Raw genomic sequence first — 111,227 nt, forward strand, 5'->3', positions numbered from 1 at the left:
AAATCGTGATAATCCGAGCCGTTAAACAAAAATCAACCATAAAGCAAACGTGACAAAAATGGCTGTCGCGCCCTGAATCAGCGTCCCTGTGGTCTGTGCTTTATACGCCTGGGTGACCGACATGCCGCTGAACTCTTTGACGACCCAGAAGTAGCTGTCGTTCACGTGGGAAACGACCATCGCCCCTGCGCCGACAGCCATGACGACGAGCGCAAGCGGCAGGGCTCCCTCGATGCCCAATTCGCCCAAAAGCGGTGCTACCAGTGACGATGTGATGACGAGCGCCGCGGTAGACGAGCCCTGGGCTGTTTTCAGGGCGGCCGCAATCAAAAACGGGATAAAGACAAAGATGGCGCCGGCGAAGGCTTCATTGGCGGCGACGCCTTCGATGAACTGGGCCACGGGCGTTGCCGTAATGACCGAGCCGAAAGCGCCGCCTGCGCCGGTAATCAGCAGGATTGGCGCGGCTTCTTTAATACCGGTGCCCACCCATTCGGTCAAGGTTTCCTCATCGTATTTGGGCATTAATAAAAAGGCGGCCAAAAGGCCGATCAGAAGCGCTACTGCCGGCGCGCCAAGGAAAAGAAACAGGTCAAATACCGGGCCCTGCCAGCCGGCAAACGTAATCACCGAGCTGAATCCAATCAGAAGAATCGGCACCACAATAGGGGCAAAGGATTTGAGGGCCGACGGCATCGCCCCAAATTCGTTTACGATGGCATTATAGTCGAAGGAGTGGTCATCCTCGCCTTCGATATGTATGTTAGTCCCTGCTTTGATCGCCCACAGGTAGCCGGCAATGATAGTCGGGATGGCTACCACAATACCGATTAAAATGATTGTGCCCAGATAATCCTCCGCGCCAATATTTCCGGCAGCCGCAATCGGCCCGGGCGTGGGAGGCACGAGGGTATGAGTGGCAAACAGTCCTGTGGACAGGGCGATGGCCATAGAGGCGACGGTGACCTTCGCTCTTCGTGCCAATGCTTTTTTCAAAGACGACAAAATAACGTAGCCAGAGTCACAGAAGACCGGAATACTGACGATGCTTCCGATCACGCTCATGGCAAGCTGGGGACGGCGTTCCCCCACGAGGCGCAGAACGACTTCCGCCATGCGCAGCGCCGCCCCGGATTTCTCCAGAATCACCCCAATAATTGTACCGAATACAATAACCAGCCCGATGCCGCCCATCAGGTCTCCGAAGCCGCTGTTTACAGCCTCCACCACATCCGGCAGCGGCAGCCCTGCAGCAATACCGAGACCAAATGCAGCGATCAACAAGGACAAGAACGGATGCAGCTTCAATTTTGCCGTGGCAAAAATAACAAACAGCACTCCCAGCGTAATTACTACAATCAGACCGAAACCTTCCATTCAAACACTCCTCTGTATAGTTATATTGTTAAAGCCGAAAACACCTATACCAGTGTGCCTTCATTATATGGGAAAGACTACAGGCAAAGAAGGGTAAAAAAGGAAATCAGTGTAATTATGACTCTGTACCCATAAAAAAACAGACGCGCTCACCTTTTAAGGTTTAGCGCGTCTTATTTATTATCTTTAATTAACGCCCCGCATCAACCGTTGAATCAGCGGGGAAAGGGCTAAGAGAAGGACACCCAGCAGAATAGAAGCGCCTCCGATTATCCCAAAATAAACGATCTCCGAGTCGGGGGAATAAAACTTCACAATTTGCGCATTAATCGCCTGCGCAGAGGCATTTGTTAAAAACCATAAGCTCATTGTCTGGGCGGAGAAGGCGACCGGTGCAAGCTTTGTGGTGGATGAGAGGCCGACCGGGGATAAACAAAGCTCCCCGAGAACAACCAGGAAAAAGCTGAGCACGAGCCACCACGGGCTGACGAGTGAGGTGGTGCCATTGATCACTGCCGGCACAATCATAACTAAAAACGACAGTCCAGCAAAAAATAAGCCGAAGGCAAACTTCTTGGGCGTGGAAGGCTGGCGGTCGCCCCATTTAAGCCAAATCCAGGCAAACAGCGGTGCCAGGAAGATGATAAACAGCGGGTTGAGCGACTGAAACCAGGAAGACTGCAGCTCAATGCCGAAGAAGCTGAGCTCCGTACGCTGATCGGCATACCGTGCAAGAATCACCGATCCCTGCTCCTGGATGGCCCAAAACATCATGGCAGCCACAAACAAGGGAATGTAGGCGAGCAGACGGGACTGCTCCGTTTCCGTCGTTTTCGGGCTTTTATACATGACGATAAAGTAAATGGTGGGGATGACGACCCCGAGGATGCTGATAAGGAAAACAAAATTTGCGATGGTTAAAATTCCTAAGTAGCTGGAAGCGGCACCGAGCAGCCCGACGATAATGGCGCCAATGCCCACGCGGCCGGCGACAATTTTCCTTTCCGTTTTCGATAACGGATTCGGCACATTGGTTCCGGCGAGCCCGAGGTATTTCCTTTTGGTCGCCACAAAAACCAACAGGCCGGCGAGCATGCCGACAGCAGCGATGCCGAAGCCGAGATGAAAATTGTAGCTCTGGCCGACGGTGCCGACAATTAACGGAGCAATAAATGCGCCGAGGTTGATACCCATGTAGAAAATGCTGAACCCTGAATCTCTCCGGTTATCTGTCGGGCTGTACAGATCGCCGACGACACTCGACACGTTCGGCTTCAACAGCCCGGTGCCGATCACGATCAGAAACATGCTGACAAATAAAGCCTGGACGCCCCCAGGGAAGGAAAGGGCTACGTGGCCAAGCATAATGAGTATGCCGCCGTAAAATACGGTGCCCGTGCTGCCAAGCAGCCTATCGGCGATCCAGCCTCCAATAATCCCCGACATGTAAACCAGGGAGCCGTAAATCGCCATAATCGAAGCCGCGGTTCCTTCATCCAGGCCGAGGCCTCCGTTGGAGACTTCGTTATACATGTAAAATAACAGGATGGCCCGCATCCCGTAGTAGGAGAACCGTTCCCAGAACTCCGTGAAAAATAACGTAAACAGCCCTTTAGGATGGCCAAAAAAACCTTTTTGGGGCACACTCTCCAGAATTTCCTGCTTGCTTTTCCCATTCATGATGTAAAAGCCTCCTTAATGATGTCCGGGAAACATAGTGCTTCTGACTTATGTAATATGCTTCCGCACCAAACTTTTGATAACACCGCTCATTCCTAACAGAAGGGCAGGTGAAATCATACACTCTATCGTAGTAAAAAATGACAGAAACGAAAAGACTGTTTTTTGATTCACCTGGAAACTATAGGAAAAGGAAGCATAAGTCTTGGTTGATGCCCTGGGTCTTCAAAAAAAGACCCGGCGGCCTTAAAACGTTATAAGTAAAAATACTTTGAATCGATATTTGTTAAGTTAACTATTATTAAAATGTCCTCAAATTAAGTATTAAACCCCATCCTAAAAAAATTATGAATGAATTAAATTATTCCACCACCTCCTGATTCTCAGAGGATCGGGGTAATTTTATGCTGGACAAGGATTTCAAATAATTTTATTTTATCTGGTACCATTAATTTTTTGTAATTGGTTCTATTCACGATATCAAAATAATTATACAATTGCGAAAAGAAAAAATGATAGCGGTATCAATGCAGTTCAAGCATTTTAACGGAGGTGCAATATATTAAGGATGGGACGGCATTGGCAAAAACAGCGGCTATTTATCGGGTTAAAGGTAAGTGATCGTATGACAAATTACTAAGGTGGTCTTATGAGTGATTCTATACAGAAAAACGGGGAAAACGGAAACCTGATCTGGTCTCGTTCGAATCAAATCAAATCTTTTAGTGTATCTTTGTTGAGTTTATTTTTGTTTTTAGTCCCTGTTCCCTATAATCAGCAATGGACCATTGCGATTGGCATACTGGCTGAATGGCTTCAGGTTCAATTCGAAAATCAGTTACCGTTTTTTATGACGATTGTATTACTTGTTTCAATAATTATGACGATAGGGGCAAAAACGATTTCTCTCAGAAAACCAGAAGCTATGTCCTCATACCCCTTTTTTGAGGAATTGTTTAATGTCGGATGGTCCTGGGTGATACTACGCTTAATAGGGGCGGTTTTTGCTGCTTTAACACTGTGGGAAATTGGCCCTGAATTTATATGGTCCTCCACCACTGGCGGGACTGTTCTATACAGCTTAGTTCCGGTCCTGACCACGTGGTTCTTGATAGCTGGTTTTTTTATGCCTTTATTACTTCAATTCGGACTGATGGAGTTTATTGGTACAATGTTAAGAGCGCTGATGAGACCGCTGTTCACACTTCCCGGACGCTCATCAATTGATGCGACGGCTTCCTGGATGGCCAGTGGAACCGTGGGTGTACTAATAACTACTCAACAGTATGAACAGGGGTACTATACCAAAAGAGAAGCAGCTGTTATAGCTACTAATTTTTCTGTGGCTTCGATTGCTTTTAGCCTGGTTGTCTTAAACACTATTGGAATGGGGCACATGTTTATACAATTTTACACCACCATTGTGGCGGCGGGAGTAGTAGCAGCTATTATATGCCCCCGCATTCCTCCGTTAAAAAGAAAAAAAGAAGAATACTATGAACCTGTGGGAAAACAAATTTCTGAAGAAGTACCTGCAGAAACCTCCAGATTGAAATGGGCTGTAGAAAAGTCTCTAACAAAGGCTTATGAAGTGCGCTCCCTGAGATCAGTGTTAAAGCAGGGGAGCCAAAATGTTCTGGATATATGGCTGGGGTTAATTCCGCTTGTGATGGGGCTTGGAACCATTGCATTAATAGTAGCCGAGTATACTTCATTGTTTAATTATTTATCCTATCCATTGATTCCTTTTCTAGAATGGGCACGTATACCGGAAGCGACAGACGCAGCTCCAGCCATGATTGTGGGATTTGCAGATATGTTTTTACCGGCAGTTATCGGAAGTGGTATTGAAAGTGAGTTAACAAGATTTGTCATAGCAGCATTGTCATTAACACAATTAATTTATATGTCCGAAGTGGGAATTTTATTAATACGCTCACGTATTCCCATCGGAATTTTGGATTTAGTTATCGTATTTATTCAGCGGACCATTATCACCCTGCCCATCATTATTTTGATGGCCCATACCTTCTTTTTTTAATGAAGGTGTTCAATTAATCATTAAAGGAGTAGTTAACAATGTATCAGCCAAAAAATTCGTCAATGTCACCACGCTATGTTGGGATACGTACATTTATGCGCCTGGAAAATATCCGCACAGTGGAAGATGTGGATATTGCGGTTATAGGAAATCCGTTTGACACGGCAGTCTCAAATCGCACCGGCCAGCGTTTGGGCCCGCAGCATATCCGTGATTTTTCTATATTGCTTCGCCCCTATAATCCCAACCAGGAAATTAATATTTTTGAATACTGTTCAGCGGTGGATTATGGCGACTTCGAAATTATTCCTCAAAATATCCACGCTTCGTATGATACAGTCAAGGATGAATTAAGCCATGTACTTGAGCACGATATAACTCCAATAATCCTGGGCGGAGACCACTCGATCACATTAGGTCACTTGCGTGCTTTTGCAAAGCATTACGGACCAATAGCTCTCGTTTTATTCGATTCGCATAGTGATACATGGGACAACTATTTTGGCGAAAAGTACATGCACGGCACCCCATTCCGAAGAGCGGTGGAGGAAGGACTAATTGATGTAGATCATTCGATAATGGTAGGTTTACGCGGACCGCTTTATGGACCTGAGGATGTTAGTAACCCTGAGGAATTAGGATTTAAAACGATTCCAATGAAAAAAATGCATGAGCTTGGGCAAAAAGAGACGATTCGTCAAATACATGAAAGAGTAGGGGAAAGTGCAGCCTTTTTGTCTTTTGATGTCGATTTTGTAGACCCAGCTTATGCTCCAGGAACAGGCACCCCTGAAGTGGGAGGACCAACCAGTTTTGAGGCGTTAGAATATATAAGAGCTTTAAATGGGATAGATTTTAAAGGTTTTGATCTGGTTGAAGTTTTGCCTTCTTACGATAACGGAGAAATTACCGCTGCTCTGGCTTCAACTGTAGCGTATGAAATGATGACCCTTGCTGCATTACAAAAAAAGAACCAAAAATGACAGGTTAAGCGCCCCGGGCTTTATTGAAGCCGGGGCGCTTAATCTTGTATTTATAATAATTGATTGAGAAGGCGTCAGTATCATTCAAAGTTATTTAAAGTGTCTGTATAAATGAGGGCTTTGGCGTAAGCAGGAAAGGGTGTGCATGATACATTTTCAGTGAATATTATCCCATACCGCAAGCTTCCTTTTATCGTTGGAGTACCAGGCGTGGTTTTCACCTGGAAGGCTGGTTTTTGGCCAAAAACCTATTTATATTCATTATTTTTCGTTCAGCTAATTCAAATAAAAAATCTTTTTGCATAAGCATTGAAAAAACAAGTAAATTTTGGCTGCCGTCGTTGCAGTGCTGTTCATGTTTATTTTCAACGTTTTTAAAGGGAATGGCATCGTTGTTTTAGTGACCATAGGAGTTCACTTGTTGGAGTGAAGGAAAAATGCAATTGAATAATGATTGCAATTTGCCTTTAGAACACGTTCGGAGAATAGTGATGGGGAGAGGCGTTTCTTCATCCGGAGAAGCGCGGAGAACATAACTTCAAAAAGTTCTGAGGTTGGAATAAATCCCAATATATTAGGGCAAAAGTTTTTTAACCTTGTCCGTACTGCTTTTATTGGCCAAATAGGTTTTATTTTCATGCCCGGCATACATTAAAGCAAAATGCCCGTCCGAGGTTTCCGTTAAATGAATTAGGCGTTCTCCACCTGTTTCGCCTTCCCCGTAGTCGATAGTCATATCATAAATAGGTGGTTTTGCTTGAATGCTTTCTCTGCTCGCGCTGCTGATTAACTGTTCAAATGCCTCTATCTCTTCCTGTTTTTCTGAGGTCCAAATGAATTCCTGACTACCGCCCCTAAAACCCTCGGAATCAGATACGGCAACGCCCTGAATGGGTTGAGCGGAGGTAGCCATTTTTTCGGGACCGCAGCCTATCAGGGTCAGGCCCAGCATAAAGGTAATTGTTAATAATATCGTCTTTTTCATTTTTGCTCCTTATTTTGTAGCTGTGAGTTTTCTTTCCTGGTTAGTATTTTCTGCCCGGTGAAAGCAGCGACAGCAGCTATAATTTCATTGGCGATAATATCAATAAACCATAACGAGTTTAAGAATAATGGGTCTATTAAAAATGGAACATAAAGCCAGTTTCCAAATGAAACTCATGGAAAACCCTCTCTACATGCGAAAGTAATAAACGGCACACACTTGTTTTATCCTGCTTAGTTAAGATGAGACAAATAGATTTCGTTCTGAAAATGGAAAAAGATGTATGTTATACTCGTGCTGATTCTGATTGTCTGATAAGCAGTAAATCAAGGGAGGCTTACAATGAGTTTAGCTAAACGCTGGGGAGTAATAGCTTTAGCTGTGAGCTTTATCCCCCTCATTTTCTTTTTTCTGTATCTTTACGGATTGGTTCCTTTTCTTGGTGCCCTCGGTTATTGGGGGCGATTTTTTCTTCCGATGGGGGTGCTTCTGGGATGTGCGGGGTGCTCCATCGTGTTCAGCGTCCGCGCCTATCAACATCTTAGGCAGGAAGTATTTTTTCCATGGTTGATCTTTTTGTTGTTAATCGTTTATTTAATTAGTGGAATTATTATAGGAATGCTCATGCTTTTATCCGGCATGACGCACTGCGGGTACGGGCCATGCTGATGAAAAAGTTATGAGCGGGCCATAACACCGGCTGTTTTAGAGTTATTAACTGTGATGTTTAGCTGGTATCTTATTTCAAAAAATGAAGCGATAAAACTTCCGTATTTTCCAGACATCTCGCCTACAGGGTTCGGGGTGCTTGTTTTTTAAATAAGAGACTATCTTCTTTCAAGGGCTGCTTATTATAACGAGAGAAAATATTATACCCACCCGCGGAATTCAGAGGCTGCGGCTATTCTTCGTATACCTACAATGTAGGCAGCAGTACGCATATCAATTTCCTTTTCCTGAGCCATGTGATAAACGGAACGGAAAGCGTTTCTTAATTTATGATGCAGGCGGGTTTCAATTTCATCGAGCGTCCAGTAATATCCTTGATTGTTCTGCACCCACTCAAAGTAAGAGACGGTCACACCGCCGGCACTTGCGAGCACATCCGGGACAAGTAAAATATCTCTGCTGTGCAGGATTTTGGTTGCTTCAAAGGTCGTCGGGCCGTTGGCTGCTTCTGCGACAATTTTGGCCTGTATGCGATGGGCGTTGGCATAAGTAATCTGGTTGGAGACGGCAGCGGGAATTAGAATATCGCACTTCTGCTCCAGTAATTCTTCATTGGAAATAGTGTTTTCGAATCGATTGGTCACCATCCCGAAGCTGTCTCTTTGCTCCGCGATCTCATACACCGGCAGGCCCTGCCCGTCATAAATCCCGCCCAAAACATCACTGATGCCTACGATGGACGCCCCTTTATCGTAAAGAAGCTTGGCCAGGTAGCTACCCGCGTTCCCAAACCCCTGAATAATAACCTTGCTCTGGTCCCAGCTCATATTTTTTAACTGTAACGCCTCTTCCACAGCTACCACGACTCCCTGGGCTGTCGCTGATTCTCTTCCCAGCGAGCCGCCCAGCTCCAGAGGCTTTCCGGTAATGAACCCCGGGGAGTCAAACTCCCGGATGCGGCTGTACTCATCCATCATCCAGGCCATCACCTGGGCATTGGTATAAACATCCGGAGCGGGGATATCCTTCGTGGGACCTACAATTTGGCTGATGGCCTGCACGTAGCCTCTGCTGAGCCGTTCCAGCTCACCTAAAGACATCTGGCGCGGGTCACAGACGATGCCCCCTTTTCCGCCTCCATACGGAAGGTCCACGAGTCCGCATTTTAAAGTCATCCATAACGAAAGGGTGTTCACTTCTTCGATAGTAACGTCCGGATGAAACCGGATCCCTCCTTTGGTAGGGCCCACCGCATCATTATGCTGTGCCCGGTACCCGGTGAACATTTTGGTTTTTCCATCATCCATGCGGACAGGGATGCGGACAATCATCGTACGAAGCGGTTCTTTAAGCAGGTCGTACATATGCTCCGAATAGCCCAGGGCGTTTAAGGCCTCTTTGATTAATTCCTGGGTATGCGTATAAAGAGTAGTGGAAGAAGGAATAGTGCCTGAGTGCGTGGTAACCATTTTATCGGCCGCCTTTCTTGGTATTAACCTAACTATATTCAAGAATCATGCCAACTTGAAGAAGCTGGAAAAGAGAATTATAGTATAGAGAAGAAAAATTATTTGTCGTTGTTTGTAAATTGATATTTCCGAACGAAAAAAAATTTTTCTAAAGAAAAATTAATGAGGTGATTGCATGGTGGAACATGAAATGTACGAAAAGTTAATGGAGGAAGTGGATATAGGAGTGCATGCTGTAGATGTTAATGGCAATACAGTGATTTACAACACGAAAATGGCATCCATTGAGAGCATGGATAAGGAAGAAGTAATAAACCGATCGATAGACCAGGTATTTAAATTTAAATCCGGAGAACCAAGTACATTGGAGCGTGCCCTGCAGGAAGGCGCAGAGTTTAAAAATATTAAACAAACATATTTAAATAATAAAGGAAATGAGATTACCTCGGTCAATCATACATTCCCAGTGTGGAAAAGGGATACGATCATTGGGGCAGTGGAATTGGCCAAAGATGTGACTATGCTCGAAAAGCTTATTCAGGAAAATATGGACCGGGCCCAGAGAAGTTATTCCTTTGAGGACGTGATCGGCCAAAGCACTGAAATTAAGGAAATTATTGAGTATGCCAAGCGTGCGACAAGAACCAGTTCTTCAGTGCTGATTATCGGAGAAACCGGGACCGGCAAAGAAATTTTTGCCCAGAGTATTCATAATGGCAGCGATCGGTCTTCCAAGCCTTTTATCAGCCAGAACTGTGCTGCTTTGCCTGATAGTCTCATTGAAAGCATACTATTTGGCACAAAAAAAGGAGCTTTTACAGGTTCAGCTGACCGGCCCGGATTGTTTGAGCAAGCCGAAGGAGGCACACTTCTACTGGATGAAATCAACTCGTTAAGTATGCATCTGCAGTCCAAGCTGCTGAGAGTACTCCAGGAGCGCAGCGTCCGGCGGATTGGGGACACCAGGGACATTAGTGTTGACGTCCGTATTATCGCCACCAGTAACGAGGATCCTATTGAGGCTATTACAAACCAGCGCCTTCGGAAGGATCTTTATTACCGCCTTGGAGTTGTTTCTTTATTTATCCCTCCTTTAAAAGACCGTAAAGACGACATTAAGATGTTAAGTGATTATTTTATCCGGAAATATAATGCTTTGTTCCGTATGAACATTGAAAAAGTTGACGAAAATGTCATGCAATTTTTTATGAATTATGAATGGCCGGGAAATGTAAGGGAACTGGAGCATCTAATTGAAGGGGCTATGAATATAACTGATCACGAAACAGCTATACGGGCTTCGCATCTTCCTATGCATATACATAAAAGGATAAAAGCAGCTTCAAGTGGTTCAAAATCAACTGCGCCAGATTTTCACCAGGAGGGGCCCGCCGAAGAGGAAGAACCAGCAGCTTCTACTGGACAAATGGGGTTACATGACTTTCTGTACTATCAGGAAAAACAATTCATTTTAAAAGTGCTGGAAGAAAACAATTATCATGTGAAGGATTCAGCGGCCCAGCTGGGCTTAAGCCGTCAGAGCCTGCATTACCGGTTGAACAAGCTGAATATCCAGAAGTTACGGTTATAGATTCGTGCTCCGAAGATTTCTCTTTAGAGAATTTATATTACTTTGCCTTTATTGGCACAAAAATTGCATTAATTGAATATGTAAGCGAATACATAAATAGGAGGATGCAGCATGAAAACTAAAATAGCTATTCATGGAGTACCGATGGATTTAGGCCAGGGGCGCAGAGGAGTGAACATGGGCCCGAGCGCCATACGTTATGCGGGAATGTTCGAACGATTGAGCAGGTTAGGCTGTGAAGTTGAGGATTTTGGTGACATTTACGTAGATACGAGGCAGAAAGCGGACGAGGACCGTTCGAAGAATTTACAGGAAATCACCAGGGTAAACAAGGAGCTTGCAGAACGTGTTTCGACGAATATTGAAAAAGGTTATTTCCCGCTGACGATCGGGGGCGATCACAGCATTTCTATTGGCTCCATTGCGGGCGTGTCCGCGCATTATGAAAATCTGGGGCTCATATGGTATGACGCTCACGGGGACCTTAATACAGATGACACCTCCCCTTCAGGCAATATCCACGGTATGCCGTTAGCTGTAGCATTAGGGCTTGGGAACCAGCAGTTAACAAATATTCAGCATGCAGACCGGAAAGTACAGCCGGAAAATATCGTTATCATTGGCGCGCGCTCGTTGGATGAAGGAGAGAAAAAGCTCATTCATGAGCTGGGTATACGGGTTTATACGATGCATGAGATTGACCACTCGGGCATGTCCCACGTGATCAAAGATGCAATCGCTTACTTAAGCTCTAAGACGGATGGCATCCATCTCAGTCTTGATCTGGATGGCCTGGATCCGAAAGAAGCGCCAGGAGTCGGAACACCTGTTGTAGGCGGAATGAGCTACCGGGAAAGTCATTTGGCAATGGAAATGCTTGCCGAAGCAGATATTATCACGTCCGCGGATTTTGTGGAAGTAAATCCTATTCTTGATGAAAAGAACAGGACAGCGCAAATCGCAGTCGAATTGATGGGCTCCCTGTTCGGGGAGAAGCTGCTGTAAAAAGCTTATGATTTCATCATCTTATAAGGGAAGAGGGCGATACGCATGAAAGATGATCTGTCCCGTTTAAATCCAAGGGGAGAAATCGAAGAGACGGCCTCCTTATCGAAAAAAAATATAAGCAAATTTGTGTTTCCTTCCATATTAGGTGTGTTCTTGTTTATGACCCCCCTTTCTTATGATGGGAGCGTCACTATTCCGGTAGCACTGCTGGCAGGTGCTCTGGAGGGTGCTCTGAGCACCGCTTTACCTTTCATTATCACTGCAGCCATTGCGTTAACATTTGTTTGTACAGTTCTCATGAAATGGACCCGGGCTTCTTTCGTCGCTGAAGACAGTTTTTTTTACAGGCTATTTCATGTCAACACCCCCTGGACCATCATACGGGGAATAGCTGTGATTGCTGCCGTTATGACGGTGTGGGAAATCGGGCCGGAATTTATTTGGTCTGAAAACACCGGGGGGCTGTTGATGTACGATCTGCTTCCTATTTTGTTTACAGTTTTCTTGTTTGCAGGCCTGTTTTTACCCTTGCTGCTTAATTTTGGATTACTGGAATTATGCAGTGCTTTTTTCACAAAAATTATGCGCCCGCTGTTTACGCTTCCGGGACGTTCGTCGATTGACTGCCTGGCTTCGTGGCTGGGGGACGGGACTGTCGGTGTATTATTAACCAATAAACAATACGAAGAAGGATATTATTCCGAGCGAGAAGCCGCGGTAATTGGCACGACGTTTTCGTTAGTATCCATTACGTTCAGCATTGTAATCATTACTTATCTGGATCTTTTGCACATGTTTGGGCCTTACTATTTTTCCATCGTACTCGCTGGAGGGGCCTGCGCTTTGATTATTCCCCGGGTGCCGCCGCTTTCGAGAAAATCACATAAACTATCGAACGGAAGCTATCAAAAAGCAGACGAGGAGAAGCCGGCGCATCTCAATATATTTCAATGGGGCGTTATGAAGGCTGCGGGAAAGGCTTCTGAGACAAAAGTGTTTTCATCTATCTTTCGGGACGGGGCAAAAAACGTTTTAGATATGTGGCTCGGCGTTCTTCCGGTCGTGATGGCCTTTGGTGTCATTACACTAATAATTGCCGAGTATACTCCTTTCTTTAATTACCTGGGAGCGCCTTTTATTCCTTTATTATCACTAATGCAGGTGCCTGAAGCTGTACAGGCAGCGCCGACAATGGTGATAGGGTTTGCCGACATGTTCCTGCCGGCAGTTATTGGAAGCGGCATTGAGAGCGAATTAACCCGTTTCGTGATCGCGGTGGTTTCTGTCAGCCAGCTTATTTACATGTCTGAAGTCGGCGGGCTGCTTTTAGGCTCTAAAATTCCAGTGAAAATGAGTGATCTCATCATCATATTTTTGCAGCGCACGGTGATTGTGCTGCCAGTAGCTGTAGGAATGGCACATCTCTTATTTTAAAGACAAATATTTTTGCAAAGCGCTGAAAAATTATTTGTCATATGACAACATCCGATAAATTATAATCTGTTATTACAATGAGTTTTTTGGCATGGATATTGCATATAAATAGTAAAGAAAGAATAAGGAGGTTGTTCAAGATGAAAACAAAAATTTCATCCGAGAATATCATTGAACGAACAAGCGCTCACGGAGCCAAAAATTATAAGCCATTGCCGGTGGTTATTGCTGAAGCTTCGGGCGTATGGGTGAAAGACCCTGAAGGAAATGAATATATGGATATGTTAAGTGCCTACTCTGCAGTCAATCAGGGCCACCGTCATCCTAAAATTATTCAGGCTCTGAAAGACCAGGCCGACCGGGTGACACTTACCTCCAGGGCTTTCCATAATGACCAGCTGGCGTCCTTCTATGAAATGGTTTCAACATGGACAGGAAAAGAAATGGTTCTTCCGATGAATACAGGAACAGAAGCAGTGGAAACAGCCGTCAAAGCAATCCGCCGCTGGGGCTATGAAAGGAAAGGGATTCCGGAAGGACAGGCAGAAATTATCGCATGTGAAGGGAACTTTCATGGCCGGACCATGAGCGCGGTTTCCCTTTCTTCTGAGTCAGAATATCAACGAGGATTTGCCCCTCTTTTGCCGGGAATAAAAGTGATTCCTTACGGGGATGCGGAGGCTCTTCAGCAGGCCATCACATCGAATACGGCCGGTTTTATTTTTGAACCCATTCAAGGAGAAGCTGGAGTAATTATTCCGCCGGAAGGCTTTTTAAAAGAAGCACAGGCGATTTGCGAGAAGGAAAATGTTTTGTTTGTAGCCGATGAAATCCAGTCCGGACTGGGACGGGCAGGCAAAGTATTTGCCTGCGACTGGGAAGATGTTGTACCCGACATGTACATTATCGGCAAAGCCCTTGGCGGCGGTGTTTTTCCCGTTTCCTGCGTAGCGGCCCATGAAGATATTCTCGGCGTGTTTACCCCAGGGTCCCATGGTTCCACCTTTGGCGGCAACCCTATGGCCTGTGCGGTTTCGGTAGCCTCGCTCGAAGTCATTCAGGAGGAGCAGCTAGTGGAACGTTCCTTGGAGCTCGGCGGTTATTTTAAAGATAAATTAGCTGCTATCCATCATTCTCATATCAAAGAAGTACGGGGGCGCGGTTTATTTATTGGCATGGAGCTCACCGTTCCAGCCCGCTCTTATTGTGAACAACTAAAAGAACTTGGGCTGTTATGCAAGGAGACACATGAAAATGTCATCCGCTTTTCTCCGCCGCTTACGATCCAGCAGGAAGAATTGGATTGGGCGATTGAGCAAATCAATAAAATTTTTACGAAAGAACAATAAGAGGAGGAATTCCCATGTATACCACCTACCATCATGAACCCTTCACCGATTTCACCGATGAACAGAACCGCCAGGCATTTGCGGACGCGATCAAGGACGTCGACAAACAGCTCGGCCAGGACTACCCGCTGATTATTGGCGGGGAGCGGATCATCACGGGCGAAAAGCTGGTGTCCACCAACCCGGCCAATAAAAAAGAAGTGGTCGGCCGGGTCTCCAAAGCCAATCCCGCCCTGATTAATCAGGCCTTCGATGCGGCCAGCAAAGCGTTTCGGTCCTGGCGGACGACCAGCGCCGATGCCCGGGCGGAAGTGATGTTCCGGGCCGCCGCCACCATGCGCCGCCGGAAGCACGAACTCTCGGCGACGCTCGTCAAAGAGGGCGGCAAGCCCTGGAAGGAAGCCGATGCGGATGTGGCCGAAGCCATTGATTTCGTGGAATATTATGCCCGCCAGATGCTCGAGCTGAAAAACGGCAAGCCCATTAACAGCCGGGAAGGGGAATACAACCAGTACATCTACCAGCCGCTCGGGGTGGCCGTGACGATTCCCCCATGGAATTTCGCCTGCGCGATCATGGTGGGGACCACGGTCGCTCCGCTGGTGACGGGCAATACCGTGCTGTTAAAGCCGGCCGAGCCAACGCCGGTGATCGCGGCGAAGTTTGTCGACATTTTGATCGAATCCGGCGTGCCGGACGGCGTCATTAACTTCGTCCCCGGGGACCCCGAAGCCATTGGCGACCACCTCGTCGATCATCCCCAAACCGCGCTGATCAGCTTCACCGGCTCCCGGGCCACCGGCACACGCCTGTATCAGAAAGCCGCCGCCATTCAGGAGGGCCAGCAGCACCTGAAGCGGGTCATCGTGGAAATGGGCGGCAAGGATACGGTGGTCGTCGACAGCGACGCGGATCTTGATACGGCTGCGGAAGCCATTATCGCGTCCGCCTATGGCTTTTCCGGCCAGAAATGCTCGGCCGGCTCCCGGGTCGTCGCGCACCAGGACGTGTACGACGACGTCCTGCGCAAGGTGGAACAACAGGCGAAAGCATTGGCGGTCGGGGATCCAACGTCCTATGGGACCTACATGGGCCCGGTCATCAACCAGAAGGCCTTCGATAAAATCACCGGCTATATCGAGATCGGCAAACAGGAGGGCCGGCTGGTGGCCGGCGGAACGAGCGACGACTCCCACGGATACTTCATTGATCCGACCATCTTTGCCGACGTGGACCCGAACGCCCGTCTGATGCAGGAGGAAATCTTCGGCCCGGTCGTGGCGTTTACGAAAGCCTCTTCCTACGAAGAAGCCATCGACATTGCCAACAATACGGAGTACGGCTTAACCGGGGCCGTCATTTCCAATACCATCGACCATCTGGAGTACGCCAAGCTGCATTTTCACGTCGGCAACCTGTATTTCAACCGCAACTGCACCGGCGCCATCGTCGGCTATCATCCCTTTGGCGGCTTTAAAATGTCCGGTACGGATGCCAAGGCCGGCGGCCCGGATTACCTGATTCAGCATATGCATCCGAAGACCATCAGCCATGCGCTTTAATATGTAAGGAGGCTATTTCCATATACTGAAAAAAGTACGCGCAGAGGCGGATTAGCCAGCTGCGCGTACTTTTTCATTAATCACTTTTTGTAGGCATCTTTAACGCCAGGTCTGCTTTTTTCAAATCATGATCGATTTGTTCTTTCATATCATAAGCATGGTACATTTCATTTTCAATCATAAAGGAAGCAACTTTATGATGAAGGTCGATCGCTTCATTTAATTGTTTTTTTAGTACTTCAAGTACTTCCGGGCTGGCAGTTTCGGTGATGGCAACCGCATAGGTGCGTACCGCTGATTTAGAGGTGACTAACAGATCGGTGGCGATCACTTCATCGTTGATTAAGTCTTTGTTGGCGATTTTGTCTAAAATACTGCTCATGCTATTCCTCCTTTTATTTTGATTGTTCAAGAAGCTCCCGTAATTCTTGAACGGCTTGTTGGGAAGTTACGGCGCTTTCTTCAAGCAGCTGCTTCAATTGTTTGTCAGTAGCAAGCCCCTGCATCATAGAAGCTTTAGCTGTTGCTGCGGCTTTTACCTGCAGAAGCTCATGGATTTCAATGATTTCATGGGAAGCATAATTATCAGCCATCATGTTTCCTCCTTTCTGTTAAAAATGATAAACACCAAGCAGAGTATCCCCGCTTTTAAAGCAATAAAAAAAGCCAGGAGAAGAGTAGGATTCTTCTCTGGCTTACAGGACAGCTATTACTGTCTGTTGCTACCATACCGGTTTTTGCTATTGCATGTTACATCTATACCTTTCTTCTTATAAATCGAAACGTAAGATTTGTTTAAGTAATAGTAATAAAAAAACTCATCGCTTTTTCAATGTGATGGTAAAGATATTACGGGTTTATCCGGGGCCGGAATTGGTAAAAGATAAAGATAAACTCATATTATGCAGGCTGAACAGTTGGAGGAGAGAACTATGCCATATTTTACTTCAGATGATACATCAATTTACTATGAAAGCCGGGGAGAAGGGCCGGTGCTGATATTTGTATCCCCGCCCGGGCTCGGCTGCTCGGCTTTTGAACAGCAGCACCCCCTTGCAGATGATTTCCAGGTGGTAACGTTTGATCCGCGAGGCAACGGCAGAAGCGAGCGGGGAAACATAAGCGAAAACATCATCGAGCAGTGGACAGAGGATATATACGCGCTGGCCAGCCATCTTCAGGCGGGCCAAGTCACCCTGTGCGGCTATTCGTATGGCGGATTGCCGAGCCAGTTGTTTGCTTACCGCTACCCGGAAAAGACGGCAGCGCTAATAATGATCAGCAGTTTTCCAAGGGTGCGGACCTGGATGCTGGCGGGGAAATTCCGCCTTGGCATATGGAGTACGTACGAAAACCTTATCGGCACCATTGGCAAAGCGCTTGCTTTTTCTCACACAAGCGACCAGGAGCAACAGAAACGTATTGACTGGAATATTGAAAACAGCAGCCCGGATGTGTTGGAGCGTATGTACCAAAACGGAAGGTTTCAGGATAATAGGAGCCTGCTTCCAGCGATCACATGCCCGGTGATGACGATTTTTGGCACCAACGATGTGTTTGTGAAAAAAAACCAGCATGACTTTCGTACATACCTGCCGGGGATGCACAATGTGCATATTCAAGGCAAAGCCCACCAGCTGCCAACGAGGGCTGCCGAGGAAATGAATGCTATAATCCGGAAGTTTGTTGCGGAAAGCCAAAGCGCTTCCAGCAGCCAGCCGGCAGAATCAACGTAACGGGATATGGATACATTGCTTCATGGCTGCCGGCAGTAAAGCCGGCTTTTTTGTGCTTAATAAAAGCAACAGCTGTTTTAGAACGAAAAAAGCCAATTCTTTATTGGCTTTTTTCGAATCCTTATTGCTCATCTAGTAAAGCCTCCTTCAAGGCTGGTATGTCAAGGCTCTTTCTTTTCTGCATGCATGACAAATGCTTTTTTTATTATGACATTCATTTCTCGACGGCGCTAGAGAAACCGTGGAAGCATTTTGAAAGACAAGACTTAACATTTGCTAAGTCTGATAAGGGTCGGTAGAATGGTGCCCATTCAAGTGAATTGAATCAGAGGGAGTCTTCCCGAAACCAAACATGAAGGAGTGTCTACACATGGAACTATTTAACAACACCGGAAAAGTCGCATTGATCACCGGCGGAGGCAGCGGTATTGGCAAAACAGCGGCCGAAGCACTATCGGAAAGCGGAGCGACCGTGGCACTGGTAGGCCGCACGCTGCAAAAAGTCGAGGATGCGGCTGCGGACATCCAGCAAAAAACCGGCGGCACGGTTAAAGGCTACCAGGGCGACGTAACAAAAACGGAAGATCTGCAGCGCTTTGTGCGCGCTGTGTATGACGATCTTGGATCCATTGATATTCTGGTTAATAACGCCGGCACCCTCGCTCCGGGCACGATCGACAGCCTGAGCGAAGAGGAGTGGGACCAGGTGATGGACACGAACGCGAAGTCCATCTTCTTTACGACCCAGGCCGTCGTGCCTTACATGAAAGAACAGGATTATGGCCGCGTGATTAACACGGCGTCGGTAGCCGGCGACATCAGCCTGTCCTTTAGTTCGGTGTATGGCACCAGTAAAGCTGCTGCGATCCATCAGACCAAGCAGCTCTCGCTGGAGCTGGCGCCGTATAATATCACCGTGAACGCGATCAGCCCGTGGTTCTTCCAGACGGACATGAATGAAAGCGAACTGGCGGACGACAGCTTCCGCTCCGCGGTCGAGAACCGGACCCCGATGAAACGGCTCGGCCAGCTGGAAGAATTAAAAACATCGTATCTCTTTTTTGCTTCCGCAGGATCGAGTTATGTCAGCGGCCAGAACGTCTTTGTCGATGGCGCCCTGACCGTCTACGGTTTATAAAAGTAAGCCCAGTGGAGGAAAAACCTTCGGAATAGATTAAGACATGATTGGAAGAGGAGAGATAGTGATGGCATCATTACAAGAGGATATCAGCAAATACAAAGAACAATTTAAGCAGAACGCCCCGGAAGAAAAGCAGCGCCTGATGGCCCAGGCTACTAAGGAGCTTGAAGCTTCCGGCGTGGCCCAGGGATTACAGGTAGGGGATGAAGTGCCCGAGCTTGAGCTTCCGGACGCTACAGGAACGACCGTTTCCCTGTCGGATAAACTGTCGGAAGGCCCGGTTATTCTCACTTTCTATCGTGGAGGCTGGTGCCCGTATTGCAATCTGGAGCTGAACGCTTACCAGCGGGAGCTGAAGGCTGTCCAGGAGGCAGGAGCCACCTTAATAGCGGTTTCCCCGGAAACGCCGGATGCTTCATTATCGACAAAGGAAAAAAACGAGCTTGAATTTACCGTGCTGAGTGATGAGGGCAATCATGCAGCGAAACGATTCGACCTGGTTTTCCCGATGCCGGATTATTTGATCGAGGTCTATCAGCAGTCCGGCCTGGATGTAGCAGGGCATAACGGGAACGAAGACTGGGAGCTTCCTAAACCTGCTACGTTTGTCATTGATCCCTCCGGTAAGATTGTGTTTGCCGAGGTGGATTCTGATTATACGAAGCGCACCGAACCTTCGAAGGTAGTTGAAATAGCGTCTAATTATTAAAAGCAGGCGTGTTTTAGTGTTAGATGAAAGTTTGCGGGTCTCCCCGCAAACTTTTTTATATCGATATGAGGACAGAAAAATGAAAGGCGGGGACCATCATTGGAACAGAAAAAATTTGATGTCAAAAACATGAAAGCTGTCCAGGTTAGCGGATACGGGGGGCTGGAAAAACTGGAATTGGTAGAAACCCCGGTCCCAAAGCCCGAAAAAGGGGAAGTGCTTGTTAAAGTAAAAGCCTGCGCCATTAATAACACGGAAATTTGGATGAGAGAAGGGGCTTATGGTACTGGATCCAATTCTGGATGGCGTCCAGAGGGTATAAAATTTCCCCGTATACCGGGATCGGATATTACAGGAGAGATCGTTCAGTGTGGAAGTGAAGAAGATCGATTGCTGATTGGAAAAGACGTAGTGCTGTTCCCGTTCACTTCCAGCGGAGAGCGTGGAAACGAACATATTGCGGAAGACATGTCTTTTATAGGCTCCGAATATGATGGAGGTTATGCTGAATATGTCGTATGGCCTGCGGACCTTTGCTTTGATATGCCTTTAAAGACTTACTCTGACAGTGCTGCGTTTTCAGTAAGCGGGTTAACAGCCTGGCACATGGCCCGCCAGGTTGATATACAGCCAGGAGAAACAGTTATGGTGACGGGGGCCAATGGCGGCGTCGGGTCATTAAATATTCAAATTGCATCTAAAGTGTTCGGGGCGAAGGTTATAGCAATCACAGGAGATTTGAAAAATGAAGAACAGTTGAAAGCTTTAGGAGCCGCGGAAGTACTATCATACAAATCCACGCGTTTGCAGGAAGAAATACTTGAATGTAATGGAGGTCCCGTTGACACCGTGTTGGATGTGGTCGGGGACGCCCTGCTTGCTGTTTCTCTTAAAGTGTTAAAAAAAGGAGGAAAGTTTTGTACTTCCGGTTCTGCTGGAGGGCAGATCACCCAACTTGATCTGCGAATACTTTATCTAAAACATATTACGATGTATGGTTCTGTCCTGGGAACGAGAGCAGAGTTTAAAGAGCTGCTGCAGGAAGTATCCAACGGGAAAATACAGCCGGTTATTGATAAATTTTTTCCATTGGAAAAAGCTAGAGAAGCCCAGGACTACTTCAAACAACATGGAAAAACCGGTAAAGTTATACTGCTTCCAAAAACAGGTGATGATCTACAAATATGAATCATCCAATGATGTGAACACTCCTGCTTTTATAGAGAAGCATTGGGATGAATTTGAAAGAAAAAGTGTTAACAGGAGGCGTCATGCGTCAACATTTCTTTGTTAAAAACCAATGGCAGGCGTTAACTGTAATAGCTGTAGCGGTATTATTTTCTTTAAGTCTGTGGTTTAGTGCTTCTGCTGTGTTGCCTCAATTGAAGCAACAATGGAACATCAATATGGTACAGGGCTCCTTTATCACCACATTTTTGCAGCTGGGGTTTATTGCTGGGGCTCTTACTTCTGCTTTTATCGGTTTTGCAGACAAGTACAAGCCACGTACAATATTTATTGTTTCGAGTATTTTGGGAGCTTTTTTGAATGCCCTATTTATTTTTTCCCCTTCATTTGAAATAGGTTTAGCTCTTCGTTTTTTCACAGGTGTTTCTTTAGCGGGAGTGTATCCTATAGCGGTAAAGTTAGTATCTTTATGGTTTGACGATAATAAGGGAGTGAGCATGGGGATTTTGATAGCCGGCCTTACTTTAGGTTCAGCTTTACCACATTTGGTATCTGCTTTCCCTATTACGGTAAGCTGGGAAGTAATTATTTTAATTAGTTCTGTTTTTGCTCTGTCAGCTTCTTTTTTGATAGGAGTTTTTCTTCCAGAAAAAACCGACTATGCTAATGAAGTGGAGGAAACAAGACATTCCATAAAAGTATTGTTGAAAAACCGTAAAGTTATGCTGGCCAATTACGGTTACTGGTTTCACATGTGGGAGTTGTACGCGATGTGGACCTGGCTTCCATATTTTTAGCAGAAAGCCTAAACGCCACGCAATTTGAAAATTATAATTCTCTGATTTCCTTTCTAGCTATAGGTCTCAGTGGAGCTGGTGGTTGTGTTATAGGTGGAATTTGGGCCGAACGAATAGGAAAAATACAATTTGCAATAATTGCATTGTCTTTCAGTTCACTATCAGCTGTTCTTATAGGATTCACTTTTGAAAAAAGTGGGTGGGTTACTATTATTATTGCGCTTGCGTGGGGAGGGTCTATTATTGCAGATTCCGGCCAGTTTTCCGCACTGGCAGCAGGCTACAGTGAAAAAGCATATGTTGGCTCAGCGTTAACCTTTCAAATGGCAGGCGGTTTTTTAATAACGGTGGTTTCCATCTATTTAGTATCATATTTACAGCCTTATGTAGGGTGGGGATGGATATTTGCATTTTTATCAATAGGCCCTATATTGGGAGTTGCAGCTATGGGTATTTTATTGAGGTTGGAAAAAATGGCAACCAATGATGCAAAAATACTGTAAAATGGCAGAGATTTCCGTACAGCAGTGATGTTTCTTATGGAAAATGAAACAAAAAAGTGCCCCGCTTATTCCGAAAGCATTGGAATGAGCGGGGGAAATTAGAAATTGTTTAGGTGTATTTTTGAATTTGTTCCATCAGCTGTTCTTTTGGCTGAAAACCAACAATCTGCTCCACCACTTCACCATCTTTAAATAAAAGCATAGTCGGGATGCTCATGATGCCGAATTCGCCGGCCGTGGCTTGGTTGTCATCGACATTTAGTTTAGCGATGGTCACTTGATCGCCAATTTCTTCATTAATTTCTTCTAAAACAGGGGCGATCATTTTACAAGGGCCGCACCACGGAGCCCAAAAGTCAGTTAATACAACACCTTCAGATATTTCCTGATGAAAATCATTGTCTGTAACATGTACAATAGCCATTTACAATCTCTCCTTATTCAGTGATATGAGTGATAACGCCAATCGTAATACTAAGAATCCTCTTAATGCAAGCTATAGGCTTTATTAGTTTCGATAAGTAAAAGACTTTAGCTTTCCATAAGCCATTGTGTTGTTCGTAAGAAAATATTTATTTCAATTTTTCAGCGTTTCAAGCATGCACCATGCAGGCACAGCTGTTTAGCTGATGATGGATAAATTAAATTTACCCCTTGATTATTAAATGAGTTTTGTTATAATGAAAACGGTTTATTACAAAAACGTTTTTGGAAAACAACACAAACAGGAGAATGAAGATGACTTCCATTAAACAAATTGCAAAAGAAGTCGGGGCGTCAGTATCCACGGTATCGCGTGCTTTGAATGGCTATCACGATGTAAATCCGAAAACGCGGGAAAAAGTAATTGAAGCAGCTCGCAATCTCAACTACTTTCCCAGTTCTGCAGCCCGGAGTCTCGTAACGAAACGCACCTATATGATTGGTCTTTTTTTTGGGGACAATGTTAATTCAGGCTTTGAGGATCCATTTTTTCAAAAAGTACTATCGGCGATTAGAGAGCTGGTTGGTGATGCGGGATATGACCTGCTTGTTTTCACAAACAAAAACAAAGAGAGAGCAACATACACCACTCTCTGCAGGGAACGCGGAGTGGACGGCACCATATTGATATTAACCGGCAGGGAGAAGCAGGTGAACAGTCAATTGACGGATCTGCAAAACAGTGGAATTCCTTGCGTGGCCATTGATGTGCCCCTCGAGGGCGACCGGTGTACCTACGTAGAATCAGACAATTTTTTAGGAATGAAGAAAGCGGTATCATATTTAGCTGGACTTGGACACCGCCAGATTGCTTTTATCGGGGGCGATGAAGTATCCAAAATAAGTCTGGACCGGTTAAATGGTTATCGCTCCGGACTGAACGATGCAGGAATTGGTTATGACCCGGACTTGATAGAAATGGGATACTATGCCAAAGAATACGCAGAACTGGCTGTTAAAAATATATTGAGAAAGAATAAAAAAGTGACGGCCTTTGTTTGTGCGAGTGATGTGATGGCTTTTGCTGCCATAGAAACACTGCAAGAAGAGGGGTGTTCAGTGCCTGGAGAGGCGTCCGTTATAGGGTTTGACGATGTTAACGAGGCTGCGGGTTATCATATCCCATTAACAACGGTAAAGCAGAATAAAGAAGAAATCGGGCGTGCAGCAACCGAACAATTACTAAAAATTATTGAAGATCCGGCTCTTTCCCCGTCGCCTATTATGATCCCGTGTGAACTGATTGTTAGACAATCTGCTGCCGAAGCGCCAAAGAAAGCATAATAATTTTTTTAAATGTTTCCAAAAACGTTTTTGGAAACAAGAATTTATCCTGGGAGGAAATAAAATGGCTTTAAATGATCATCAAATTCACGAGGTAGAAGCAAAACTACAGTCAATATATGACAGCAAAAACGCGTCTTATTTAATGACGGAGTTGTTGAATTTAGTAGACAGGTACAAAGATCAGGTACCGGATTTTTATAAAAAGGAATCATTTGTTTCGGAAAAGGATACTGTTTTGATCACTTATGGTGATTCTGTGCAGGAGGCAGGTGAAGCTCCTTTACAGACGCTGCATGATTTTTTGAACGATCACATTAAGCCGGTGGTGAACGGCGTCCATATTCTGCCTTTTTATCCGTACAGCTCGGATGATGGCTTCTCGGTAATAGATTATTTTCAGGTGGACCCAGAGCTCGGTGAATGGAAAGATATTGAAGCGATGTCCGCAAATTATGACTTAATGTTTGACGCAGTGATCAATCACATTTCTGCTGGGAGCGACTGGTTTCAAGGATACTTGAAAGGCGATTTGGCATACAGGGACTATTTTATCGAAGCAGATCCTGAAGCGGATTACAGTAAAGTAACGAGGCCAAGAGCGCTGCCGCTTTTGACAAAATTTGAAACGGCCCATGGACCCAAACATATATGGACTACGTTTAGTGAGGATCAAATTGACTTAAACTATAAAAACCCGGACGTAACAGTAAAAATTTTAGAGCTGCTTCTTTTTTACATTAGTAAAGGGGCAAAAATGATCCGGCTGGATGCTATAGGGTTTTTGTGGAAAGAAATGGGGACCACTTCTATTCATCTGGATCAGACACATAAGATGATTCAGGCCTTTAAAATTATCATTGAATCCATCGCTCCTGAAGTTATTTTAATTACAGAAACGAACGTTCCGCACAAGGATAATATTAGTTATTTTGGCTCCGGTTATAACGAAGCGGCGATGGTGTATCAGTTTCCTCTTCCTCCGTTAACATTGCATGCATTTTTAACGGGGAACGCAAAGCAGCTTTCTGAATGGGCAGACAGTCTGGAAGAAACTACAGAAGAGACAACTTTTTTTAACTTTTTAGCTTCTCATGACGGTATAGGAGTTCGTCCGGTAGAAGGCATTCTTGAGAGTGAAGAAGTAGAAAAAATGATTGAAACTGTTTATGAACATGGGGGCAAGGTCTCCTATAAAGACAACGGGAATGGCAGGAAAAGTCCTTATGAGCTAAACATCAATTATCTGGATGCGCTTTCTCACCCTGAGGATGAACAAGAGTTGAAAGCAGCACGTTTCCTGGCAGCCCAGACGATACTTCTATCGATGGCCGGGGTTCCCGGTATCTATATACACAGCTTATTTGGCTCCCGTAATTATCATCAGGGAGTGGAAGAGACTGGGCGTTTCCGTACAATCAACAGAGAAAAGATGGATCGGCAGACGTTGGAGAAGGAGCTACATGATTCAGAGTCACTTCGTTACCAGGTCTTTTCTCAATTCAAACGACTCATAGACCTGAGAACCAACGAAACAGCCTTTCACCCGAATAGTCCACAAGAAGTACTGTTTTTAAACGATCAGGTCTTTGCCTTACGGAGAACTAACAAAGATCATCCAAACGAACAAATTCTCGCATTAGTGAACGTATCCGATAAAGAACAGGAGATTGTTACGGATGCTCCTGCTGCTCAAGCCGCCGTGAAAAATCTCATAACGGGACAGCACCTGGAAGTAAATAACAACAAAATCAAAATGAGATTGAAGCCATACGAAGCTGCCTGGATTAAATAAAAGCCCGGGCAGTTGAAGATGGAACATATTAAAGGAGGAGCATAAAGTGAACAATTTTACGACGATAGATTTTATAGTCCTGATTGTCTATGTTATCGGAATTGCGCTATTTGGAGCTTTTTTTGGCAAGGGCCAGAAATCAACAAAAGATTATTTCCTGGGCGGGCGGAACGTGCCGTGGTGGGCCATCGGACTTTCGGTGATGGCTACCCAGGCCAGCGCGATTACGTTTATAGGTGCTCCGGGGTGGGGGTACGAAGGCGGGCTTGACCGGATTAACACGTATATTAACCTTCCGCTTGTTATGGCTTTTTTAATGGTGACCCTTGTACCGTTTTTTTACCGGACAGAAGTGTATACAGCTTATGAATACCTGGAAAGAAGGTTCGACACGAAAACAAGGTCGCTGACGGCAGCTCTGTTTCTGGTATCCAGGGGCCTTGCGACTGGGGTAGTCCTGTACGCCCCGGCTCTTGTGCTCTCAGTGGTCACCGGGTGGAATGTCAATTTGACAATCGCTCTTATGGCCATAATTGCTATCGCTTACACGGTACTGGGCGGGATTTCTGCTGTAATTTGGACTGACGTGATTCAAATGTTTGTTTTATGGCTTGGGGCCATTTTAGCGATAATTACCATAGTCGGCACACTCCCGGACGGTTTTTCGGGAGCGGTTTCCTTAGGCGCACAGGAGGGGATGCTGGAATCACTGAATTTCCAGTTTGATCTTTCCGCAGAGTATAGCATCTGGGCCGGCGTGATTGGCGGTTTTTTCCTTCACGTTGCTTACTTTGGAGCCGATCAGAGCCAAATTCAGCGTGTCCTGACGAGTAAATCAATCAAAGAAAGTAAAATGTCTTTATTAATCAGCGGTTTGTTTATTTTTCCGCAAATGCTGCTGTTTTTATTTATCGGGATTTTGCTGTACGCTTACTATCAATACGTGGGCCAGCCTGATATAGAAAACCTGAATGAACTGTTCCCGCTGTTTGTAGTAAACAATTTACCAGTAGGAATTACGGGCCTGATTATTGCCGGAGTATTTGCCGCAGCGATGTCGAGTCTGGACTCTGCTTTAAACTCTTTATCTGCCGTAACCGTTCGTGACTTTTATGCGAAATTCCTGAAGAAAAACGGATCAGAGGCCCATTATTTAAAAGCGTCACGCTGGGCAACTATTTTTTGGGGTATCTACGCTACCATTTTTGCTTTTTTTGCCGGGAATCTGGGTCCGGTAATTGAAACGGTCAACCAGATTGGTTCTTACTTTTACGGGGCCTTGCTTGGGGTGTTTTTGTTGGCGATTTTTGTCCGGCGGGCGAACGGCACAGGAGCTTTTGCCGGCGTGATCGCAGGTATGGCAGCTGTATGGCTTGTTATTACATTTGCAGAAATTTCGTGGTTATATAACAACGCGGTTGGCGCTGTTGTTTCGGTCCTTGTCGGGTATGGTGTAAGTCTGCTCGCTCCAGCTCCTAAAAAAGAGAAAACCCAAGGCTTGATCTTTGGCGATAAGGAACCACTGCAGGAAGAACTGGAAAAGCGCCAATCGCAGGCAGAAAAGGTAAAAGAATTAGAAGGGGAACGCTCGATGAAAAAATGGCCGTACATTCTTATTGCTTATTTTTTCGTTACGCTGATAATTCTTTACTTATTCCAAGTAGCATAGGGCGGGGGAAAAATGAACAAATATGTCCTGAACGCAGCGTTAGATCAACAAGAGGCAGTCAGAAATATGAAAGAACATCGACAGAATTTTATCGAAAAGTGGCGGCGTTTATTTAAAAAAGAAAAGAGCAAGCTTATTTCGATTGAAAAACTGTATCTTCCATTCTGGTGCTTTAAATATGAATACAGCAGCAAGCAGCTTAAAAGCAAAATTGAAGGTCAAGTAGCGATAGAAACCTACAGGCACCATACCGCCATTTTGCCGGACAGCACCACTTTTCTTGATTTTGAAGAAGGTCTTCCAGTACTGCCGGTGAAAGGGAAGCCAGTGCCTGAAGCAGCCCGGAATGAAATTTACTGGGAAGCGTTTGGGAGAGAAAAGAAACGAAAAGACATTAAAATCGATATTATCGATACAGCTCTTTTATATGTTCCTTACTGGGTAGGATACGTAAGCGGGCAAGAGTGGGATATTATCATTGCGGATGCGACCACTGGGAAAATTGATCTTGGCCTGAAAGACGCCATGCTCGAAGCGATAATGGCCAGTGCTGCACATAAGGAGGGAAAGAAAAATCCCCAACGATAAAATATTCTATTGATTCCAAAAAATGATGGGATTTTTGTAATCGATTGCAACAACATAGTAAAACCCCGACGTTTTAATAGACCTCGGGGTTTTTCTTTAAAGAATATATCAGTGTGTCAGCTTAAGAGGCTTCTATTAATAGGAAGCTTCTTGTTTTGTCTGAATAAAAAAGCCGTCTTTGTTGCTCCACTCCACAAGATAAAGATCATTCAACTGATGGCCCCAGCGTTGTAATTCTTCATTTAAACGAGTCGGTTCTAAACCGGAAGCTGTTAAATTCGACTGATGAATAGCACCATTTTCAACTATTAAAAACGTAGGTTCGTTTCTTGACACTCGCTCAAAATAGTCACCTTTAGAGAGAGGTTCTTCTTCTGCTTTTTCTAATACACTAACAGTCCCGCTCGTTTCAAGTACAGCGTATTCAACTTCACGCAAGGAGAATATACCCTGCATGCGGAGCAGCGTACGCAGCTGCTCCAATTCCAGTTTATTTTTCTTTAAATTTTTATAATGAACCTTTCCATCCTGAACAAGAACAGCATTGCCTCCTTTAATAAACCAGCGGAAAGCATCGTATTTTTGAGCCAGTGTTTCTAAAATATAAATTAACAGTCCCCAAACCACAAAAGTGAAAACAATATGGTACCACTGAGTCTGGGTGGAATATAATCCTTCTTCAACAATGCCTCCAAGAATCAGGACGTAAACAAAATCTAAGGGGGTGACCTGCGCCAACTGCTTTTTTCCAAGCATTCTGGTAATAATGATGACGCCAACGATTCCGATACCCAGAGAAATAATAATGGACATGAACATTATAGAAGCTCCTTTCTTTTAGAAGGCCGCGCCGAGCGAGCGCCTTAGCCAGCGTGGGAAAAATTATTGGAACAATGTTTATTAAATTTTTCCTAATAAATAGTATCTTTAATGGAAGGAAGTGGTGGGAACATGATTCCACTTGTTTTCGGTGTACCATCAAATTCATAAGTGCCGCCTGCCCGGCCCTGCTTTCTTGTTTTAAATTGATGCGCAGCCAATAAAAAACCTCCTTTTCTATCGCCATGCATATAAAAAAGCTGAAGAACTGCCTGAAGGATACAGGTGGTCCTCAACTTATGCTCCAGGCGCCATAGTCCTGTCATTTCTGTTGGCCAGAGTATTTGTTGTTTTAATAATTAATACTCTGTATCCAAATTAAAGTTAAATTAAACTATTTACTTGAAATTTTAAAACTTATCCTTAGCAATGCATTTCTACATAAATTCGCTTGAGTATATGCAGCACATAAGAAAATCGTATCGATGTTGTTGGCAGAACTTGCTTTTCCCACACGAGCGAAGAAGCAAAGCGGAATTATAAAGATTAGAACCTCAAAAATAAGCAGTATGCACGTTTTAGAGCGCATGTACTGAAGCAGAGGGCATGTTATGATAACTGGCTCCTGCTCTCGGTTACTATATGTTAAAGCTGGAAATTTTTGATCCCAACAAAGCGTTTGTGAAAAGAAATCAGTATAAATTCCAAAAGTATTCCTTTGAGATGCGCAAGGCTTATATTTATGTTAAAGACCATCGGCTGCAGAAGAGAGCCGAAGATGGAATAAATGCCGTCGTCTAAAAGCTTGGAAGGGTATTAAAATAAATGCTAGTGAACCAAAAAAAGCAAATGCCTGCAGGCACTTGCTTTATAATGAGAGTTAAGTTTAATCATTGGTTTGCTGGGCAAGGCGCACCAGCAATCTCGCAAAGGTGTCTTTTTCCTCGTCATTTTCGGTTTCCTGCCATAATTCATGCAGTACTTTTTCTTCGCGGTTTCTTGGTTCTTCGTGTTTATTTAAATAATCGGAGACACGTTTGGCGCCCTGGGCTAATCCTTTTTCGCTGAGATTTAATTTTTCTCCTTTACGAACCTGGTCGCCCAGATAATCTTTAAAAGTGGAAAAATGTTGTAAAATCTCGTCTTTGTTTTCTTGGTCCATCGCTTGAACTTCTTTGTCGGCTTTTTTCGGATCTTCGCTGCTCATCTATGAAGCCTCCTTCAAGTTGGTATGTAAAGGCCTTTCCTTTTCTCCATTGGGTACAAACATCTTTTTCCCCAAAAGGCCAAATTTATTTAAAGCATAAAGGGCCACTTTCAAATGTTTCGTTTTTAAATAAGCGGGAATGGCTAAACCATGGTTATAAGCTATAACTTATAATGGCCGCAATACGAGGACATAAAGCGCCTATCGTGTAAGCCGAAGACTAACCGGAATATTATCGGTGTCTTCGGCTTTTTTATGCTCCTGAACACGAATGAAAGGAGAAATATAATGTTGCCTGCAGATATTCAGCAGCGGTCCCGCCAGGAACAGCAAAAAGAATTGGGAAGCCATGTAAGCCGGGTGCTGCGCGAACACTTTGGCCGCGGGCCGGAGTCTGTATATGTCAGTCTTGACCCGCACAGTGTGGTTATCCATATCCGAAAGTTTCTGGCTCCGATGGAGGAAGTTCTTTTGGATCAGCACGGCCAGGAAGCGGTCGAAGAACTCAGGGAAACGATGATGGCAAAAATGCTGCCGGAAGTTTCCCATGCTTTGTCTCAGCTGATGGAAAGGGAGGGCTGGACATTTTTCGTAGATTGGAACATGACAAACCGTTCCGGCATGATTACCGCCTTGCATGAACCTTCCTTTCAGAATCATCCTTCACTTGAGGATTCACCTCATCAGTCGAGCCTCCAGGAGGGAGTTCGCCAGGTAAGCGTACGCACCGAAAAGGTACCCGGCACGGTTTATGCCCATCAGATTAACGACCGGACCTTCATTGTCGTTCGCTCTGACGTGTTGATCATGATTGAAAAAGAACTAATCCGTACGGGTTACGGAAAAACACTCAAAACTGTGAAGCGTCAGCTGGAGAAGAGATTGCTTTACGAGGAGCAGTTCGACCGGCGGCTGGGCGTAGAGATTCGCGATATTTTCGTTGACTGGGATTTTGAGCAGGATACCAGCGTCGTCGTTCTTCTTACTGATCCGCTGCCCACAAACAATTAAATACGTAAAGCAGCATTAATATCACACATGCCGGTGCTCGAAAGAGTCCGGCATGTTTTTATGTGTTAAATGGAAAATAAGAGTTAATAAGTTTAATGAATTTCACGTAGGTGCGATGATTCTTAACTGCATTGTTTTATAAACACAAGCACCATTTATTTTTTTGCCGCAATAACAGGAACATAAGAAGCATTGGTGGTAAATTTAAGGTATAGTGCATGAAAGATTTACTGATAGCCGAAATATATTATTATAACTCCAAATATCCATGGAGCCAGGAGCGGAAAATCGCAGTGTTCAACTCTCCATCGGTAAAAGTATTGTTTGTCACTCTTTCAACGCATTCGCTAAGGGGGAGGAGATAAACTTGAATAGTTTCATGATCTTCAAGCTGCTGTTCCTGCCAGTCCTGCACGTCATCTGTGAAGAAAAGATGGGTGCGGTCATTGCTCCGCCAGGGAGCGGGGAGCATGTCTCCTAAATAGTTCACCTGGCCGCAGGTATAGCCGGTCTCCTCTGTAAATTCTCTGCGGGCGGCATCAGCTAATGCTTCATGAGGCTCAGCGCCGCCGCCTGGCAGCTGCATGACAAAAGATTCCACAGGCGGGCGGTATTGTTCAATGAACAGCAGGAAGCCGCCCATTTTAGCCAGCACCACAACAGCCTCCGGCTTGTCCAGTGCAATGTATTTTCGCCCCGAAGTGTCCGGGATTTTGTTTGTCAAAGCCATCCTCTCCTTAATGAAGTAGAACTAGAAATGAATTTGTAAGTTTACATATTATGCGCGCTCTAAAAATATAAGGCTTTTCATGTTGTTTAAAGAAAGCCTAAATGCTTGGTTTCTCTGCAAACTTACCGCTTCTAAAACTGAAAATAATAACCGACGGCTATAAGGAGGGAAAAACTGCTGGCCATCAAAAACGTTGGAAGAAGCAGCCGCGAAGCAAGGATTAGCAGCAAACATTAAACACACCGTAACAAAAGAGTGCGTTGGCGCATGCAGGCTCCCCTCCCGTCCATTTGTGACGTACTAATATAAGTGAATGTCATTTTCAGGTATTTAGAGAAAAATTGCAAACGAAGCAAATAGCAAAAGTTTTGAGAAACGGAACATTTGGAAAAAAGGAATAATGTTCATAATTTATGTTAGGGAAACGGATTTGTCAGGGGTAATACATGTTCCGGATGGGGCCGTTACGATCGGTGCCGGCGTAATAGTATTCGGGGGAAGCCGTTCTATGGGTGATTAGAGAAAAGCAGAAAGAACATGCTGGAGATGATCAAGGTGATGAAGATGGGATGGATTAAAGCTATGCACCGGAGCATCATTGTAATTTTTATCCTTTTAATGCTGATGGAGGGAACAGAAATAATACATATGCCGGTTTGGCTGATTTATGCATCAGTGGCTGTAACATTTGTATCGACGTCTATAAACCTGATAGACGCGATTAACGAAAAACGAAGGGAAAAGAAGAATTCGGATATTTAGGTAAAAAATCAAGCATAATAATAGCAGAAGGCTTGGTTAAGGTTGTCGTTGTGAATTGGGGAGTAGTACAATTTAAGTGAATAGGAATAATTTTACATAAGAATGTTCCGGGAGAAAGAATATAAGGGGCTGTTGCTAACAGGGATGCAGGAGGGAACTAAATGAAATTTCTCCAAGTAATGAAAGGGATATTAACGATATGGATTGCTATTCATGGCTTAAGCGCCATGATTTTATTTACGTTATTTATATTTGCGGTTCCGGGCACCGATTTTCCTCTCAGTTCTATCAGGTCGTTGGTTGCTGGGATAATGGGATATGTGGCGGTGGAGTATAAAATAAGGAAGAAAAATGAAAAGAAGCAGGAAAACGTGCAGGAATGATATTAGTAGATATTATTTAAAAATCTCCAGGATAGTAAAAAATGTTTGGAACACCTCAAGTAGCATGCCATGACGCTCTTTGGAACTTGTATCAATTTCATGCTCCGAAACCGGGCTGAAAAATTCAGTATGGGCTTCTGTCACTGTTCCGCCACGCGCATATCCATACGTTTTCGAAGACAATTTAGCAGCTTCAAAGACAATGATCTGCTCTTCATTTAATTCAAGCCACATCTTATCCCTTTCCTATGTAAAAATCATTTTGTCTTTGGTGGTGTTATGAATGATAGTATGGGCGATTTTATTATTGGGTGGGCTTTTATGCTACTTTTATTTAAAAAGAGAATCTTCAGCCGGGCACAGGCCCATCAGCCGGACAATCCGCTCACTTGCGATGGCTTTTTTGGTTATGAACCTGATGGCAATGATTTTTTTCAACGGCAGGCCTATCACTCCAGTAACCTATTTTATGCTTGGTGTAGGAACGATGGCTGTTATAGGTATAGTAGTTGAAACCGTATTGGCTCAAACTCAAAAATAGTGAAGATTGTTATTAAGATGAAAATCTGATGTCTTTGGAGATTTAGAAGCATGGAGGGAGAAGGAAAATACAGGAGGAGTTGAAATTGGATAAGGCCCATAAGCGAATGCTTATTATTAATGCAGTTTTAAGCTATTTTCTAGCGGCAGGTTTAACCGATTTTTAGCCAGTGGGCCTTTTACAGACCAGGAAAGCGATAATCAGCTGTTTTATTTAGGTGTGGCCGGCTATGTCGCTTCATTGGATTGGTAATAGCTTTTATTATTGCTGTGGCACAAAGTCTCATGTAGAAGGTGATACTATCAAGTGGTCGTGGATTGGCTGGTCAATCGTGAATGTGTTTTGGCTGCTTTTGTTTATTCCAAGCTCTGTGTTCGTATGGACAAGGGAAGTGGATGGAGCTGGAGCTGTTCAAACACCGGAAATAAAGCTTCTTTCATTTTTGGTAGTACTACTGGTGTTTCGGTCCCTTTCCTCATTCAAATAACATGAATGATTGTAAACATAGTTGTTCATAAAAAAGAACCGTTCACTAAAACGGTCTATTTATTAAGTTAATAATAGTTTTAAACATTCACATACCATGCCGGCATTTAAATGTGTTGTATTGATTGGGGTATCTGGCCCTCTTTGTAACAAAGGAAACACCCCAGATAAATAGATTTTTTCACCAGCGGGGGCTGGAGGAATGCTTATTAGTTTTATAAAATAAGTTCATCCAATCTGCGAAAGGAGTGTGCGGGATGTTGTTTAGTATTATACAGCTGGCTGTCATTCAATTGCTGCTTCCTGTCATTTTTATTTGGATGCTATGGAAGGGGCGTTTCCAGACAAAAACGGAATGGGCGGTTCAAACACTCTGTACCATCATGCTGGTAGTTTGGGCCGTGTTATCCGGGCGATGGGATATGTTCAGCTACTATCTGCGTGCGCTGCTGTTAGTATTGTTAATCATAGCCGTCTATCGTTCGTACCGAAAACATAGTAATTTGCCGTGGCGCAGGGCTTTGGAAAGAAAACAGAAATGGTCGATCGGAATATTCGTGCTGCTCGGTGCGGTTTTCGCCTGGTACAATGTGTCGATTATTTCAGGGTATACGGCCGAGGAACCGGCGGCAGAGCTTACCTTTCCCCTGAAAAGCGGAACGTATTACATAGCGCATGGCGGGGACGAGGAGCAGATTAATTATCATCAGTCCGTAACGGAACAGCAATACGCGCTGGATATAGTGGAGCTAAATGCATTGGGCACGAGGGCTTCGGGGTTATATCCGAAACAGCTTGGCCGCTACGCGATTTACGGAGCCGCTTTGCATAGCCCGTGCACCGGAAAAGTAGTGGAAGCCGGAAGGGGCCAGGCTGATCAAACACCGCCTCAGTCCGATCCGGAAAATCCTAACGGCAATTATGTCCGTCTTGCCTGTAACAACACGGAGGCCACCGTTTACCTGTCGCACATGCGGGAAGGGAGTGTCGCAGCGAGCGAAGGAGATGAGGTACAGAAAGACCAGGTGCTTGGCCGTATAGGAAATTCTGGGAACACAACAGAGCCGCATTTGCACATTCACGCGGAACACAACGGGAAAGGAATTCCTATAACATTTCAGGAGCGCTTTTTAGTCAGAAATAGTCTTGTCTGGTAAACAGGCGGCTGAGACATTCACGGATGATTTTCTCTCTACCTGGGAATAACCTAAAGTGAAGGGAATCCGCCTATACAGTAAGGAGGTTGACCATGCCGGTTTTTAGCTATTCAGCTCCAACGGTGGGAAAGTCAGAAAAATTATTAGAAATCGAAGACGGCTATAAATATCTCGGAACGATGAGACGCTATTTCTCAAAAAATTCCCGGGGTAGCCCAATCTATGATGTGAACGTTTATATGTACGATGCTGCGGGCGGCGATAAATACGTTATTGAGCAGCTGGATTTCGGAATGGTAAGAGGATACACCTGGGGCGTTTATAAAAATGATGCAGAAATAGGAAAAATCAGAACCCCTCGCGGCCTGTTTAAAAACCACCGGATTGATGTCAGGGTAAACGATTATCCCGGCATTTCGATTAAGGCGAAAACGAGAGGGAAGCATCTTATTCTCGATGAAAACGAAAATAAGATCGGCGAAACCTCCACTACTAACAGCATAAATAAAGTTTATCAGGGGGAGATTTCAGCATTGGTGCTGCCGGAACCGGATATTTTATTTTACGGCGTAATTCATACGTTTTGGTGTGGAATGAAAAGAAATTAATTAAAAAAAAGAATCGTGATGGAAAAGGATTTATAGGGATAAGAAAAATTACAAACAGGGTGGTCTTTTCATTGTTAGTTAAAGGGCTTAATCATTTTTTGTTTTCGGTTTCCGACCTGCAGGCTTCCATTCAATTTTATGAAAAAGTATTTGAAGCCAAGCTGCTGGTAAAGGGGAGGAGCACTGCCTATTTTGATTTACACGGCATGTGGCTGGCTCTTAATCTCGAACAGAATATACCTCGTAATGAAATAAACCAGTCGTATACGCATATTGCTTTTTCTATTGAAGAAGCTGATTTCCAGGACACATATGATAGGTTAGTAAAATGGAACGTCAACATTTTGAGAGAGCGCCCGCGGGATGAAAAAGATAAAAGATCGATTTATTTCACAGATCCAGACGGCCACAAATTTGAATTTCATACGGGAACACTGGAAGACAGAATGAACTATTACAAGCAGGATAAAAAACATATGAAGTTTTCTGATTTATATGATCATTATTGAAAATACAGATGGGCGGTGTGGGAAGCGACAAAATGAATAATAGTGCAATTGTTCATGTCAAAACTCCTAGAGGTAATGATGCTTCTTCAAAAAATTGCTTATTTCACTAATTGGTTAATTATTATTCCTGGATATTTGCTTTTTATACCATTTCTTCTCCCAGCCAGCATTATAGGAGATTTTTGGTTTTATGAGTACGACTTTTATGGCCCTATAGCTATTTCTTTATTTGTTTTTATATTTGGAGTATTTGGATTAGCTTTATCGCTTGCTTTACAAATTAGACATTTAATTATACTGTCCCTAATCCTATTTTTTCTTCCTTTTATCATCATCGCATTCACTTTGTGGTGGTATTAATAATAAATAGTGAAAATTAATGAAAAATGTAAACGTCAATAAAAGTCGACAAGGAAGAGCCGATAAAGCAAGCTAGGAGATTAATAACCTGTATATTCCGCAAAAGAGGAAGAAATGATGAGTATTATTTGCTTAGAAGGGATCAGCGCAGTGGGAAAACTACGACAGCGGAAGAATTGGCACACACAACGAATGCTTGTGTGGTTCCTGAAGTCAATTTGTTATTTGAACGCCCCCGAAAATCATCTCACACATGGTATTTAGAACGCCAGGTTGAGCGATGGTGTTTAGCTGAAGAAAAACTAAAGGATTACGAAACTGTGATTCTTGATGGAGACGTTTTTCAGCCGCTCAGCTACAACTGGTGCTTTGATTTTCAGATATACAACCAGAGCCTGAATTTTATTTCTGAATTCTATCAAAAAGCGATTCGGGCTGGCAGAATACAGTTTCCGCACAAGTATTTTTACTTGTATGCCAATGAAACAAATTTAAGGTGGAGAAAAGAAAACGACCAAACGCGGACAAGAAAAAATTTCGAAAAACATATAGGAATTTCACAATCCCATCAACGTTACTACGAGGCATTAAACCAATTCCGGCCGGGTTATGTGAAGCTATTAGAAGCAGCAAATAGTAAGGAAGCCGCAAAAGTTGTCTTTCATCAGCGACCGCTTGCTGCTCAAGACCTAAACCCGGAAATATTTCTTCAAAATATAACCAGATGGTTAAAGGAAAACAAAGCTTAATTTCCGCATTCAAACGCATAGGAAAAGGAGACTATTAATGAAAATCGCTTTTTTGCTTTTTAACCAGATGACTTCGTTAGATTTTGTTGGTTTTTATGATAGTGTCACCCGTTTGCAAACCATGGGGTATTGCCCCGATTTATCGTGGGACATTTGCGCACTTGAAGAAAATGTCTCTGATGATCGTGGGATCCATTATCATATTGAAACGGTGCAGCCTCCTTTAGCAACGTATGATATGGTGTTTGTTCCGGGTGGCATGGGCACAAGAAAGCTTAAAAATGATAAAACATTTACCGATTGGCTTTCAACTGCCCAGGCCGTGCCTTTAAAAGTATCTGTATGTACAGGTTCTTTACTGTTTGGAGGTGCCGGGTTTTTGCACGATCGTCAGGCTACAACGAACCCTTCCGCATTGGACTTACTGGGAGAGTATACAGAGAAAGCACAGGCGAAAAGAATCGTGCAGGACGTGAAAAGCGATACCATTATCACGGGCGGCGGCGTAGCGGCTTCCATTGATCTGGGGTTATATGTATGCGAATTTTTATCCGATCGTCAAACCGCCTTAGTTATTGCAGATAAAATGGATTACCCGTATTACTTCTAAATCAATTTACCAAAGGAAGCAGTAAGGCCCCAATAAGCATACCGAGAAGAAAATACATCAAAATTCGTAAATACCTGTTTTTCATGTTTGCCACCACCTTTACATGCGAATGTAAAACCAGCCTCTTCCAACTACCCACCTTCGGATGCTCTTTTCTTTTGTTTTATCTTATGATCGATGGCGATATGCCCAAATGAACCTGCTACTGCTGCCCACATAAAACTAAAAGGATTATGAATGCCTGAGACGCCAACCATAAACAACAAAGATAGAATTACTGTAGTCGTGCCATGAATCAATACCCATGCTATCAGTATTCCTTTAATCACCTGGAGTGTCCTCATCCGGTTTTGTCCACGTCCCGGCCTGACGAGGACTTTTCCAGCGCTTGCGCCCGTTGCTCCGAACGTTGTAATTTAACGTTAGTCCGGTACATTTCAGCAAGAATAACTAACATCAAACCGGCGAATGGAAAGATGATCGTCCAATCCATGCAAACACTCTCCTTTGTATTTTTCAATGAATTCTTCCTGTTCCTTATATTACCATTTTATTCAAAGAGAGCTAAAGTTTGGATTTATTTTGGTATACCGTAGTTATTAAAAGTGAACAAATTTTTGCCTTTAAAAAAAAGCGATAGTCTATTTAACATTCTATATGGAACCTATTTATTTACATATTCTCCAGGGAGGTAAAGATGCGCTGGAAAAACAGACAATTATATAAACACGACACAAATCCTAAAACGAAAAAAGATAAGCTGGATGATTATCTTGTGGAAAGAAGAGAGAAAAAGCAGGAAAAAAGAAAACAAGCAGGTCCAGCTATGCTCACCATTTTTGCATTAATTGTTCTTTACCTGGTTGGAGCAGCTGTATTTGGCTATAGTACCGAACCTTTGGACCGTATCATGGACGTCCTTGAATAATGCATATATCTTTTGAGACAGATGGCAGCGAAAACGCTATCCATCAGGTCAATGAGGCGGCCAGAGAAAAAATTTCTTCGTGCCTCGGGGCGGACGTCGGCCAGCAGCTGCTGAGAGCGAAGCTTGCGGACGAACTGCAGGTCGTGCTTGCGGCCTGTGTTCTTGGTAGCGGCTGGCGTTTATTTGACCATCTGGAGGACCTTGAGATTCACCTGAAAAATAATAAACCATAGGAATGGCCAGGCAAGTGGAAGTCTGGTACCGGTTTATTAAAGAAGAATAAATAACTTCAAGAGAGTTAAAGAAATAGGAACTTTTTCTGAAAATGAGAAAAGTTTTTCATGGACGCTTGACAATGAAAGAAGTCCTGCGTATATTAGGTTCAACTCTTTGGAAAATGCGGGCGTAATTTTCATATAAATGACTGAAAATACAAAAAAAGCAGAAAGAAAAATAGGCTGCCAGAGAGAGTAGTTCAACAGAGAGAAGGGTGGAGAAAAAATGAAGCGCAGTTTACAGGAGCGTTTAGAAGCAGGGCCGGTTATCGCGGGAGAAGGATACTTATTTGAACTTGAACGTCGGGGGTATCTACAGGCAGGCACATTCGTGCCGGAAGTGGCACTTGAAAACCCTGAAGCGTTAAAGCAGACGTACCGGGACTTCATGCGTGCCGGTTCGGACGTGATACTGGCGTTCACGTACAACGCCCACCGGGAAAAAATGAGAATCATTGGAAAAGAGGATCTGCTTGAGCCGCTGAACCGCCAGGCGATCCGTCTGGCCAAAGAGGTGGCCCAGGAACATCCGGAGGAAGAAGCGCTCGTAGCAGGCAATATTTCCAATACTAATATTTTTAATCCGGACGATGAGTCTTCTAAAACGGCTGTCCGTGACATGTTTGCCGAAATGATCGGATGGTGCAGCGAAGAGGGCGTCGACTACATTAAAGGCGAAACCTTCTATTACCACGAAGAAGCACTAATTGCGCTCGAAGAAATTCAGAAGCAGGGGCTGCCGGCTGTTATCACTCTCGGGTTGATGGGTGAAAATATTTTGCGGGATGGTTATACGGTGGAGGAGTCCAGCCGCATTTTATCCGAGAGCGGTGCTTTAGTGGTCGGGATGAACTGCTTCCGCGGCCCGGATACGATGCAGCCGTATTTAAACAAAATCCGGGAATCGGTGGACGGGTATGTGGCAGGACTGCCGGTGCCGTACCGCACGACGGAAGAGCATCCAACCTTCTTTAATCTGCCGGACGCCGGATGCAGCTGCCATACGCCGCTGGAAACAACGTTCCCTACCGCCCTGGACCCGCTGTACCACAACCGCTATGAACTGGCAGAGTGGGCAAGGGAAGCGACCAATGCCGGAGTGAATTACATCGGCCTGTGCTGCGGGGCTTCTCCAGCTATGCTGCGGGCGGTGGCGGAAGCTGCTGGCTTGGAGACCTTGAGTTCAGAGTATTCGCCGAATATGGAGAAGCACTTCCTGTTCGGCCAGGACGATACTCTTCAGAAGCACAATACGAGCTACCGGACAAAAGCATAACAATGAAAGAAGCTCTCCTGGTATCTATTCAGGAGAGCTTCTTGTGTTTGCGTTTCACTAACAGAAAAGTGCGTTCACATGAATGAGTATTCGGTAATAGTTAGATAAAAAGGGTAACGGGCAGGAATTTATTTGCCGAACCAAGAATTCTAACAGTAATTAAGCTGAGAAGGAGTGGCCATGTGCAAAATATTATGCTCACATCGGTACGGTTGGATCGACTGCCGGTGTCTTACCGTGAGGCGGTGTTAACGATGGTGGAAGAAGATGGGGTGGTGGTGCGGTGGAACGTAGATATAGAAGAAGCAGATCATGAATTGTTTGGGCAAAATAATAACCGTTTTCGGTTTTGGCTGGACTCAACAGACAGCGGTGGCCAGATGTATAAGGGACCGTGCATGATTGAATCCGTATCGATGAAAGGCCGCTTCGTCAAATTGTCCGGTACAGGCCCTCTGGTCATAGAGGAAATATGAGGTTTGTGAAGAAGGGCCGCATAGACCTCCTGAGCAGCATCATGAACAACGTCGCAGTTTTTATAAGCATGCTTTTGCCTCATGCACGCACTGTGCAAACGCTTTAATATTAAAGATGCAACCCTTTTTCTTTCCCTCGGGGGATACGGTATGTAACGGAAGTATTCCTCTTTCCCTGGAGCTCTGCTGAAAGGCAGAGCTTTTTTTATATGGCGGCAGCTGTTGAGGGGTTAGCGTAAAGTTTAAAATATAATAATTGGGGAAACTGTAGTATAGAAATGCATTGTACTTATTTATTTTAGACTTTACATTTTATTCGATTAACCAAATATATAATTCTGACTCTCCTTTTAATGGAGGCGTTGAATTTGCTTCCTCGCTTTTAATTATTGTAAAAAGTGGAAGCCTGGGAAAAGGAGAGAAAGCATGATAACTACACTGACAATTCTCGGTTACGGTGCCTTTTGCTGTGCCATACTGGCCCGTCCGTCAGCCACTCAGAAGCCAAAAAGCTAAAAACAAAAAAGCATGAAATACGGAAAGGGACTGGGCCACATACGGCGCAGTCCCTTTTTTATACGATTACTTTATTGGGCACTGGCAGAGTGAAACATGTTTATTTCATGGAATTTACGAGCTGTAGAGCCTCCACGGGAGGAAGACTGCCGCGTACAGCATAAACAGTTTTTCCTTCCCGCCAGCGGATATCTACGGTTACATCATCACGGGACGGGGCGTAATAGATATCGACGACTCCCTGCTCGGCAGAGTCGGGGAGGGGATGATGCTTGAGGTATTCTGCTATTTGACGGAGCACCTCTGTATGGTTGAGGTTATCCGAAGATGAGGAAGAAAGGCTCACCAGCCACGGCCCCTGCTTCCCGCTGTAATGATACTGATCGACGCCCTCCTGCGCGTGTCCGGATAATCCATCCTGAAGCGCCTTAACCCCCGGCCTGGCGGGATCAACGTTTTTGCCTTCCCGGAAAGTTTCAATCTCTCTGGAGGCCTCCTCGAGATCCAAGTACTGGGCGGCTGTTACGTGGGCGAGAGGCTTCCCGCTATTGGTATGATACTGGATACTGTAAGTAGTGGAATTATTGGAAGCCACAGATCCCTGGACATAGCGGGCCTGCTGGTCCGGGAAACGGGCAGGAAGCCTGATCTGGGCGCTATTCATTAAAAGCTCGCCGCGAATCCTTTCAGCCTCCTGCCCCGCCGGCGTGGGAGAGAAGGAGTTTTCCCGTTGAGGCTCCGGCTGGGGAAAGGGATCTTCCTCCACGTCATCTTTGGATAACTCCTCCTGCTGCCCGGCCAGCTCTTCAGCATCTGAAGTTTGCGGGGCATCTTTTTCACTTGTACACCCCAAAACAGCACTAGCAAGCAAGGGCCCTGACAGAACCCACAGCAACAGCTTTTTCAAACTGGTCCCTTCTTTCTGAATGGAAGTAGTATAAGACTGGGTTGAAATTTTTCCCAAAATAAAATAAGCCAGAAAAAGGCTGAGGCTCTTTTTCTGGCTTATGGAGTGGTGGTAGTATCCATCCATTGCTACCATATTTGTTTTGGGAATTCCCCGCAGAGAATGCAATAAAACCGGTTATATTGACAGGCTGCTCCTGGCTGGCCTGAATACATTTATTTATAGTGACAGCAAGCTGCTTTAAGATGGCTGCCTGCGGGTCATCATTTCATAAGGCATTGTGATAGGCCCGATGAGCGCCGCTTTAGTCAATATTCGACGTGTGGAATCTGCAGGACGTAATATGGTCATCCACCATGCCGATCGCCTGCAGAAAAGAATAAGTGATCACCGGGCCTATGAATTTAAATCCTCTTTTTCTTAGATCCTTACTGATCCTGACGGATAAAGGGGACTGGACAGGGATTTCCGTGTCAGCTGACCAGCTATTTATCATCGGTTTAAAATCCACATAGCTCCATAGGAAATCGGCAAAGCTTCCGAATTCGTTTTGTATTTTTAATACCGCCTCTGCATTGGAACGGACCGATTGAAGCTTCGAAAAATGCTTGATGACTTGATAATTCTCTTTGATGGCTTCCAGGTCTGTGTCTGTAAGCCCGGCGCAGTATTCGAGGTCATAGTTGTTGAAGGCGGAGCGGTACGCTTCCCGTCTCGCTAATACAATACTCCACGATAAGCCGGCCTGCGCCCCCTCCAGCGTAAGCATCTCGAAGATGTACCGGTCATCCCGGCTCGGTCTGCACCATTCTTCATCATGGTACGTTTGCAAGAGTTCACTGTTTTGCGGCCATAAACATTGTTCCATCGACTATGTTCTCCTTTCCTCCTGTTGAATTTACTGTACCATGCAAAACAGGACAACTGCGTGTCATATTAAAAATTGTGCCATTCGGCAAAGTTATTATTCCAGCTTCTATATTAATAATTTGAAAGGATTTTAGGAAGGCAAGGGAGAAAAGAATAAAAAAAGAAACGGAGGGAAGATCGTGGCAAAGGTATGTCTGGGCATGATTTTATCGCTGGATGGGTATGTTAACGACCGCCACGGAGAGATGGGAAAGATTTATGCCAGCTTTGAGCCGAATGAAGCGATTGAAACGGCGATGGCTAACACGGGAGCTGTAGTGATGGGGCGGAACAGCTTTGATGAAAGCCCGGACCCGGATGCCTACGCGGATGATTATGAATTTCAGGTGCCGTTGTTTGTGCTGACGCACCGTCCGCCGGCGAAGCATCCCAGGGAAAATCAGAACCTTACAATTACCTTCGTGACAGACGGCATTGAAAGCGCGGTCCAACAGGCCAGAGAAGCAGCCGGAGAAAAAGACGTCGTGGTGCTCGGGGCGGATATCGGCCAGCAGCTGTTAAAGGCAAAGCTTGTGGATGAACTGCAGGTCGCGTTTGCGCCTATCATACTCGGTCAGGGACTGCGGCTGTTTGAGCACCTGGAGGGCCATGAAATTCATCTCGAAAAGCTGCGCACCATTGAGACCGACCAGCAGGTGGAGATCTGGTATAAGGTCATAAAGAAATAATGGAAAATTTAAAGGCCAAGAAAGCAAGCATTTAACAGATTTATAAAGTTTTAACCATTAAGGTGAAGCGCTCCTGCATTTATAGCTGGAGCGCTTCTATTTCTATGCTTACATTTAAGAATTTAAAAAAGCGGTTATACTATCTGGACAAAACCGTTCATTAGTATCTTATTTCCAACCCTTAAGATGTTTCATTACATATGCTACGAAGGCTCTGCCTCTTCCCAAACCTGTATCAATCGCGGCAGAGGAATAGCTTCAAGAACCACATGGGCTTGAAGCCCGCGACGGGAATGATCGTCAATGGGCTCGATATGCACAAGGTTTTCCTCCCGGAAAAAATAGAATACATCCTGCAATTTTTGCTCCTCTTTGGCGTTCAAATACAAAAAAGCTGGATCGCCCTGAATTAAGAACGTAGATACATCCTCGCCGGCATGTTTATTCAAGCGCTGAAATGCTTCTTCCAGTTTCCATTTCATATGAAGTCCTCCTTAAATAAGGTAATTTTATTTTTGAGTGCTCTTGGAGCATCCCGGGGATGATTTATTCCCGTTTTTTGATTCTGCCTTTATTATAAGAGACTGAGATGAGTCCTTCTTTATAAAAAAATGAGAAATTGATGAGAACAGCAGGGGAAATGTGTCGAAAAACTGATAGAAGGTTCTTAAGGACCGGTGAAATTTTATAAAAGGAGAAGAAAACAATTATTTAACAGAAACTATGCAGCATCAAGCTATGAAACAAATTTCTCCAGTAGTACAGCGTGAAGGCTTTTTCGTGAGTGCCCGCAGTTAAAAATGTAACCGACTTATATTTAAGAATAGGAGTATACGGGAAGAACAAAGGAGAAAATCTTTTAAAGGAGGTTATTTTTGCTTATGCCTTACTGAATAATACCGTGTTATTAATTACTCTGAAATTAGGGTTGTGTAAAGAAATGCTTAAGGAGGCAAAAACATGAAGCCAAATCAAACTACAACAGAAGAGGAATTTAAACAACATCAACGATCTGTCATGCTGGAAGGCATCGTGGACGAAGCAGTGAAAGTGAATTATACAGATACAGGCTCAGGCCCGCCGCTCGTGCTGCTGCACGGCATACCGACCTGGTCGTATTTGTATCAGGCTGTCATTCCGGAGCTGGAGGATAATTACCGGGTGATCGTCCCGGACCTTCTGGGCTATGGCTATTCCGACCAGCGAGACCGCTTTGACCGCTCGCTTCATGTGCAGGCGAAATTGGTTATCAGGCTTATGGAACATCTGGAGATTGAACAGGCGCATGTAGCGGCTCATGATATCGGGGGAGGTGTCGGGTTAATTCTTGCTCTTGAAGAGCCGGAACGAATCGATAAATTGGTGCTTTCCAACACCGTCGCTTACGACTCCTGGCCGATTGAAGAAATGCTGATGGTCGGACACCCGTCGTGGAAGAACAAATCTCTTCAGGACATGGAAGACTTTCTCTCGAAGGGTTATAAAGGCGTATTTGCCCAGCAGGATCAGCTGACGGACACCTTCTTACAGGGAATCATGGCTCCATATTTACATGAAGAAGGCAAGCTCAGCCTTGTACGTAATGCGGCGGCCCTGAACACAAATCATACTACTTCTATTACTCATAGGCTTTCCGAGATCAAGCATCCTGTGCTTATGCTGTGGGGGACCCAGGACCCGTGGCAGCCGGTGGAAACAGGAGAGATGCTGGAGAAGGACCTGCCAAACAGCCGGCTGGTCAGAATAAACCAGTCAGCCCACTGGGTGCCTCAGGAAGCGCCGAGGGAGTTCGCCACAGAAATTAAAAAGTTTATTTAATCTAAGTGTTGTTCCCACTTATTAAAAATAAATAACTAAGAGGCCAGTCGGGCAAGCTGGCCTCTTTTTACTGAAAAACATCTGGGTGCATTTAATATGTGGTAGTACTGCAAGCATTTGCACCTTTTTTCTTTAAAGTTAACCGGCATATTGGTCTTGTCAGAGAATAATAATTAGAAGAATTAAAACGATTTTTTACTTTTTAGTATTATTTATCTCCGGACTTAGCTTCCTATTATTTTACATTCATGGAAGAGGCATTTATGGTTACTGTAAGCGTAACATTCTTCACCGGTCTGGTAGCGGCTCTGGTTGCCTTTGCCATCGAGAGCTGTTTATTAATGGGGCTGGGCGTTTTATTAGCGATCAGCACCCCTATTTTTATAGGCATTTTAATTCTTGCGGACATGTTTTTTTAGAGGCCTGGGGTAAACGCTTTTTTTCTAAGCGATTAGTTTATAAGGAGCTGGGTAGATCATGCGCCTGAAGACATTCATGAAAAGAACTATATACGTTGTACTTACTGTCTATACCATTGTGTATGTGGCTTATAGCATAAAAACGGGAGACTGGGATTTTTTTGTTTATATTTTTGGTCTCGTTTTAATGGCTAGTCCTTTTATGGGCATGTATTATGTATTTTTTCCGCCACGTCCATAGATATAACCACACAAAAAACCTGGCGTGGGTATCTTTTTCCGGGTCTCCTGGTGAGCAATCTTCTCTAACTTTTTTGAGGAGCAGAAGCAAACCTATTACTTATTCTATAAATGGAATGATATAAAAGATCAAGAAAAACATGGTTCTTCCGCTTTAGGGAAGGGAGCGCCGCAGCCAAACCTGGCAGGGTGAGAAGAATCATCACAAGTAAGATCCCGGAGATGCTCTGGTAGAGAGAAAAAGAACCCTCCTGCGTGAATGGGGGGAGCGATTCGATTGGGTGAAGTCATAAGTATCAAATCCTTCAGAGAGAGGAACACAGCACCGAGCTATGCCTCAGCTCGTTATCGTTTAGCATAAACCATCGAATGGGGGAACACCGCATATGTCTCTCCTTTCGTATAGAGCGTTTATCTTTGCGATTCTATAACTATTTGTGAATTATTAAACCTTTTAATTCAATGATTCCAATCTATATGATTTTATTTCTCTTATTTTTCCAGACTTTGCCGTGCTGCTAAATACGTATACCTCGCAAAAATCAATTTTTGTGTCATCTGTTAATGAAATTAACCCGTTTATTGAAGCGAATTTCCCGTGTGTGATTACTTGATAAATTTCGATACAGTCAATGCCTGCTCTATTTTCATTCTGCAAAGCAGCAATTAATGAACCCCGCCCTTCTATTTTTTGTTTGTCTTTTAACTGGTACCATGTAATAGATTCATCCGAATATTGCTTAATAATTTCAATCCGCTGTTTTAATACTGCCACTGTAAAATCGATCACTATTTGTTTTCTTGGGGCATTACCGCACCCCTCGGGAATGATTATCTTCGTTTCATCTGATGAACTGTCCAATGAATTCAACCTCCTAATACGACTGAATATATTCGGAAGTACTCCTTTTAATTTGAATAGCTTATTGTCTTTATGCTATCCAGTTTAGCATAGAGCGTTACTTAAAAATTACTATTTTGAAATATAGGGAAAAGGCACCCTTTAGCTTTACAGGGTTAGTTACCAATCACTTTCAGGGTTATTTTACATATTTTTAACGGGGAGGAGAGGGCACCACCATACCACTCCATTTCCAGAGGCAAAATGGGGTGTTTGGTGTGTGGTCCATAATTTAAGATTTTCAGACGATTTTAATTTTGGAATAATCTTTAGATGTTCTGTTAGGTGTAAAAGCACCTAGAGATCATATTATTAATTGTTATTATAAAAAAACAGCAGGGGAGAAGCCTAATGGATGAAAACCTATGGTTTATCGTGGAACTGTTCTCGAGCTTATTGTTGATAGGGGCCGTTATGTCCTTAATGATGAATATGACACGGCGATGGTATGTGAAACGCAATGGGCAGGAGCGCTCCAAACACTATGCGAATAATACTCATCAAAAAGTAACGCGGTGGTTTGCCATTATTATCGTTTTTCTTTTGCTCTCCATTACTAACCTTGGAGGAGTTCCGATTCATTTGACCCTTCTATTCGTTGTTGTTCCTCTTTTCTTGTTGTATATGACGTTCGGAACGTACTTATGGAAGAAAGAAAGCGATAATAAAGATGATTATTGGTACGACTGGAGGGTCGCAGGAGGAACGTTCATATGTCTGGCACCTGTCATGATAGCGTATCAATGGTGGATGACGTAGCAGTCTTTACGAACGGAGAGTAATAAAGAATATAATATTGCTTCTTTACTTGTAGATAGAAGTAATTGGAACATATGAAATACGTTTTCTATTGTTCCTTCAGGGGAAATGTTCGACGAACCCATGCCCCGATCCCGAGGATCACTCCCAGGCCCAATGCCATTTCGATTCGATCGGTCCAGTGCGTCCAAAAGTTCTGGCCATCCAACAGATTATTTATGCCATTAATCCCTACTTGAAGGATCATCGTCAGTACACAGATCCCAATGATCATACAGAAAACTTTCATTTCTGCACCTCCTTACACATGCTTCTTCCCAGCCTCGTCAGGGAAACAAGTGGAAAAAGATCATCACTAAAAGAATAATCCCTCCCGCCAACCACCATCAGTAGAAGGTACGAATGCTTTCCGTCCATTCCAAAACCCCTCGGATAAGAGCATGAATGCCTATGCCATAGCCTAACAACAGCAATCCAAGGCTGGTGTAATCAAGAGCTATTAGCAGAAGAACGACAGCCATCAGCAACATCCCGGCCGTCACAAGCGGGTATAATTTTCGTTTCGGTAAAGCGCTTCGAGACATGGCCATGGTTACTTCTCCTTTTTAATGGGCATAATTCCTAAAAATTCCTCAATGTCTTCATACCCAATCTTTGGGGGGGTTATCCATCGTTATCTTTCGATCACTACTATTTCTCAAAATGGACATATCAGACAGCAAATTTTGAATTATTTCCATAAAGCATATTTTGAAACCGTTTACATTTATTGTATAAAATGATAAATTTAAAACTGTAGGATGAGGATAAAGAAGGGGGTACATTTATGGTGAAGGTATAGCAGGATAAATACTGTAGGGAGGTTGGGACATGCAAGTTATTTCATACAATGATTTGAAAAACATTATTACCCCTGGAGATATTATTTCCGTCGCAGCTTTATCTGTCGGAAATTTACCAGCAGAAATATTAAAACATGTAGTGGAGCAATACGATGAAATGGGAAGCCCGGATAACCTTACGTTTATCATGGCAAATGATATAAGTGATTACGAGGGCGGGATTGATCTTGATGCTTTCGTTCAGCGGGGGATGATTAAACGGTTAATAACGAGTTTACTCACAGCCTCACCAGCTACTATTGAGGCGATTAAAAATAACGCAATTGAAGCGTATTTTTTCCCACAGGGAATTCTCGCCGTACAATATCGGAATCAGTCCGTTTCCTCCCCGGGGATGATTACAAAAATAGGTTTAAATACAAGTGTTGACCCTAGAAATTCAGGCGGAATGGTTAATGATGTCACCACCGAGCGCTTAGTCTCTGTATTAGAAATCAAAGGAGAAGAATATTTACACTATGACTTTCCTGGCATTGATACAGCTCTTTTACGGGGAACTTACGCTGACGAAAAAGGGAATATTTTTATGACTCATGAGTCCCATTTGGGAGAAGGATACAGTGTAGCGGCCGCCACCCATCAAAATGGCGGAAAGGTGATTGTTCAAGTTAAAGAAATTGTTCAAAGCGGCAGCTTTCCCCCTCATGATGTGTTTATTCCCGGTGAACTCGTGGATTACGTTGTTATAAACGAAAACCCTGAATATCATAAGCAGGTGATGCAGACTTATTATGATCCTGCTTTATCAGGTCATTACCGGGTGAGTAATATACAGGAGCAGCCTATGAAGCTTAGCTCCCGTAAAATTATTTTAAGGCGGGCTGCCCAGTTTTTAAGTGAAGGGGATGTAGTCAGTATTGGATTTGGTATAAATAATGAGCTGCCAAATGTATTAATAGAAGAGCAGGCGGAGAATTTGGTTCAGCTTAATATTGATACCGGCATATTCGGAGGAATTATTGGCAGTAAAGACCGTTTTGGAATGAACTATAATCTCGACGCAAGAATGCGACATGAGCTGACATGGGACTTTATATATCATGGCGGCCATGACATAGCCTATCTCAGTTTTGCGGAAATCGACCGGTGGGGAAACGTAAATGTCTCTTGTTTTGGCAATAAAAGGAGCGGAAGTGGCGGGTTTATAGACATAAGTCAAACTGTGAAGACTATTATTTTTTCGGGAACTCTGGTTGCGGGCAGCCAGTCTTGTTGTGAAAATAACCAGTTGATCATTGAACAGGAAGGCCACTCGCATAAATTTGTAAAAAATGTACAAAGTGTAGATTTCAACGCAGCGTATTCGAGAGAACTGAATCAACAGGTTTTTTATGTAACTGAACGCGCTGTATTCCAATTGGTGGAGGAAGGCTTAAAATTAATTGAAATCAGTCCGGGGCTGGATTTACAGAGGGATATTCTATCAAAGGTGGATTTTGATCCTATTATTTCTGACGAGTTGAAAATTATGGACCAACATATTTATCAAAATGATTGGGGGGAATTGAAGCAATCGATCCAACATCGGAATCATATTGATAAAGGAGAAGATAAATATGAATTATGATTGGATTAAAACAAGATCAGATTTTGACAGAGTGAAAGCAGCAATTATTGATCCGGGCAAGGGTACAGAATGGTCGTATCAGGATTTAAACATCCGGGCAGAGAATTTAGCGAATTATTTGCAGGATCAGGGAGTAAAACGCGGGGATGTAGTCGGTATATTCGCACCTAACGACGTGGCAATACTGGATTTGCTGTTCGCCTCGTTTAAACTGGGGGCCGTTTTCCTACCTATTAACTGGCGGCTGAAATCCTTAGAGATTGAGAGCATTATTTCGGATTCTAATGCCAGGCTGATTTTTTACGCCTCCAATCATCTGGAGTCTCTGAGAGGAATCCCTCAAGAGTTGATTCATATGGATATCGATTCCCCGGAGTATGATGACATTGTTAATCCTGAAAACCACCGCCCGTTTAAAAGTGTCGATGTAGAAAGCGACGACCTTGCATCTTTAATATATACGAGCGGGACCACAGGATTACCAAAAGGGGTTATGTTCACCTACGAGTCGTTTGTTAATAACATGATCAATACCGCGTTGACGTATAAAACACATGCCGGTTATACAACGATAGTATCAACTCCAATGTTTCATGTACTGGGATTTAATGATTTGTCGCTGCCGTTATTAATGGCTGGCGGAACATTGATTCTGCACCGCTATTTTGACGGGAAGGAATTAAATGATCTGATGGTAAAATACCAGCCCGATTATTTAATGCTCATACCAACCATGTATTATGGCATGCTGGCAGCTGGCAATTTTGATATTCAGGGCTTCAAAAATGTTGAGTTCTTAATACAGGGCGGTTCTGCACCGCTTCCGGCTGTACAGAAAAAATTTGAAAGTATGGGTTACACATTAGTCAATGGCTACGGTTTAACTGAAGCTCCACTTGTTATGGTTAATACACCTGATAATGCAATAAAAAAACCAATGAGTATTGGCAAGCCTGTTATGTATATGAATGTGCGCCTGCTGGATGAAAATCACAACGATGTTGAAACTGGTGAAATTGGGGAATTGGCCATCAACGGTAAAAACGTTACTCCAGGTTATTGGAACAAACCGGAAGAAACAGAAAAATCATTTGCAGGCGAGTATTTCTTAACAGGTGATTTAGCCAGGCAGGATGAAGATGGAGATATCTTTATCATCAACCGGAAAAAGGAACTCATTATTACCGGGGGAGAAAATGTTCTGCCTTCCGAAGTGGAGGGTGTATTAGCAGAACATCCGCTTGTGAGGCAAACGGTGGTAGTAGGATATGAAAGTCCTGAATTTGGAGAATCTGTTTCTGCAGTAGTGCAATTGAAAGAGGACGATCCGGATTTCGAAGCCAAACTGGACAAACATGTGAGAGAGCACCTGGCCGGCTACAAGATACCGCGAATGTATCTGGAAGTGAAGGATATACCATTAAACTCCACCGCGAAGCCTGACAGACTGGAATTACAAAAAATGGTGAATCAAAAAGCACAGGAAGAAAATCAGAAAAACGAATTGTTTTAAGCGATTTTTTGAAAGCGCTATCAGAATATACTGGAGGCTATACTATGGCTGAAAAACAAGCACTGATAAAAGAATTATATCCTGAAGATTTATTAAATATTTCTAAAGAGTTAACTGAAGGAGAAGTTCAGTTTTTAAAACAACTCAATGATCTGCTGGAAGAAAAATACCGGGATTCAATTAATGATCACTGGGCTAATGCAACAGTGCCTGAAGATTTTTTTAACGATATGGGTAAACTGAATTATTTCAATAACCCTCTGCTGTTTGAAGGGCGGGAGGGTGAACGGACGACGAGTCAGCTGTTTCAGTTTTTCATGTTATATACAGTGGCAAGGTTTGATGTTTCATTAGTTACTTTGATGGGCGTGCATCAGGGTTTAGGACACAATGCGTTCCTGTTTGGCGGAAGCAAAGAACAAGTGGCGTATTATGTGCCGAAATTACAATCTCACGAACTGAGGACCTGCTTTGCTTTAACCGAACCTGAACACGGGTCGGATGTAGCTGGTGGTTTAGCAACTACGGCTAAGCGCGAGGGTGATAAATGGGTAATAAACGGTGTGAAAAAATGGATAGGCGGAGCCCATATTTCGGATGTTATACCAGTTTTTGCTACAGATGTGGATACAGGTAAACCAAAGGGATTTATTATTCGGCCTGATCAGGACGGCGTGGATATGGATGTTATTGAAAATAAAATCGCTTTGAGAATTGTCCCGAATGCTAATATTCACTTAAACAACGTCGTCGTCCAAGAGGAAGACAGGCTGCAAAATATTAATGGCTTCAAAGACATTGCGAAAGTGCTGTACTCCACACGTGCTGGCGTGGCCCATATGGCGACAGGAGCGATAGCCGGGACCCTTCGGGCAGCTCTGGATTATGTGACCGAACGTAAACAATTTGGCAAAGAACTCAGCAAATACCAGTTAATTCAGGAGAAATTGGCAATGATACAGGGAAATCTATCCCATGCAATGAGTCTGTCTGCGCAGCTTGCCCGGATGCAGGGGAACGGGGAATATGATGAAGTGGCAACCTCAACCGCAAAAATGATGAACGCCTTAAGATTAAGGGAGTCTGTTGCAATGGGACGAGCCGTTACAGGTGGCAACGGTATTCTTGCCGAATATGATATCGCGAGGTTTTTCTCTGATGCCGAAGCCATTTACACCTACGAGGGCACTCATGAAATTAATGCCTTAGTTATTGGGAGAGCATTAACAGGGGATTCTGCATTTATATAACTGCAGGGAGCGGCTAAATAAATTTCAGAAATATGGAGGTTATTTCATGACGATGAGAAAAGCAACCGTTTTAGGCGCGGGGTTAATGGGCAGTCAAATTGCCGCCCTTTTGGTTAATGCAGGTTTAAAGGTGAAGCTGCTGGACATAGCAGTTGATGAGAGCGATCCAAACAAGATTTCCAAAAAATCATATGATATGATTACTGATCCAAAACGGCCGCAGTTATTTGATTTAAACTTCGCCTCTAATTTGACTTATGGCAATTTTACAGAGGATTTAACTGGGCAGGATGACTCGGATATTTTTATTGAAGCGGTAAAGGAAGAAGTGGAAATAAAGCATAGCATCTGGGATCAGGTGAGACGTGTTGCCAAAGATGATGCGTTATTTGCCACAAATACTTCAGGTATTCCCATAAAGGCAATAGCCCAAGTCTTTAATGATTCGGAGCAGGAAAGATTTTTCGGCATGCACTTCTTCAACCCGCCCCGGGTTATGAAGCTGGTAGAAGTGATCCCTGGATCTAATACGTCCCCTGAAGTCACAAATAAAGTCCAGGCCTTTGCTGCAGATGTGCTGGGCAAGGGTGTCATCATAGCAAACGATGTGCCTGCATTTGTTGCTAACCGGATAGGGACACAGACAATGAACGATGTTATGTATCGTGCAGAGAAAACAGGCCTGTCCATTGCGGAAGTCGATGCACTTACGGGACGCGGTATCGGAAGGCCAAGTCTCGGGACGTATGGGCTTGTTGATCTGGTAGGGCTTGATATTGCGACAACCGTCATCAAGGGCCTGCGGCAGGATCCGGAAGAACAGGATTTTTTCCACGAGACAAGTACTGCAGGAAAACTGATGGAACAGGGTGCGCTGGGTAGGAAAACCAAGCAGGGTTTTTATAAGAAGGACAAGAAATCACTGCTGGTTTTTGATCCTGAAAGCAATGAATATGTACAGCCAAAGCAGCCTGATTTTGAGCTGCTGAACAGCTTCAGTAAAGACTTGAAGTCAAATATGGACATCATCTACAACGCTGAAGATGAAGCGGGCAGGTTCTTATGGGAAACCCTTAGAAACAATTTCTACTATTGTGCTTTGAATGTGCCAAAAGCGGCAACGGATTTTAAGGATATAGACCGTGCCGTGGTGTGGGGGTTCAACTGGAAAAAAGGGCCCTTCCAGCTATGGGACCTGATGGGATTCGAGCGCGTTAAGGAACGCATGCAGCGGGAGCTGGGGCCATTACCGGAATGGATAGAAAAACGCAGCACATCATTTTATTCTGAAGGTGAATCGATTGAGCGTGTGACTCCTGTATCAGCGTTTACAGAGCGTGAACTATGGAACAGGGAAGACTCCAGCCTTTCTGTGGCAAATAGAGACCAGCTGTTACTGAAGCTGCAAAGTAATAATAATATTATTACCGATGGCTTTGCTGATGATTTAATCGAGTCTATCGATATTTTAGAAAACGAGGATTACTCGAGCATGGTCATCTATGCAGAAGGAAACAATTTTAGTGTAGGTGCCAACCTATATCTGATGAAAAAAGCACATGAAGAAAACAAAGTGGAAGAGATCGTTGGGCCTGCAATTGAAAAACTGCACGAGAGCTTCAGCCGCCTTAAATATGCACTTAAGCCCGTTGTGACAGCCGTCCACGGGAAAGCTTTAGGTGGCGGTTGTGAATTGGTCCTTCATTCACCGGTCGTAGTAGCGGCAAGTGAAACGTACATGGGGCTTGTGGAAGCAGGAGTGGGACTCCTTCCTAGCGGTGGCGGCCTTGCTGAAATGGCGGACCGGATTCTCGGAACGAGCCATAAGCACAACGACAAACAGGAATCGATGACGAAGGTACTGACGAATGTAGGGTTCGCAAAAGTATCAACGAACGCTTATGAAGCGCTCAGGTATGGTTATCTAAGAGAAACCGATTCCATTATATTGAATACAGAGAAAAGAGTAGAAATAGCATTAAAACGAGCACAGTTTGAAGTAGAGACAAATTATGTTCCCCGGCCGAAATTGACCTATTTTGCTTTAGGCAGAGATTATAAAGCACTCGCTCAAGGCCAGCTGGATGCCCAGCGTGTCGGAAACTTCATAAGTGCTCATGATTATACAATCACTTTAAGTGTTGCCGATGTTTTATCCGGAGGAGACCTTCCGCGTAACACCTATATTAATCAAAAATACCTTCAAAAGCTTGAAAAACAAAAATTCTTAATGCTGTTACAAAACGAAAAAACGTACGAGCGAATTACTCATATGCTGGCTACAGGCGAGCCTTTACGAAATTAAAAATTGTGGTGGCAAAGAAAGGGTGAAAGTCAGTGCAAGATGCGTATATAGTAGCTTATGGACGTTCTGCTTCAGCTAAAGGAAAGTTAAGTGGTGCTATGGCTCACGAAAGACCTGATGAAGTTGCAGCACAGGTACTAAAAGGAGTATTGGACCGGGTAGGTGGTCAATTCCATCCAAATATGGTACAGGACGTTATCGTTGGTAATGCTTTTCCTGAAGGGCTGCAGGGGCAAAATATCGCACGTTCGATTGCGCTGCTTGCTGGGCTGTCGGAAGACGTTCCGGCCCAGACTGTGAATCGTTATTGTTCTTCAGGACTTCAAACGATCGCGATGGCGGCTAATCAGATTGTGTCTGGCCAGGCAGATATTATAGCAGCCGGCGGAGTTGAACTGATGAGTGCCGTTCCGATGGGAGGAAATGAGCCGGTCAACAGTCCAATCCTCCAGGAGGAAGAGGCCGGAGTATCCTATCCAATGGGGCTGACGGCTGAGATGGTGGCTGAAAAATATAACGTCTCCCGGGAAGATCAGGATGCTTATGCTGTTCAAAGTCATCAGCGTGCTAAAAATGCCCAGGATTTAAGAAAGTTCGATGACGAGATTATTCCCATTAATGTAACTAAGGTCACGTACAATAATGACGGCCCAGTGGTAACAAAAGATATATTTGACACGGACGAACTGGTGCGCCCTGATACCAATATGGAGGATCTAGCGAAGCTGCCCACTGTGTTCAAAGCCGATGGGACCGTAACAGCCGGTTCATCTGCCCCGCTTACCGATGGCTCAGGATTTGTGGTTGTAATGTCGGGAGACAAAGTTAAAGAATTAGGCGTCACACCGATTGCACGATTCGTGGGCTTCAAGGCAGCGGGTGTTGATCCAAAAATCATGGGGATTGGTCCGGCTTATGCCATTCCGGATGTGTTAAAATTAACTGACCTGTCGGTTGATGATATGGATTTAATCGAACTAAATGAAGCATTCGCAGCACAAACGGTGGCCTCTATCAGACAGACAGGGTTAGATATGACCAAAACGAATGTTAATGGAGGCGCCATCTCATTAGGCCATCCTCTTGGGGCATCGGGAGCGATGCTGACTGCAAAGCTGCTTGCTGAAATGAAAAAAAGACCAGATTCCAAGTATGGCATGGTGACCATGTGTATTGGAGGGGGCATGGGGGCTGCAGGTATATTTGAATACATCAGATAGTTAACTCCGGCGTTTTAATGTGTTAGTTATCTTTGTCCGCCTGAACAATTACCAGGCATCCGTAAATATCCAGGGGGGCTGTCCTATTTTTGGGACATCCCCACTTTTGTTTTCACGCTGACAGGAGCATTAGGAGGAAATAAATTGCTTAATCATAGAAAAAATATTCAGGGAGGGAAACATGAAGGTATTAAGACTGGCTTACAAATTATTTGGCACTATATCATTTGCTTTGATTCTCATGGACTTGCGCCATATTATTGATATACCGGGAGGGTTATTTATACTATTATGCCTTATTCTGGCCATTTCGATTGGGGTTTTCTTTTACCTTCAACGAAAACAGTCAAGTGCTTCCACTGATGATGGAAATTGAGGTGATTATTAATGGAGCTTTTTTATGTATTAGCGGTATTAATAAGTACCGGAACTTTTTTATTTTATCTAGGTAAAATTAAGCGTAATAAATGAAAAGAACGTAGCCTCGATAGGAGTGTTCCCTCCATTATGATACATCTATTTTCTTTCTTACGATATAGATCCACCGGGAGAAACGTTAGCTTCCATAACAAACAAATAGAAAAACCCGGTCATAAAGGTTGGTAATGCAATACATATAACAGGAAAATACAAAGGATTAAGGGAGTGCTTGAAAAGCATTCCTGTTTTTAATATGCCTTAAATCATTTTTTATACCAATAATTCCTTATTTAAAGAAAAATTAGAAATTTATCGTTGAATTTTTTCCTTTTTCTTTTGTATAATTTAGTTATTTTATAGTAATTCATTCCGCCATGAAGGCACATGATCATAAGGAGGCCCACCACCATGCCAACACTCGATGCTACCGACCGGGCTATTTTACGTGCCTTGCAGAAAAACGCCAAAGAATCATATTCCATGATCGCCCGAACCTTAGAGGTAAGTGAAGGAACGATTCGAACCCGGGTTCGAAAAATGCTTGATACCGGGGTTTTTGACTTTATTGTTCACACCGATCCGAAAAAAATCGGTTTGGACGTGCAGGCTATCATCGGTATTAACACCCGGCTCGGCCAACAACAGCACGTTGCCCTTCAGCTACAAACCTTTGAAGCTGTACGTTTTGTCGGAGCCTTTTCCGGTAATCACGATCTAATGATTCAAGCCTATTTTTCGACCAACGATGATTTAGTCTCGTTCATTAATGCCGACTTAGCCGCACTTGAAGGCATATTAGACGTCGATGTCAATGTGGAACTGAAGCAGTACAAAGACAGTTTTTCCTACTAAAAACGATAAATAGTAAAAAAAATTTACTTTTATTACAACATATGGTTTTCATTTCCTTTCTTTTTCGTTATACTAAAGCAACATTTTTCGAAAAGGGGGGAGAGAGCGTATGAAGATGCTCACTACCACAATTTCCAGTCTCTTACTTGCATCTGTCGTTTCGGTCACATTAGAAACATCAGCCGAAGCCGCACATGTAGCCGTTGTTGGCGGCGCCAGTCTGAATCAACCATCGATGCAAGAAATAACAACTAACGGCGGACACGCCCTGCGTACCGAAAGCTATATTTCGGAGGATCAACGCCGGCCATGTGGCACCTCCGAATGCCGCACGATTTTTGAGCAATACCATGACCGTATGAATGAGATTTTTAACCGAACCGACCATGTTCTGACGTTTGATGCATTTGAACAGTCTCTTGTTTACCATTTGCCGAATGGCGATTATTATATCGTTTCCAATTACACGAATGAAGTAAATGGCAACAACCGCCACATCGAAGTCATTTTGCACCAGAGTCTTGATTACGTCCAGGACATGTATATCGAAACAGACGCCGCTTCTTCATACGACTCTCCAATGGTCCTTGGAGACAACCGGTGGGCGAGAAATACCGGCCAGTGGGAAGAATAATCACACCTCCCGAAGCAAGGCCGTCTCCATGTGAAAATGGAGACGGCTTTTGTGTTTTATGTGTGCTTTGTTTATTTTTCAATTTTTTACATAGTCGATGCATTCCGTTGGAAAGCATAGAGGACAAATGCCTCTGAAATATTTCTGACTTTACCCTTATAACTAGGAGAATATGAATGATGAAAACGCTGGCTATTTTTATAGGACTCATTATTGTATCCATCATTGTAGGCTTAAGCTTTCGAATTCTTAGAAACATGATAACGAGCATGCCGTGGGATCATAATTTTGATGTAGCTGTTATAGGCGGGGTATGCGGAGGCATCGTTGCCAGTATTCTTTTAACACAAAAACGTAGAAAAGCAGAGTAAAGGCACTCCTGGAAATAGTTGCTAAAAGATATGCCAATAAGATGCATTATTCACAGCAGCATGAAGGAAAACCATCTTTTAAGCCATTATCATAAAAAATAGAAAACAGGCATCCGTGGCTTTACGAAGTCAAAGGATGCCTGTTTCGTTAAAAAGAAACTGTTGCCGCAATGCTGTGGACAGGCCGGCTGTTTAAGTGAAAACCGAAGGGGAACGCTGCTGTTTGGCCTGATACATGGTGTCATCCGCCTGAGCCAGTACCGTTAAAAAATCAGTCTCCCGTGGGCAGAAATCGTAACGGCCGACACTGACCCGCACGGTAAAGGTATCAATGCTTACTGCACAGGTTTGGTCGATACGGTTATGCAATCGTTCTGCCCATTCCTCGTTCGACAGATCGTGTGAGGGAACCGGCCCCAGGACAATAAACTCATCTCCGCTCAATCGGTAGGCGGTCTGCTCATTCTCAATTGTATGCTGCAGTGCGTCGGCCACACAGCGGAGTACACGATCGCCGGTGAGATGACCATATGTATCGTTGATAATTTTGAATTGATCAACATCCAAAAAATACAGGGCATAGCGTGAGGTCGGAAGAAATGTGTGGTCCCGGAACACCTGCTGCAGTGCTACCCGATTTGGCAGGCGGGTCAGGTCGTCCGTGCGCACGTCATTGCGGGTTTTCTCCAGGTGGGCAATCGTTCGGTTCAAATCCCGGGTCATCCGGCCGATCATCCCGGAAGAACGAAAAGAAGCGCGCGCACTTAAATCACCGGCACGAACCGCGGTTAAGACGGACTGAAAGTGAGTGATACAACGGCGGACGAAGGCAAAAAAGAGACAAAAGTTTAACACGCCTAAAAGGACGCCCGCACTGATGGAGGCGATGGTAAATAAACGCTGAAGTTCGGCGGGAACTGGAATCACGAGCGGCATGATTAGAGAAAAAGCGACGCCTACCACGATGCCAAAACTTAAGTAGACCAGCGCCATCCCGTGAAGATAATTGTATCGCATATAGTTCCTTCCTTTCTGCTCCTGTTCCTCCTGGATGTTAAGAGGAAGGATTTCCGGGGTCTGGTTCATGGGTGTGTAAAATATTAAGAAGGGCATGAATATAGACAGCGTCCAACTCCTCGGTATGCTTACGAAGATGATACAATGCCTGGTCCGGCGTCAGGGCTTTCCTGTAGGAACGGGGAAGCGTCAGGGCCGAATACACATCCACGACACTAAGCAGTCGAAGCGGGGCGGGTAATTCCCATGCCGGTAGTCCGAAGGGGTAGCCCGTCTGGTTACCACGTTCATGGTGATATAAAGCCATGTGAGCTATTGAATCCTCCAGTCCATGCGCCCGGAGCAAATGATATCCCCGCATGGGGTGCTCCTGAACAGTTTCCCATTCTTCCGGTGTCAAAGTGCCCGATTTTTGAAGAATGTATGAAGATATGTATGTTTTCCCCACGTCATGCAGCAGGAAACCAGCTGCAAGTTCTGCCATCTCCATCTGCAGATAATCCGCCAGCACGTTTCCGAGAAGAAACACATCCAATGAATGATGGTACGTTTCGGGTCCCATAGATTGTAACCTGGCTACCAAAGGATAGATACGGCCGTCCCGGCAAAGCGATAGAAACAACGACTCGTATTGATGAAAGGCCGACGCCGAATTATGTACAAAACCCGTTTTATCTGGCCAGTGTTTTTGCCACAGCTGATGTAAATACGTCTGGGAAAGAAGAAGATCCACGGTCATGGGAGTCAATACAAAGCACCGCCTGCCTGTTAAAATGGTACTTTTGTTATAGCACAAAGGAAAGAATAAATAAACCAAATTGCCTGTCAAATTGGTTTTCCCGTCTTTAATTCAATCCAGGCCAGATCGATAAGCATGAAAAATTCCCCGGAGCGATAGCGCTAGAACCTAGCTATCATGAATATATCTTCAAAATTATTTGTAATGAAGGAATAGAATTGGCTCAGCATGATCATTTAAGAGTAAAAATCACAGCATGCTGAATGGAAAATGGATAAAAAAAGAAACCATTGTGTGAAAATGGCTTCTCTCTTTTTTAATCTTATTAAAGTGAGTTTCATCAAAACGAAGAACGTAGGGATTCGTGCAAGATATCCTGGAAAGTCTGAAACGAGCGGTGCTGCTCGCTTGCCGGAGAATAGATAAAGGAAATATCCACCCGGGCGTGTTCCGGTGGCACGGGCGTGCATGCGATGTAATCATCCTGAAATGAATGCACGTATCGCTCGGACAGCAGGGCGATCCCCATTCCGGCCCGGACGTGTCCCAATAGTGATTCGAGGTTCGAGAAGGTGATCACCTGCTTCGGAATGACGCCTTCCTGATGAATCATTTGCAGCAGGCGTTCCCGGAACATGCAGCCGGGTTCCAGCACAAGAACAGTCTGCTGGTGTACGTCCTGAAGACTCCCGAGCGGAAGCACCAGCGGGTTGGAAACGAGAGTAAGAGTTTCTGTGGAAAATATGTGCTGATGGAGGGCAGGGTGGCGCACAGGGCCGGTGACAAAGGCCCCCTGGCATTCATGCTGCAGCACCTGCTGGATCAATTCCTCTGTAATGCCGTAGCGAAGCGACACGTCAATGGACGGAAGAGCCTGATGGAGCGATGACATTAACGCCGGCAGGTGGGTTGCCGCCATGGAATTAATGGAACCGAGCACCAGTGGCTCATAAGGCAGTGACGAATCTGAAATTGTGTCCTGCAAATGCTCCCATGAGTTAAGCATGTCTTCCACGCAGGCAAGCACATAGGTTCCCTGCGGAGTGAGCGTGAGACCTCTGGAATGCCGGTGGAAAAGGGGGACGCCGAGCTCATGTTCCAGCCGCTGCAAATGCCCGGTTACGTTCGATTGCACATAGTTCCATTTGTTCGCCACCCTGGAGATGTTTTGCTCATGCGCTAGGGCTCGAAACAGCTGTAAGGTCTGAATGTTCATAGTTCACCTCCAGATATCTGTTTTTATGATAGCTTCCATATTATTTTATCATTATTCATGATCGTACGGGTGGTGTATCGTAGAAGCTACTATAAGTAAGAGGGAGCGAAAGAATATGCATCACGAGGAACGAACGTGCTGGATTCTTGCTGGATTCCTGGGAGTGGGGATCGGCATATGCTGGCCGTGGCTGTGGCAGGCCACGCAGAAATTTCCGGGTTGGACAGAAGTAGGGATGGCAGTAGGTGGAGGACAAATCGTGGTACCTGTGTGTTCCTTTATCCTGGCAGCTTTGGCAATTGGCCGAAGGCCTCTGGCTGCATACTGGGCCGCAGGGATTGCGATTTTAGGCACGATATATTTAACCGTGTTATGGGTTCTGCCGGGAGCGTTGAGCTGGACGGGGTATGTGTTGTATCAGAAACGTAGCGAGCTTAAGAGCGAGAAACGATAGAAAGAGGAACCATACGGGCAGTAGATTTTAGAAATATAAGGGGGAAGGTGCATGGCCTGGCTGTTAATAATATTATGCTTTACCGGAGGGGCGGCGCTCGCGTTCCAGGCCGGCGTGAACGGAGAAATCGGCAGCAAAATAGGCAGTGTGGAAACGGCCTTTATCGCTTATTTTGTCGGGACCGTTTGCTTATTCTTAAGCACGCTGGTGCAGGGAGGCCTCTCGTTTTCGTTTCCATCCTTCTCGTTCTGGAAATGGACGGTCGGGGCGCTGGGCGCTTTTTATATTGTCTGTATCATTCTGGCGGTGCCGAGGATCGGGGCTTCTGCAGCGATTACCGCCGGCATTGCCGGACAGTTGCTGCTCGGAATGCTTCTGGACCATTTTGGTGCATTTGGAACGCCGGAAATCCCAATGGATGCCTCACGGCTGGCCGCGCTCGGATTGATTGGGGTGGCACTGTATCTATTTTATCATTGACGCAGAAAGCCTGTCCGTCGGGGCGGCCAGCTTTTCTGCATCATCTTTTAATAGAAATTCTTATTACATATCCTGATTGTTTACAAGCACACATATAAAGAAAAAAACCCCAAACGGTTGACTGTTTGGGGCTGCCATAATTTTATGCGTTAAACCGCATAAGGGGAGTATATATGCGGTAAATATATACTTAAAGGCAATTCCTTCCTTTTGCTAAAGTCAAAAATGATTTTGCAATGAAACAGGATCTTCCAAAGATATTTCATCCTAATGCATTCATGCAGAGGAAGGTAGGGAAAGTATTTAACTATCTTGATGAGAAGGCAAAGGCTCCTGGGTCAGCTATAGAATCATCTACACGGCACTGCTTGTCCCCGGCCGCTCGACAATAAGCAGATTTCGCTTCTGCTTACGTCGAAATGACTTTTACGTTACAATCGACCTTTTTTTGAACGCTTTTGGCTGTATTGCCAAGAAATGCCCTGTCGATTTTGGAAGCTCCTGATTCCCCGAGCACGACTAGATCTGTCTCGTATCTGGCGCAAATTTTTCCAATGTCCCGTTTCGGAAGGCCGGGCTCCATGATGGTTTCTACTTGAGGGACTCCTTGTTCAACAGCCCATTCTTTGAGTCGTTGAAGCTGGGAAGAAGCCTGGGCCTGAAGCCGGCGGAAGCCGTTCGGGTCCATGCGCTCGAAGGGGGAGTACCCTTTGGTGTCCATCATAAAGGCGATCAGTAACGTAGCCTGGTGCTCCTGTGCTAATTGTACGGCATGAGCTAAAGGGTCGTGCGAAGTGGCTTCAAGAGTTTCGACACCGACTAATATACGCTGAAATTGTTCCATAGTTTTTCTTCCTTTCTAATAAAAATGTTATATCCGCGATCACTCATAGATGGTAGCGGTTGAAGGGAATCAATAATGAAAATGTTTTCATAAAACCAAAAAAAGCCAGAAAAAGAGAAAGTTCTCTTTTTCTGGCTGATGGTCTAGCTTTGATATCTATCCATTGCTGCCGCGTATGAGGAAATGATTAGCACTTCCAAAGAAGAATCATGGTCATTTCTAAAATAAATTACCCGGCAAAGGGAGTAATAAAACATGGGAATGGCACCTTTTTCGGCTTTTTTTATTTTTATAAAACCGCTCGAGTAATAAAAGTTCGTGAAAAAGTGCCGTGGCTATAGCTGCTTCTGGTTCTTGTAACGAAAGAAGAGGTTTACCTGCTTCCGTAAATCAGGTAAAGGGGTACTATCAGTCACGAGAGGAGATAGTCCATCATGAATAAAGCACACTTACTCACAGAAAAATTGGCGCTGCAGGAAGACTATAACCAGGGTAAGGTGTCCTACGACGATTTTCAACAACGGCTGCGGAAGATCCAGGAGCTGTTGAAGCAGGAAAATCCTAAAAAATGATAGATAGGAACGAGGCTCAATAAAACATTTTCTGTACTCTTCCTTTAAATAATATTTTTCGATAGGGTTGGCGCATCTTCCAAGCGTTAGTCCGACAGCGTCTTAAGGCTTAGGATAATACGTGTAATGCTTAGCAGAGGGTGTATAAGAAAAACAAATAAGGAGTAAATAAAATGTCCAACGAACGTCCATTTACCATGATAACGGGAGCTTCCTCGGGCTTGGGGCTGGAGCTTGCAAAATTATTCGCCCAGGATGGATACGACATTGCGGTTTCGGGCTCGAGTGAGCGCATTTTTGAAGCGGCGGAGGCTATTGAACGCTACGGTGTGGAAGCGTATCCTCTTCAGGCAGACGCCTCGACGTATGAGGGAGTGGAGGAATTTTGGGAGTTTGTGAAAAGTAAAAACAGAGAGCTGGATGCGGCTGTGTTAAACGTCGGTGTCAGCATTGGCGGTTCCTTTTTAGAAAACGATTTGCAGGAAGAGCTGCGGTTAATAGACATTAACATTTCGGGAACGGTGCATATGGCGAAGCGCGTCGTTCAGGATATGGTTCCGAATAAAAAGGGAGATATCCTTATCGTTTCGTCTCTGTCGGCGACATTGCCGACACCTTATGAAACAGTGTATGGTCCGTCGAAGGCATTTGGATTTATGTTTGCCGAATCCTTAAGAGAGGAGTTAAGAGACACAGGGATCAATGTAACAGCTATGCTCCCTGGTGCTACAAATACGGATTTTCACCACAATGCCGGCATGGATAATACCTACTTTGGCGATGAGAGAAACAAAAATGACAAAGAACTAGTAGCACAGCAGGGATATGACGCTTTAAAAAATAAACTGGATCACGTGGTTTGTGGCGATGAAGCCACGAAGAAGGCAGCAGAAGAAAATCGAATAACATCTGAAGAGGTCAAGGCAGCTGAACATGCGAAAAAGGCAAAACCTCAGTAACGAGCAAAAACCGAATGATTATTTATACCGAGCCTGGAAAAGACTCCGGGCTCGGGTTTTTTCTTCTTTTTGTTTCTCTTTTTGATAATTTTGAGTTGAGGACCGGGCGTAGTTCATAAAAACACTGGTACAGAAAAAGGTGCAATTTTGCCCTGCAGTAATGAAATGGAACATCCCCAAGGAAAACATATCAAATAAAGGGTGGCATCCGTATACGTCCCTAGTGTCAGGCCCGAGAATACGCCTTCTTTATTAACAGTCCATTGATAGTTTCTTTAATTATATTAAAAACTCCTACGGGCTCTCATTTACTTTTATCATTGCTTGAACCTGGCGAATCTTTTAAATTTGTGTAAAAACAGTTAATATAAGTCTTAATTTATTCATTTATACAAGGAAGCGCACTGGATTACTGTGTTTATATAAAAGGAGTGGCCACATGGAGACAATATATCTTGCCGGCGGCTGCCTATGGGGTGTGCAGGCGTTTATCAAAACGCTGCCTGGCGTGGAGTTTACAGAAGCGGGCAGGGCGAATGGAAGCACTCATACACGGGACGGTGGCTACGATGGCTACGCCGAATGCGTGAAAACGGAATTTGACCCAGCAGTCATCACCGTCACGGAATTGATGGAATATTTATTTGAAATCATTGATCCGTACAGCTTGAATCAGCAGGGGGAAGATATTGGAGAGAAGTACAGAACCGGGGTGTACAGTGAAAAACCGGAACACTTGGCAGAAGCGGAGGCGTTTCTTAAGGAGAGAACGGATTACGATTTTATAATGGTGGAAGTGCTGCCTCTGACAAATTACGTTAAAAGCGCCGAGGAGCATCAGGACAGACTGGATAAACACCCCGGCGATTATTGTCATATTTCAGAGAGGTTATTACGCAAATATAATTAGAATAGAATATTAAATGACTATTGAACCTGCTTCTGCTAGCGGTCAGGCGGGACAAAGATACGAAGCTCATGCGGCAGAACGGCGGCATCAAAAGGCAGCGGCCGGCCTTCGTCTCCATCGATATTAAAAATGTGCCTTTCGGCCGTACTTGCGCGCAGGGTGGCGGTCGCAAAATATTCAATGTCCTCGTGGTGGGAAAGAGAGCCCTGCAGCAGTTCCGGTATCATTTGCGCGATGTTTGTAAGCCCTAATCGTTTAACAATAAACACATGGAAACACCCATCGTGCACCTTCGCCTGGGGTGCGAGTGACTCGATGCCGCCGACCGAATTCGTTAAAGCCACCAGCGCGAGATAAGCGTCGCCTTCCCACACGCCCTGGTCGTGTTCGAGCGTTAACGCAAACGGGGTGTGGTGCCGGAAGGCTTTAGTTCCTTCGAGGACGTAGGCAAGAGGGCCAAATGCAGACTTTTGCTCTGGACTTACGTCGTACACAGCCTCGGCAATTGCTCCAATGGCTAAGACATTCATGAAATACGTACGGTCGACCTTCCCAATGTCGACAGGAATCGTATGCTGCTGGCGGATCACTTCTATAGCTTCAGAAGGGTCAAGAGGTAGCTGCAGCGCCCTGGCGAAGTCATTAACGGTGCCGAGCGGAAGAAAACCAAAAGCCGGCTGGTGGGGCTGCTCTGCCAGGCCATTGACACTTTCGTTAACGGTGCCGTCGCCGCCAAGCGTCACCAGGGCGTCAAATCGCTGTTCGCACGCCTGCTGTGCCAAGTCTTTAGCGTCGCCCGCTTTTTCTGTGTATCGGATTGTAACGTTGTCATATAGCTCCTGCAATACTTTAATAGCAGGAGCTTCATGGGAAAGAGCGTCGGCCTTCCCGGACGAAGGGTTGATAATCAGCATGGCTTTAGACATTAAAAGCTCCTTTTTAATGATAGTAGGTGAACGGTTTCTTGAAAGAATGGCAGCTATTTGAATATGCGGGGCTCATGCTCAAATTCAATTTTCCCATAAAAAACCAGAAAAAGAAATTTCATCTTTTTCTGGCTTATGGGCTGGCTGTGATTACCGTCCATTGCTGCCGAATATAGTTTTATTCCAATTCTTTTTTAATAAATTTTTTACTGCTTAAAGGTTTACCCGGGGGAGGGAATGATCAAACCAGGCATGTTTTAATCGAAAGATTTCAAGGAGTGCCTGCAGAATATTCAACAGCAGGGTGCAGTACGGGACAAGTGCTAGAATGCTGCGATAAAAGCGCCCAGGAAGAGAGTCGCAGCCACAATAGCCAATATGGTGAAACACAAATATGTAAAAGAAATGGTTAAAGACCTTGGCCTGCTCGTATTAACAGCCACCTGGACCATGCCAACAGTAATCACAAATGTCCAGATGATTGAAAGCAGATCGAGCACGTTATAGGCATTTGAGAAAATCGATGGAATATGTCCAAGGGTAAGAAATAAAAACAAACCAATGAGCGCAAAGGGCAGCAAAAATAAAGTTGGAGTAATGGCTAGAATGTTGACCCAAAGAGCTTTTTGATATGAAAGGGAGTGATCATAAATACGTGTCGCGCCTTTCAGTATCAGGGGCAGAATAAAAAACACCGCGCCTCCGAGCAAAACCAAAAGCAGCAAAAACCAGAGGTTGTCAGGAATGACCGGCGATTGATTGGTGCCAAGAGAGATATAATTCGTAATAAATGTGTGGGCAATACTGGTGGCTAGAAGGAGCACGGCCACCAATACCAGTGAATAGCGGTTGCTTATTTGGGCGAATTGCTTCCGGGGCTGAAAAGGAAGCTGAAGGATGGATGTAAACATGCGAAGTCCTCCTGCGGTTTTTGTAATTTAGTTACATTTAAAACATTAATATACATATATTAAAGGAGCAACCTTTTATTTGGTAATTTGGATGTCATGACTGGATATATTTGTTAAAATGAAAGCTCCGAATTAGGTTTGAACTCTTATTTTTAGGTTGGGCGAATATTTACGAAGAAAGAGGGGTATGCATGGTGGCCGCGAAGGACAAAGGGGAGAAAAGTAGAGTGCTGAAGCCAGCAAGCCCCGGGGCCGAAGCAGCTCTTATCTACGGCATGCTTTTTGTCGCCACCATGCTGGCAATGGGAAAACCCCTTACGGCAGACAACCTTGCTTTGCCTGCTGTAGCGTTATTTTTAGTCGTAAATGGCTGCGATTATATTGAACGAAAAAGCAGGAAAAATTTTCAGCAGCTTATTGTCGCAGGATCGTTTCTTTTAGCCATGGCTTCTGCTCTGTGTATGGCGCTTTGGATTGTTTAACGATAACGACAAATGATAGTGATGGTGATATGAAAACGACTTTCGAGCGCCGTTTTTTAAGGATTATTGTTAACGCCAAATAACAGCCCTATGGTGATAGGCACTAGTATAATATAAACAATTATTATAAAAGGAACGAAAATTCCTATATATTTTTATATATACTTTAACACTTTGAGCATTTTCATCGTGACTGCTCCTTATAGTTAATTTTTACGAATTCTTTTTGCTGAAGACGGCATAAGCGGTTGCCATCGCAAGAAAGGAAACAACTGCATTGCTGGATACCTGGAGTAATGCCGGCAGATCGGGAAGCAGAACGTCCAAGAAAAACAAAATAATAATTGTTAGAGAGCCTGCTAATATCCCTGTTTTCCATGCGGTATTCATGTCTAATTCCTCCTTATTGGCAAATATTCAAATCTTATCAGCCAATATAACGCTGAAGCATCTGCACATCGTATATTAAAGCGAATATCAGAAGTGCAAGACTTCCAACACTAATGTAAAAGTTTTGAAGTTCTTTTTTGGCATGAAACCGGTACAGCAAATACAGCCACACGAAAAATGGGACTAGAGGAATGACCGCCATGCCAATGGTAATAAAAAATTGATTGCTGCTGAAAAGGCCAAGAGTAAACAGGGATACCAATCCCAGGCCGTACACCAAAAGCATGCCGGATAGCAGCAGCATGAAAAGATTCCATTTTTTCATTGAATAACCTCCAATATTTTTGACCCTGAAGCGAACAGCAGGTTTATCCCAAGGGCTGTGCATACCCATAAGGCCAGACGCAGATTCCAGCGTCCGAGGTGTAGATGGACTACATAGCTGAGCGTCCATATGGCGCTGAAGGAAAAGAAGAAAAGGAACGTTGAAGGATGAAGGGTAGCTGTAAAGCCAGTTCCAAATAAACCAAACCCAACTAACCCGCATACGAAAAAGAGCAGAACAAAATACAGTATATGTACAGCAGTACGCATAATTTCCCTCCTAAATGCGACGGTAGTAATTATTTCCATTTTTGAACATAAGAATCGAAAATACAAGGCTTTTAATGATCAAAGCCGTTGTTGTTTTTTGACTGAAGATATATTAAAGTAAAGCTATATTGCTATACAAGGTAGTGAAGTGTTACTTAGTTTAACCCGTTCTGGCGGTAATACGCACGGCGGATTTTTAATTAAATAACTAGCATGCATTGCAAGGCAGGTGGCCAGATGAATGAGCGAAGCCAGCTCTTAAAGGGCATTCTTGAAGGATGTATTTTAGCTGTAATCTCACGGGAAACCGTTTATGGTTATGAATTAGCTGTCAAGCTGCAGCAGCAGGGGATCGACGTTAAGGAAGGGTCCATTTATCCTCTGCTCCTGCGGCTGCAGAAGGAAAAGCTGATTCACGGGGAAATGAAGGCTTCAGGCAGCGGACCGAACCGGAAATACTATAAGCTGACCCCGGCGGGAGAGGCTTCGCTGAAGGCGTTCCGGGAGAACTGGAAGGCCCTGAAGCAGCCTGTTGATCAATTACTGGACGAGGAGGAGTCGTAGGTGAGTACGTTGGTGGAGGAAAACAACGAAAAGCGAAATCAATTAAATAAAGAAAATAAAAAGATATATGAAGATATGATGGTTTATATCCGCCTTTCATTTAATAAAAGTGAACAGGAGACCGAAGAGGTGCTATTGGAACTGTTAGATCATCTTCTTGTTCTGCAGGCAGAGGGGAGAGACAGTTTGGAGCTGTTTGGCTCCGACCCCAGGAAGTATGCAAAGGATATTGTCGGCGAGCTGCCTCAGACAGTGCCCAAAGAAATGATAAAGTTGTTTATAATGGGCATTTGTTATTTTTTAAGTGTATATATGCTGTCTACTGGATTGATACAAACAATTCTTTCGTATGGTTTTCAGCAGTTGGAGCCAATGAAATCGTACAGCCTGGGCACGACAGCAATAATTATTATCCTCGGGAGCTTCATGTTATCGGTCGTGGGATACAGTGTGTTTCGTTATATAAAGTGGTCTTGTTTCCGGGAGGTTTCGAAAATAAAGGAATTTCTGGTAACAGGTTTTATATTCGGTATCGTGCCGGGCACTGTATTTTTTGCAATGTATTACTGGTTGCCTGCATTCGGTCCAACCATCACTTTTCCCGTTTATTGGCTGGGAGTAGCTGGAGTGGTTTTTCTGTTGATAGGAGAACTGCTGAGAAGAAAAGCATAGAATTGAAAAGAGAAAATCGAGAAAATTAACGGATTAGTTCTTTCCATAATATAGCCAATATTTTATGCTAATCTTGCACCAATCCTAACTATAGCTGCGTATCGGTACCTGGATAACTCAAAACATATTGAAACATAACTATAATCGGCCCGCTGCTTCCCAAAAGCAGGGGCTTTTTTGATAGAAACCACTCATAACAAGTGAAAAGCCTAAGCACGAACGCTTAGGCCGGAATGTTTGGCTAAAAATACGGTTCTTCTTTTCGCTTTTTCTGTTCATCCAGGTAAACGAACATGGTGGATCCAATTAAAAGAGCTATTAAGATGAGAAACAGCCATGTTGGCATAACAAAAAGCTGCATTAACTGCATGATCATTAAAACAAGCACCAATGCACCAAAAATTTGATGCAAAAGCCTGAACATTCTCAATGCGCCCCCTCCAATACTTATAAAATATTGCTAAAGATTGGCGATGTCTTGGCCTTTCATTTTTCTTTTCGATTATCGTTCCTGTTGTTAAACGCGATAAAAAGTGCACCCCCAATAATGATATACGATAGCGACGGGGTTCCTGTGCCGCTTATTCCCAAAATAAAAAATGGTGAAGCAAGGGCGATAGCTAAAGGGCTGAGGTTGCAGAAAAAAGATTGAATGTCAGTAAGCATTTGCGGTTTTTCTCCTGTAAGCAAAATAATAGAAAGCAATTGCAGCTGTAAGCAGTATACTTAGATCAATAGTTAACGGCCAAAAAAGAAGATAAATAACGTCCGTGGCTGTGCTTATGATAATAAAAACGGCCATTACGGTGGGGAGAGAATTAATAATTGTAGATGCCATTTTCATAACACCTCCGGAAAACATACAAATTTCTATATTCCTTATTTTACCATAAATCTAATACGCTATTGATGGCACAGTGAATTTAAATAAATAGCGGAATGCTCTTTTATAAATTTGGATTTTATGGAAAAATAAAACTATTAACGTGATAGATTCGAGGTGGCATTTGGTGCATGATATTCTCTCGGCAGCGGTTGTCATCCTGCTGATTCTGTCTACAGCGTGCGCGTGGAGTGAGTTGCCGGACGAGGTGGCCGTCAACATGCTGCCTGGTGGAGAAGAAGCATATGGGAGCAGGATGCGTCTGTTAACGCCGGTGGCTGGGGCTGCTGCTTTGGCAGTGATGAACCCGCTTATACGGCAGCTGGCGCAACACGTGGCGCTGTTTGGAGAAGACGTTTCTTCCTCCGTTCAATCGATTCGGAAAGCCAAGCATTGGTGCAGCTGGATGGTGTTCGGCACGGTTCTTATTCTTTCAGGGGTCGCTGCTGGACGTTTGGTAGAAAGCCTTCATCCAGAATTTTCGTTCACTCCCATATTTATAAGTTTTCTTGTTCTGTTTTACGTTGGGGTGCTTACGGCGTTTTTTATCAGCGGTATTCAGCGGTTGAATATTTATCATAAGCAGTGACATAGTTCGCTAGCCGCCAGAGAGTGCAGATGATGTTAAGGTTAAGCGATTCTCCGGCGACAAAGCAGGCTGGTGGTAATTGGGGCGAACATTCCCGAGAGCTTAACAGGCAGGAATAATGAAGAAAGAGAATGCTGCCTAATAGCCGAAGCCCAGCCAGCCCCGCCTTCGCCACCTGTGGAGTCACCCTGCTTTAAGTATTATAAGCAACAAAAAAAGCAAGGCAAATTTATACTGCAGAAAGGATGGGAGGAAGCAGAGATCATGATTCAACCGGTATTTTTAATGCTGGCGGTGATCAATTGGCTTATTTCCTACGTAATCGGTGTGCGAAAAAAAGTGCATTTGCTCAGCGGTTTTCGGCAGGAAAAAGTGGTTGATAAAGGCAAGCTGGCGCGAATCGTTGGTATATACGCCTTTGCTGTTGGGACTCTGATGTTTTATATGAGCATACGCTGGGTGGAGGCGTCGGAAGAATTGATCACAATCGGGGCGTTTACAATGGCCATCGGCTATATTGTGCTTGCTATTTATGTTCAGCTGACAATGGTGGAGCGCTGATGTTTTTTATCAGTAAAAAAGGAGGAAGCTCCAGGCATTGCGAATGGTTACAATAAAGATTCATTGCTTAAATACTGTTCAAAATAAACAAAAGAATATAAGGGCTGCCGAGCAACAAAATCCCGAGAATTATTAAGTGCCTGCTTTTCAATGACAGAGCCAGGCCTATCTCAAATGCTCCGCATAAAAGCGTGATAAGAAGAGTCATTATAATGCCATATTCTTCAAGTAATATAAATATAAAAGATGAAAACCCGCCCAAAAGCAGCAGCCAGCATGTAATAGTAACAATTCGCGGCAGCAACGAAAGCCTCCTTTTCATTTTTGTTTTTGTGTATGCTTGATTCTTTTTTATTATAGAGGAAAAAAACCTTCTTTTTATCCTAAGAAATTGTTATCATTTTACCTGCTAGAACACTCACTTTAAAGGCGAGTCGTAATAAAATGAATGAATAAGGGAGGAAAATCGTTGCAAATCTTGTCTTTCCCAGACCTCTTTCTTATCGTTGCCATGGTTTTGCTGTCGGCAGCAAATGTGATGCTCTCTATGAGTATGTATGCTAATTTGTGGATTGCTGCTGTAATAGCAGTTGTCCAGGTTGCTATTGCTGGATGGCTGCTGGCGAGAGTTCTTTCAAGCAAAAATACATAAACAGCAGAGCGGCCGGGAAGTATCGAAAAATAAAGCCTGGAAGTAAAAAAGCCATTCTCTCCATACAGCAGGAGAAAATGGCTTCAACATATTTAGTCTGCTGACATTTTAAGCTTCGCTTCTCCGGCGCATGAATAATGCTGCGCCGCCAACTGTTAAAGCAGCAATACCAGCCCAAAGACCAGTCATGCCGTTGTCACTGGTGCCGCCCATGCCGGTTTGCGGCATCTCCTCCGGCATCATGGCTGCCTCCTGGGCTTCTTCATCCAACTGGCCGCGGAGCTCGCCATCCGGATATTCCTCTGTATGCAGATTCGCATAAACATCACCTGCGACAAGGCTCATGGAGAATTCTTCCCAGGTCATGTCACCGACCAGGTCATCCTCGGTGAGCGTGCCGGTTGCGACTTCGCCGTCGTAATCCATTGGTTCATCGTTTTCGAATAAAAATAACTCCACAGGACCGTCTTCACCTTCGGCCCCGCTGTGCAGGTGTCCGGCAACGGCGTTATCCAGGTCCTCGGCGTGGACAGCATACATGATGGACTCCCCGTCTTCACTTACTTCAAAGTGAGCTTCGCCCATAGCGTCGCTGTCGACGTCTTTGGTTTCGGCCTCAGGCGTTAAGTCCACCATGAATTCCAGTCCCTCGTGGTCGGCTGAAGCGGTGCCGGCAAAGCTGGTTACTGCAAATACGGATGCCAGTGGTACAATGACGCGTTTTTTCATATTCATTTCCCCCTTAATTATTAATGAAATGGAACGGTCGATCAGGTACCAGTCGCGCCCCCTTTAATGAGTGCAGATTAAATACAGGCACTCAATTAATAAGACTACGAAGGCGAAAAGAGAATGGATCACCAATTGATAGAATTTTTTTAAAATTATGTAAATAATCATTTTCAGTACATTAAATAGTTCGGTAGGAAGAGCGTTAAAATCGAAAAATGACAGAGGGAGAATTTAAAGAGCTTTTATAAAATTTCGATTAATTGTGATCCAAAACGATTTTCTTCTCGTTAGCCTGTATGAACACAAAACGAGGAGGGTTTTTCCATGATTGGTAAAAAATTTATTTTAGGTGCAACAGCAGCCACCCTGATGGTACCGACAACCGCCATGGCCGCAGACAATGACTCCAGCCAGCAGATGCCGATGGCAGACATGCAGAACATGAAGGACATGTCGGCCGGGGACGTCCGGGCGTCATTTGATCAACTGTTATCCGAGCACTTTGTCTTAGCCGTGCTGTCGATGCAGAAGCAGTATGACGATGCGCCGGACGCAGAAGAAGTCCAGGAGCAGCTGAATAATAATGCCGATGACATGCAGATGGCGATTACGTCCCTCTACGGCGAAGAAGCCGGCCAGCAGTTTGGTGATCTGTTCCGGGAGCATAATGAATATACGACCGATATTGTGGAAGCCACCAAAAATGATGATGAAGCAAGCCTTGAAGAAGCCGAAGCTGAAATACAAACCTTTGCCGATGATTTAAGCACGCTTCTCTCCGAAGCCACCGGCGGTGAACTGCCGCAGGAAGCAGCCGAGGAAGCCTTGATCGCTCATGAAAATGACGTTCAAAGCGCCTTTGACAACTACGTGGCTGAGGATTACAAGGCCGCTTACAGTGATTACCGGGAAGGCTATGCCCGCATGTTTGATATCGGTGAAACCGTGTCGGACGCGGTTGTGAAAGGCATGCCGGAGCAGTTTGACCAGGATACGACCGATACAGCGGCCGATGATCTCCGCTCGAACCTGAATATGCTCGCCGGCGAACACTTCAGCCTGGCGGTGCTGGAAATGCAGAAGGGCGTGAACCAGCAGGACGATTATGACTTTGTTACGTGGGCCGAGGACGGCAACACCGAAGACTTCCGGGCCGCGATCACGTCGATTTACGGTGAAAAGGCCGGGGTACAGTTCATGGACGTCTGGCAGGGCGAGCATATTGATGCCCAGAGTGATATCGTAGCTGCTACACTGGAAGAAGACGAGGAAGCGCGTCAGGCCGCCGAGGAGGAACTACAAATGTTTTCTGAGGACTTTGGTGCCTTCTTAGGTGGGGCGACGGAGGAAAACCTTCCGACCGAAGCTGCGCAGGACGCCGTATGGATGCATGAAAGCCAGGTGCTCGACACGTACGATAACTATATGAACGAAGACTATGAAGCAACCTATGATTCGTTCCGCGAAGGCTATGCCTTTATGTTTGGCATCGGCAAAAATCTTGGAGGCGCGATCTCTACGCAAATGCCGGATCAGTTCGGCACGGATATGATGATGGAAGACGGCGAAATGATGCCGGCGGAAATGCCGCAAACGGGCATGGGCGGAACAGCTAATGGCAACAGCCCATGGGCCTGGGTATTCGCGTCTGTCGCGATGACGGCCCTGGCGGGAGCATTCTTCTTCCGTAAAAACCTTGCCAAATAATTTCACGTGAACAGAAAGGAGAGGGGAACGGTGACCAAACGACGAATCAAATTCCTCATACTGGCGGCAATGATGTTTGTGGCCATCGGCCTGGGGGTGCAGTACGCGCAGCAGGCGCTGTTCTCCTCTCCGGCGGAAACCACGGTATTATCCGAGGGAGAGGGCGTGTCCGATCCGGAAGAGAATGAAAACACCGGAGAAAGCTCGTCCCCGCCACAGGTAGAAGAGTTTGTGCAGGTTGCGGGTAATACCGAACCAGAAGAAAACCCAGAAAAAACCGAGGAACTGGACCTGTCCGCGCCTTCCACCCTGTCGATCCCATCGATTGACGTCGAGGCCGACCTGGAAGGCGTGGGCGTACTGGATAACGGCCAGATGGGAGTGCCGGATTCCGCGGAAGGTGTCGGCTGGTTTGAACCGGGCGTGACGCCGGGGGAACAAGGAAATGCGGTTATGGCCGGTCATGTGGATAGTGCAAGCGGCCCCGCGGTATTTTATGATCTGGAGGATATGGAAGCCGGGGATGAGGTTCAGGTGACCAACGACGACGGGCAGGAGCTGGCGTTTAAAGTTACCAAAGTCGTGAGTTATCCGCGCCAGGATGCTCCGATCGAGGACATTTTTGGGTCAAGCGACGGCCGGCACCTGCAGCTGATTACGTGCACCGGCACGTTTAATCAGGAGCAGGGCACGCACGATGAGCGGCTGGTCGTCTACACCGAACTCACCAAGGAGAGCGAAGAAGCCCTGATGAACGATAGCGAAGAAGCATCGGACCCACCTCCGTCTCCCGACAACGTCTCTCTCCAAGGGTCGCTTGTAAAATGGCACGCGGTGCGGGACGAGGACGTGGTCGGCTACCGGGTGTACCGCCAGGAAGAAGGTGGAGAGGATTTCACCCGCGTCGCAAGCGTGGATGCACATGAACGGAAAAGCTACACGGAAACGGAAGACGGAAGCTTCACGTACCATGTGACCGCTGTTAATGCAGACGGGACCGAATCCGAACCGTCCGAAGACGTGGCCATAAATAAATAAAGATTGGGATAGGAGCCTATAAACAACAAGACGATGAACGTGTAAAGCGGCATCGTCTTTGTTGTTTCGTGAGACGAGTAAAAGGAGGAACAGGAGGAGGCGCGATGGCTATAAATGAAAAGAAATGGGGGAGTCAATTAAATAAACAATTGCAAAACAAAAAAGCCGCTGATGGCCTTGAGACCGAGAGCGATCTTTTTACAATTGCTCAGGAAAAGCTGACCTGCTGTACGCCTCCTGTAGGCATGAAAGAACGAGTGCTTCAGTACGTTTTTGGAGAGAAAAGCTATACGCAGAATTAACGTGGCAAAGCGGCTAATAAAATATATATTTAGAAAAATAATCAATAAGTTCAATAAATTGTAACAAATAGTGATCCAATTTCTGATCCATTTCGTTAACTGGGTGTAACAAACCATGAAGGAGGATTATCACATGAATATGAATTTGAACTGGAAACGCACGGCACTTGCGCTGCCATTATCTGCAGCCGTCGTGATTCCGACGGCACCGGGAGTAGCATCTGCCGACAGCCATGAAGGTGAAAATAACATGGAAATGTCATCAGAAGAGATGATGGCATCGGTATCGACACCGGCGGGCGATCTTCGTGCCCAGCTGGATCATTATTTATCCGAGCATGCCTACCTGGCCGTGACTACAATGCAGAAAGGTGCGGATGGCGCAGAGGATTTTGAAGAATCCGCCGCCGCGCTGGAGGCCAACACCAAAGACCTTTCCAATACGATTGCTTCGGTTTACGGCGAAGAAGCCGGCCAGCAGTTTGAAGAAATGTGGAGCGAGCATATCGGTTATTTCGTTGATTATGTTAATGCGACTGATGCGGGAGACGAAGCTGCCAAGCAGGAAGCCCTCGACAACCTGAAGGATTATCGCGAGGAATTCTCTCAGTTCCTGGACGGTGCGACAGATGGCGGCGTTGATGCTGAAGCCGCTTCCGAAGGGTTGGAAATGCACGTCAATCAGCTGATCGGGTCGTTTGACAGCTACGTAGCTGGAGACTATGAAGAAGCTTATTCGCTGGCCAGCGACGCGATGGAGCACATGTACGGGGTCAGTGAAAATCTCTCGGTTGCGATCGCTGACCAGTTCCCTGAAAAATATAATAACACCAACCCGGATACACCGGCCGTTGACCTGCGTTCCGATATGAACTTCCTGTTCTCCGAGCACGCGGCCCTCGCCGTAACCGCGATGCAAAAAGGAGGCGCCGGCGCAGAGGATTTCGGTGCTGCAGCTGGTATTTTGAACCAGAATACGCAGGAACTGTCGGATGAGATTGCATCCGTCTACGGCGACGAAGCCGGCCAGCAGTTTGAAGAGATGTGGAGCGAACACATCGGTTATTTCGTGGATTACGTGGAAGCGACCGGAGCGGAAGATGAAGCGGCCCAGCAGGAAGCGCTGGATAACCTCGATAACTATCGGATGGAATTTTCCAAGTTCATGGAAGAAGCAACCGGCGGTGAACTGCAATCCGATGCTCTGGCGGAAGGCCTGCAGATGCACGTGAACCAATTGATCGGCGCCTTTGACAGCTATACGATGGAAGAGTATGACATGGCTTATGAGGACGTCCGCGAAGCCTACGGCCATATGTTTGGCGTAGGGGAAGGTGTTTCCGGAGCTATTGTGGCTCAGTATCCGGAGCAGTTTGAAAGTGAAATGATGCCGGAAGAAATGCCGAAAACCGGCATGGGCGGAACGGCTCAGAATGTTAGTCCATGGGGCGTCGCTGCCGGAAGCATGGCGCTTGTGATGGCAGGTATTGCACTCATGAAACGCCGCAGAGAAGCCTAGAAACGTATTGAAAAAAAAGCAATAAGCGTATATGAAAAACCAGCCGGCGTTGTATGAATCAACGCCGGCTGGTTTATATTTTTAGGCGTGCAGCTGTTTAATAACGAAGCAGCTGTTATGAAGGGCGCCGTGAAAGTTATAAAGGAGGATCATTCTAAAACATGCTATATTATTAAGCATTCCTTTCTCTCGCATAAATATGTTCCATCCAGCCGGCTGTATCCACGCCGAATTGTTCGCGGATTGCTTCGCTGTCTTCCATGTCGAGGACGTGCTGCTGCCGGAGGACGAGCACCCGGTCGAGCAGGGGGTCCATTTCACTGACTTCATGCGTACTGATAATGACGCCCTGGGTGTCGACATCCACAAAAGAGACGAGGCTCTGGATGATTGAGCGCCGTACAAGCGGGTCGAGGCCGGACAGCGGCTCATCGAGCAGAAGCAGCTCGGCTTCCCGGGCGAGCGTGACGACAATTTTCACCCGGCCGCGGTTCCCTTTTGAGAGCGTTTTGATTTTTTGGGCGGGATCGAGATTCATAAATTCAAGCATATCGTACGCACGCTGTTTGTTAAAATCGGGAAACTGGGCTGCCAGATAATCAATCAATTCTTCGATACGAAAAAAGGAGTAAATGTGGTCGTTTTCCGACAAATAAGCGATCCGGGAGCTGTCCTTCCGCGATACCGGCGTTCCGTTGTAGGTGACCGTCCCTTGATCCGGACGCAGAAGCCCGCCGGCCAGCTTGAGCAGCGTGGATTTGCCGCTGCCATTTTCGCCGACGAGTCCGGTTACTCCTTTGGCAGGTATATCGATCGTTACGTTTTCGAGCGCGGTGCGGCTTAGGAATTTCTTCGTTACTCCGTCAAAGGTTATCATGCTGATCATCCTTTCGATAGGAATCGATGCCCTGGCGGATTTCTTCTCTGCTCATGCCGAGGCTCTCCATTTCCTTCATAAATTCGTTGATCCGCTGCTGCATGAGCTCCTGTTTCAGCTGCTGGATCGATGCTTCATGTTCCGTAACAAAGGTGCCCTGTCCTCGTTTCATTTCCAACACTCCTGTTCGTTCTAATTCGCTGTATGTCCGGGAAACGGTATTCGGATTAACGCCAAACTCTACAGCCAGTGCCCGCACGGAAGGAAGCTTCGTCCCCGGCGGCCACTCGCCGCGAATGATATTGCCGTGAATGGTATCGATAATCTGCTGGTAAATAGGCCTGGAGTTATCAAATGTGTAAGCCATGGGCTTATACCTCTGCTTTCTTATCGATCAACCGGACGGAAAGGAAAAAGATGGCGAAGCCGAGCGCGGCGTGGAAAAGAATTACTCCGGTATATAATTGAAAATTAATGAATTCCACGTTCAACAGCCCCGTCAGCGAAAACTGGCCCCAGTTGGTAATCGCCTGGTACATATTGCCAAGCCCCGAGCTTGCAAGAAAGCTGACAAGAAGCACGGCGGCGATCGCCATAACGACTTGAACCCCTCTGCCCAGGGTATGCCGGAACGCAAAGTCAAACGCGTAAATAAACAACAGGTAGACGCTGAAATAAAGCGAAACGAAAAGCACAAACATCGCCCCGAGCAGGCATAGAAGCAGCAGCTGCGGCCAAGTTGCCCCCTCCTGGGTTAAGCCGAAAAAGCCAGGAATCCCCGGTGTCAGCCAGAGAAAAAGCAGCAGCAGAACGCCATTAATAAAGAGGGAAACGACAGCGCACGCCATCCCGCTGGCGTATTTTGCGCTGATCATTTTAGCGGCCGGCTGCGGTTGATACAGCCATAAATGCATCTGGCGGCGTTCGAGCTCCAGGCTCACAATCATATAAACCGGCAGATAAACAAAATGGGCAAAAATTCCGGCCATTAAGGGGCCGATGACTGTACTTCCAACTGCCTGTACGGGAGAGTCCACATTCACGGAAAAGAAATTTCCGCTGTTCATTACGAGAGAGAACACCACAACAATAAAGATCAGTGCCAGGCACCAGTAAAAAATGGTCCGGGTCAAAGCAAATTCTTTTTTCCATAAGTAAAGCCAGCTAGTCATCATTCATCGCTCCTTTGTATTAGTGTATTAATTAAATAGTACACTGGTACAAATGAAACGTCAACAATATTATGAGTCGTAGAAAGCACTTAAAATTTTTTAATTAAAGCTTATTTCTAAAGATTTACCTGAAATAGGGAAGGGAACAGAAAAAAGTCAGCAAAAACTAACCTGGGAGGGATTGGATGAAAAGTACAAAATCCGTGCTTTATTTATATGGAATATTTTTATTCATTTCATGGAATCTGGTGCTTTTACTGGACCAGAGCCACTACGATGCAAAATACAGGATAGAAGGTATTTTATTTATGAGTGCGGTAGTGGCGGTGCTTTTTATATGTAATTTCTTTTATCACCGGAAACGGAGAGAAGACTAGCGGCAGGGACCCCCCAATATATTGTGGAGGGGTCCTTTTAAAATTGGATAACATGAATAGAAAGAGGGTCCTTATTAAGTACCTCCGGGGTTGCGTAACATTCAGGAAAGCCTTATCATAAAACCAATAATTAATTTGTTTAGACTACAAATTAATTACGAGGCGAGTGATCAATCCAAAGAGGGTGAGTGTATGTTAACAACGAAAGATCAATTTTATTTGTCTGCACACGACAGCAACGTGCTGGTATTTGAATCAGATGTCCAGGGGATGTATTTTTGCGTCTACGTATTAGAAGAGAAATTATTCCGCGTTACATTAACGAAAGAGCGCCCGGAGGTGGACATACATACATGGGCGGTAGCGCCGGGAGACACGGACATGCCGTTTGAAGGACTCGACCGCAGCGCCATTACGGCATATTTTTCACTTCCGTCTTATGAAACATCGGAAACGCCGGAAGAATTTGTTATTGAAACCGACCCGCTCAAGCTGAAGATAAACAAAGCCAAGCTTCACTGCAGCTGGTTCGATAAGACAAGCGGCCGTGAGGTATTAATAGCTGAAGACCGAAATACCCAGGCGTATGCCTTCCAGATTGCCGAAACAGCGCCCACGGCCCATTACTTAAAACGAAATGATACGGACCGCTACTACGGGCTTGGGGAAAAAACAGGGAACGTTAATAAATACGGCGAACGCTACCGCATGCTTAACATTGACGCAATGGGCTACGATGCCGAAAAGACCGACCCGTTGTATAAGCATATTCCGTACTATATTACCTATTCTCCGGAAAACGGAGCCGCGTACGGAGTTTATTACGATGACTATAATGAATGCGCTTTCGACATGGGGCGCGAAAAAGACAACTACCACGGAAAATATAAGTACTTTGAGTCCAAATCGGACTTTCTGGATTTTTATTTTATTCTCGGCCCGGAGACGGCCGACGTGACCCGCCGGTTTTCGTGGATGACCGGTCGCCCGGCACTGATGCCAAAATGGAGCATCGGCTATTCGGGATCGACGATGACCTATACCGATGAAGAAAAATCCCAGGAGCGGCTGATGAATTTTGTCGAGGATACGAAAAAATACGATATCCCGTGCGAGTCGTTCCATCTGTCTTCAGGATACACGTCCATCAATCATAAACGATACGTGTTCAACTGGAACTACGAAAAATTTCCCGACCCGGTAAAATTTACTGAAGATTTTCATAAAAACGGCATTAGAATCATCGCCAATATCAAGCCGAGCCTTTTGATTGATCACCCGAAGCACGAAGAAGTGCTCGATAACGACTACATTATTCTCGACAAACACGGCCGTCCACTTCTGCAGCAGTTCTGGGATGACATGGGCGTGTATCTTGATTTCACGAACGAGCAGACCATTTCATGGTGGAAGGAAAATGTAAAGAAAGAACTGCTGGCCAATGGCATCGACGCCACCTGGAACGACAACAACGAATTTGAAATCTGGGACCCAGAGGCCGAGGTTCATCTGTTCGGCGAGGGCGGGAAGTTTCAGGATTACCGGGCGGTTTTCCCGATGCTAATGACAAAGAGCTCCCTGGAAGCACAGCTCGAATTCGATGAAGAAAAACGGCCATACCTGATCAGCCGGGCAGGCAGTGTCGGTCTCAGCAGATACGCCCAAACATGGACCGGGGACAACTACTCCAACTGGGAAACGCTTCAGTACAACATTAAAATGGCGATTGGCTTAAGCCTTTCCGGCATATACAATTTCGGGCATGACACGGGCGGCTTTTCCGGCAATGCCCCGGAGCCGGAGCTGCTTCTTCGCTGGATCCAGAGCAACATTTACTATCCGCGGTTTACGATTCATTCCTGGAATGACGACCAGACGGTCAACGAGCCGTGGATGTACCCGGAAATTGTCGATAAGGTTTCCGCCTCCATTCATTGGCACCAGAAGCTGTCGGGCTATATTTTCTCGCTGCTGCAAAAGTCTTCGGCTGCGTACGAGCCTGTCATTAAGCCGACCTTTTTTGACTTTGGCGATGACCCGGCAACGCACGCCGAAAACGATGAATTTATGCTCGGCGAAGAGCTGCTCGTCTGTACGATCGTACGTCCGGGAGAACGCGAGCGTATGGTATATCTGCCTGCTCACCCACACGGATGGTATGACATGCATACCGGGAAGTGGTATGAGGGAGGACAGACGGTCACGGTGCCGGCACCGCTTAAGTATACGCCGGTGATGGTAAAAGGCGGCAGCCTGCTTCCAATGGAGAACAAAGCCGACGGCCGGATCGATATGTACGTATACCCGGGCCAAAACGGCGAGCAGACCTCGTTTACGTATTACGACGACAACGACAAGCGGTACAGCAATGAAGCACTTTCGATTACATGCTCCATGAGAGCGGATGAAAGCAGTGTTCATATTGAAGCCGGCCGTGAAGGGGCATACAGTAATGGTTTCGCGGCAATGCACTTCCATCTGCCTCAGGATGAAACCAGAGAGATTCTGATCAACGGAGAACCGGGTGCCTCGTTTCACTGGTAAATGGCACTGCTGAAAGCTAATTAAAGGAGGGAACCACTGTGAAAAAATGGATAAGCCTCGTCACCATGCTAGCCCTGATAGTGTTAACGGGCTGCCAGAGTGCAAGCGGGGAAGAAGAAAAGAACTTCACGCTTGCGCACAACCAGCCGACGGACCACCCGGTACACCAGTCGCTTGAACGGTTTGCCGAACTGGTGGAAGAAAAATCAAACGGATCTATGAGTACTAAAATTTACCCGAATGGTGAGCTTGGAAGCGAGCGGGAAGTCATTGAAGGCACCCAGGCGGGGGCCGTTGATTTCAGTAAAGTAAGTGCGAGTGCTCTCGAAAGCTTTGAACCGGCGTATTCCGTCTTCAGTCTGCCGTATTTGTTTGAAAGTCAGGAGAGCTTCAAACGTGTCATGAACAATGAGGATGTGACTGACGACATCTATATGGAATCCGCAAATAAAGGCTTCCGCGGACTGACGTATTACGATGCCGGCGTCCGTAACGTTTATACGAAAAGCAGAATGATCGAAACAAGCGAGGATATGAGCGGGCTGAAAACGAGAGTGCAGCCGAGCCAGACAAGCGTCCAGATGATTGAAGCGATGGGCGGGACGCCGACGCCGATGAGCTACGGGGAAGTATACACCGCGCTTCAGTCAGGTGTTATTGACGCAGCCGAAAACAACGCCACCGCGCTTACAAACAGCAACCACGGTGAAGTGGCGAAAAACTACTTCTACACCGAGCACGCGATTGTTCCGGATATGCTCATTGCCAACAATAAGGTGATGGAAAATCTCTCGGCCAGCGAGCAGCAGGTCATTGAAGAAGCGGCGAAAGAATCAACCAGCTACCATGAAGACCTTTGGAACCAGACAGTAGAGGAAGCCAGGGCTACAGCCAGCGAGGAAATGAACGTCGAGTTTCATGAAGTGGACAAGCAGTCGTTCATTGATGAGGTCCAGCCGCTGCACGAAGAGTTCAGAAATGATCCGGATACCTCCGAGATTTATCAAACCATAAAGGAGGCCGAGTAGTATGCAAAAGGCAAAAACGGCTCTCGACCGCGTGCTGTTGATTGTAAACGCGATTTTAATCACCTGCATGGCAGCTCTTTCGATCTGGCAGGTATTTACGCGCTATGTGCTGGACGCACCGAGTACCACAAGCGAAGAAATTATCCGCTTTATGCTCATCTGGTTCACGCTGCTTACGGCAGCTTATGTGTTCGGGCAGAAAAAGCACATTGCCATCGTGTTTCTGGTGGAAAAGTTCCGGGCGCGCGCCCAGCGCCTGATTGAGCTTGTCATTAACGTATTATGGATATTTTTAGGGATCGTACCGATGATTATCGGCGGTATTATGCTTTTGACGTATACATACAGTGAAACGGCTCCGGCAACGGGAATGTCCATGCTGTTTGTCTACAGCGCCGTGCCCGTGTCGGGTGTATGTATCGTGCTGTATGCACTGCTTGATATGCTTCGGGGCAGCAGCCAGAGCGGCCATACCGGGGAGGGGGAAAAAGGATGACAGTCACAGCAGGGATTTTATTATTCGCATCGCTCGGGGTGCTGCTCGTGTTCGGGGTACCGATTGCCCTAGCTATTCTGCTGAGCGCAATGATCACGATTTCGCTGGTAATTCCGTTTGATGTAAGCATCATCATAACCGCCCAGCGGCTCGCCACAGGCGTCGACAACTTCACGATCCTGGCAATTCCATTGTTTGTGCTTGCCGGCATTATTATGAATAACGGCGGCATTGCTTTTAGGCTCATCAACCTGGCTAAAATTATCGTCGGCCGGCTGCCGGGCTCACTTGCACATACGAACGTGGTCGGAAACATGCTGTTTGGTTCAATTTCGGGATCCAGTGTTGCTGCGGCTGCCGCCATGGGTAAAATCATGACGCCGATGGAAATGAGACAAAAATACTCTCTGAGCTATTCAGCCGCAACAAATATCGCGTCGGCGCCGGCAGGGCTGTTGATTCCGCCAAGCTCGATGCTGATTGTGTATTCTTTAGTCAGCGGAGGCACGTCGATCGCAGCGCTGTTTATGGCCGGATACATTCCAGGCATTTTATGGGGCCTGTCGGTGATGGCCGTGGCTTACGTGTATGCCAGAAAACACAAGTATCCGGTGTCGGAAAAGGTCAGCTGGAAGGACAAGCTGTTTATTGTCTTTGATGCGATCCCGAGTTTACTGCTGATCATCATCGTTATCGGCGGAATTGTTGCCGGCATTTTTACCGCCACGGAAGGCGCAGCGGTTGCCGTCATTTATGCGCTGCTGCTGTCCCTGATCTACAGACAGCTGAAAAAAGAGGAATTTAAAAATATTTTCAAGGAAACCGTCGAAATCACGGGCATGATCCTGCTTTTGATTACAGCATCTTCACTGTTTTCTCTCGTGATGAGCTATACCGAAATTCCGGCAGGCATCAGTAACGCGCTTCTTTCGATTAGCGCAAACACGATTGTGATTCTGCTTTTGATTAACCTGATCCTGCTGCTAATGGGGACATTTATGGATATTACGCCGGCCGTGCTGATTTTCACGCCAATCTTCTTTCCGGTGGTCACCGAGCTCGGCATCGATCCAGTGCATTTTGGCATCATTATTGCGTTTAACCTTTGTATCGGCAATATCACCCCTCCGGTTGGAAGCGTGCTGTTTGTCGGGACAAGCGTAGCCGACGCACGGCTCGAAAGCGTCATCAAGACACTGGTGCCGTATTTCATCATCCTGGTTGTCATGGTGCTCGCCATCACCTTTATTCCGCAGCTCAGCCTGTTCCTGCCGCAGCTGTTTGACCTGATGTAGCTTCGTGCTTTCTGCTAGAGTTCGAAGGAAGCAGAGTGGTCCACCTGGTGAACGCCGAGAAATTTTTTGAACGCAAGCGCTGCGGCCCCGAGTGCGCAGGCGTCCTCGTTCAGGCTCGATAATTTCAGTTCCTGGTAGTTGTTAAACTTGGAGCGCAGGGAGTGCCGGACTTTGTCCAAAAGCTCCGGCTTGGAGGCAAACAGCGGGCTGTTAATAATGACGCGCTCCGGGTTGAAAATATTGATGACATTGTTTACGCCGATCGATAAATAGAAAATGTATTCGTCCACCACCTGGGCGGCCCCGGCGGATGCCAAATGTTTTCGAATCTGCTCCTTGGTATGAAACTCGCTCCCGTGGTCATGAAGCAGCTTTAAGAACGCTTTATTTGATGCATACAGCTCCCAGCAGCCATGGTTGCCACACGGACAGGGCTTGCCGTTAGGCTCGATGATCATATGGCCGATTTCACCGGCAAAGCCCTGGTGCCCGCGGTAAATAACTGCATCCTTGACCATGCCAAGCCCGATGCCGGAATAGAGTGTCAGGCAGAACAGATCGGGCACGTGCTCTGCGTAAACGTGCTCGGCATATACGGCCAGATTGGCGCTGTTGTCCACGTGCACGGGCGCTTCAAAGGCTGCTTCCAGGCGGGTCTTGACGTCCACGTCCACCCATTGCTGTTTTGGGGTGTAAACAATCTGGCTGTCGTTGTCCACGATCCCGTGGACACCGATGCCGATGCCGGCGAGCGGCGGGGCAGACGAAACGTTTTGGAACACCTCAATTTCTGCCCGCAGCTGCTGAATCAATGCTTCAAGCATGCTTTCAAAATGGGACGTATCCAGATGCAGCTGCTTTTGATGAAGCCGGCGGCCCTTCAGGTCGCAAAAAACAATATTCGTGCTGAGCTCGTCAATGTCAATGCCGACCGTGAAGCCGGCGCGTTCGTTCATTTCAATAATGATCGGCTTTCGGCCGGGAGTATCCAGCGCCTCGGTTCTCGTTTCTATGACGAGTCCCTGCTCCAGCAGGTCATTAATCTGTGTGGAAATAGTCGCTTTGTTTAAGCCGGTAATTCTCGCGAGTTCGCTCCGGGAGAGAGAAGCGTTTTTCACGATTTCTTCGAGAATCAGCCTCCGGTTTAAATTTCGTATATAGTTCCAGTCACCTTTATGCAAGGAAAATCCCTCTTTCCATTCGTCCTGCGTATGTTAGTAATGTGGATGCTGCTGTGTTAAAAGTATAAATTTAATAGTTTGCATAGTAAACAAATTAATTAGGAGATGATCATATGACTGCGTTTATTCACAAGGACTTTTTGCTTCAATCCCCGGTAGCGCGCACGCTGTACCATGATTATGCCAAGCACCTGCCGCTCATCGATTATCATAACCATCTGCCGCCCGGCGAAATTTTAAACGACAAAAATTTCGACAACCTGTCTGAAATCTGGCTGAGCGGAGACCATTATAAATGGAGAGCCATGCGGGCAAACGGGATTTCGGAAGAATACATTACAGGGGAAAAAAGCGATTACGAAAAGTTTCTGGCCTGGGCGGAAACGGTGCCGAACACGATTGGGAATCCGCTGTATCATTGGACCCACCTGGAGCTGTCGTCGTATTTTGGCATCAATACGCTGTTAAACAAAGAGACGGCAGAAGAAATCTGGAACGAAACCCGGGAAAAGCTGCAGTCCCCGGAATTTTCCACCCAGTCGCTGCTCCAAAGGGACAACGTTGTATTTCTGGGAACGACCGACGATCCGGCAGACGCGTTAACGATCCACGAGCAGCTGAGGCAGAGCAATCTGCCGTTTGACGTGTCGCCTTCCTACCGCCCCGACCAGGCGCTGCATCTGGAAAAAGACAGCTTCCCAGCCTGGGTGGAACAGCTCGCAGGCCTCACAGGCAAAAAGGTTTCCTCCTACGGGGAGTTTTTAGATGCTCTGGATGAGAGAATTGAGGCCTTTGATGCGCTTGGCACCCGCAGCTCCGACCATGGCCTGACGGAAATGGTATATGAACCAGCGAGTGAAGCAGAAGCTGCGGCCGTTTTCCAGAAACGGATGAACGGGGAGACGGTTACGGCAGAGGAAGCAGCCCAATACAAAACGTTTACGCTGCTGCACCTGGCTGAGCGGTATGCGGCAAAGGAGTGGGTGATGCAGCTGCACCTGCATCCGCTCCGCAACGTCAATACGGTGATGTTTCAGAAGCTTGGCGGGGACACAGGATTTGACGCCATCCACGACCAGCTGCCAGCGCGTCCGCTCGCTGCTTTTCTCGACGATCTTGAAAGCAGAAATGCGCTTCCAAAAACGGTGCTCTACAGCGTAAATGCCAACAATAACAATACGCTTGCGGCGATTGCCGGCAGCTTCCAGAACAGTGAAGTTCCTGGAAAGGCGCAGGTAGGCACCGCCTGGTGGTTCAATGACCACATTGACGGGATGGAAAGCCAGATGACGTCTTTGGCCAACATTGGCCTGATCAGCAATTTCATCGGCATGCTGACCGATTCAAGAAGCTTTCTGTCGTTTTCGCGGCACGAGTATTTCCGGCGCATTCTGTGCAACCTGATAGGCACATGGGTGGAACAAGGAAAAGCGCCGCATGACTTGAAGTTGTTGAGTGCGTACGTTGAAAATATCTGTTACTACAATGCGAAAAGATATTTTTCAATTTAAAGAAAAACGTGGAGAAAGGAGTTCGATGATGCAGACACCATTTCAAATCCCACTGCATGATAAAACAGTCGTCATCACAGGCGGAAGCGGGGTGCTTGGCTCTGTGATGGCAGAGGCACTGGCCGCTAACGGTGCGAAAGTGGCGATCATCGCCCGCAATAAAGAAAAAGTGGACCAGGTGGCCGGGCGGATCAGAGAAAGCGGAGGCGAGGCTGCGGGCTACAGCGGCGACGTGACGGATAAGCCGGCGATGGAAGCCATCTATGAGGACGTAAAGAGCCGGTTCGGGCCGTGCGACATTCTTGTAAACGGCGCCGGCGGCAACAATCCGAATGCAACGACCGGCCAGGAGTACTTTGACCCGGAAATGCCGGCCAGCGGAGGTACCTTTTTTGATCTGGACCCTGCCGCGGTGGATCAGCTGTTTTCCCTGAACTTTCTCGGAGCATTGATTCCTTCGCAGGTATTCACCCGGGACATGGTGCATGACCGTCCGGGCTCGATTATTAACATTTCCTCAATGAACGCCTACCGCCCGCTGACGAAAATTCCTGCCTACAGCGGGGCCAAGGCAGCCGTCAGCAATTTTACCCAGTGGCTCGCCGTTTACTTTTCCAAGTCAGGGGTGCGGGTGAACGCAATAGCACCGGGCTTTTTCCTGACGGACCAGAACCGGGAGCTGATGTTTTCGGAAGAGGGGGTACTGAGTGCGAGAGCGGAAAAAATACTTTCCCAGACCCCGCAGGAGCGCTTCGGGGAACCAGAGGAGCTGGTGGGCACCCTGCTGTGGCTCGTGGACGAAAAATCATCCAGCTTTGTTAACGGCATTGTTGTGCCGATCGATGGCGGGTTTTCCGCCTATTCGGGAGTGTAAGAAAACGGTAAGAAAGAATATTAAGCGCACGGCTAAACGATTAGCCGGCGCTTTTTCATAGCCGGAAACTTATAACATATTTATTTTATTGTGCCGCTGAAAAATTAATATGCTTACAATACATAGAAAAAACCGTGTCTAAAAAAGACGCGGTTTTTCTGATTTTTCCCCAGGGATTCTATTGTAAAAGCTATGGAGTTGGCTGTTAATTCGCCCGTTTTTCCTCCCAGAGCCGCTTGCGTTCTTCATGGCTCACCTCTTCATATACCTGGTGCAGCATCCAGACATAGCCGAAGGGATCCATAAAAACAGCATTCGACACGCCGTGCTCAGGGAGATTCGTGACTGCCTGGACTTCACTGCATCCGGTATCGATGGCTTTAGCATAGGTTTCTTCAATGTTTGGAACGGTGATGTTAAACCACAGCGTTTTCGGGTCGTGCGGGGTAGGGGCAATTAAGTGGAAGGCCGGATTTTCATCCAACAGATGGAAAGGAACCCCGTACAGGGTGAAAATAACTTCATTTTCGCCCCGGGGAAAGTCTGAAGCTTCCACCGTTTTAATCTCAAATATTTTTTTATACACTTCCAGGGCCTGCAGGCTGTCTGGAACCACCAGATCGATTTCCACGCTATTCATAGTATACGCACTCCCTCTGCCGATTAGTAAATATCCTTCTCTATGTGGGTGATATACGTGTGTTGCTGATTTCTACTCCCGTTATTAAAATTCCTTTTTTCATGAAGTTATTCTTTTATATTAGAAAGCGCCACGACTTCTTTTACGTATACGAAGCGGCCTTGCGCCGGTAATCCTGTACCAGCCAGAAAATTAACGCGAGCAGCAGTACAACCATTGCGGCGGGCACGAGCCACCGGCTGCTGTCATTCTGTACGGCGGCAACAATAGTCACGGCGGTAGCGGCGGCCGGTGCCATCACGTAATAGGGAAGGCCGTTGTAAAACCAGCCGTACGGGAAAAAGTGGGCGCCGGTAATAACCGCAAAAACCAGTACAGCATCGCTCGGGCTGACGGCGATAGCCCAAAAGATGAGCGGGAAGTAGGCTAACTGCGCAAGGTTCAGGCTGAGGCCGAGGCTGCCGATCGGATTGTTGTCAAATTTTCATTCTGCCCGGAGCAGGCGGGAAAAAAGTATTGCGAGCGGCAGCATCAGTCCCGAAGAACAGAGCATAAATATGTTTTTGGTATAAAGATCCAATGAAAGCAGAAAAACAAGCGTGATTAACCCCCAGACCAGCACCGCGGCCATTAAAAAAGCAATTCCGTTTTTACCTTTGACCGACAATTCATTTCTCCATGCGCAAACTTCCACAGCCGCCACCTCCGCTACCACGATTAATGGATTAAGCGTACCATAAAATCTCGTTTATGGAAGGCAGTGTGGCAGGCGGTCCAGTAATTTTTTATATGAAAATACTGTTGGATGTTTCAATTTTTGAGGAAAAGGAAATGAAAATACATGTAAATAAGTTATGTAAAAAAAGGAGACTTTCAGCATGACACAGGATCCACGCAAGCAGTATTACCATGACGACTATCCGAAGCAGTACCAGGACCCGCCTGGAGTGCAGAAATATATGGACCCGCAGCCGGACTGCGGTGAAAGCAGTTATGAAGGCACCGGCCAATTAAAAGGACGAAAAGCGCTCGTTACCGGCGGCGATTCCGGGATCGGCCGGGCCGCAGCTATTGCGTATGCCCGCGAAGGAGCAGACGTGGCGATTAACTATCTGCCGGATGAAGAGCCGGACGCCCAGGACGTAAAGGAAATGATTGAACGGGCCGGGCGTAAAGCAGTGCTTTTGCCGGGAGATCTTCGGAGCGAAAAATTTTCCCGCGAACTCGTGCAGTCCGCAGTCGATGAACTTGGCGGACTGGACATTCTGGCGCTAGTCGCCGGTAAGCAGCAGGCCGTGAAAGACATTGCCGACCTCACGACCGAACAGATCGTTTCCACGTTCGAAACGAATGTGTTCTCTATGTACTGGATGACCCAGGAAGCACTGCCGCATATGCCGGAGGGCGGATCGATCATTACGACAACTTCCATTGAAGGCTACGATCCGTCGCCGATGCTTCTGGATTATGCTGCTACGAAAAGCACCATTATCGGATTTACGAAAGCATTATCCAAACAGGTGGCCTCCCAGGGCATCCGCGTAAACTCGGTAGCTCCGGGACCGTTCTGGTCTCCGCTGCAGATTTCCGGCGGCCAGCCGGGCGAAAACATCCCGAAATTCGGGGAAGAAACGCCCGAAACACCGCTTCAGCGTGCCGGCCAACCGGTGGAGCTTTCCGGTATTTACGTGTTTCTCGCCTCCGATCAAGCAAGCTATGTAACCGGCCACGTATACAGCGCGACCGGCGGCTTGAACGCCAATTAATAAAGACAGATGAAAAGCACCCATTTCCCGTTAACCCGGGTAATGGGTGCTTATTTTACTTAGGACAGCTTTTCTTCCCGGGCTTCGGAATTCTCTGCCTGCTTGCGTGCAACGTGGGAGCTTCCCCACTCGTGCATCGCCTCGAGAATCGGCTCCAGGCTCCGGCCGTATTCGGTGATGGAATATTCCACCTTGGGCGGGATCTCCGGATAAATGACGCGCTGGATGATGTCTTCATCCTCGAGCTCGCGCAGCTGCTTGGTGAGCATGCGCTGGGTGATGCCCGGCATTTTGCGTTTTAATACGCTGAAGCGCTGCGTACCGTCATTTAATAGATGCACAAGAATGACAGGCTTCCATTTGCCGACGAGGATGCCGAGCGCCTCCTGGAACTTACAGAATTCGGGTTCTTTTTTCAATGGCCTCACTCCTTAGTATGATTTTATAAAGCAGGTATGTAGACGTTTGCTTACTTGCATCACAGTATGTACATACTACCACGACTCCCTGGGAAAACGAACTGTTTTGCTTACACTCTTTGGGAGCCGCCATTGGTACCCTCAAGGGAACTATACCACTTTTATGTGCGTACTTGTTTTTAGTGTCAGAGCAGCTAAAATAATAAGAGCAGAGAAAAATTAATCATTTAAGAAAAAGAGGGATAGCTGTGAACGTATTACTAGTAAAAGCAAACAACCGCCCGGATGGCATTTCTACGAAAATGTACGAAACGTTTCTGGAAAATGTTCAGGACGCGGGCGCATTGAACGTCCAGACGTACGACGTATTTGAAGAGGATACGCCGTATTTTGGCCAGGATTTCTTTGACGCCTTTGGCCGTCTTGCGACAGACGGAGAGCCAACCGAGATGGACCGCCGGGTGCTTGCTGCGAAGCAGAAAGCCAAAGACGCGTTCAGCGCGGCGGATCTGGTCGTATTTGCCTTTCCGCTGTGGAACCTGACGATTCCGGCCAAGCTGCAGACCTTTATTGACTACATCGCCGAAGCCGGCTACACGTTTAAATACAGCCCGGAAGGCGCACTCGTGCCGCTCATGCCGGAGAAAAAAGTAATCTTTCTGAACGCCCGCGGCGGGGTATATTCCGCTCCGGAAATGGCTGGCATGGACATGGCGCTTGCATACATGCAGAACATTTTTGGCGGCCTGTACGGCATGGATATTGTGGATGAAGTGGTCATCGAAGGCCATAACGCCAGCCCGGACCAGGCAGAGGAAATCATCGAAGCCGGGCTGAAGGAAGTTGTGGAAGCCGCCTCCCGCGTTGCCTACCAAAAAGTATAACGAAACAAACCAATCAACCCGACTGGCAGAAAACTGCCGGCGGGTTTTTTTATGCAGGAGCGGAGGACATAAAAGAAAATTTCTGCTACACTGCATTTGTAATATTTTAGGAGTTTAAAGGAGAGGAGAACATGGAAGCGGTCCGCAATCGAATACGTACGATGCTGATATTTCTGTTGAACGGGCTGATTTTTATTTGGATTTTTATTGTAAACATTATGGCTTTCACGGGACAGAGCTACCTGGGAAACACCGCTATGTCTTTTCCTTTACTATTAACAGTTAATCTATTTCTTATATGGAATTACAACGGCGGGGCAAAAGAAAGCATAAACAAAGCTGAAGCGGTATGGTTTAGAATACTGGCGGCGCTGCTGCTTATGAGCACAATAAGCTTCGTGCTTGCAGAGGTACTTAATTGATTCGAAGAAAGGTGATAAATTGCCGGAATATTTTTCTATTGCAGTGCTTGCCAGCATACTGCTTCGCTTCCCTCTAGAAATATGGATTGTACCAAAGGGAGCGGTGACGATTAAAGAAACCCGGGGGCAATACTGGTCATTTGGCATTCTTATTGTCGCTTTAGTTCTGATAATGATTCCAACTTTTACAGTAGATACATATTCGCAAGGCTATATCCCGCTGTTTATGCTTTCTGTGTTGATGCTATTTGGAGCTGCTCAAGCATGGCTCGAATGGTATTTTGCCTACGAGGCGAAAGAATATATAGTATCAACGATTATTACTTTGTTTTTTATCGTTTCTTATTTTGCGCTGGAACTTCTATTTTAAATATAAATGGTATTCAAAAAAGCATCAGGTGCGTCAAAGCCACTATGCCGATTAGTGCAGAAACAACGCTGATCAAAAAAGAATGCCAGTGCTTTCGTTCCTGAGGGATATTACGTTTTTCTTCGACAGCGTCAAGCAGGGCCTGAAGGGCAAAGTGGAACCCCAGTACCGGGAAAACCCACGGCGTTTTTTCGGTTCCGATGAAAAGAATAAGAAGAAAAAGCGCAAAAATTGTGGCGTAGATTTTTGCCCGCAAAAACTTCTCTTCCTGCCTTCGGTAGTTATTTCTTCGATAAGGGACCTGCGTTTTGTACCGTATTCCTTTGTCGATGACAAAAGCAAGCAGGAGAATAATACAAATGAGGATTGCCGTTATCATACAGCAGCTCCTTTCTATAATACAAAACACAAATGAGGATGAAAATTCATGACTGCATTTACAGAAGGAATCACAATTCTGCTATTGTTATGCCTCCCGCTGGCGCTTGTCTCCTTTGCTTTGTATGCAGTGCTTGAGCCAAAGAGCTGGAAAATGCATGCGTTGTTAACCATTGGGTACATACTTATTACGGGGGCAGTTTCTCTTGTAAGTGCGGCTGTTGCCAGCTGGAGGGGCGGAGCATTTGAAGCAGGAGAAGTAGTTTATACATTTACTACGATCACGGTTTGTATGATTGTCGGACTCGGCGGCTACTATCTGTTTCGGCCGTATTTGTAGCGCCCGGCCTGCTATGATAAACGAAAGGCCCGTATCAAAAACGGCAGCATTACGACAAATATTCCAGCCAGCAGACTTATTATTAACAAGTGGGGCGGCCCAGAGCCGTTAATACTTGTGACAAACGCTGCATTTAAACCGGCAAACATCACCAGCATATAATTTTTTACCGTATTCAGCAGAAGAATGCTGTTGCGGTATTGGGCACGGACATTGCCTTCATGAATTTTCCTGGGGTAGTTATGTATATGTGGCACTCGTTCCAATAAGGACATGAAAATCCATAATACAGAAGTGAGAGCCAGCAAAAGCCATATAGCCGCTTTGTTTCCATACGCATTTACTTCTCCGTTCATGCTGAAATGTACAGGCACTTCTTCTGGAAATGTACTATACATAAAAGCAAAAAAGACTGCCCCCGCAAAAAATAGTATAATCCCCGCAGCGTCGAGCCAAACACAGAACTTCGGCCGTGAAACACGGGCTTTTTCCGGATGTTGGTTCAACAATTCCATATAGAAATACACCTCCTTTAAATTTCTATTAATGCCTATTTTAGCAAATGCGCCTTTGGAAAACAGTTGAACTATTGCCACCTTTGCTTTTAATAATTAAAGATAATTATCCATATTTATGTATGAAATAGAAATGTAAAACTATTATTAATGAATTTTTGTTTGAAATATTAATAGTTCGGAAAAGATATATGTATAAGTAAATAATTATTAAGCAGAGGTCTTACATCAGCATACAGGCGTCTATCGGTGATTGAACCATCAAAGGAGATGATGACATGGCAGAGGAAAACAAGAATAGGAAGCAAGAAAATAACAGTAAGGATAACAAAGGGTACGGCTGGATAGCCACGGGCAGCCTGATCGGCGGGTCTCTTCCACTGATCACCAGAAAAATTAAAAAAGGCCTGATCCCAGGTGATGAGAAAGGCAAGAAGAAAGACAAGAAGAAAAAGTCTAAAAAACCGCGTTACATTTTAAACAAAAAAAGTACGCCGAAAAAACTGGCTAAAAAGAAAAAGCGCCTGAAGAAAAAAGCAAAAGGCAAGCTGCCGAAAAAGCTGAAGAAGTAACGATATTTCCTCCCGGATCCGGGAGGTTTTTTTATGAAATTTTTGAGCAAAAGATAGTTTCAAATGTGTAATAAGCGTATATAATTAATAATGAAAATACCATTACTTTCGGATAAGGAGGAATGCATGATGGCAGATTTAACACCTAATCGCCGTAATCGTGGGTTTTTCCCGGATCTTTCTCGTGGTTTTGGATTTGGAGATTTGCTGAACGACCGTTTCTTTGAACCTTTTCAGGACATGAATAAGTTTAAACTCGATGTCCGGGATGAGGACAAAGAGTACGTGGTGGAAGCGGAGCTTCCGGGCTTTCACAAGGAAGACATCCGGGTGGAATACGAAGCACCGGTGCTGTCCATCAGCGCCAAACGAGAGGAAAAGCAGGATGTCAGCCATGATGATTATGTCCACAGGGAGCGAAGCTACGGAGAATTCCGGCGGCGGGTGACTCTCGACAACGTCAAAGACGACGAAATACAGGCTTCTTTTGATAACGGGGTACTGAAGCTGCAGCTGCCGAAAGAAGAAAAACGCTCCATCAAGAAAAAACAAATCGATATTCAATAGAAATATTACAATCATAATGTAAAATTTCATTTCCGTGTTTAAATACGTTGAATGCCCTCGTATTACCGCGTTAAATGATTTATTTCAAGAGGAAATACCCACCTTCATTTCGAAGGCGGTAATCTGATTGTAATATTTTGTGACAAATTTTGGTGTATAAGGCGTCAAATATATGCTTATGAAGTTTTAAAGCAGGCCATTGGGCCTGCTTTTTTTACATAAAAAGAAAGTTTATTAAGAGGAGATTACATCTAAATTAATGCTATTGATATTTTCAAGCCCCAGCGTCATAATCGGTAGCGTTGTGTTTAAGAGAAAGCACATAAGTATTTCGGCAATCAACTACATTAAACAATCAACCTATCCATGCAGTATTGACGTAAAGGTAAGTAATCATATAGGCAAACAGTCCATTGTTCACTGGCATCGTCTTTAAGACGAAAAATATCTTTACCTCGGAGGTTGAATCAATATGATGAAAAAAACATTATTCGGTACAGCAGTTACAGCAGGCGTGATCCTTGGAGCACCACAGGCAGCGGATGCCTCCATCAGCGACCACGGCCAAATGGAAAGAGGAGACGTTAATTCCTCTGTTGCAGAACTGCAGGACAAGTTAAAAGAAAAAGGCTACTTTAACGGAAACACAGGCTCTACGTTCGGACCAAGAACGGAAAGCGCGGTTAAAGACTTTCAGGCAGACAACGGTATCTCTTCTTCTGCGGGCGACTACTTCGGCGTAGCCGGCCCGGAAACACAGGCAGCACTTGGCGGATCTTCTGATTCTTCCAGTGATTCCAGCGAGGAAGTAGCAGGCGAATCGACCTCTGAGTCCTCCGACAGCAGCAGTGAAGGCGAAACCATGACGATGGAAGCTACGGCGTATACAGCTGATTGTGCAGGCTGCAGCGGTATTACTGCCACTGGCAAAAACTTAAACGAAGATCCTAATGCGAACGTAGTCGCTGTTGACCCGGACGTAATCCCACTCGGTTCCACAGTGAAAATCGAAGGCATGGGTACGTATACAGCAGCTGACACAGGCGGTGCAATTAATGGCGACCGCATGGATGTCCATGTGCCAACCAAATCCGAAGCTTATTCCTTCGGCCGTCAGGACGTTGAAGTAACAGTAGTCGACTAATAATAGGATCAGGCAAAAATCCTCTCCAAAGCTGGAGGGGATTTTTTTATTTCTACATTCCAATGATGGTTGATATTAAAAAGCAGTTAAAACACTTATAATATGAAAGAGGTAAAGTAAGAAATTAATTTTGTTTATAATTATAATTGTTACGCCGGAGGAAAAAAGATGATACATATCGAACAGGCCGGGCCTTCGCACGTTTCCGGCATCATTTCTGTCTGTACGAAAGCTACGTGGGCCACGTACCGGGGGCTCTGCAATGATGATTATCTCGAGCGGGTGTGCCGGGAGTTTTATAATGTTTCCAGAGTGTTCGATGAAGTGAAGCATACAAGCCTCGACTGGGGCGGCTATTTTTCGGCGGTGGAGAACGAAATGGTGATTGGTGCTGCGGGTGGTGGTATGACAGGGGAAAAGGAATCCGAACTGTATGTGTTATATCTGGATCCGGACCGCCGCAATGAAGGGATCGGCACCATGCTGCTTGAAGCCGTAACCCGGCAGCAGAAGCTCCTCGGGGCCGAGGAACAATGGGTGTCGGTCCAGAAAGGCAACCAACTCGCGATTCCGTTTTATGATGCAAAAGGCTTTACGTACGAAGGAGAGCGTACCGGATATGCCAATACGGAGGATGAAGATTACATATCGCTCCGGTACAGGCGCCTTATTTAAATAGAAGAAAAACGGCTGCGATTACAGCGACCGAAGGAGGAAAACAATGCTTATCATGCTTATGGTGCTGGGCTTCGCCGGTGTACTGACGGTGGTCAATTTCATTCCTAACCGCCGGGTGCGGAAAATTTCCATTTACAGCAGCTATACGTTGTTTCTCACAGCGCTCGCTGTGTTGACGCTTGGGTAGCCGCGGTCCAAGCGTTTCAGTGTACCGAATGTAACTGTTTTGGTTATAATTAACAGTAGAAATGGAGGAATGACATATGAAAGCACTAGTAACCGGAGCAACAGGCAAATTAGGCTCCAAAGTCATGCAGGCGCTGCTGCGGAAGATGCCGGCCGACCAGCTGGCCGTCAGCGTCCGGAACCCGGACAAGGCAAACAATTTGAAGGAAGCGGGCGTGGACGTGCGCCGCGGCGATTTTGACGACCCGGAAAGCCTGGACGAAGCGTTTGCCGGTGTGGACCGCCTGCTCATTATTTCAACCGACGGGGACAACGACACAAGAATCCGCCAGCACACAAACGCGGTGGAGGCAGCCGCCCGGGCCGGCGTCTCCTTTATTGCCTATACAAGCATTGGCCATGCGGAAAGCAGCACGATGTTTTTGGCTCCACCGCATCGAGCCACTGAAAATGCAATTATTGAAACCGGCATTCCATACGCGTTTTTGCGAAACAACTGGTACCTTGAAAACGAAGTGCCAGGCATTCAGGGAGCCATGAACGATGCGCCGTGGGTTACGGCTGCCGGAAACGGTCGGGTAGGATGGGCGCTGCAGCTCGACTACGCGGAAGCGGCGGCGGCCGCTCTCGCCGGAGAAGGGGAACAGCAGTCGGTATATGAGCTTTCCGGACGGCCGCATACCCAGGATGAACTCGTTGGCGTGCTTGAAAACGTGCTTGGAAAAGAGATTCCGGTGCAGCACGTGGACGACGATGAATATGCGGAAATTATGAAGGAAGCCGGTATGCCGGAAACGGTTGTACCGATGCTCGTAAGCATTCAGCAGGGCATCCGCAGCGGTTCGCTCGATGTCGAAAGCGATGATTTTGAGAAGCTGCTTGGCCGTCCGGCCACGCCGATGCATGACGCGCTCGAGCATCTTGTGCGGACGCTGCCTAGCGATTCTTAATTACCACCACACCTTAAGCCGTACGCTTTTGAAGCGCGGGAGCTGATCGCAGCCTCCCGCGCTTTTTCGTGAAGAGGGAAAACGCCGCACATCCGCCGATGACAATTGCACTGCCGGCTGCCTGCGGCCAGGTCAGATGCTCCCCAAAAAGCACAAAGGCAAGCAGGGCGGTAAACAGCGGGTTAAAGTTTAAAAACAGCCCGGACGTTGTCGCTCCCAAATGCTGTACGCCGATCCCCCACAGCACCATGCAGACAATCGTAGCGATGATGCTTAGAAACAGCATCGAGCTGATAAACACGGCATCCACCCGGTGGATGGGCACCTGAAAGCCATTAATGGGAAGCAGCAGCAGAACACCGAACAGCCCGGAGTAGCAGACGGACATCATTGGCGAAACGAAGGTGGTCGCCCAGCGGCTGCAGATGGAGTAAAGCCCGAAGACGAGCACCGCCAAAAGCATCCATGCATCGCCGGAGGCAAAAGAAAAGCTTTCAAGGCGTCCTTCTGTCACGACAAGCAATACGCCGGCAGTGGAAATAAGCATGGCGGCAATTTGCGCGCCGCGCAGCCGTTCGTGTAGCAGTATCGCTGAAAACAGGGCAATCGACAGTGTATTCATCGTCGAGATAATGCTTATGTTGGTGGCGCTCGACGAAGCAAGTGCAGTGAACTGCAGAATGTTAAACAGGGCAACGCCTGTGATACCCATCAGAAACAGCGGCAGAAGCGCTTTTTTGCGGGGCAGCAGGCGTTTTTCTGTAACCAGGAGGACAGGCAGGAGGCATAATGCGGCAATCCCGTAGCGCAAAATGGTGAGCGTCACAGGTGACGCGTAAGCGGTAAGGCCTTCGCCGACGATAAAATTGCTTCCCCAGCAGAGGCTCGCAAGCAGCAGCAATCCGGCGTATTTCATGCGTTATTCCTCCCTGTAGTGTTGTATGGAATAAATGTATCATGTAAAATGAATGGAAGAAATATTATTCTCTATAAATGAATATATTCAAAATGATATTAATTTATTTATGGGAAAACAGAATTTGTTTTTGTTTGTGTGGTTAGAAAAATGCTGAAAACGAATATTCTTCGGGAGGAAAATGCATGCTTGATGAAGTGGATGTACATATTCTCGATTTACTGCAGACGGAAACAAGGCTCAGCAACCTGGAGCTGTCCCAGCGGGTAAGCCTTTCCGCCCCCGCTACTCATGCACGGGTGAAACGGCTTGAGCAGGACGGCTACATTGATTCCTATACGGCGATCCTAAACCAGGAAAAGCTGGGGTACGACCTGCTGTGCACGATATTCATGAGCACAAGCATTCACCAGACGCAGCAGATAAACGAGCTCGAGCGCCACTTATCGGCGATGCCGGAGGTCATGGAGTGCTACTGCATGACCGGGGCGTTTGATTATATGCTCAAAACCATCCACCGTGACCGTAAGGAGCTGGAGGCGTTTATCCGGGAGTTAAACCAGCTCGGAGTGGCCCAGCTGCAGACAAGCATTGTTCTTCGGGAAGTGAAAGCTTCTACAGTGCTTCCGCTTCGCAAGTAAATCCGGCAGAAGGCCTTTACCGATTTATTCAAAAACATGCAGGTTTCCGGCCGGCGTTCACCCGTAAAGTGGACGGTATACATGGCGCAGCGTCACGAAGAAATAGAAGCTATTGCTGAAAAATAAGTAAACACGATTCAATCCATCAGCGCAACGGAGGAAGTTCATATGCATACCGAAGATTTTATCAGTATTATGATTCACCAGACCGATTTGAAATTAACCAGCTTTATAAAAGAAGAGCTGCGGGTGTTTAACCTCACCCCCGAGCAGAATCTCATTATGATGCTCCTCTGGGAGGAGGACGGGCGTACGCAGAACGACATCGCCCGGAAGCTGCAGAAGGACAAAACGAATGTGGCCCGGATGGCTTCCCAGCTCGAGAAAAAGCAGTTCGTGCGCCGCGCCGCGGGCACCCAAGACCAGCGGGCGGTGCAGCTGTTTATGACAGACGAAGGCAGGGAGCTGCAGGAAAAGGTGCGTCCGGCAGCGGAGCGGTTCAACGCTGCGGTAACAAAGGGCATCAGCCGAAACGAGCTGACAGCGCTTGAACAGACGCTTGCTAAAATAAATAAAAACGTTTCCGAAAGTCTGCGGGAGGAATAGAAAGACCGCTGAGTAGATTCTTTGCAGGACAAAAAGATATATGTTGTACTAAAGAAGCAGGACAGATGAAGTAAATATATTTTTTTCAGGAAATAGTTGCTATGCATACTAAATTCAAAAAGGAGTGCTGTTGATGGAACGTAACCAGGACCTGTTTCAACGCCGGATTCGTGATAAGTGGACGGTGCAGTACGAAGAATTCGGTTTTCCCTCCATCCAAAAGGGATGGGTGCTGCCGGTGGACCGGTGGAAAGAATTTGATCCGTTCATTTTAATGGCCGAAGATTGGTTTAAGAAGGGTACTTTTCCCGATCATCCGCACCGGGGATTTCAGACGGTCACTTACGTGGTGGATGGACGGCTCGAGCATATTGATAACGGCGGCGGCCGCGATATTCTCGAGCCCGGTGATGTGCAGTATATGAATGCCGGGTGGGCCGCGAGGCATGCCGAAGACGGGGTGGAAAATGACATTGCCCATACGCTGCAGCTGTGGCTGAACCTTCCCAAAGACAAACGAAACACGGAAACCATTTACCAGAACGTATACGGGGAAGAAGCTCCGACCGTACAAATTGATGGCGGGTATTTAAAAATCTTTTCTGGAAGCATTGCTGGTGAAGATGGGCCGCTGGACTCCCTTGTGCCCATCACGTTAACCGAAATTAATTTATCGGAGGGCGCTGAATACGTGCATCACCTGCCGGAAAATCACAATGCCTTTATATATACGCTCTCCGGCAGTGCTGACGTTGCAGACGGAACCGTCAATAAGCACGATGTGGCGACGCTCACTTTCGAGGAAGACGGGGACCCGCAAGCCCTGTCTACGCTACGGATTAAATCAAACAAACGACGCACGAGACTGCTCGTGTATTCCGGCGAGCCGATCGGGGAGGAAATTGTGCCCTACGGTCCGTTTGTGATGAGCAGCATGGACGAAATCAAGCAGGCGTACCGGGACTTCCATCAGGGAAAATTCGGACCGCCGGCAGAATAAACTGGCGTAAGCAGCATTTAAAACGAAGGAGATGAAGCAGGATGGACGTGCTGACAGCCATTCATTCACGTCGCAGCAATGGGCTCGTTACAGAAACCGTGGTGCCTGAGGAAGTTATCACGAAAGTACTGGAAGCCGGGACCTGGGCTCCGTCGCATCATAAAACAGAGCCGTGGCGGTATTTCGTCATGACCGGAGACGGCCGCAGGCAGCTGGGAGAAACGATGGCTGCCATTGCCGCGGAAGGGATGACGCCGGCAGAAAGGGAAGAGAAACAGCAGAATCTTGAGAAGCAAAAAGACAAGGCGCTGCGGGCGCCGGTGGTGATCGCCGTGGCGGCCGAGCCTTCAAGGGAAGAGCGGGTAGAGACACTCGAAGAGTACGGAGCAGTCTATGCGTCAATACAAAACATGCTGCTTGCCGCTCATGCGCTTGGCCTGGGGGCGTTCTGGCGCACGGGAGCCCACTGCTATCACCCGAAAATGAATGCCCTGTTCGGGCTCGGTGAACAGGCAAAGGTGCTCGGGCTGATCTACCTCGGCTATCCGCTGCGGGACATGAAAGAAGGCAGACGGAGGCCAGTAGAACAGGTGACCACCTGGATTACGGAAAAATAATGGTTCATACAAGAAGCCAGGGAGCGGAATAATACCGCTCCCTGGCTTTGTTATTTTTCATCATGTTTTTTATTCAGCTGCTGGCGCAGGTTCAAACGCTGCTGCACATACTCCCGCAGAGAAATTTCCTTTTGGATCCACTGCTGTTTTAACGCATTAAGCTGGTTTAAAAGGTGATGTTTATTCATACGTTCCTCCTGCAACAAGGTTTCATGGGTAGCTCTATCCGGTTCCCGTTTGTTTCAAACCTCAAATTACGTGTGAAAATGGTGAAAAGAAAACTTTTGTAGTTTGAACATCAAATCCGCCTGGGAATACGGCAAGAAATACAAGCCGATGCGGCGGAAATGTCAGGAATCCATAAGCCTGCAACATAAGCCAAAAAGTACCGGTCAGGGAAACCTGCGTGCTTTTTGGCTTTTATTATAAAATATAAGAAGGTGAAATGGAATGAAAAATTATACTCATATCCTGGCTGCCCTTGATGTGCTCAATAATCCGAGTGTTGATGCCTTTGATGAAGCCTGCCGCGTTGCTGTCAAACATGAAGCCGATTTAACCCTGGCCTATGTGTTTCATTATAATGAATATTCGTCGCTTGGCTGGATGGATCCGATTGGGATCAAACGACTGTACGCAGAGGCCGAGTACCAGCTCGAAGCGTATCGAAAAAACGCCAAAGAAAAAGGTGTATCCAAAGTTAAATCCGTGCTGGACAATGGCGTGCCCAAAAAGCGACTGGTGAACCAGCTGTGTGAAAGGATTGAACCAGATCTTATCGTCGTCGGCCAGTCCGGTGGGAATGCGCTCGAGCAGGTCATGCAGGGGAACACTGTCACGAAAGCAGTGCAAAAGCATGCCCCGTGCGATGTGCACGTGGTCGACCGGGCGATTGCCTCCATTCAGCGGGCTCATGCAACTCCGCTCCAATAATCCAAAAACGCTCCGGAGATTTTGAAAATCAGCCGGAGCGTTTTACGTGCATTTATAAATTATAATGGTTTTTCTCGTCCCATTTTTGTTAAATATCGGAAGGTCACTAACGGTGGTAATAATGAGTTCCTCATTGCGGAAGGAGTTTAAACTATTAAGCAGTTCGTCCTCCGAACAAAAATAAACGGGTTCCTGGCTGCCAAAGCGTGAACGGATATCAGCAGCCGTGCCTATGTATACCTGATTTTTGGGGCGTTGAAGTACATATGCAAAATGGTCGATGGAAATGACCTCCTTCGAAAAGACGTATAGCAAGAATAGCACGGCGGCAGGGAAACAAAAAGCAGAATGCTCACAAACGGCGGAAAAGTACAATAATTTCATTTTTAACAACTGGAGGCGTCACCTGCTGCGGAACTTTGGATTATAGAAACAGAGAACTCCTAATACGAAGGCGGAGAAAGCGATGGCCCAATACATAAATATAATGCTGATGAGAGTGAGAGTACCGAACCAGATTTGAAAAAAGCGGCGTTCGTTCATAGCTGCACCTCATTTGGTTAAATGATATCGTTTTAGGGATTAAAAAGTACAGGGACGCTGATACAGCCGTTCGGCGGCTTCTCTGCCTGTTTTGGTCTGGGCGAGTCCTCCCTCGGCGGTTTCTTTCAGGCTGCCGGGCATGTCCCTGCCGATGGTATGCATCGTCTGGATCACTTCGTCACAGGGAATGCGGCTGGTAATGCCGGCTAATGCCATATCAGCTGCTGAAAAGGCTATGGAGGTGCCGATCACGTTTCTTTTTACGCACGGCACCTCGACAAGCCCGGCAACCGGGTCGCACACGAGGCCGAGCAGTGACTTCATTGCCATGGTCGTCGCGTGGGAAACCTGCTCCGGTGACCCCTGCTGCAGTTCTGTAATCGTTCCCGCCGCCATAGCCGTCGCTGACCCGATTTCCGCCTGGCAGCCGCCGGCCGCTCCGGAAATGAAGGCATGGTTCGCAAAAACGTAGCCGATGGCGCTCGCTGCGAACAGTCCCATTGTCAGTTTCTCATCGTCCATGCCGCGGTTGTCCTGAAGAGAGACCATCACTCCAGGCAGAATGCCTGCAGAGCCTGCCGTAGGAGTTGCTACAATAAGGCCCATTTTGGCATTGCTTTCCGACGTTGCCATTGCGGCTTCCATCGCCGTGCTGATAACTGGTCCTGATAGTGGGGCGGTATGCTGGTTATACTGATGCATGCGGTAGGCATCGCCTCCTGAGAGCCTGCTTTCCGTTTCCGCGAGGTCACCCAGCCCCTCCCGGACGGCCTGCTTCATTACCTGCAGCCGTTCCTGCATGCGCCCGAAAATTTGCCCGCGGGACGAACCGGAGCGATCCACTTCACGGCGGAGCATCCACTCGCCGATACTAATGTCCTGAGCCATACATTCCTGCACAATACTTTCAATCGTGTCTTTCATCTAGATGTAGCCTCCTTTTTGATCCGGGCGGCGATGGATAAAATCTCCGAGCCTGTGCCCAAATTAATGCTGGTATGATATCCGTTAATTTCATAAATATAGGCTACACCGCCGCCAATGGATGCGCCGGTGACATGGACCGTCTCTGTGGCGGAAGCGGCCTGTAAATAAACAGTATTGGGGTGGCAGCCGCTGGGGATGTTCGTGCAGAACCGGAAGTCGTAACGAAGATTGCTGTCCTTTGCCAGGGCGTAGGCATTCCGGACATTGGTATCGTGTGCGGACAATCCGAGCAGGCCGCCGAGGACAGCTTTATCCGAGCCGTGGCCCTGATAGGTGGAGGCGAGAGAGCCGTAGAATGTGATTGTCACGTCAGTGACGTCTCCCAGCCAGTCATGCACGAATTTTCCAATCGATACCACCCCGGCAGTATGGGAGCTCGAAGGACCGACCATCACCGGGCCGATAATGTCAAAGCAGCTGTCAAACTCCATAGCAATTCCTCCATATTCAAGATTGAAAGCGATTACAAAAAAGAAAAAAAGACAGAGAAGCGGCCTGGGGCGCCGTTTCTCTGTCTGTGAGCCTGAAAGATTTCATTCTTAAAAAAGAATTTTCTTCTTCGGCAGGTAGTATACCTTCTCCAGAGGTGCATCCTGTACTGGTCCTGGTACCTGAGAGTTTTTCCTTTCCGGCTGATGGAGAGGATTGCTCCTTCGGTGCTGTAAAATACGTTTACAGGCTCTCCCAATACATTCATCTGCGAAACCAATATTTGTGTTAATTTCAGTTTAAACATCCCTGCTGGAAAAGTAAACCTATTTTTGACAGCCGGATCTTAGCAATATACTGGAGAGAATCGGTGTAGAAAGGACTAAAGCAGGCGTACAGCTGTATTTAAGCCGTGAGTCAAAAAAATATAGTGCGGGCTTTTCTTTTAGGCCGTTATGGTTCATGATTTTAGAAGAGAGATTTAATCGCCGTACTGTTTGTGAGTTCACGGAGAAAGAAGGAAAGGATTTATGCCTGGGAAAATAAAAGATATATTAATTATGCCGCAGGATTATAATAATCAGTCGCTGAAAAAGGATATGGCTGCGGGATTTACCATCTTTGTTATGATTGTCCCGCAGGGGATGGCCTATGCCGTGCTTGCCGGCCTGCCGCCGGTCATGGGGCTGTATGCCTCTCTGCTTCCACTCATTCTTTATGCGCTGTTTGGCACGTCAAAGCATCTGGCCATCGGCCCGGTAGCGATGGCATCCATTCTTGTGTTTTCCGGCGTATCCCTGTATGCAGATCCGTCGACGCCGGAATACGTGGGGCTTGTGCTGCTGCTGACGGTAATGGTCGGAGTGATGCAGGTCTCTCTTGGCCTGTTGAATGCCGCTGCGTTTGTAAAGTTTATTTCCCCGAATGTGATCAGCGGGTTCACGTCGGCAGTGGCGATTGCAATCGGCATGAGCCAGCTTGGCCAGTTTATGGGCATCAGCGTAGGCAGCCAGACACAGATTATTCCGCTGCTGCGGGATGTGATCGTGCATCTGCCGCAGATACATATCCCGACCCTGCTTGTAGGAATAGCCAGTCTTCTAGTGCTGATCGGGGGCCGGAAAGCAAAACGGAATTTACCGGTTTCCCTCATCGTCGTCGTGCTGAGTATTGCGGCGGTGGCGCTTTTCCGGCTCGATAACCAGGGAGTAAGCGTCGTCGGAAGGGTGCCGCAGGGACTCCCGGATTTTACCATTCCGGGCTTTAACCTGGCGGACATACAGGTGCTGGTCCCGACCGCGCTCACCATTGCGCTGATCGCGATGATGGAGACGCTTGCGATTACGAAAACGCTGAGTGATAAAAATGATTCCGGTATTAACCTGAATAAAGAAATCCGGGCGATCGGGTATGCCAATATAGCCGGGCCGTTTTTTTCCTCCTATGCGGTGACCGGCAGCTTTTCAAGAAGTGCGGTCAGCTACCGGTCGGGAGCGGCCTCCCAGGCGGCGATGATTATTACCGCAGCCGGTGTGCTGGTGACGCTTCTCTTTTTCACGTCTTTATTTTACTATCTGCCGTATGCGGTGCTTGCAGCGATTATTCTCGTTTCGGTCAGCGGCCTGATTAATATCCGGTCGTTAAAGGACGCCTTTCGCGTAAAGCCGGAGGACGGCTGGGTGTGGATCGTGACATTTGCTGCGACGCTTCTCGTCGGCATTCAGTGGGGGTTGTTAATCGGGATTGGCTTTTCCATCCTGCTGCTTTTGCGCCATATTTCCCGCCCGAATATTGTCGAAATCGGCTACGAGGAGGACACCCACAGCTATCTGGATCTGCAGCGGTTTCCGCACGCAAAGCGGGTGCCGGGCACGGTGCTCGTGCGGGCGGATACGCGCATTCATTTTTCGAATGTCGGCTATTTCGTGAAAATGGTTGAAAAAACGATTCAGGACCGCCGCAAAACGGAAGGCGGAGGGCTGAAGGCCGCGATTGACATGTCCGGGGTGAATGACATTGATACCACGGGCATCGGCGCTCTGGAACAGATTATTGAAATGTTCCGGAGGGACCCGGGTGTGCAGGTATGGTTTGTGGAGCTGAAAGGCCCGGTCCGGGATCTGCTGCTGCGGGCCGGCTGGCAGGAAAAATACCCGGAAACGATTAAATACCAGACCCTTGAAGGTTTTCTGGAGCACGAAAGAAACGTACCGTTTAAGCCTCCCGAGGAGCCGAAGCAGGATTCCTGGGACTATATGATTTAACAAGCAGACTGGCGCCGGCTGAATTTCTCAGCCGGCGTTGGTTATATCCGGCTGCCAACAGAAAAAGCTTGGGAAAAGCCTTTATGACAGGGTATATAACTACGTACCTTAAATTTAAAAAATTCGGAATAATCGTTTAAACCATAGACAGCTTGGGTAAAAGTGAGTAGATTTCCTAAAGGAGGTAACAGCATTGAGTAAAGACCGCAATAACGAACATGAACACGACGATGAAAAAAATGACGATAAGCAATATAAGAACGAAGACGGCACGCTGACGACGAGACAGGGGCATCCTGTCCGGGATAACCAGAATTCAAAGACCGTCGGCAATCGCGGGCCGACGACGCTTGAAAACTATGAGTTTCTGGAAAAGATCAGCCACTTTGACCGTGAACGTGTACCGGAACGGGTTGTTCACGCCCGCGGTGCAGGCGCTCACGGCTATTTTGAAGCGTATGGTTCCTTTGGTGATGAGCCGATTTCCAAATATACACGGGCAAAAATCTTCCAGGAGGAAGGCAAGCGGACACCGGCATTCGTACGCTTTTCTACCGTTATCCACGGCGGGACGTCCCCGGAAACGCTCCGGGATCCGCGCGGGTTTGCCGTGAAATTCTACACGGAAGACGGCAACTGGGATCTCGTCGGTAACAACCTGAAGGTATTTTTTATCCGGGACGCCATCAAATTTCCGGACGTCATTCACGCGCTGAAGCCGGACCCGGTAACGAACGTACAGGACAGCGAACGGATCTTCGACTTTATGTCGCAGACACCAGAATCGATGCACATGCTGACGTTTTTATTCTCCCCGTGGGGCATTCCTGCCAACTACCGGCAGATGCAGGGCTCCGGGGTAAATACGTACAAATGGGTGAACGAAGACGGTGAAGCCGTGCTCGTAAAATACCACTTTGAACCGATACAGGGCATCCGTAACTTGACCCAGAAAGAAGCGGACAGCATCCAGAGCAAAAACTTCAACCACGCCACCCAGGATCTGTATGAAGCCATTGAAGAAGGCAACTATCCGGAATGGGAGCTTCGTGTGCAGGTTATGAGCGACGACGAGCATCCGGAGCTTGACTTTGACCCGCTTGATGATACGAAGCTGTGGCCTAAGGACCAGTTCCCTTGGATCCCGGTCGGCAAGCTTGTGCTTGACCGTAATCCAGAGGACTATTTCAACGAAGTTGAACAAGTGGCCTTTGGTACCGGCGTCCTTGTCGACGGCATGGATTTCTCCGATGATAAAATGCTGCAGGGCCGTACGTTCTCGTACTCCGATACGCAGCGGTACCGCGTTGGCGCCAACTATCTGCAGCTGCCGATCAACCAGGCGAAGAAAAAGGTCGCAACCAACCAGCGCGGCGGACAGATGTCGTACAGAGTCGATAATGACGAAGGGCAGAATCCGCACGTGAACTATGAGCCTTCCACAATGAATAACCTGAAGGAAGCGGAAATGAGCGGCAAGCCTCACACTCCTTATACCGAAGGAGAAGTGAAAAAAGAAGCCATCGACCGCCAGAATCCTTACCGGCAGGCGGGCGAAACATTCCGCAAGTTTAAGGAATGGGAAAAAGACGAATTAATCAAAAACCTCGTCGACAACCTGATTCCATGTAAAACGGAAATTCAGGAAGAAATGATTGCGCACTTTAAGAAGTGTGACGAAGAATACGGCCGCCGGGTCGAAGAAGGGCTGAAAAACAGCAGCTCCGCAGACGGCGCAGACCAGGATTCCACACACGGCGGACCTGCAGGCGCCACGAAAACAGAAGAGGGCGTCCAACAGGCTGAAGAGCAAGGCATCCCATCGGACCCTTATTAATAGAAGAAAAGCCTTCGGCAGATATGTACTTGACGCAGGAGGAGCATGACCGGATTGAATCCGTTGCGCGCCCAGCACCTATTTATCCACTGTGGCACCGGACGATGACCGGCTTTGAAATGGGAAGCCCGTCTGAAATGCCGTATTTGGAAGGATACAAGAAATCGATGGGAATGGATGAGTAAATTTTAATATAATGCACTGGCAATGGAAGATCTCATTGCTGGTGCATTTTTATTATGCCAGTGTATATTATAATCCGCTATTATTAACAGAAAAGATGAATTATTGATAGTTTCTGAAACGTAATTGATAGATTATGCATGTGGGCTATAGTACATTAAAAAGGGCAGATCAATATAAAATAAAGGAACGTCCGTGATGACTAAGAATTATGAACGATTCCGTTCGCAATACGAACAGGAAATAGAGAAA

Annotated in this window: 130 protein-coding genes, 2 pseudogenes and 2 riboswitches (1 of these 134 only partly in view); of the genes and pseudogenes, 87 read left to right on the plus strand and 45 right to left on the minus strand. The window is 46.2% G+C overall.

The genetic code is table 11. From position 1 onward, the window contains the following. Window positions 1-21: 21 nt before the first annotated feature. Window positions 22-1,377: a GntP family permease gene (locus tag B5066_RS12670; RefSeq protein WP_079476266.1), complete on the minus strand. Its 1,356-nt coding sequence runs from the start codon at window positions 1,375-1,377 to the stop codon at window positions 22-24. Between the two features lie 186 nt (window positions 1,378-1,563). Next, a complete protein-coding gene (locus B5066_RS12675) occupies window positions 1,564-3,057 on the minus strand; it encodes a peptide MFS transporter (RefSeq protein WP_079476267.1) in 1,494 nt (497 codons plus the stop codon). Window positions 3,058-3,706: 649 nt separating this feature from the next. Here B5066_RS12675 and B5066_RS12680 point away from each other — a divergent pair. After that, window positions 3,707-5,098 (plus strand): YjiH family protein, encoded by a 1,392-nt coding sequence (locus B5066_RS12680; RefSeq protein WP_079476268.1) that lies wholly within the window; start codon window positions 3,707-3,709, stop codon window positions 5,096-5,098. A gap of 38 nt (window positions 5,099-5,136) precedes the next feature. Further along, window positions 5,137-6,081: an agmatinase gene (gene speB / locus B5066_RS12685; RefSeq protein ID WP_079476269.1), complete on the plus strand. Its 945-nt coding sequence runs from the start codon at window positions 5,137-5,139 to the stop codon at window positions 6,079-6,081. Between the two features lie 574 nt (window positions 6,082-6,655). On the opposite strand, the gene B5066_RS12690 is transcribed toward speB, so the two are convergent. Then, window positions 6,656-7,066, minus strand: a complete 411-nt coding sequence (locus B5066_RS12690; protein WP_079476270.1) for a hypothetical protein — start codon at window positions 7,064-7,066, stop codon at window positions 6,656-6,658. 342 nt (window positions 7,067-7,408) lie between these two features. Between B5066_RS12690 and B5066_RS12695 the strand changes: the two genes are divergently transcribed. After that, entirely contained in the window at window positions 7,409-7,735 is a 327-nt protein-coding gene (locus B5066_RS12695; protein ID WP_079476271.1) for a hypothetical protein, read from the plus strand. A gap of 200 nt (window positions 7,736-7,935) precedes the next feature. On the opposite strand, the gene B5066_RS12700 is transcribed toward B5066_RS12695, so the two are convergent. Continuing rightward, a complete protein-coding gene (locus B5066_RS12700) occupies window positions 7,936-9,204 on the minus strand; it encodes a Glu/Leu/Phe/Val family dehydrogenase (RefSeq protein ID WP_079476272.1) in 1,269 nt (422 codons plus the stop codon). Window positions 9,205-9,379: 175 nt separating this feature from the next. On the opposite strand from B5066_RS12700, the gene B5066_RS12705 reads away from it, so the two are divergent. From B5066_RS12705 to pruA, 5 genes are all read left to right on the plus strand, one after another. Continuing rightward, on the plus strand, window positions 9,380-10,795 hold the full coding sequence (locus B5066_RS12705; RefSeq protein WP_079476273.1) for a sigma-54 interaction domain-containing protein: 1,416 nt from the start codon (window positions 9,380-9,382) through the stop codon (window positions 10,793-10,795). 111 nt (window positions 10,796-10,906) lie between these two features. Further along, on the plus strand, window positions 10,907-11,800 hold the full coding sequence (gene rocF, locus B5066_RS12710) for an arginase (protein WP_079476274.1): 894 nt from the start codon (window positions 10,907-10,909) through the stop codon (window positions 11,798-11,800). Window positions 11,801-11,845: 45 nt separating this feature from the next. Continuing rightward, a complete protein-coding gene (locus B5066_RS12715) occupies window positions 11,846-13,237 on the plus strand; it encodes a YjiH family protein (protein ID WP_079476275.1) in 1,392 nt (463 codons plus the stop codon). 140 nt (window positions 13,238-13,377) lie between these two features. Continuing rightward, entirely contained in the window at window positions 13,378-14,586 is a 1,209-nt protein-coding gene (locus tag B5066_RS12720) for an ornithine--oxo-acid transaminase (RefSeq protein WP_079476276.1), read from the plus strand. Window positions 14,587-14,600: 14 nt separating this feature from the next. After that, a complete protein-coding gene (gene pruA, locus B5066_RS12725; protein ID WP_079476277.1) occupies window positions 14,601-16,148 on the plus strand; it encodes an L-glutamate gamma-semialdehyde dehydrogenase in 1,548 nt (515 codons plus the stop codon). A 76-nt stretch (window positions 16,149-16,224) separates the two neighbouring features. On the opposite strand, the gene B5066_RS12730 is transcribed toward pruA, so the two are convergent. Together B5066_RS12730 and B5066_RS12735 are read right to left on the minus strand one after the other, a co-directional pair. Continuing rightward, a complete protein-coding gene (locus B5066_RS12730) occupies window positions 16,225-16,530 on the minus strand; it encodes a spore coat protein (protein ID WP_079476278.1) in 306 nt (101 codons plus the stop codon). 13 nt (window positions 16,531-16,543) lie between these two features. After that, complete coding sequence (locus B5066_RS12735) at window positions 16,544-16,741, minus strand: hypothetical protein (protein WP_233133290.1); 198 nt, start codon at window positions 16,739-16,741, stop codon at window positions 16,544-16,546. 339 nt (window positions 16,742-17,080) lie between these two features. Here B5066_RS12735 and B5066_RS12740 point away from each other — a divergent pair, with 339 nt between their 5' ends. Next, on the plus strand, window positions 17,081-17,884 hold the full coding sequence (locus tag B5066_RS12740) for an alpha/beta fold hydrolase (protein WP_179124103.1): 804 nt from the start codon (window positions 17,081-17,083) through the stop codon (window positions 17,882-17,884). On the opposite strand, the gene B5066_RS16785 is transcribed toward B5066_RS12740, so the two are convergent. Then, a complete protein-coding gene (locus B5066_RS16785) occupies window positions 17,876-18,016 on the minus strand; it encodes a hypothetical protein (RefSeq protein WP_179124104.1) in 141 nt (46 codons plus the stop codon). The genes B5066_RS12740 and B5066_RS16785 overlap by 9 nt on opposite strands. 238 nt (window positions 18,017-18,254) lie before the next feature. On the opposite strand from B5066_RS16785, the gene B5066_RS12745 reads away from it, so the two are divergent. The 5 genes from B5066_RS12745 to B5066_RS12765 all read left to right on the plus strand — a co-directional run bounded on the left by B5066_RS12745 (window position 18,255) and on the right by B5066_RS12765 (window position 22,222). Further along, window positions 18,255-19,022, plus strand: coding sequence for an SDR family NAD(P)-dependent oxidoreductase (locus B5066_RS12745; protein WP_079476281.1), 768 nt, complete (start codon window positions 18,255-18,257; stop codon window positions 19,020-19,022). Between the two features lie 67 nt (window positions 19,023-19,089). Continuing rightward, window positions 19,090-19,734: a peroxiredoxin-like family protein gene (locus B5066_RS12750; protein WP_079476282.1), complete on the plus strand. Its 645-nt coding sequence runs from the start codon at window positions 19,090-19,092 to the stop codon at window positions 19,732-19,734. A gap of 129 nt (window positions 19,735-19,863) precedes the next feature. Next, the gene (locus B5066_RS12755) at window positions 19,864-20,922 is read left to right on the plus strand and encodes a zinc-binding dehydrogenase (protein WP_079477034.1); all 1,059 of its coding nucleotides are present in this window, start codon (window positions 19,864-19,866) and stop codon (window positions 20,920-20,922) included. Window positions 20,923-20,969: 47 nt separating this feature from the next. After that, on the plus strand, window positions 20,970-21,719 hold the full coding sequence (locus B5066_RS12760) for an MFS transporter (RefSeq protein WP_079476283.1): 750 nt from the start codon (window positions 20,970-20,972) through the stop codon (window positions 21,717-21,719). Continuing rightward, complete coding sequence (locus B5066_RS12765) at window positions 21,695-22,222, plus strand: MFS transporter (protein WP_079476284.1); 528 nt, start codon at window positions 21,695-21,697, stop codon at window positions 22,220-22,222. The genes B5066_RS12760 and B5066_RS12765 overlap by 25 nt, the downstream gene beginning before the upstream one ends. Before the next feature lie 109 nt (window positions 22,223-22,331). Here the strand turns inward: B5066_RS12765 and trxA are convergent, their stop codons facing one another. Further along, window positions 22,332-22,646 (minus strand): thioredoxin, encoded by a 315-nt coding sequence (trxA, locus tag B5066_RS12770; protein ID WP_079476285.1) that lies wholly within the window; start codon window positions 22,644-22,646, stop codon window positions 22,332-22,334. 314 nt (window positions 22,647-22,960) lie between these two features. On the opposite strand from trxA, the gene B5066_RS12775 reads away from it, so the two are divergent. From B5066_RS12775 to B5066_RS12790, 4 genes are all read left to right on the plus strand, one after another. Continuing rightward, a complete protein-coding gene (locus B5066_RS12775) occupies window positions 22,961-23,989 on the plus strand; it encodes a LacI family DNA-binding transcriptional regulator (RefSeq protein ID WP_179124105.1) in 1,029 nt (342 codons plus the stop codon). Between the two features lie 64 nt (window positions 23,990-24,053). Next, window positions 24,054-25,784 (plus strand): alpha-amylase family glycosyl hydrolase, encoded by a 1,731-nt coding sequence (locus B5066_RS12780; RefSeq protein WP_079476287.1) that lies wholly within the window; start codon window positions 24,054-24,056, stop codon window positions 25,782-25,784. A 46-nt stretch (window positions 25,785-25,830) separates the two neighbouring features. Beyond that, on the plus strand, window positions 25,831-27,453 hold the full coding sequence (locus B5066_RS12785; RefSeq protein WP_079476288.1) for a sodium:solute symporter family protein: 1,623 nt from the start codon (window positions 25,831-25,833) through the stop codon (window positions 27,451-27,453). A gap of 12 nt (window positions 27,454-27,465) precedes the next feature. After that, on the plus strand, window positions 27,466-28,041 hold the full coding sequence (locus B5066_RS12790) for a hypothetical protein (protein WP_079476289.1): 576 nt from the start codon (window positions 27,466-27,468) through the stop codon (window positions 28,039-28,041). A 135-nt stretch (window positions 28,042-28,176) separates the two neighbouring features. Here B5066_RS12790 and B5066_RS12795 read toward each other — a convergent pair whose 3' ends face one another. The 3 genes from B5066_RS12795 to B5066_RS12800 form a co-directional block, all read right to left on the minus strand. Continuing rightward, window positions 28,177-28,860, minus strand: coding sequence for a DUF421 domain-containing protein (locus B5066_RS12795; RefSeq protein ID WP_079476290.1), 684 nt, complete (start codon window positions 28,858-28,860; stop codon window positions 28,177-28,179). Window positions 28,861-28,952: 92 nt separating this feature from the next. After that, a complete protein-coding gene (locus B5066_RS17005) occupies window positions 28,953-29,081 on the minus strand; it encodes a hypothetical protein (protein ID WP_261763921.1) in 129 nt (42 codons plus the stop codon). Between the two features lie 665 nt (window positions 29,082-29,746). After that, window positions 29,747-30,067 (minus strand): DUF3243 family protein, encoded by a 321-nt coding sequence (locus B5066_RS12800; RefSeq protein ID WP_079476291.1) that lies wholly within the window; start codon window positions 30,065-30,067, stop codon window positions 29,747-29,749. 288 nt (window positions 30,068-30,355) lie between these two features. On the opposite strand from B5066_RS12800, the gene B5066_RS12805 reads away from it, so the two are divergent. Then, entirely contained in the window at window positions 30,356-31,078 is a 723-nt protein-coding gene (locus B5066_RS12805; protein WP_158219120.1) for a Na-translocating system protein MpsC family protein, read from the plus strand. A 250-nt stretch (window positions 31,079-31,328) separates the two neighbouring features. Here B5066_RS12805 and B5066_RS12810 read toward each other — a convergent pair whose 3' ends face one another. Next, entirely contained in the window at window positions 31,329-31,802 is a 474-nt protein-coding gene (locus B5066_RS12810) for an NUDIX hydrolase (RefSeq protein ID WP_158219121.1), read from the minus strand. A gap of 543 nt (window positions 31,803-32,345) precedes the next feature. Here B5066_RS12810 and B5066_RS12815 point away from each other — a divergent pair. Beyond that, window positions 32,346-32,570: a hypothetical protein gene (locus tag B5066_RS12815; protein ID WP_079476294.1), complete on the plus strand. Its 225-nt coding sequence runs from the start codon at window positions 32,346-32,348 to the stop codon at window positions 32,568-32,570. A gap of 161 nt (window positions 32,571-32,731) precedes the next feature. Continuing rightward, window positions 32,732-32,953, plus strand: a complete 222-nt coding sequence (locus B5066_RS12820; RefSeq protein ID WP_079476295.1) for a hypothetical protein — start codon at window positions 32,732-32,734, stop codon at window positions 32,951-32,953. 12 nt (window positions 32,954-32,965) lie between these two features. On the opposite strand, the gene B5066_RS12825 is transcribed toward B5066_RS12820, so the two are convergent. Then, a complete protein-coding gene (locus tag B5066_RS12825) occupies window positions 32,966-33,187 on the minus strand; it encodes a hypothetical protein (protein ID WP_079476296.1) in 222 nt (73 codons plus the stop codon). Window positions 33,188-33,236: 49 nt separating this feature from the next. Here B5066_RS12825 and B5066_RS12830 point away from each other — a divergent pair, with 49 nt between their 5' ends. The 7 genes and pseudogenes from B5066_RS12830 (at window position 33,237) to B5066_RS12865 (ending at window position 37,973) form a co-directional block, all read left to right on the plus strand. Continuing rightward, window positions 33,237-33,494 (plus strand): hypothetical protein, encoded by a 258-nt coding sequence (locus tag B5066_RS12830; RefSeq protein ID WP_079476297.1) that lies wholly within the window; start codon window positions 33,237-33,239, stop codon window positions 33,492-33,494. 229 nt (window positions 33,495-33,723) lie between these two features. Beyond that, entirely contained in the window at window positions 33,724-33,981 is a 258-nt protein-coding gene (locus tag B5066_RS12835) for a DUF3923 family protein (protein WP_233133296.1), read from the plus strand. Between the two features lie 256 nt (window positions 33,982-34,237). Then, window positions 34,238-35,137 (plus strand): M23 family metallopeptidase, encoded by a 900-nt coding sequence (locus B5066_RS12840; protein ID WP_079476298.1) that lies wholly within the window; start codon window positions 34,238-34,240, stop codon window positions 35,135-35,137. Between the two features lie 92 nt (window positions 35,138-35,229). Beyond that, a complete protein-coding gene (locus B5066_RS12845) occupies window positions 35,230-35,745 on the plus strand; it encodes a hypothetical protein (protein ID WP_079476299.1) in 516 nt (171 codons plus the stop codon). 71 nt (window positions 35,746-35,816) lie between these two features. Continuing rightward, on the plus strand, window positions 35,817-36,254 hold the full coding sequence (gene fosM / locus B5066_RS12850) for a FosM family fosfomycin resistance protein (protein WP_079476300.1): 438 nt from the start codon (window positions 35,817-35,819) through the stop codon (window positions 36,252-36,254). A gap of 477 nt (window positions 36,255-36,731) precedes the next feature. Next, a pseudogene (locus B5066_RS12860) lies at window positions 36,732-37,363 on the plus strand (nucleoside/nucleotide kinase family protein). Window positions 37,364-37,400: 37 nt separating this feature from the next. Next, window positions 37,401-37,973 carry a DJ-1/PfpI family protein gene (locus B5066_RS12865; protein WP_079476302.1) on the plus strand — a complete coding sequence of 191 codons (573 nt, stop codon included), beginning with the start codon at window positions 37,401-37,403 and terminating at the stop codon, window positions 37,971-37,973. A gap of 131 nt (window positions 37,974-38,104) precedes the next feature. On the opposite strand, the gene B5066_RS12870 is transcribed toward B5066_RS12865, so the two are convergent. Further along, window positions 38,105-38,302, minus strand: a complete 198-nt coding sequence (locus B5066_RS12870) for a hypothetical protein (RefSeq protein WP_143745434.1) — start codon at window positions 38,300-38,302, stop codon at window positions 38,105-38,107. Window positions 38,303-38,313: 11 nt separating this feature from the next. Further along, window positions 38,314-38,466: a hypothetical protein gene (locus tag B5066_RS16790; RefSeq protein WP_179124106.1), complete on the minus strand. Its 153-nt coding sequence runs from the start codon at window positions 38,464-38,466 to the stop codon at window positions 38,314-38,316. 204 nt (window positions 38,467-38,670) lie between these two features. On the opposite strand from B5066_RS16790, the gene B5066_RS12875 reads away from it, so the two are divergent. From B5066_RS12875 to B5066_RS12890, 4 genes are all read left to right on the plus strand, one after another. Further along, window positions 38,671-38,901, plus strand: a complete 231-nt coding sequence (locus tag B5066_RS12875; RefSeq protein WP_079476304.1) for a hypothetical protein — start codon at window positions 38,671-38,673, stop codon at window positions 38,899-38,901. After that, the gene (locus B5066_RS12880; RefSeq protein WP_079476305.1) at window positions 38,901-39,134 is read left to right on the plus strand and encodes a dihydrofolate reductase family protein; all 234 of its coding nucleotides are present in this window, start codon (window positions 38,901-38,903) and stop codon (window positions 39,132-39,134) included. The genes B5066_RS12875 and B5066_RS12880 overlap by 1 nt, the downstream gene beginning before the upstream one ends. 268 nt (window positions 39,135-39,402) lie before the next feature. Next, window positions 39,403-40,452, plus strand: a complete 1,050-nt coding sequence (locus B5066_RS12885; protein WP_079476306.1) for a homocysteine S-methyltransferase family protein — start codon at window positions 39,403-39,405, stop codon at window positions 40,450-40,452. 182 nt (window positions 40,453-40,634) lie between these two features. Further along, the gene (locus tag B5066_RS12890; RefSeq protein ID WP_079476307.1) at window positions 40,635-40,928 is read left to right on the plus strand and encodes a hypothetical protein; all 294 of its coding nucleotides are present in this window, start codon (window positions 40,635-40,637) and stop codon (window positions 40,926-40,928) included. Window positions 40,929-41,544: 616 nt separating this feature from the next. Here the strand turns inward: B5066_RS12890 and B5066_RS12895 are convergent. Together B5066_RS12895 and B5066_RS12900 are read right to left on the minus strand one after the other, a co-directional pair. Next, complete coding sequence (locus B5066_RS12895; protein WP_143745435.1) at window positions 41,545-42,351, minus strand: hypothetical protein; 807 nt, start codon at window positions 42,349-42,351, stop codon at window positions 41,545-41,547. Window positions 42,352-42,655: 304 nt separating this feature from the next. Continuing rightward, window positions 42,656-43,219 carry a DNA-3-methyladenine glycosylase I gene (locus B5066_RS12900; RefSeq protein WP_079476309.1) on the minus strand — a complete coding sequence of 188 codons (564 nt, stop codon included), beginning with the start codon at window positions 43,217-43,219 and terminating at the stop codon, window positions 42,656-42,658. Between the two features lie 181 nt (window positions 43,220-43,400). On the opposite strand from B5066_RS12900, the gene B5066_RS12905 reads away from it, so the two are divergent. After that, on the plus strand, window positions 43,401-43,949 hold the full coding sequence (locus tag B5066_RS12905) for a dihydrofolate reductase family protein (protein WP_079476310.1): 549 nt from the start codon (window positions 43,401-43,403) through the stop codon (window positions 43,947-43,949). A 203-nt stretch (window positions 43,950-44,152) separates the two neighbouring features. On the opposite strand, the gene B5066_RS12910 is transcribed toward B5066_RS12905, so the two are convergent. After that, window positions 44,153-44,431, minus strand: coding sequence for a hypothetical protein (locus B5066_RS12910; RefSeq protein WP_079476311.1), 279 nt, complete (start codon window positions 44,429-44,431; stop codon window positions 44,153-44,155). Window positions 44,432-44,909: 478 nt separating this feature from the next. On the opposite strand from B5066_RS12910, the gene B5066_RS12920 reads away from it, so the two are divergent. Together B5066_RS12920 and B5066_RS16795 are read left to right on the plus strand one after the other, a co-directional pair. Further along, entirely contained in the window at window positions 44,910-45,767 is an 858-nt protein-coding gene (locus B5066_RS12920; RefSeq protein ID WP_244897370.1) for an alpha/beta fold hydrolase, read from the plus strand. Window positions 45,768-46,030: 263 nt separating this feature from the next. After that, window positions 46,031-46,186: a hypothetical protein gene (locus B5066_RS16795; protein WP_179124107.1), complete on the plus strand. Its 156-nt coding sequence runs from the start codon at window positions 46,031-46,033 to the stop codon at window positions 46,184-46,186. Window positions 46,187-46,880: 694 nt separating this feature from the next. Here the strand turns inward: B5066_RS16795 and B5066_RS12930 are convergent. Next, window positions 46,881-47,288 carry a hypothetical protein gene (locus tag B5066_RS12930; protein WP_079476314.1) on the minus strand — a complete coding sequence of 136 codons (408 nt, stop codon included), beginning with the start codon at window positions 47,286-47,288 and terminating at the stop codon, window positions 46,881-46,883. Window positions 47,289-47,678: 390 nt separating this feature from the next. Here B5066_RS12930 and B5066_RS12935 point away from each other — a divergent pair, with 390 nt between their 5' ends. Then, complete coding sequence (locus tag B5066_RS12935; RefSeq protein WP_079476315.1) at window positions 47,679-48,086, plus strand: DUF4181 domain-containing protein; 408 nt, start codon at window positions 47,679-47,681, stop codon at window positions 48,084-48,086. 88 nt (window positions 48,087-48,174) lie between these two features. On the opposite strand, the gene B5066_RS12940 is transcribed toward B5066_RS12935, so the two are convergent. Together B5066_RS12940 and B5066_RS12945 are read right to left on the minus strand one after the other, a co-directional pair. Next, complete coding sequence (locus B5066_RS12940; protein ID WP_079476316.1) at window positions 48,175-48,375, minus strand: hypothetical protein; 201 nt, start codon at window positions 48,373-48,375, stop codon at window positions 48,175-48,177. Window positions 48,376-48,472: 97 nt separating this feature from the next. Next, window positions 48,473-48,676, minus strand: coding sequence for a hypothetical protein (locus tag B5066_RS12945; RefSeq protein ID WP_079476317.1), 204 nt, complete (start codon window positions 48,674-48,676; stop codon window positions 48,473-48,475). A 280-nt stretch (window positions 48,677-48,956) separates the two neighbouring features. Here B5066_RS12945 and fadX point away from each other — a divergent pair, with 280 nt between their 5' ends. The 9 genes from fadX (at window position 48,957) to B5066_RS12990 (ending at window position 59,120) form a co-directional block, all read left to right on the plus strand. Then, window positions 48,957-50,555 (plus strand): fatty acid degradation protein FadX, encoded by a 1,599-nt coding sequence (gene fadX, locus B5066_RS12950; protein ID WP_079476318.1) that lies wholly within the window; start codon window positions 48,957-48,959, stop codon window positions 50,553-50,555. Continuing rightward, window positions 50,545-52,068 carry a long-chain-fatty-acid--CoA ligase FadD gene (fadD, locus tag B5066_RS12955; protein WP_079476319.1) on the plus strand — a complete coding sequence of 508 codons (1,524 nt, stop codon included), beginning with the start codon at window positions 50,545-50,547 and terminating at the stop codon, window positions 52,066-52,068. The genes fadX and fadD overlap by 11 nt, the downstream gene beginning before the upstream one ends. 44 nt (window positions 52,069-52,112) lie before the next feature. After that, complete coding sequence (gene fadE, locus B5066_RS12960; RefSeq protein WP_079476320.1) at window positions 52,113-53,318, plus strand: acyl-CoA dehydrogenase FadE; 1,206 nt, start codon at window positions 52,113-52,115, stop codon at window positions 53,316-53,318. Window positions 53,319-53,364: 46 nt separating this feature from the next. Then, complete coding sequence (gene fadB, locus B5066_RS12965; RefSeq protein WP_079476321.1) at window positions 53,365-55,623, plus strand: 3-hydroxyacyl-CoA dehydrogenase/crotonase FadB; 2,259 nt, start codon at window positions 53,365-53,367, stop codon at window positions 55,621-55,623. A 32-nt stretch (window positions 55,624-55,655) separates the two neighbouring features. Further along, a complete protein-coding gene (locus B5066_RS12970; protein WP_079476322.1) occupies window positions 55,656-56,843 on the plus strand; it encodes a thiolase family protein in 1,188 nt (395 codons plus the stop codon). Between the two features lie 181 nt (window positions 56,844-57,024). Then, complete coding sequence (locus B5066_RS12975; protein WP_079476323.1) at window positions 57,025-57,219, plus strand: hypothetical protein; 195 nt, start codon at window positions 57,025-57,027, stop codon at window positions 57,217-57,219. Between the two features lie 452 nt (window positions 57,220-57,671). Further along, complete coding sequence (locus B5066_RS12980; RefSeq protein ID WP_079476324.1) at window positions 57,672-58,115, plus strand: Lrp/AsnC family transcriptional regulator; 444 nt, start codon at window positions 57,672-57,674, stop codon at window positions 58,113-58,115. A gap of 109 nt (window positions 58,116-58,224) precedes the next feature. Then, a complete protein-coding gene (locus B5066_RS12985) occupies window positions 58,225-58,749 on the plus strand; it encodes a hypothetical protein (protein WP_079476325.1) in 525 nt (174 codons plus the stop codon). A 176-nt stretch (window positions 58,750-58,925) separates the two neighbouring features. Continuing rightward, window positions 58,926-59,120: a hypothetical protein gene (locus B5066_RS12990; protein WP_079476326.1), complete on the plus strand. Its 195-nt coding sequence runs from the start codon at window positions 58,926-58,928 to the stop codon at window positions 59,118-59,120. 192 nt (window positions 59,121-59,312) lie between these two features. On the opposite strand, the gene B5066_RS12995 is transcribed toward B5066_RS12990, so the two are convergent. From B5066_RS12995 to B5066_RS13005, 3 genes are all read right to left on the minus strand, one after another. Then, entirely contained in the window at window positions 59,313-60,137 is an 825-nt protein-coding gene (locus B5066_RS12995) for a GGDEF domain-containing protein (protein WP_158219124.1), read from the minus strand. A 37-nt stretch (window positions 60,138-60,174) separates the two neighbouring features. Next, window positions 60,175-60,876: an HD-GYP domain-containing protein gene (locus B5066_RS13000; RefSeq protein ID WP_079476328.1), complete on the minus strand. Its 702-nt coding sequence runs from the start codon at window positions 60,874-60,876 to the stop codon at window positions 60,175-60,177. Window positions 60,877-61,216: 340 nt separating this feature from the next. Further along, complete coding sequence (locus tag B5066_RS13005; protein WP_079476329.1) at window positions 61,217-62,092, minus strand: LysR family transcriptional regulator; 876 nt, start codon at window positions 62,090-62,092, stop codon at window positions 61,217-61,219. Window positions 62,093-62,207: 115 nt separating this feature from the next. On the opposite strand from B5066_RS13005, the gene B5066_RS13010 reads away from it, so the two are divergent. Both B5066_RS13010 and B5066_RS13015 read left to right on the plus strand, forming a co-directional pair. Continuing rightward, window positions 62,208-62,546 (plus strand): hypothetical protein, encoded by a 339-nt coding sequence (locus B5066_RS13010; RefSeq protein WP_079476330.1) that lies wholly within the window; start codon window positions 62,208-62,210, stop codon window positions 62,544-62,546. 51 nt (window positions 62,547-62,597) lie between these two features. Next, on the plus strand, window positions 62,598-63,026 hold the full coding sequence (locus tag B5066_RS13015) for a DMT family transporter (RefSeq protein WP_079476331.1): 429 nt from the start codon (window positions 62,598-62,600) through the stop codon (window positions 63,024-63,026). Between the two features lie 409 nt (window positions 63,027-63,435). On the opposite strand, the gene B5066_RS13020 is transcribed toward B5066_RS13015, so the two are convergent. Next, on the minus strand, window positions 63,436-63,870 hold the full coding sequence (locus B5066_RS13020) for a universal stress protein (RefSeq protein ID WP_079476332.1): 435 nt from the start codon (window positions 63,868-63,870) through the stop codon (window positions 63,436-63,438). A gap of 434 nt (window positions 63,871-64,304) precedes the next feature. Here B5066_RS13020 and B5066_RS16800 point away from each other — a divergent pair, with 434 nt between their 5' ends. The 3 genes from B5066_RS16800 to B5066_RS13030 all read left to right on the plus strand — a co-directional run bounded on the left by B5066_RS16800 (window position 64,305) and on the right by B5066_RS13030 (window position 66,311). Next, window positions 64,305-64,442, plus strand: coding sequence for a hypothetical protein (locus B5066_RS16800; RefSeq protein WP_158219125.1), 138 nt, complete (start codon window positions 64,305-64,307; stop codon window positions 64,440-64,442). Window positions 64,443-64,615: 173 nt separating this feature from the next. Continuing rightward, window positions 64,616-65,401: an SDR family NAD(P)-dependent oxidoreductase gene (locus B5066_RS13025; RefSeq protein ID WP_179124108.1), complete on the plus strand. Its 786-nt coding sequence runs from the start codon at window positions 64,616-64,618 to the stop codon at window positions 65,399-65,401. A gap of 439 nt (window positions 65,402-65,840) precedes the next feature. Next, window positions 65,841-66,311 carry a peptide-methionine (S)-S-oxide reductase gene (locus B5066_RS13030; protein WP_079476333.1) on the plus strand — a complete coding sequence of 157 codons (471 nt, stop codon included), beginning with the start codon at window positions 65,841-65,843 and terminating at the stop codon, window positions 66,309-66,311. A gap of 35 nt (window positions 66,312-66,346) precedes the next feature. Here B5066_RS13030 and B5066_RS13035 read toward each other — a convergent pair whose 3' ends face one another. Together B5066_RS13035 and B5066_RS13040 are read right to left on the minus strand one after the other, a co-directional pair. Then, window positions 66,347-67,237: a diacylglycerol/lipid kinase family protein gene (locus B5066_RS13035; RefSeq protein ID WP_079476334.1), complete on the minus strand. Its 891-nt coding sequence runs from the start codon at window positions 67,235-67,237 to the stop codon at window positions 66,347-66,349. A 323-nt stretch (window positions 67,238-67,560) separates the two neighbouring features. Next, window positions 67,561-68,148, minus strand: a complete 588-nt coding sequence (locus B5066_RS13040) for a YIP1 family protein (RefSeq protein WP_079476335.1) — start codon at window positions 68,146-68,148, stop codon at window positions 67,561-67,563. A gap of 191 nt (window positions 68,149-68,339) precedes the next feature. On the opposite strand from B5066_RS13040, the gene B5066_RS13045 reads away from it, so the two are divergent. Further along, entirely contained in the window at window positions 68,340-68,630 is a 291-nt protein-coding gene (locus B5066_RS13045; RefSeq protein WP_079476336.1) for a hypothetical protein, read from the plus strand. 213 nt (window positions 68,631-68,843) lie between these two features. Here the strand turns inward: B5066_RS13045 and B5066_RS16805 are convergent, their stop codons facing one another. From B5066_RS16805 to B5066_RS13055, 3 genes are read right to left on the minus strand one after another with little or no spacing between them, the layout of a single operon-like run. Next, entirely contained in the window at window positions 68,844-69,020 is a 177-nt protein-coding gene (locus tag B5066_RS16805; protein ID WP_158219126.1) for a hypothetical protein, read from the minus strand. A 37-nt stretch (window positions 69,021-69,057) separates the two neighbouring features. Continuing rightward, the gene (locus B5066_RS13050) at window positions 69,058-69,345 is read right to left on the minus strand and encodes a hypothetical protein (protein ID WP_079476337.1); all 288 of its coding nucleotides are present in this window, start codon (window positions 69,343-69,345) and stop codon (window positions 69,058-69,060) included. Next, entirely contained in the window at window positions 69,342-69,614 is a 273-nt protein-coding gene (locus tag B5066_RS13055; protein WP_079476338.1) for a hypothetical protein, read from the minus strand. The genes B5066_RS13050 and B5066_RS13055 overlap by 4 nt, the downstream gene beginning before the upstream one ends. A 237-nt stretch (window positions 69,615-69,851) precedes the next feature. Between B5066_RS13055 and B5066_RS13060 the strand changes: the two genes are divergently transcribed. Both B5066_RS13060 and B5066_RS13065 read left to right on the plus strand, forming a co-directional pair. After that, window positions 69,852-70,178 (plus strand): PadR family transcriptional regulator, encoded by a 327-nt coding sequence (locus B5066_RS13060; RefSeq protein WP_079476339.1) that lies wholly within the window; start codon window positions 69,852-69,854, stop codon window positions 70,176-70,178. Beyond that, on the plus strand, window positions 70,179-70,850 hold the full coding sequence (locus B5066_RS13065; RefSeq protein ID WP_079476340.1) for a hypothetical protein: 672 nt from the start codon (window positions 70,179-70,181) through the stop codon (window positions 70,848-70,850). 241 nt (window positions 70,851-71,091) lie between these two features. Here B5066_RS13065 and B5066_RS13070 read toward each other — a convergent pair whose 3' ends face one another. Further along, complete coding sequence (locus tag B5066_RS13070; protein ID WP_143745437.1) at window positions 71,092-71,280, minus strand: hypothetical protein; 189 nt, start codon at window positions 71,278-71,280, stop codon at window positions 71,092-71,094. A gap of 580 nt (window positions 71,281-71,860) precedes the next feature. On the opposite strand from B5066_RS13070, the gene B5066_RS13085 reads away from it, so the two are divergent. The 3 genes from B5066_RS13085 (at window position 71,861) to B5066_RS13100 (ending at window position 73,535) form a co-directional block, all read left to right on the plus strand. Next, a complete protein-coding gene (locus tag B5066_RS13085; RefSeq protein WP_079476344.1) occupies window positions 71,861-72,322 on the plus strand; it encodes a hypothetical protein in 462 nt (153 codons plus the stop codon). A gap of 264 nt (window positions 72,323-72,586) precedes the next feature. After that, window positions 72,587-72,883, plus strand: a complete 297-nt coding sequence (locus B5066_RS13090) for a DUF3784 domain-containing protein (RefSeq protein ID WP_079476345.1) — start codon at window positions 72,587-72,589, stop codon at window positions 72,881-72,883. 469 nt (window positions 72,884-73,352) lie between these two features. Then, a complete protein-coding gene (locus tag B5066_RS13100) occupies window positions 73,353-73,535 on the plus strand; it encodes a hypothetical protein (RefSeq protein ID WP_079476347.1) in 183 nt (60 codons plus the stop codon). Between the two features lie 108 nt (window positions 73,536-73,643). On the opposite strand, the gene B5066_RS13105 is transcribed toward B5066_RS13100, so the two are convergent. Continuing rightward, window positions 73,644-74,264: a CHRD domain-containing protein gene (locus B5066_RS13105; protein WP_079476348.1), complete on the minus strand. Its 621-nt coding sequence runs from the start codon at window positions 74,262-74,264 to the stop codon at window positions 73,644-73,646. 327 nt (window positions 74,265-74,591) lie between these two features. Between B5066_RS13105 and B5066_RS13110 the strand changes: the two genes are divergently transcribed. The 4 genes from B5066_RS13110 (at window position 74,592) to B5066_RS13125 (ending at window position 78,833) form a co-directional block, all read left to right on the plus strand. Continuing rightward, complete coding sequence (locus B5066_RS13110; RefSeq protein WP_079476349.1) at window positions 74,592-75,974, plus strand: copper amine oxidase; 1,383 nt, start codon at window positions 74,592-74,594, stop codon at window positions 75,972-75,974. A 30-nt stretch (window positions 75,975-76,004) separates the two neighbouring features. Continuing rightward, window positions 76,005-77,012 (plus strand): class F sortase, encoded by a 1,008-nt coding sequence (locus tag B5066_RS13115; RefSeq protein ID WP_079476350.1) that lies wholly within the window; start codon window positions 76,005-76,007, stop codon window positions 77,010-77,012. A gap of 104 nt (window positions 77,013-77,116) precedes the next feature. Beyond that, entirely contained in the window at window positions 77,117-77,314 is a 198-nt protein-coding gene (locus tag B5066_RS13120; protein WP_079476351.1) for a hypothetical protein, read from the plus strand. A gap of 145 nt (window positions 77,315-77,459) precedes the next feature. Then, window positions 77,460-78,833, plus strand: a complete 1,374-nt coding sequence (locus tag B5066_RS13125; RefSeq protein WP_143745468.1) for an LPXTG cell wall anchor domain-containing protein — start codon at window positions 77,460-77,462, stop codon at window positions 78,831-78,833. Between the two features lie 172 nt (window positions 78,834-79,005). Here B5066_RS13125 and B5066_RS13130 read toward each other — a convergent pair whose 3' ends face one another. From B5066_RS13130 to B5066_RS13140, 3 genes are read right to left on the minus strand one after another with little or no spacing between them, the layout of a single operon-like run. Continuing rightward, the gene (locus B5066_RS13130) at window positions 79,006-79,710 is read right to left on the minus strand and encodes an ATP-binding cassette domain-containing protein (protein WP_079476352.1); all 705 of its coding nucleotides are present in this window, start codon (window positions 79,708-79,710) and stop codon (window positions 79,006-79,008) included. Beyond that, window positions 79,697-80,077, minus strand: coding sequence for a GntR family transcriptional regulator (locus B5066_RS13135; RefSeq protein ID WP_079476353.1), 381 nt, complete (start codon window positions 80,075-80,077; stop codon window positions 79,697-79,699). Before B5066_RS13135 ends, B5066_RS13130 begins: the two co-directional genes overlap by 14 nt. Before the next feature lie 4 nt (window positions 80,078-80,081). After that, window positions 80,082-80,882, minus strand: a complete 801-nt coding sequence (locus B5066_RS13140) for a hypothetical protein (RefSeq protein ID WP_079476354.1) — start codon at window positions 80,880-80,882, stop codon at window positions 80,082-80,084. Window positions 80,883-81,067: 185 nt separating this feature from the next. Here B5066_RS13140 and B5066_RS13145 point away from each other — a divergent pair, with 185 nt between their 5' ends. From B5066_RS13145 to B5066_RS13165, 5 genes are all read left to right on the plus strand, one after another. Beyond that, on the plus strand, window positions 81,068-81,259 hold the full coding sequence (locus B5066_RS13145; protein WP_079476355.1) for a hypothetical protein: 192 nt from the start codon (window positions 81,068-81,070) through the stop codon (window positions 81,257-81,259). Between the two features lie 192 nt (window positions 81,260-81,451). Continuing rightward, complete coding sequence (locus B5066_RS13150; protein ID WP_079476356.1) at window positions 81,452-83,803, plus strand: glycoside hydrolase family 31 protein; 2,352 nt, start codon at window positions 81,452-81,454, stop codon at window positions 83,801-83,803. Window positions 83,804-83,841: 38 nt separating this feature from the next. After that, entirely contained in the window at window positions 83,842-84,831 is a 990-nt protein-coding gene (locus B5066_RS13155) for a TRAP transporter substrate-binding protein (protein ID WP_244897371.1), read from the plus strand. 1 nt (window position 84,832) lies between these two features. Next, complete coding sequence (locus B5066_RS13160) at window positions 84,833-85,327, plus strand: TRAP transporter small permease (RefSeq protein ID WP_079476357.1); 495 nt, start codon at window positions 84,833-84,835, stop codon at window positions 85,325-85,327. Then, complete coding sequence (locus B5066_RS13165) at window positions 85,324-86,622, plus strand: TRAP transporter large permease (protein WP_079476358.1); 1,299 nt, start codon at window positions 85,324-85,326, stop codon at window positions 86,620-86,622. The genes B5066_RS13160 and B5066_RS13165 overlap by 4 nt, the downstream gene beginning before the upstream one ends. A 14-nt stretch (window positions 86,623-86,636) precedes the next feature. On the opposite strand, the gene B5066_RS13170 is transcribed toward B5066_RS13165, so the two are convergent. Beyond that, entirely contained in the window at window positions 86,637-87,803 is a 1,167-nt protein-coding gene (locus tag B5066_RS13170; protein WP_079476359.1) for an ROK family transcriptional regulator, read from the minus strand. A 113-nt stretch (window positions 87,804-87,916) separates the two neighbouring features. Here B5066_RS13170 and uxaC point away from each other — a divergent pair, with 113 nt between their 5' ends. Beyond that, window positions 87,917-89,314: a glucuronate isomerase gene (gene uxaC, locus B5066_RS13175; RefSeq protein WP_079476360.1), complete on the plus strand. Its 1,398-nt coding sequence runs from the start codon at window positions 87,917-87,919 to the stop codon at window positions 89,312-89,314. Between the two features lie 28 nt (window positions 89,315-89,342). Continuing rightward, window positions 89,343-90,188: an SDR family oxidoreductase gene (locus B5066_RS13180; protein WP_079476361.1), complete on the plus strand. Its 846-nt coding sequence runs from the start codon at window positions 89,343-89,345 to the stop codon at window positions 90,186-90,188. Window positions 90,189-90,393: 205 nt separating this feature from the next. On the opposite strand, the gene B5066_RS13185 is transcribed toward B5066_RS13180, so the two are convergent. Both B5066_RS13185 and B5066_RS17100 read right to left on the minus strand, forming a co-directional pair. Then, entirely contained in the window at window positions 90,394-90,828 is a 435-nt protein-coding gene (locus B5066_RS13185) for a VOC family protein (protein WP_079476362.1), read from the minus strand. A gap of 142 nt (window positions 90,829-90,970) precedes the next feature. Further along, window positions 90,971-91,543, minus strand: a pseudogene (locus B5066_RS17100) (DUF7010 family protein). Between the two features lie 163 nt (window positions 91,544-91,706). Here B5066_RS17100 and B5066_RS13195 point away from each other — a divergent pair. After that, window positions 91,707-92,594 (plus strand): SDR family oxidoreductase, encoded by an 888-nt coding sequence (locus tag B5066_RS13195; RefSeq protein WP_079476364.1) that lies wholly within the window; start codon window positions 91,707-91,709, stop codon window positions 92,592-92,594. Between the two features lie 59 nt (window positions 92,595-92,653). Here B5066_RS13195 and B5066_RS13200 read toward each other — a convergent pair whose 3' ends face one another. Continuing rightward, window positions 92,654-93,013, minus strand: a complete 360-nt coding sequence (locus B5066_RS13200; RefSeq protein WP_079476365.1) for a winged helix-turn-helix transcriptional regulator — start codon at window positions 93,011-93,013, stop codon at window positions 92,654-92,656. A 248-nt stretch (window positions 93,014-93,261) separates the two neighbouring features. Between B5066_RS13200 and B5066_RS13205 the strand changes: the two genes are divergently transcribed. The 3 genes from B5066_RS13205 (at window position 93,262) to B5066_RS13215 (ending at window position 94,689) form a co-directional block, all read left to right on the plus strand. Beyond that, entirely contained in the window at window positions 93,262-93,897 is a 636-nt protein-coding gene (locus B5066_RS13205; protein ID WP_079476366.1) for an FMN-dependent NADH-azoreductase, read from the plus strand. Between the two features lie 131 nt (window positions 93,898-94,028). Then, window positions 94,029-94,319: a hypothetical protein gene (locus B5066_RS13210; protein WP_079476367.1), complete on the plus strand. Its 291-nt coding sequence runs from the start codon at window positions 94,029-94,031 to the stop codon at window positions 94,317-94,319. A gap of 19 nt (window positions 94,320-94,338) precedes the next feature. After that, the gene (locus tag B5066_RS13215) at window positions 94,339-94,689 is read left to right on the plus strand and encodes a DUF4181 domain-containing protein (RefSeq protein ID WP_079476368.1); all 351 of its coding nucleotides are present in this window, start codon (window positions 94,339-94,341) and stop codon (window positions 94,687-94,689) included. A gap of 13 nt (window positions 94,690-94,702) precedes the next feature. On the opposite strand, the gene B5066_RS13220 is transcribed toward B5066_RS13215, so the two are convergent. Further along, window positions 94,703-95,068, minus strand: a complete 366-nt coding sequence (locus tag B5066_RS13220) for a hypothetical protein (RefSeq protein WP_079476369.1) — start codon at window positions 95,066-95,068, stop codon at window positions 94,703-94,705. A gap of 48 nt (window positions 95,069-95,116) precedes the next feature. Here B5066_RS13220 and B5066_RS13225 point away from each other — a divergent pair, with 48 nt between their 5' ends. Then, window positions 95,117-95,407 (plus strand): hypothetical protein, encoded by a 291-nt coding sequence (locus B5066_RS13225; RefSeq protein ID WP_079476370.1) that lies wholly within the window; start codon window positions 95,117-95,119, stop codon window positions 95,405-95,407. An 11-nt stretch (window positions 95,408-95,418) separates the two neighbouring features. Here the strand turns inward: B5066_RS13225 and B5066_RS13230 are convergent, their stop codons facing one another. Next, the gene (locus B5066_RS13230) at window positions 95,419-95,922 is read right to left on the minus strand and encodes a DUF1648 domain-containing protein (protein WP_079476371.1); all 504 of its coding nucleotides are present in this window, start codon (window positions 95,920-95,922) and stop codon (window positions 95,419-95,421) included. 278 nt (window positions 95,923-96,200) lie between these two features. Here B5066_RS13230 and B5066_RS13235 point away from each other — a divergent pair, with 278 nt between their 5' ends. The 6 genes from B5066_RS13235 (at window position 96,201) to B5066_RS13255 (ending at window position 100,019) form a co-directional block, all read left to right on the plus strand. Further along, window positions 96,201-96,494 (plus strand): hypothetical protein, encoded by a 294-nt coding sequence (locus B5066_RS13235; protein WP_079476372.1) that lies wholly within the window; start codon window positions 96,201-96,203, stop codon window positions 96,492-96,494. Between the two features lie 129 nt (window positions 96,495-96,623). Then, complete coding sequence (locus tag B5066_RS13240) at window positions 96,624-97,061, plus strand: Hsp20/alpha crystallin family protein (protein WP_179124110.1); 438 nt, start codon at window positions 96,624-96,626, stop codon at window positions 97,059-97,061. Window positions 97,062-97,533: 472 nt separating this feature from the next. Next, window positions 97,534-98,205, plus strand: coding sequence for a 3D domain-containing protein (locus tag B5066_RS13245; protein ID WP_079476374.1), 672 nt, complete (start codon window positions 97,534-97,536; stop codon window positions 98,203-98,205). Window positions 98,206-98,373: 168 nt separating this feature from the next. Then, on the plus strand, window positions 98,374-98,880 hold the full coding sequence (locus B5066_RS13250) for a GNAT family N-acetyltransferase (RefSeq protein ID WP_079476375.1): 507 nt from the start codon (window positions 98,374-98,376) through the stop codon (window positions 98,878-98,880). A gap of 46 nt (window positions 98,881-98,926) precedes the next feature. Continuing rightward, entirely contained in the window at window positions 98,927-99,070 is a 144-nt protein-coding gene (locus B5066_RS16815; protein ID WP_158219130.1) for a hypothetical protein, read from the plus strand. Between the two features lie 76 nt (window positions 99,071-99,146). Beyond that, entirely contained in the window at window positions 99,147-100,019 is an 873-nt protein-coding gene (locus B5066_RS13255) for an SDR family oxidoreductase (protein ID WP_079476376.1), read from the plus strand. A gap of 13 nt (window positions 100,020-100,032) precedes the next feature. Here B5066_RS13255 and B5066_RS13260 read toward each other — a convergent pair whose 3' ends face one another. Next, window positions 100,033-100,935, minus strand: a complete 903-nt coding sequence (locus tag B5066_RS13260) for a DMT family transporter (protein ID WP_079476377.1) — start codon at window positions 100,933-100,935, stop codon at window positions 100,033-100,035. 185 nt (window positions 100,936-101,120) lie between these two features. On the opposite strand from B5066_RS13260, the gene B5066_RS13265 reads away from it, so the two are divergent. From B5066_RS13265 to B5066_RS13280, 4 genes are all read left to right on the plus strand, one after another. Further along, window positions 101,121-101,576, plus strand: coding sequence for an Lrp/AsnC family transcriptional regulator (locus B5066_RS13265; RefSeq protein WP_079476378.1), 456 nt, complete (start codon window positions 101,121-101,123; stop codon window positions 101,574-101,576). 168 nt (window positions 101,577-101,744) lie between these two features. Then, on the plus strand, window positions 101,745-102,182 hold the full coding sequence (locus B5066_RS13270; protein ID WP_079476379.1) for a MarR family winged helix-turn-helix transcriptional regulator: 438 nt from the start codon (window positions 101,745-101,747) through the stop codon (window positions 102,180-102,182). 133 nt (window positions 102,183-102,315) lie between these two features. Further along, window positions 102,316-103,182 carry a pirin family protein gene (locus tag B5066_RS13275; protein WP_079476380.1) on the plus strand — a complete coding sequence of 289 codons (867 nt, stop codon included), beginning with the start codon at window positions 102,316-102,318 and terminating at the stop codon, window positions 103,180-103,182. A gap of 41 nt (window positions 103,183-103,223) precedes the next feature. Then, entirely contained in the window at window positions 103,224-103,799 is a 576-nt protein-coding gene (locus B5066_RS13280) for a nitroreductase family protein (RefSeq protein ID WP_079476381.1), read from the plus strand. Window positions 103,800-103,849: 50 nt separating this feature from the next. Here the strand turns inward: B5066_RS13280 and B5066_RS16820 are convergent, their stop codons facing one another. Continuing rightward, window positions 103,850-103,987: a hypothetical protein gene (locus B5066_RS16820; RefSeq protein ID WP_158219131.1), complete on the minus strand. Its 138-nt coding sequence runs from the start codon at window positions 103,985-103,987 to the stop codon at window positions 103,850-103,852. Between the two features lie 262 nt (window positions 103,988-104,249). Between B5066_RS16820 and B5066_RS13285 the strand changes: the two genes are divergently transcribed. After that, window positions 104,250-104,732, plus strand: coding sequence for a universal stress protein (locus tag B5066_RS13285; protein ID WP_079476382.1), 483 nt, complete (start codon window positions 104,250-104,252; stop codon window positions 104,730-104,732). A 582-nt stretch (window positions 104,733-105,314) separates the two neighbouring features. Here B5066_RS13285 and sdaAA read toward each other — a convergent pair. After that, complete coding sequence (gene sdaAA, locus B5066_RS13295) at window positions 105,315-106,199, minus strand: L-serine ammonia-lyase, iron-sulfur-dependent, subunit alpha (protein WP_079476384.1); 885 nt, start codon at window positions 106,197-106,199, stop codon at window positions 105,315-105,317. After that, complete coding sequence (locus B5066_RS13300) at window positions 106,196-106,693, minus strand: serine dehydratase beta chain (protein ID WP_079476385.1); 498 nt, start codon at window positions 106,691-106,693, stop codon at window positions 106,196-106,198. Before B5066_RS13300 ends, sdaAA begins: the two co-directional genes overlap by 4 nt. A 78-nt stretch (window positions 106,694-106,771) precedes the next feature. After that, window positions 106,772-106,848, minus strand: a riboswitch (glycine riboswitch). 3 nt (window positions 106,849-106,851) lie between these two features. After that, window positions 106,852-106,959: riboswitch (glycine riboswitch) on the minus strand. Window positions 106,960-107,221: 262 nt separating this feature from the next. On the opposite strand from B5066_RS13300, the gene B5066_RS13305 reads away from it, so the two are divergent. The 4 genes from B5066_RS13305 to B5066_RS13315 all read left to right on the plus strand — a co-directional run. Continuing rightward, a complete protein-coding gene (locus B5066_RS13305; protein WP_079476386.1) occupies window positions 107,222-108,955 on the plus strand; it encodes a SulP family inorganic anion transporter in 1,734 nt (577 codons plus the stop codon). Window positions 108,956-109,229: 274 nt separating this feature from the next. Continuing rightward, the gene (locus B5066_RS13310) at window positions 109,230-110,792 is read left to right on the plus strand and encodes a catalase (RefSeq protein WP_244897390.1); all 1,563 of its coding nucleotides are present in this window, start codon (window positions 109,230-109,232) and stop codon (window positions 110,790-110,792) included. A gap of 23 nt (window positions 110,793-110,815) precedes the next feature. After that, window positions 110,816-110,977 carry a hypothetical protein gene (locus tag B5066_RS16825; RefSeq protein ID WP_179124111.1) on the plus strand — a complete coding sequence of 54 codons (162 nt, stop codon included), beginning with the start codon at window positions 110,816-110,818 and terminating at the stop codon, window positions 110,975-110,977. 196 nt (window positions 110,978-111,173) lie between these two features. Continuing rightward, on the plus strand, window positions 111,174-111,227 hold the 5' portion of the coding sequence (locus tag B5066_RS13315; RefSeq protein ID WP_079476388.1) for a helix-turn-helix domain-containing protein. 696 nt of this gene lie beyond the right edge of the window; the window shows 54 of its 750 coding nt (coding positions 1-54); the start codon lies at window positions 111,174-111,176; its stop codon lies beyond the right edge, outside the window.

This window comes from Marinococcus halophilus (genome assembly GCF_900166605.1).
Classification (GTDB): Bacteria; Bacillota; Bacilli; order Bacillales; family Marinococcaceae; genus Marinococcus; species Marinococcus halophilus.

What these genes read in the sequence shown, in the direction of transcription:
- B5066_RS12670 (WP_079476266.1), bottom strand. Translation starts at nt 1,377, where the DNA reads ATGGAAGGTTTCGGTCTGATTGTAGTAATTACGCTGGGAGTGCTGTTT.
- B5066_RS12675 (WP_079476267.1), bottom strand. Translation starts at nt 3,057, where the DNA reads ATGAATGGGAAAAGCAAGCAGGAAATTCTGGAGAGTGTGCCCCAAAAA.
- B5066_RS12680 (WP_079476268.1), top strand. Translation starts at nt 3,707, where the DNA reads ATGAGTGATTCTATACAGAAAAACGGGGAAAACGGAAACCTGATCTGG.
- speB (WP_079476269.1), top strand. Translation starts at nt 5,137, where the DNA reads ATGTATCAGCCAAAAAATTCGTCAATGTCACCACGCTATGTTGGGATA.
- B5066_RS12690 (WP_079476270.1), bottom strand. Translation starts at nt 7,066, where the DNA reads ATGAAAAAGACGATATTATTAACAATTACCTTTATGCTGGGCCTGACC.
- B5066_RS12695 (WP_079476271.1), top strand. Translation starts at nt 7,409, where the DNA reads ATGAGTTTAGCTAAACGCTGGGGAGTAATAGCTTTAGCTGTGAGCTTT.
- B5066_RS12700 (WP_079476272.1), bottom strand. Translation starts at nt 9,204, where the DNA reads ATGGTTACCACGCACTCAGGCACTATTCCTTCTTCCACTACTCTTTAT.
- B5066_RS12705 (WP_079476273.1), top strand. Translation starts at nt 9,380, where the DNA reads ATGGTGGAACATGAAATGTACGAAAAGTTAATGGAGGAAGTGGATATA.
- rocF (WP_079476274.1), top strand. Translation starts at nt 10,907, where the DNA reads ATGAAAACTAAAATAGCTATTCATGGAGTACCGATGGATTTAGGCCAG.
- B5066_RS12715 (WP_079476275.1), top strand. Translation starts at nt 11,846, where the DNA reads ATGAAAGATGATCTGTCCCGTTTAAATCCAAGGGGAGAAATCGAAGAG.
- B5066_RS12720 (WP_079476276.1), top strand. Translation starts at nt 13,378, where the DNA reads ATGAAAACAAAAATTTCATCCGAGAATATCATTGAACGAACAAGCGCT.
- pruA (WP_079476277.1), top strand. Translation starts at nt 14,601, where the DNA reads ATGTATACCACCTACCATCATGAACCCTTCACCGATTTCACCGATGAA.
- B5066_RS12730 (WP_079476278.1), bottom strand. Translation starts at nt 16,530, where the DNA reads ATGAGCAGTATTTTAGACAAAATCGCCAACAAAGACTTAATCAACGAT.
- B5066_RS12735 (WP_233133290.1), bottom strand. Translation starts at nt 16,741, where the DNA reads ATGGCTGATAATTATGCTTCCCATGAAATCATTGAAATCCATGAGCTT.
- B5066_RS12740 (WP_179124103.1), top strand. Translation starts at nt 17,081, where the DNA reads ATGCCATATTTTACTTCAGATGATACATCAATTTACTATGAAAGCCGG.
- B5066_RS16785 (WP_179124104.1), bottom strand. Translation starts at nt 18,016, where the DNA reads ATGAGCAATAAGGATTCGAAAAAAGCCAATAAAGAATTGGCTTTTTTC.
- B5066_RS12745 (WP_079476281.1), top strand. Translation starts at nt 18,255, where the DNA reads ATGGAACTATTTAACAACACCGGAAAAGTCGCATTGATCACCGGCGGA.
- B5066_RS12750 (WP_079476282.1), top strand. Translation starts at nt 19,090, where the DNA reads ATGGCATCATTACAAGAGGATATCAGCAAATACAAAGAACAATTTAAG.
- B5066_RS12755 (WP_079477034.1), top strand. Translation starts at nt 19,864, where the DNA reads ATGAAAGCTGTCCAGGTTAGCGGATACGGGGGGCTGGAAAAACTGGAA.
- B5066_RS12760 (WP_079476283.1), top strand. Translation starts at nt 20,970, where the DNA reads ATGAATTTGAAAGAAAAAGTGTTAACAGGAGGCGTCATGCGTCAACAT.
- trxA (WP_079476285.1), bottom strand. Translation starts at nt 22,646, where the DNA reads ATGGCTATTGTACATGTTACAGACAATGATTTTCATCAGGAAATATCT.
- B5066_RS12775 (WP_179124105.1), top strand. Translation starts at nt 22,961, where the DNA reads ATGACTTCCATTAAACAAATTGCAAAAGAAGTCGGGGCGTCAGTATCC.
- B5066_RS12780 (WP_079476287.1), top strand. Translation starts at nt 24,054, where the DNA reads ATGGCTTTAAATGATCATCAAATTCACGAGGTAGAAGCAAAACTACAG.
- B5066_RS12790 (WP_079476289.1), top strand. Translation starts at nt 27,466, where the DNA reads ATGAACAAATATGTCCTGAACGCAGCGTTAGATCAACAAGAGGCAGTC.
- B5066_RS12795 (WP_079476290.1), bottom strand. Translation starts at nt 28,860, where the DNA reads ATGTTCATGTCCATTATTATTTCTCTGGGTATCGGAATCGTTGGCGTC.
- B5066_RS12800 (WP_079476291.1), bottom strand. Translation starts at nt 30,067, where the DNA reads ATGAGCAGCGAAGATCCGAAAAAAGCCGACAAAGAAGTTCAAGCGATG.
- B5066_RS12805 (WP_158219120.1), top strand. Translation starts at nt 30,356, where the DNA reads ATGTTGCCTGCAGATATTCAGCAGCGGTCCCGCCAGGAACAGCAAAAA.
- B5066_RS12815 (WP_079476294.1), top strand. Translation starts at nt 32,346, where the DNA reads ATGCTGGAGATGATCAAGGTGATGAAGATGGGATGGATTAAAGCTATG.
- B5066_RS12820 (WP_079476295.1), top strand. Translation starts at nt 32,732, where the DNA reads ATGAAATTTCTCCAAGTAATGAAAGGGATATTAACGATATGGATTGCT.
- B5066_RS12825 (WP_079476296.1), bottom strand. Translation starts at nt 33,187, where the DNA reads ATGTGGCTTGAATTAAATGAAGAGCAGATCATTGTCTTTGAAGCTGCT.
- B5066_RS12830 (WP_079476297.1), top strand. Translation starts at nt 33,237, where the DNA reads ATGATAGTATGGGCGATTTTATTATTGGGTGGGCTTTTATGCTACTTT.
- B5066_RS12835 (WP_233133296.1), top strand. Translation starts at nt 33,724, where the DNA reads ATGTCGCTTCATTGGATTGGTAATAGCTTTTATTATTGCTGTGGCACA.
- B5066_RS12840 (WP_079476298.1), top strand. Translation starts at nt 34,238, where the DNA reads ATGTTGTTTAGTATTATACAGCTGGCTGTCATTCAATTGCTGCTTCCT.
- B5066_RS12845 (WP_079476299.1), top strand. Translation starts at nt 35,230, where the DNA reads ATGCCGGTTTTTAGCTATTCAGCTCCAACGGTGGGAAAGTCAGAAAAA.
- B5066_RS12865 (WP_079476302.1), top strand. Translation starts at nt 37,401, where the DNA reads ATGAAAATCGCTTTTTTGCTTTTTAACCAGATGACTTCGTTAGATTTT.
- B5066_RS16790 (WP_179124106.1), bottom strand. Translation starts at nt 38,466, where the DNA reads ATGGATTGGACGATCATCTTTCCATTCGCCGGTTTGATGTTAGTTATT.
- B5066_RS12875 (WP_079476304.1), top strand. Translation starts at nt 38,671, where the DNA reads ATGCGCTGGAAAAACAGACAATTATATAAACACGACACAAATCCTAAA.
- B5066_RS12880 (WP_079476305.1), top strand. Translation starts at nt 38,901, where the DNA reads ATGCATATATCTTTTGAGACAGATGGCAGCGAAAACGCTATCCATCAG.
- B5066_RS12885 (WP_079476306.1), top strand. Translation starts at nt 39,403, where the DNA reads ATGAAGCGCAGTTTACAGGAGCGTTTAGAAGCAGGGCCGGTTATCGCG.
- B5066_RS12900 (WP_079476309.1), bottom strand. Translation starts at nt 43,219, where the DNA reads ATGGAACAATGTTTATGGCCGCAAAACAGTGAACTCTTGCAAACGTAC.
- B5066_RS12910 (WP_079476311.1), bottom strand. Translation starts at nt 44,431, where the DNA reads ATGAAATGGAAACTGGAAGAAGCATTTCAGCGCTTGAATAAACATGCC.
- B5066_RS12920 (WP_244897370.1), top strand. Translation starts at nt 44,910, where the DNA reads ATGAAGCCAAATCAAACTACAACAGAAGAGGAATTTAAACAACATCAA.
- B5066_RS16795 (WP_179124107.1), top strand. Translation starts at nt 46,031, where the DNA reads ATGGTTACTGTAAGCGTAACATTCTTCACCGGTCTGGTAGCGGCTCTG.
- B5066_RS12935 (WP_079476315.1), top strand. Translation starts at nt 47,679, where the DNA reads ATGGATGAAAACCTATGGTTTATCGTGGAACTGTTCTCGAGCTTATTG.
- B5066_RS12940 (WP_079476316.1), bottom strand. Translation starts at nt 48,375, where the DNA reads ATGAAAGTTTTCTGTATGATCATTGGGATCTGTGTACTGACGATGATC.
- B5066_RS12945 (WP_079476317.1), bottom strand. Translation starts at nt 48,676, where the DNA reads ATGGCCATGTCTCGAAGCGCTTTACCGAAACGAAAATTATACCCGCTT.
- fadX (WP_079476318.1), top strand. Translation starts at nt 48,957, where the DNA reads ATGCAAGTTATTTCATACAATGATTTGAAAAACATTATTACCCCTGGA.
- fadD (WP_079476319.1), top strand. Translation starts at nt 50,545, where the DNA reads ATGAATTATGATTGGATTAAAACAAGATCAGATTTTGACAGAGTGAAA.
- fadE (WP_079476320.1), top strand. Translation starts at nt 52,113, where the DNA reads ATGGCTGAAAAACAAGCACTGATAAAAGAATTATATCCTGAAGATTTA.
- fadB (WP_079476321.1), top strand. Translation starts at nt 53,365, where the DNA reads ATGACGATGAGAAAAGCAACCGTTTTAGGCGCGGGGTTAATGGGCAGT.
- B5066_RS12975 (WP_079476323.1), top strand. Translation starts at nt 57,025, where the DNA reads ATGAAGGTATTAAGACTGGCTTACAAATTATTTGGCACTATATCATTT.
- B5066_RS12980 (WP_079476324.1), top strand. Translation starts at nt 57,672, where the DNA reads ATGCCAACACTCGATGCTACCGACCGGGCTATTTTACGTGCCTTGCAG.
- B5066_RS12985 (WP_079476325.1), top strand. Translation starts at nt 58,225, where the DNA reads ATGAAGATGCTCACTACCACAATTTCCAGTCTCTTACTTGCATCTGTC.
- B5066_RS12990 (WP_079476326.1), top strand. Translation starts at nt 58,926, where the DNA reads ATGATGAAAACGCTGGCTATTTTTATAGGACTCATTATTGTATCCATC.
- B5066_RS12995 (WP_158219124.1), bottom strand. Translation starts at nt 60,137, where the DNA reads ATGCGATACAATTATCTTCACGGGATGGCGCTGGTCTACTTAAGTTTT.
- B5066_RS13000 (WP_079476328.1), bottom strand. Translation starts at nt 60,876, where the DNA reads ATGACCGTGGATCTTCTTCTTTCCCAGACGTATTTACATCAGCTGTGG.
- B5066_RS13005 (WP_079476329.1), bottom strand. Translation starts at nt 62,092, where the DNA reads ATGAACATTCAGACCTTACAGCTGTTTCGAGCCCTAGCGCATGAGCAA.
- B5066_RS13010 (WP_079476330.1), top strand. Translation starts at nt 62,208, where the DNA reads ATGCATCACGAGGAACGAACGTGCTGGATTCTTGCTGGATTCCTGGGA.
- B5066_RS13015 (WP_079476331.1), top strand. Translation starts at nt 62,598, where the DNA reads ATGGCCTGGCTGTTAATAATATTATGCTTTACCGGAGGGGCGGCGCTC.
- B5066_RS13020 (WP_079476332.1), bottom strand. Translation starts at nt 63,870, where the DNA reads ATGGAACAATTTCAGCGTATATTAGTCGGTGTCGAAACTCTTGAAGCC.
- B5066_RS16800 (WP_158219125.1), top strand. Translation starts at nt 64,305, where the DNA reads ATGAATAAAGCACACTTACTCACAGAAAAATTGGCGCTGCAGGAAGAC.
- B5066_RS13025 (WP_179124108.1), top strand. Translation starts at nt 64,616, where the DNA reads ATGTCCAACGAACGTCCATTTACCATGATAACGGGAGCTTCCTCGGGC.
- B5066_RS13030 (WP_079476333.1), top strand. Translation starts at nt 65,841, where the DNA reads ATGGAGACAATATATCTTGCCGGCGGCTGCCTATGGGGTGTGCAGGCG.
- B5066_RS13035 (WP_079476334.1), bottom strand. Translation starts at nt 67,237, where the DNA reads ATGTCTAAAGCCATGCTGATTATCAACCCTTCGTCCGGGAAGGCCGAC.
- B5066_RS13040 (WP_079476335.1), bottom strand. Translation starts at nt 68,148, where the DNA reads ATGTTTACATCCATCCTTCAGCTTCCTTTTCAGCCCCGGAAGCAATTC.
- B5066_RS13045 (WP_079476336.1), top strand. Translation starts at nt 68,340, where the DNA reads ATGGTGGCCGCGAAGGACAAAGGGGAGAAAAGTAGAGTGCTGAAGCCA.
- B5066_RS16805 (WP_158219126.1), bottom strand. Translation starts at nt 69,020, where the DNA reads ATGAATACCGCATGGAAAACAGGGATATTAGCAGGCTCTCTAACAATT.
- B5066_RS13050 (WP_079476337.1), bottom strand. Translation starts at nt 69,345, where the DNA reads ATGAAAAAATGGAATCTTTTCATGCTGCTGCTATCCGGCATGCTTTTG.
- B5066_RS13055 (WP_079476338.1), bottom strand. Translation starts at nt 69,614, where the DNA reads ATGCGTACTGCTGTACATATACTGTATTTTGTTCTGCTCTTTTTCGTA.
- B5066_RS13060 (WP_079476339.1), top strand. Translation starts at nt 69,852, where the DNA reads ATGAATGAGCGAAGCCAGCTCTTAAAGGGCATTCTTGAAGGATGTATT.
- B5066_RS13090 (WP_079476345.1), top strand. Translation starts at nt 72,587, where the DNA reads ATGATTCAACCGGTATTTTTAATGCTGGCGGTGATCAATTGGCTTATT.
- B5066_RS13105 (WP_079476348.1), bottom strand. Translation starts at nt 74,264, where the DNA reads ATGAAAAAACGCGTCATTGTACCACTGGCATCCGTATTTGCAGTAACC.
- B5066_RS13110 (WP_079476349.1), top strand. Translation starts at nt 74,592, where the DNA reads ATGATTGGTAAAAAATTTATTTTAGGTGCAACAGCAGCCACCCTGATG.
- B5066_RS13120 (WP_079476351.1), top strand. Translation starts at nt 77,117, where the DNA reads ATGGCTATAAATGAAAAGAAATGGGGGAGTCAATTAAATAAACAATTG.
- B5066_RS13130 (WP_079476352.1), bottom strand. Translation starts at nt 79,710, where the DNA reads ATGATAACCTTTGACGGAGTAACGAAGAAATTCCTAAGCCGCACCGCG.
- B5066_RS13135 (WP_079476353.1), bottom strand. Translation starts at nt 80,077, where the DNA reads ATGGCTTACACATTTGATAACTCCAGGCCTATTTACCAGCAGATTATC.
- B5066_RS13140 (WP_079476354.1), bottom strand. Translation starts at nt 80,882, where the DNA reads ATGACTAGCTGGCTTTACTTATGGAAAAAAGAATTTGCTTTGACCCGG.
- B5066_RS13145 (WP_079476355.1), top strand. Translation starts at nt 81,068, where the DNA reads ATGAAAAGTACAAAATCCGTGCTTTATTTATATGGAATATTTTTATTC.
- B5066_RS13150 (WP_079476356.1), top strand. Translation starts at nt 81,452, where the DNA reads ATGTTAACAACGAAAGATCAATTTTATTTGTCTGCACACGACAGCAAC.
- B5066_RS13160 (WP_079476357.1), top strand. Translation starts at nt 84,833, where the DNA reads ATGCAAAAGGCAAAAACGGCTCTCGACCGCGTGCTGTTGATTGTAAAC.
- B5066_RS13165 (WP_079476358.1), top strand. Translation starts at nt 85,324, where the DNA reads ATGACAGTCACAGCAGGGATTTTATTATTCGCATCGCTCGGGGTGCTG.
- uxaC (WP_079476360.1), top strand. Translation starts at nt 87,917, where the DNA reads ATGACTGCGTTTATTCACAAGGACTTTTTGCTTCAATCCCCGGTAGCG.
- B5066_RS13180 (WP_079476361.1), top strand. Translation starts at nt 89,343, where the DNA reads ATGCAGACACCATTTCAAATCCCACTGCATGATAAAACAGTCGTCATC.
- B5066_RS13185 (WP_079476362.1), bottom strand. Translation starts at nt 90,828, where the DNA reads ATGAATAGCGTGGAAATCGATCTGGTGGTTCCAGACAGCCTGCAGGCC.
- B5066_RS13195 (WP_079476364.1), top strand. Translation starts at nt 91,707, where the DNA reads ATGACACAGGATCCACGCAAGCAGTATTACCATGACGACTATCCGAAG.
- B5066_RS13210 (WP_079476367.1), top strand. Translation starts at nt 94,029, where the DNA reads ATGGAAGCGGTCCGCAATCGAATACGTACGATGCTGATATTTCTGTTG.
- B5066_RS13220 (WP_079476369.1), bottom strand. Translation starts at nt 95,068, where the DNA reads ATGATAACGGCAATCCTCATTTGTATTATTCTCCTGCTTGCTTTTGTC.
- B5066_RS13225 (WP_079476370.1), top strand. Translation starts at nt 95,117, where the DNA reads ATGACTGCATTTACAGAAGGAATCACAATTCTGCTATTGTTATGCCTC.
- B5066_RS13230 (WP_079476371.1), bottom strand. Translation starts at nt 95,922, where the DNA reads ATGGAATTGTTGAACCAACATCCGGAAAAAGCCCGTGTTTCACGGCCG.
- B5066_RS13235 (WP_079476372.1), top strand. Translation starts at nt 96,201, where the DNA reads ATGGCAGAGGAAAACAAGAATAGGAAGCAAGAAAATAACAGTAAGGAT.
- B5066_RS13240 (WP_179124110.1), top strand. Translation starts at nt 96,624, where the DNA reads ATGGCAGATTTAACACCTAATCGCCGTAATCGTGGGTTTTTCCCGGAT.
- B5066_RS13245 (WP_079476374.1), top strand. Translation starts at nt 97,534, where the DNA reads ATGATGAAAAAAACATTATTCGGTACAGCAGTTACAGCAGGCGTGATC.
- B5066_RS13250 (WP_079476375.1), top strand. Translation starts at nt 98,374, where the DNA reads ATGATACATATCGAACAGGCCGGGCCTTCGCACGTTTCCGGCATCATT.
- B5066_RS16815 (WP_158219130.1), top strand. Translation starts at nt 98,927, where the DNA reads ATGCTTATCATGCTTATGGTGCTGGGCTTCGCCGGTGTACTGACGGTG.
- B5066_RS13255 (WP_079476376.1), top strand. Translation starts at nt 99,147, where the DNA reads ATGAAAGCACTAGTAACCGGAGCAACAGGCAAATTAGGCTCCAAAGTC.
- B5066_RS13260 (WP_079476377.1), bottom strand. Translation starts at nt 100,935, where the DNA reads ATGAAATACGCCGGATTGCTGCTGCTTGCGAGCCTCTGCTGGGGAAGC.
- B5066_RS13265 (WP_079476378.1), top strand. Translation starts at nt 101,121, where the DNA reads ATGCTTGATGAAGTGGATGTACATATTCTCGATTTACTGCAGACGGAA.
- B5066_RS13270 (WP_079476379.1), top strand. Translation starts at nt 101,745, where the DNA reads ATGCATACCGAAGATTTTATCAGTATTATGATTCACCAGACCGATTTG.
- B5066_RS13275 (WP_079476380.1), top strand. Translation starts at nt 102,316, where the DNA reads ATGGAACGTAACCAGGACCTGTTTCAACGCCGGATTCGTGATAAGTGG.
- B5066_RS13280 (WP_079476381.1), top strand. Translation starts at nt 103,224, where the DNA reads ATGGACGTGCTGACAGCCATTCATTCACGTCGCAGCAATGGGCTCGTT.
- B5066_RS16820 (WP_158219131.1), bottom strand. Translation starts at nt 103,987, where the DNA reads ATGAATAAACATCACCTTTTAAACCAGCTTAATGCGTTAAAACAGCAG.
- B5066_RS13285 (WP_079476382.1), top strand. Translation starts at nt 104,250, where the DNA reads ATGAAAAATTATACTCATATCCTGGCTGCCCTTGATGTGCTCAATAAT.
- sdaAA (WP_079476384.1), bottom strand. Translation starts at nt 106,199, where the DNA reads ATGAAAGACACGATTGAAAGTATTGTGCAGGAATGTATGGCTCAGGAC.
- B5066_RS13300 (WP_079476385.1), bottom strand. Translation starts at nt 106,693, where the DNA reads ATGGAGTTTGACAGCTGCTTTGACATTATCGGCCCGGTGATGGTCGGT.
- B5066_RS13305 (WP_079476386.1), top strand. Translation starts at nt 107,222, where the DNA reads ATGCCTGGGAAAATAAAAGATATATTAATTATGCCGCAGGATTATAAT.
- B5066_RS16825 (WP_179124111.1), top strand. Translation starts at nt 110,816, where the DNA reads ATGTACTTGACGCAGGAGGAGCATGACCGGATTGAATCCGTTGCGCGC.